Annotated in this window: 85 protein-coding genes (1 of these 85 running past the window's edge); 37 read left to right on the top strand and 48 right to left on the bottom strand. The window is 59.1% G+C overall.

Going from position 1 to position 115,343, the window contains the following annotated elements; all coding sequences use genetic code 11:
• Positions 1–340: transposase (locus CKW18_RS01610; RefSeq protein ID WP_141233058.1), on the top strand; the 340-nt coding region annotated here is incomplete at its 5' end.
• Between the two features lie 638 nt (positions 341–978).
• Here the strand turns inward: CKW18_RS01610 and fdhE are convergent.
• The 4 genes from fdhE to fdnG are packed head-to-tail and all read right to left on the bottom strand — an operon-like array spanning position 979 to position 6,572.
• Positions 979–1,905, bottom strand: a complete 927-nt coding sequence (gene fdhE, locus CKW18_RS01615; protein WP_095187144.1) for a formate dehydrogenase accessory protein FdhE — start codon at positions 1,903–1,905, stop codon at positions 979–981.
• A 3-nt stretch (positions 1,906–1,908) separates the two neighbouring features.
• On the bottom strand, positions 1,909–2,574 hold the full coding sequence (locus tag CKW18_RS01620) for a formate dehydrogenase subunit gamma (protein ID WP_095187145.1): 666 nt from the start codon (positions 2,572–2,574) through the stop codon (positions 1,909–1,911).
• A complete protein-coding gene (gene fdxH, locus CKW18_RS01625; protein WP_095187146.1) occupies positions 2,571–3,506 on the bottom strand; it encodes a formate dehydrogenase subunit beta in 936 nt (311 codons plus the stop codon). The genes CKW18_RS01620 and fdxH overlap by 4 nt, the downstream gene beginning before the upstream one ends.
• The gene (fdnG, locus tag CKW18_RS01630) at positions 3,507–6,572 is read right to left on the bottom strand and encodes a formate dehydrogenase-N subunit alpha (protein ID WP_141233059.1); all 3,066 of its coding nucleotides are present in this window, start codon (positions 6,570–6,572) and stop codon (positions 3,507–3,509) included.
• A gap of 322 nt (positions 6,573–6,894) precedes the next feature.
• Here fdnG and CKW18_RS01640 point away from each other — a divergent pair, with 322 nt between their 5' ends.
• The 6 genes from CKW18_RS01640 to CKW18_RS01665 all read left to right on the top strand — a co-directional run bounded on the left by CKW18_RS01640 (position 6,895) and on the right by CKW18_RS01665 (position 14,133).
• The gene (locus CKW18_RS01640; protein ID WP_095187149.1) at positions 6,895–8,043 is read left to right on the top strand and encodes a MalY/PatB family protein; all 1,149 of its coding nucleotides are present in this window, start codon (positions 6,895–6,897) and stop codon (positions 8,041–8,043) included.
• Positions 8,044–8,263: 220 nt separating this feature from the next.
• Entirely contained in the window at positions 8,264–9,121 is an 858-nt protein-coding gene (locus tag CKW18_RS01645; RefSeq protein ID WP_095187150.1) for a glucose 1-dehydrogenase, read from the top strand.
• 73 nt (positions 9,122–9,194) lie between these two features.
• Entirely contained in the window at positions 9,195–10,538 is a 1,344-nt protein-coding gene (locus tag CKW18_RS01650; RefSeq protein WP_095187151.1) for a sodium:proton antiporter, read from the top strand.
• Positions 10,539–10,692: 154 nt separating this feature from the next.
• Positions 10,693–10,989, top strand: coding sequence for a hypothetical protein (locus CKW18_RS01655; RefSeq protein ID WP_095187152.1), 297 nt, complete (start codon positions 10,693–10,695; stop codon positions 10,987–10,989).
• A gap of 262 nt (positions 10,990–11,251) precedes the next feature.
• The gene (locus CKW18_RS29640) at positions 11,252–13,324 is read left to right on the top strand and encodes an Ig-like domain-containing protein (RefSeq protein ID WP_141233060.1); all 2,073 of its coding nucleotides are present in this window, start codon (positions 11,252–11,254) and stop codon (positions 13,322–13,324) included.
• Positions 13,325–13,773: 449 nt separating this feature from the next.
• Positions 13,774–14,133, top strand: a complete 360-nt coding sequence (locus CKW18_RS01665; RefSeq protein ID WP_095187153.1) for a DUF6124 family protein — start codon at positions 13,774–13,776, stop codon at positions 14,131–14,133.
• A gap of 185 nt (positions 14,134–14,318) precedes the next feature.
• Here the strand turns inward: CKW18_RS01665 and CKW18_RS01670 are convergent, their stop codons facing one another.
• The 4 genes from CKW18_RS01670 to CKW18_RS01685 are packed head-to-tail and all read right to left on the bottom strand — an operon-like array spanning position 14,319 to position 20,822.
• On the bottom strand, positions 14,319–14,855 hold the full coding sequence (locus CKW18_RS01670) for a hypothetical protein (RefSeq protein WP_095187154.1): 537 nt from the start codon (positions 14,853–14,855) through the stop codon (positions 14,319–14,321).
• Between the two features lie 56 nt (positions 14,856–14,911).
• The gene (locus tag CKW18_RS01675) at positions 14,912–16,852 is read right to left on the bottom strand and encodes a PAS domain-containing sensor histidine kinase (RefSeq protein WP_095187155.1); all 1,941 of its coding nucleotides are present in this window, start codon (positions 16,850–16,852) and stop codon (positions 14,912–14,914) included.
• Positions 16,853–16,857: 5 nt separating this feature from the next.
• On the bottom strand, positions 16,858–19,173 hold the full coding sequence (locus CKW18_RS01680; protein WP_095187156.1) for an ATP-dependent DNA helicase: 2,316 nt from the start codon (positions 19,171–19,173) through the stop codon (positions 16,858–16,860).
• On the bottom strand, positions 19,170–20,822 hold the full coding sequence (locus CKW18_RS01685; protein ID WP_095187157.1) for a VRR-NUC domain-containing protein: 1,653 nt from the start codon (positions 20,820–20,822) through the stop codon (positions 19,170–19,172). Before CKW18_RS01685 ends, CKW18_RS01680 begins: the two co-directional genes overlap by 4 nt.
• A 194-nt stretch (positions 20,823–21,016) precedes the next feature.
• On the opposite strand from CKW18_RS01685, the gene CKW18_RS01690 reads away from it, so the two are divergent.
• Positions 21,017–21,241, top strand: coding sequence for a YgdI/YgdR family lipoprotein (locus CKW18_RS01690; RefSeq protein ID WP_095187158.1), 225 nt, complete (start codon positions 21,017–21,019; stop codon positions 21,239–21,241).
• Between the two features lie 99 nt (positions 21,242–21,340).
• Here CKW18_RS01690 and CKW18_RS01695 read toward each other — a convergent pair whose 3' ends face one another.
• The 14 genes from CKW18_RS01695 to CKW18_RS01760 form a co-directional block, all read right to left on the bottom strand.
• Positions 21,341–21,715 carry a hypothetical protein gene (locus CKW18_RS01695; protein ID WP_095187159.1) on the bottom strand — a complete coding sequence of 125 codons (375 nt, stop codon included), beginning with the start codon at positions 21,713–21,715 and terminating at the stop codon, positions 21,341–21,343.
• Positions 21,716–21,956: 241 nt separating this feature from the next.
• Positions 21,957–23,810 (bottom strand): polyurethanase, encoded by a 1,854-nt coding sequence (locus CKW18_RS01700; RefSeq protein ID WP_095187160.1) that lies wholly within the window; start codon positions 23,808–23,810, stop codon positions 21,957–21,959.
• 197 nt (positions 23,811–24,007) lie between these two features.
• Entirely contained in the window at positions 24,008–25,696 is a 1,689-nt protein-coding gene (locus tag CKW18_RS01705; protein ID WP_095187161.1) for a polyurethanase, read from the bottom strand.
• A 62-nt stretch (positions 25,697–25,758) separates the two neighbouring features.
• Complete coding sequence (locus CKW18_RS01710) at positions 25,759–28,836, bottom strand: autotransporter serine protease (protein WP_095187162.1); 3,078 nt, start codon at positions 28,834–28,836, stop codon at positions 25,759–25,761.
• Positions 28,837–29,008: 172 nt separating this feature from the next.
• The gene (locus CKW18_RS01715) at positions 29,009–31,960 is read right to left on the bottom strand and encodes an autotransporter serine protease (RefSeq protein ID WP_095187163.1); all 2,952 of its coding nucleotides are present in this window, start codon (positions 31,958–31,960) and stop codon (positions 29,009–29,011) included.
• 207 nt (positions 31,961–32,167) lie between these two features.
• Complete coding sequence (locus CKW18_RS01720; RefSeq protein ID WP_095187164.1) at positions 32,168–33,538, bottom strand: TolC family outer membrane protein; 1,371 nt, start codon at positions 33,536–33,538, stop codon at positions 32,168–32,170.
• A 2-nt stretch (positions 33,539–33,540) separates the two neighbouring features.
• Entirely contained in the window at positions 33,541–34,890 is a 1,350-nt protein-coding gene (locus CKW18_RS01725; protein ID WP_095187165.1) for an HlyD family type I secretion periplasmic adaptor subunit, read from the bottom strand.
• A complete protein-coding gene (locus tag CKW18_RS01730) occupies positions 34,887–36,665 on the bottom strand; it encodes a type I secretion system permease/ATPase (RefSeq protein ID WP_095187166.1) in 1,779 nt (592 codons plus the stop codon). Before CKW18_RS01730 ends, CKW18_RS01725 begins: the two co-directional genes overlap by 4 nt.
• 181 nt (positions 36,666–36,846) lie before the next feature.
• Complete coding sequence (locus CKW18_RS01735; RefSeq protein ID WP_170947199.1) at positions 36,847–37,269, bottom strand: AprI/Inh family metalloprotease inhibitor; 423 nt, start codon at positions 37,267–37,269, stop codon at positions 36,847–36,849.
• Between the two features lie 93 nt (positions 37,270–37,362).
• Complete coding sequence (locus CKW18_RS01740) at positions 37,363–38,829, bottom strand: serralysin family metalloprotease (RefSeq protein ID WP_095187167.1); 1,467 nt, start codon at positions 38,827–38,829, stop codon at positions 37,363–37,365.
• Positions 38,830–39,295: 466 nt separating this feature from the next.
• A complete protein-coding gene (locus CKW18_RS01745) occupies positions 39,296–40,381 on the bottom strand; it encodes a polyamine ABC transporter substrate-binding protein (RefSeq protein ID WP_095187168.1) in 1,086 nt (361 codons plus the stop codon).
• A gap of 56 nt (positions 40,382–40,437) precedes the next feature.
• Entirely contained in the window at positions 40,438–40,782 is a 345-nt protein-coding gene (locus tag CKW18_RS01750; protein WP_095187169.1) for a cupin domain-containing protein, read from the bottom strand.
• A gap of 41 nt (positions 40,783–40,823) precedes the next feature.
• Positions 40,824–42,230, bottom strand: coding sequence for an FAD-binding oxidoreductase (locus CKW18_RS01755; RefSeq protein ID WP_095187170.1), 1,407 nt, complete (start codon positions 42,228–42,230; stop codon positions 40,824–40,826).
• A 52-nt stretch (positions 42,231–42,282) separates the two neighbouring features.
• Complete coding sequence (locus CKW18_RS01760) at positions 42,283–43,098, bottom strand: AraC family transcriptional regulator (protein WP_095187171.1); 816 nt, start codon at positions 43,096–43,098, stop codon at positions 42,283–42,285.
• A 263-nt stretch (positions 43,099–43,361) separates the two neighbouring features.
• Between CKW18_RS01760 and CKW18_RS01765 the strand changes: the two genes are divergently transcribed.
• On the top strand, positions 43,362–43,634 hold the full coding sequence (locus CKW18_RS01765) for a DUF1652 domain-containing protein (RefSeq protein ID WP_095187308.1): 273 nt from the start codon (positions 43,362–43,364) through the stop codon (positions 43,632–43,634).
• Positions 43,635–43,692: 58 nt separating this feature from the next.
• On the opposite strand, the gene CKW18_RS01770 is transcribed toward CKW18_RS01765, so the two are convergent.
• Positions 43,693–46,167 carry a UvrD-helicase domain-containing protein gene (locus CKW18_RS01770; RefSeq protein WP_095187172.1) on the bottom strand — a complete coding sequence of 825 codons (2,475 nt, stop codon included), beginning with the start codon at positions 46,165–46,167 and terminating at the stop codon, positions 43,693–43,695.
• 278 nt (positions 46,168–46,445) lie between these two features.
• Here CKW18_RS01770 and CKW18_RS01775 point away from each other — a divergent pair, with 278 nt between their 5' ends.
• Positions 46,446–47,141 carry a pirin family protein gene (locus tag CKW18_RS01775; protein WP_095187173.1) on the top strand — a complete coding sequence of 232 codons (696 nt, stop codon included), beginning with the start codon at positions 46,446–46,448 and terminating at the stop codon, positions 47,139–47,141.
• Between the two features lie 73 nt (positions 47,142–47,214).
• Here CKW18_RS01775 and pgm read toward each other — a convergent pair whose 3' ends face one another.
• The 4 genes from pgm to CKW18_RS01795 form a co-directional block, all read right to left on the bottom strand.
• Complete coding sequence (gene pgm, locus CKW18_RS01780) at positions 47,215–48,861, bottom strand: phosphoglucomutase (alpha-D-glucose-1,6-bisphosphate-dependent) (protein ID WP_095187174.1); 1,647 nt, start codon at positions 48,859–48,861, stop codon at positions 47,215–47,217.
• Positions 48,862–48,967: 106 nt separating this feature from the next.
• A complete protein-coding gene (locus CKW18_RS01785) occupies positions 48,968–50,368 on the bottom strand; it encodes a PLP-dependent aminotransferase family protein (protein ID WP_095187175.1) in 1,401 nt (466 codons plus the stop codon).
• Positions 50,369–50,417: 49 nt separating this feature from the next.
• Entirely contained in the window at positions 50,418–51,878 is a 1,461-nt protein-coding gene (locus CKW18_RS01790) for a hypothetical protein (RefSeq protein ID WP_244196566.1), read from the bottom strand.
• 548 nt (positions 51,879–52,426) lie between these two features.
• Positions 52,427–53,449, bottom strand: a complete 1,023-nt coding sequence (locus CKW18_RS01795) for a zinc-dependent alcohol dehydrogenase family protein (protein ID WP_095187176.1) — start codon at positions 53,447–53,449, stop codon at positions 52,427–52,429.
• Between the two features lie 270 nt (positions 53,450–53,719).
• On the opposite strand from CKW18_RS01795, the gene CKW18_RS01800 reads away from it, so the two are divergent.
• Positions 53,720–54,634 carry a LysR family transcriptional regulator gene (locus CKW18_RS01800; protein ID WP_095187177.1) on the top strand — a complete coding sequence of 305 codons (915 nt, stop codon included), beginning with the start codon at positions 53,720–53,722 and terminating at the stop codon, positions 54,632–54,634.
• Positions 54,635–54,680: 46 nt separating this feature from the next.
• On the opposite strand, the gene CKW18_RS01805 is transcribed toward CKW18_RS01800, so the two are convergent.
• From CKW18_RS01805 to CKW18_RS01825, 5 genes are all read right to left on the bottom strand, one after another.
• Entirely contained in the window at positions 54,681–55,865 is a 1,185-nt protein-coding gene (locus CKW18_RS01805; protein ID WP_095187178.1) for a sugar transporter, read from the bottom strand.
• 273 nt (positions 55,866–56,138) lie between these two features.
• Positions 56,139–56,990, bottom strand: coding sequence for a hypothetical protein (locus CKW18_RS01810; protein WP_095187179.1), 852 nt, complete (start codon positions 56,988–56,990; stop codon positions 56,139–56,141).
• On the bottom strand, positions 56,983–59,034 hold the full coding sequence (locus CKW18_RS01815) for an AAA family ATPase (RefSeq protein WP_170947200.1): 2,052 nt from the start codon (positions 59,032–59,034) through the stop codon (positions 56,983–56,985). Before CKW18_RS01815 ends, CKW18_RS01810 begins: the two co-directional genes overlap by 8 nt.
• A gap of 280 nt (positions 59,035–59,314) precedes the next feature.
• Complete coding sequence (locus CKW18_RS01820) at positions 59,315–61,282, bottom strand: DUF262 domain-containing HNH endonuclease family protein (protein ID WP_095187181.1); 1,968 nt, start codon at positions 61,280–61,282, stop codon at positions 59,315–59,317.
• Positions 61,279–62,982 carry a DUF262 domain-containing protein gene (locus tag CKW18_RS01825; protein WP_170947202.1) on the bottom strand — a complete coding sequence of 568 codons (1,704 nt, stop codon included), beginning with the start codon at positions 62,980–62,982 and terminating at the stop codon, positions 61,279–61,281. The genes CKW18_RS01820 and CKW18_RS01825 overlap by 4 nt, the downstream gene beginning before the upstream one ends.
• A 246-nt stretch (positions 62,983–63,228) precedes the next feature.
• On the opposite strand from CKW18_RS01825, the gene mexE reads away from it, so the two are divergent.
• The 3 genes from mexE to CKW18_RS01840 are packed head-to-tail and all read left to right on the top strand — an operon-like array spanning position 63,229 to position 69,095.
• Positions 63,229–64,482, top strand: coding sequence for a multidrug efflux RND transporter periplasmic adaptor subunit MexE (mexE, locus tag CKW18_RS01830; protein WP_095187183.1), 1,254 nt, complete (start codon positions 63,229–63,231; stop codon positions 64,480–64,482).
• Between the two features lie 15 nt (positions 64,483–64,497).
• Positions 64,498–67,677: an efflux RND transporter permease subunit gene (locus CKW18_RS01835; RefSeq protein ID WP_095187184.1), complete on the top strand. Its 3,180-nt coding sequence runs from the start codon at positions 64,498–64,500 to the stop codon at positions 67,675–67,677.
• Entirely contained in the window at positions 67,674–69,095 is a 1,422-nt protein-coding gene (locus CKW18_RS01840) for an efflux transporter outer membrane subunit (protein ID WP_095187185.1), read from the top strand. The genes CKW18_RS01835 and CKW18_RS01840 overlap by 4 nt, the downstream gene beginning before the upstream one ends.
• A 57-nt stretch (positions 69,096–69,152) precedes the next feature.
• Here CKW18_RS01840 and CKW18_RS01845 read toward each other — a convergent pair whose 3' ends face one another.
• The 3 genes from CKW18_RS01845 to CKW18_RS01855 are packed head-to-tail and all read right to left on the bottom strand — an operon-like array spanning position 69,153 to position 72,448.
• Positions 69,153–70,094, bottom strand: a complete 942-nt coding sequence (locus tag CKW18_RS01845; protein WP_371857601.1) for a biotin/lipoyl-binding protein — start codon at positions 70,092–70,094, stop codon at positions 69,153–69,155.
• A 28-nt stretch (positions 70,095–70,122) separates the two neighbouring features.
• Positions 70,123–70,323 carry a DUF1656 domain-containing protein gene (locus CKW18_RS01850; RefSeq protein WP_095187187.1) on the bottom strand — a complete coding sequence of 67 codons (201 nt, stop codon included), beginning with the start codon at positions 70,321–70,323 and terminating at the stop codon, positions 70,123–70,125.
• Positions 70,313–72,448, bottom strand: coding sequence for an FUSC family protein (locus CKW18_RS01855; RefSeq protein ID WP_095187188.1), 2,136 nt, complete (start codon positions 72,446–72,448; stop codon positions 70,313–70,315). The genes CKW18_RS01850 and CKW18_RS01855 overlap by 11 nt, the downstream gene beginning before the upstream one ends.
• Positions 72,449–72,619: 171 nt before the next feature.
• On the opposite strand from CKW18_RS01855, the gene CKW18_RS01860 reads away from it, so the two are divergent.
• The 5 genes from CKW18_RS01860 to CKW18_RS01880 all read left to right on the top strand — a co-directional run bounded on the left by CKW18_RS01860 (position 72,620) and on the right by CKW18_RS01880 (position 78,215).
• Positions 72,620–73,675, top strand: coding sequence for a tetratricopeptide repeat protein (locus tag CKW18_RS01860; protein WP_095187189.1), 1,056 nt, complete (start codon positions 72,620–72,622; stop codon positions 73,673–73,675).
• A gap of 101 nt (positions 73,676–73,776) precedes the next feature.
• Positions 73,777–74,955 (top strand): MFS transporter, encoded by a 1,179-nt coding sequence (locus tag CKW18_RS01865; RefSeq protein WP_095187190.1) that lies wholly within the window; start codon positions 73,777–73,779, stop codon positions 74,953–74,955.
• 156 nt (positions 74,956–75,111) lie between these two features.
• Positions 75,112–75,798: an HPP family protein gene (locus tag CKW18_RS01870; protein ID WP_095187191.1), complete on the top strand. Its 687-nt coding sequence runs from the start codon at positions 75,112–75,114 to the stop codon at positions 75,796–75,798.
• Between the two features lie 155 nt (positions 75,799–75,953).
• Positions 75,954–77,060, top strand: a complete 1,107-nt coding sequence (locus CKW18_RS01875; RefSeq protein ID WP_095187192.1) for an enoyl-CoA hydratase/isomerase family protein — start codon at positions 75,954–75,956, stop codon at positions 77,058–77,060.
• Between the two features lie 3 nt (positions 77,061–77,063).
• Positions 77,064–78,215: an acyl-CoA dehydrogenase family protein gene (locus tag CKW18_RS01880; RefSeq protein WP_095187193.1), complete on the top strand. Its 1,152-nt coding sequence runs from the start codon at positions 77,064–77,066 to the stop codon at positions 78,213–78,215.
• A gap of 154 nt (positions 78,216–78,369) precedes the next feature.
• Here the strand turns inward: CKW18_RS01880 and CKW18_RS01885 are convergent, their stop codons facing one another.
• The 6 genes from CKW18_RS01885 to CKW18_RS01910 form a co-directional block, all read right to left on the bottom strand.
• Entirely contained in the window at positions 78,370–79,143 is a 774-nt protein-coding gene (locus tag CKW18_RS01885; RefSeq protein WP_095187194.1) for an enoyl-CoA hydratase, read from the bottom strand.
• 15 nt (positions 79,144–79,158) lie between these two features.
• Positions 79,159–80,286, bottom strand: a complete 1,128-nt coding sequence (locus tag CKW18_RS01890) for an acyl-CoA dehydrogenase (RefSeq protein ID WP_095187195.1) — start codon at positions 80,284–80,286, stop codon at positions 79,159–79,161.
• Between the two features lie 140 nt (positions 80,287–80,426).
• On the bottom strand, positions 80,427–81,620 hold the full coding sequence (locus CKW18_RS01895; RefSeq protein ID WP_095187196.1) for an acetyl-CoA C-acyltransferase: 1,194 nt from the start codon (positions 81,618–81,620) through the stop codon (positions 80,427–80,429).
• Positions 81,621–81,632: 12 nt separating this feature from the next.
• Positions 81,633–82,394 carry an SDR family NAD(P)-dependent oxidoreductase gene (locus CKW18_RS01900; RefSeq protein WP_095187197.1) on the bottom strand — a complete coding sequence of 254 codons (762 nt, stop codon included), beginning with the start codon at positions 82,392–82,394 and terminating at the stop codon, positions 81,633–81,635.
• A 17-nt stretch (positions 82,395–82,411) separates the two neighbouring features.
• Positions 82,412–84,076 carry an AMP-binding protein gene (locus CKW18_RS01905; RefSeq protein ID WP_095187198.1) on the bottom strand — a complete coding sequence of 555 codons (1,665 nt, stop codon included), beginning with the start codon at positions 84,074–84,076 and terminating at the stop codon, positions 82,412–82,414.
• A gap of 458 nt (positions 84,077–84,534) precedes the next feature.
• The gene (locus CKW18_RS01910) at positions 84,535–85,551 is read right to left on the bottom strand and encodes an AraC family transcriptional regulator (protein ID WP_095187199.1); all 1,017 of its coding nucleotides are present in this window, start codon (positions 85,549–85,551) and stop codon (positions 84,535–84,537) included.
• A 282-nt stretch (positions 85,552–85,833) separates the two neighbouring features.
• Here CKW18_RS01910 and efeU point away from each other — a divergent pair, with 282 nt between their 5' ends.
• Genes efeU through efeO (CKW18_RS01930) form a run of 4 tightly spaced genes read left to right on the top strand, consistent with a single transcriptional unit; the run spans position 85,834 to position 90,053 of the window.
• Positions 85,834–86,679 carry an iron uptake transporter permease EfeU gene (gene efeU / locus CKW18_RS01915; RefSeq protein WP_095187200.1) on the top strand — a complete coding sequence of 282 codons (846 nt, stop codon included), beginning with the start codon at positions 85,834–85,836 and terminating at the stop codon, positions 86,677–86,679.
• Between the two features lie 8 nt (positions 86,680–86,687).
• A complete protein-coding gene (efeO, locus tag CKW18_RS01920) occupies positions 86,688–87,887 on the top strand; it encodes an iron uptake system protein EfeO (protein WP_095187201.1) in 1,200 nt (399 codons plus the stop codon).
• A gap of 17 nt (positions 87,888–87,904) precedes the next feature.
• Positions 87,905–89,203 carry an iron uptake transporter deferrochelatase/peroxidase subunit gene (efeB, locus tag CKW18_RS01925; protein ID WP_095187202.1) on the top strand — a complete coding sequence of 433 codons (1,299 nt, stop codon included), beginning with the start codon at positions 87,905–87,907 and terminating at the stop codon, positions 89,201–89,203.
• 25 nt (positions 89,204–89,228) lie between these two features.
• A complete protein-coding gene (gene efeO / locus CKW18_RS01930) occupies positions 89,229–90,053 on the top strand; it encodes an iron uptake system protein EfeO (protein ID WP_095187203.1) in 825 nt (274 codons plus the stop codon).
• Positions 90,054–90,175: 122 nt separating this feature from the next.
• On the opposite strand, the gene pssA is transcribed toward efeO (CKW18_RS01930), so the two are convergent.
• A complete protein-coding gene (gene pssA, locus CKW18_RS01935; protein WP_095187204.1) occupies positions 90,176–91,519 on the bottom strand; it encodes a CDP-diacylglycerol--serine O-phosphatidyltransferase in 1,344 nt (447 codons plus the stop codon).
• 206 nt (positions 91,520–91,725) lie between these two features.
• Between pssA and CKW18_RS01940 the strand changes: the two genes are divergently transcribed.
• The 3 genes from CKW18_RS01940 (at position 91,726) to CKW18_RS01950 (ending at position 94,085) form a co-directional block, all read left to right on the top strand.
• The gene (locus CKW18_RS01940; RefSeq protein WP_095187205.1) at positions 91,726–92,289 is read left to right on the top strand and encodes a TetR/AcrR family transcriptional regulator; all 564 of its coding nucleotides are present in this window, start codon (positions 91,726–91,728) and stop codon (positions 92,287–92,289) included.
• Positions 92,290–92,345: 56 nt separating this feature from the next.
• A complete protein-coding gene (locus CKW18_RS01945) occupies positions 92,346–92,825 on the top strand; it encodes a nuclear transport factor 2 family protein (RefSeq protein WP_095187206.1) in 480 nt (159 codons plus the stop codon).
• A 480-nt stretch (positions 92,826–93,305) separates the two neighbouring features.
• Positions 93,306–94,085, top strand: a complete 780-nt coding sequence (locus tag CKW18_RS01950; RefSeq protein ID WP_095187207.1) for a TSUP family transporter — start codon at positions 93,306–93,308, stop codon at positions 94,083–94,085.
• Here the strand turns inward: CKW18_RS01950 and nudC are convergent.
• Both nudC and CKW18_RS01960 read right to left on the bottom strand, forming a co-directional pair.
• Entirely contained in the window at positions 94,053–94,883 is an 831-nt protein-coding gene (gene nudC / locus CKW18_RS01955; RefSeq protein WP_095187208.1) for an NAD(+) diphosphatase, read from the bottom strand. The two genes, CKW18_RS01950 and nudC, sit on opposite strands and share 33 nt — an antisense overlap.
• 6 nt (positions 94,884–94,889) lie before the next feature.
• The gene (locus tag CKW18_RS01960) at positions 94,890–95,702 is read right to left on the bottom strand and encodes a crotonase/enoyl-CoA hydratase family protein (RefSeq protein ID WP_095187209.1); all 813 of its coding nucleotides are present in this window, start codon (positions 95,700–95,702) and stop codon (positions 94,890–94,892) included.
• Positions 95,703–95,980: 278 nt separating this feature from the next.
• Here CKW18_RS01960 and CKW18_RS01965 point away from each other — a divergent pair, with 278 nt between their 5' ends.
• The 4 genes from CKW18_RS01965 to pncA all read left to right on the top strand — a co-directional run bounded on the left by CKW18_RS01965 (position 95,981) and on the right by pncA (position 98,494).
• Positions 95,981–96,514 carry a tetratricopeptide repeat protein gene (locus tag CKW18_RS01965; protein ID WP_095187210.1) on the top strand — a complete coding sequence of 178 codons (534 nt, stop codon included), beginning with the start codon at positions 95,981–95,983 and terminating at the stop codon, positions 96,512–96,514.
• Positions 96,515–96,583: 69 nt separating this feature from the next.
• Positions 96,584–97,060 (top strand): RNA polymerase sigma factor, encoded by a 477-nt coding sequence (locus CKW18_RS01970; protein ID WP_256586882.1) that lies wholly within the window; start codon positions 96,584–96,586, stop codon positions 97,058–97,060.
• Positions 97,057–97,815 (top strand): anti-sigma factor, encoded by a 759-nt coding sequence (locus CKW18_RS01975; RefSeq protein ID WP_095187212.1) that lies wholly within the window; start codon positions 97,057–97,059, stop codon positions 97,813–97,815. The genes CKW18_RS01970 and CKW18_RS01975 overlap by 4 nt, the downstream gene beginning before the upstream one ends.
• A gap of 52 nt (positions 97,816–97,867) precedes the next feature.
• On the top strand, positions 97,868–98,494 hold the full coding sequence (pncA, locus tag CKW18_RS01980; protein ID WP_095187213.1) for a bifunctional nicotinamidase/pyrazinamidase: 627 nt from the start codon (positions 97,868–97,870) through the stop codon (positions 98,492–98,494).
• 95 nt (positions 98,495–98,589) lie between these two features.
• Here the strand turns inward: pncA and CKW18_RS01985 are convergent, their stop codons facing one another.
• Together CKW18_RS01985 and CKW18_RS01990 are read right to left on the bottom strand one after the other, a co-directional pair.
• On the bottom strand, positions 98,590–99,891 hold the full coding sequence (locus CKW18_RS01985; RefSeq protein WP_095187214.1) for an ATP-binding protein: 1,302 nt from the start codon (positions 99,889–99,891) through the stop codon (positions 98,590–98,592).
• A gap of 4 nt (positions 99,892–99,895) precedes the next feature.
• Entirely contained in the window at positions 99,896–100,597 is a 702-nt protein-coding gene (locus CKW18_RS01990; protein WP_095187215.1) for a response regulator transcription factor, read from the bottom strand.
• A 291-nt stretch (positions 100,598–100,888) separates the two neighbouring features.
• On the opposite strand from CKW18_RS01990, the gene CKW18_RS01995 reads away from it, so the two are divergent.
• The 4 genes from CKW18_RS01995 to CKW18_RS02010 all read left to right on the top strand — a co-directional run bounded on the left by CKW18_RS01995 (position 100,889) and on the right by CKW18_RS02010 (position 106,625).
• Positions 100,889–102,046 (top strand): efflux RND transporter periplasmic adaptor subunit, encoded by a 1,158-nt coding sequence (locus tag CKW18_RS01995; protein WP_095187216.1) that lies wholly within the window; start codon positions 100,889–100,891, stop codon positions 102,044–102,046.
• A 15-nt stretch (positions 102,047–102,061) separates the two neighbouring features.
• Complete coding sequence (locus CKW18_RS02000) at positions 102,062–105,160, top strand: efflux RND transporter permease subunit (RefSeq protein ID WP_095187217.1); 3,099 nt, start codon at positions 102,062–102,064, stop codon at positions 105,158–105,160.
• A 174-nt stretch (positions 105,161–105,334) separates the two neighbouring features.
• Entirely contained in the window at positions 105,335–105,976 is a 642-nt protein-coding gene (locus CKW18_RS02005) for a DUF1345 domain-containing protein (protein ID WP_095187218.1), read from the top strand.
• A 190-nt stretch (positions 105,977–106,166) separates the two neighbouring features.
• Entirely contained in the window at positions 106,167–106,625 is a 459-nt protein-coding gene (locus tag CKW18_RS02010; protein ID WP_095187219.1) for a hypothetical protein, read from the top strand.
• A gap of 45 nt (positions 106,626–106,670) precedes the next feature.
• On the opposite strand, the gene CKW18_RS02015 is transcribed toward CKW18_RS02010, so the two are convergent.
• Both CKW18_RS02015 and CKW18_RS02020 read right to left on the bottom strand, forming a co-directional pair.
• Positions 106,671–109,121, bottom strand: a complete 2,451-nt coding sequence (locus tag CKW18_RS02015) for an autotransporter outer membrane beta-barrel domain-containing protein (RefSeq protein ID WP_095187220.1) — start codon at positions 109,119–109,121, stop codon at positions 106,671–106,673.
• A 248-nt stretch (positions 109,122–109,369) separates the two neighbouring features.
• A complete protein-coding gene (locus CKW18_RS02020) occupies positions 109,370–112,462 on the bottom strand; it encodes a hypothetical protein (RefSeq protein WP_095187221.1) in 3,093 nt (1,030 codons plus the stop codon).
• A 234-nt stretch (positions 112,463–112,696) separates the two neighbouring features.
• Between CKW18_RS02020 and CKW18_RS02025 the strand changes: the two genes are divergently transcribed.
• The 3 genes from CKW18_RS02025 to CKW18_RS02035 form a co-directional block, all read left to right on the top strand.
• Positions 112,697–113,722 carry a LacI family DNA-binding transcriptional regulator gene (locus CKW18_RS02025; RefSeq protein WP_095187222.1) on the top strand — a complete coding sequence of 342 codons (1,026 nt, stop codon included), beginning with the start codon at positions 112,697–112,699 and terminating at the stop codon, positions 113,720–113,722.
• A 158-nt stretch (positions 113,723–113,880) separates the two neighbouring features.
• Positions 113,881–114,663, top strand: a complete 783-nt coding sequence (locus tag CKW18_RS02030) for an AP endonuclease (protein ID WP_095187223.1) — start codon at positions 113,881–113,883, stop codon at positions 114,661–114,663.
• On the top strand, positions 114,656–115,343 hold the 5' portion of the coding sequence (locus tag CKW18_RS02035) for a sugar kinase (protein WP_095187224.1). It continues 332 nt past the right edge of the window; the window shows 688 of its 1,020 coding nt (coding positions 1–688); its start codon is at positions 114,656–114,658; the stop codon falls past the right edge of the window. Before CKW18_RS02030 ends, CKW18_RS02035 begins: the two co-directional genes overlap by 8 nt.

Genomic DNA, 115,343 nt, shown 5'->3' on the forward strand with positions numbered 1-115,343 from the left:
GGATTTGCTGGCGGCCAACCAAGCGTTGATGACGGTCTACTTGATGAAAGCTGAACTCAAAACGCTCTGGACGCCAAGTACCGCCTGGGGCTGGAGATCAGCCTGGAAGCAATGGCTGCGCCACGCTCATGAAAGCGCGATACCGGCTCTGATCCTGTTCGCCAAACGGCTAAAGGGTTACTGGCGGGGAATCGTCAGCCGGGTTCGCTGGCCGATGCACACGGGGCAGTTGGAAGGCATAAACAATCGAATAAAGGTTATCAAACGGATGGCGTACGGTTACCGGGATAGCGAATTCTTTTTCATGAAAATCAAGAGCGTCTTTCCCGGTAATCCGTGAAGAACCAAAAAAATCGCCAGACATAACCGGACCTGTGGGAGCGGGCTTGCTCGCGAAGACGGTGAATCAGCCTCTGATGAGGTAACTGACACGGCCCCTTCGGGAGCAAGCCCCCTCCCACAAAAAAATCGCCAGACATAACCGGACCTGTGGGAGCGGGCTTGCTCGCGAAGGCGGTGAGTCAGCCACTGATGATGTCACTGACACGGCCCCTTCGGGAGCAAGCCCCCTCCCACAAAAAAATCGCCAGACATAACCGGACCTGTGGGAGCGGGCTTGCTCGCGAAAGCGGTGGATCAGCCTCTGATGAGGTAACTGACACGACCCCTTCGGGAGCAAGCCCCCTCCCACAAAACAATTACCCGATATAACTGGACCTGTGGGAGCGGGCTTGCTCGCGAAAGCGGTGGATCAGCCTCTGATGAGGTACCTGACACGGCCCCTTCGGGAGCAAGCCCCCTCCCACAAAAAAATCGCCAGACATAACCGGACCTGTGGGAGCGGGCTTGCTCGCGAAGACGGTGAATCAGCCTCTGATGAGGTAACTGACACGACCCCTTCGGGAGCAAGCCCCCTCCCACAAGAAGCGCCAGCACGCTGCCGCTTCCACAGATTTTGTAGGAGTGTAGACGCTGTGCTCATTCGTCTCCCGGCGCCAGCAACAGATTCGGCGCCAGACGCTGAAAGCCGTCCTGGGCCAGGCGCATGTCGAGCAACAGGCTGGTGAGATCCGCCGACAACGCTTCGCCGTCGGCATCGTTCTCCAGATAAAGCAGTTTCAGATAGGTGTTACAGCTCGGGCAGACTTCCGCGCGCAGCGGCGCCTGATTGGCGGCGTGGCGATCGTCCTCAAGACTTAGATAATCGAGGCCTTTGCTCGACTCGCAATACACGCACTTGACCCGCACCACATGCCATTCACAGGCGCACAGCGAACACACCAGATAACGCAGACCGTTGTGCTTGCCGCGATGGCGGATCACCCCGGCCATGGCGGGCGATCCACAGGCCGGGCATTGGCTGAGGCTATTGCCGGGAGTCAGTTGCAGATTGGGCACGCTGAGCAGCCAATGGCTCCATGCCGCTTGCAACGCCGCGCCCAAAAACGGCACCAGCGCCGCCGGCACCATTGAATATTGGCCGCTGACCAGCGCCACCGCCCAGACGCGCAATTGGCCGGAACTCGCGCTGCGCAGCGTGGAGAGCGCATCGATCACGGCGGGCTGCTCCGGCGGCGTATAGCGTTGCAGCAAGGCGTCCAGCCAGACTTGCCAGTCATCTTCGCGAACCAGGGTATCGGCAGCGAACGGCGGCATGCCGTGCTGCTGGCACAGCTCAAGGCGTTGCTGATCGACGGTTTCTGTTGAGGGCGGATCATCCAGCACTTGTTGCTGCGCCCGGCATAAACCGGCGATCAAGTGCAAATAGTCAGCCAGCGGATGTCCTTCGGCCAATTGCTCCAGACGTTGAGCGCGCAGGGTGAACAGAGTGTGCGGCGGCAGGTGCAGAAACGGCGGCGAACTGGCCGCCGCTTCGATTTGTCCGGGTTCGAGAATGGTTGGCAAAGGTCAGCCCTTTTTGGTGATCGGTCGCTCCGGCACGTCCGGGTTACGTTCATCGCGGGTGATATCGCGGTACCAGAGTGCGTGATGTTTCTTCGCCCAGGCACGGCTGACCCAGCCGTGCATCATTGCGTCGACCGAACCCTTGATCCACAGCCCGGCGTAGATGTGAATGATGATGCTCAGAATCAGCACAAACCCCGCCAGTGCATGCAGCAGCATTGACCAGCGGATCACGCTGATGCCGAAATACGCACTGAACCAGGCGCGCCAGATCACCAGCCCGGTGAACAGCAACGCAAGCATGCACAGCAGTAAAGTCCAGAACAGCAACTTCTGCCCGGCGTTGTACTTGCCAACCGGCGGCACGGATTCTTCGTCATTGACCAGCACCCGATCAATGCGCCGCAGCCACTGCCGGTCATTGGCGATGAAGACGTTGGCGCGCCAGAAATTGAACACCAGCCCGAGGAACAACACGAACATCGCCACGCCCATGAACGGGTGCAGAATCCGCGTCCACGGCCCACCGCCAAACAGATGGGTCAGCCAGAACATCGACGGATGAAACAACGCCAGCCCCGACAGCCCGGCCATGAAGAACAGAATCGCCACCAGCCAGTGATTGGTACGCTGGTTGGCGGTGTAACGCAGGATCGTCTTGTTGCTCATGGCCGGTCCTCCCCGCGTGGGTCGAAGGTGTGCACCGCCGGATCGACGACATGCACCGAGGTGTCAGGCGCTGTCGGATGTTCATCCTCCTCAACCCGGTTCGGCCCGATGCGCACATAGTGGAAGAACCCGGCCAGCACCGCCGCGCCCATGGCCAGCAGACCCAGCGGTTTGCTGATGCCTTTCCACAGGCCCACCAATGGACTGATCGCCGGATCTTGCGGCAGATTGGCGTAGATGTTCGGCGTGTCGGCGTGGTGCAGCACGTACATCACATGCGTGCCGCCGACGCCTGCGGGGTCGTACAAACCGGCGTTTTCAAAGCCACGGCTTTTCAGATCGACGATGCGTTCGGCGGCGTGTTCCTTCATGTCTTCCTTGGTGCCGAAGACGATGGCGCCGGTCGGGCAGGTTTTCACGCAAGCCGGCTCCAGCCCCACCGCGACGCGATCCGAACACAAGGTGCATTTGTAGGCCTTGTGGTCTTTCTGCGAGATGCGCGGAATGTTGAACGGGCAACCGGTGATGCAATAACCGCAACCGATGCAGTGATCCTGATCGAAGTCGACGATGCCGTTGGCGTGCTTGATGATCGCGCCGGGGCTGGGGCATGCCGTCAGACAACCGGGCTCGGCGCAGTGCATGCAACCGTCCTTGCGGATCAGCCATTCGAGGTTGCCGGCGTCGGTTTCGTGCTCGGTGAAGCGCATCAGCGTCCAGGTTTCGGCGCTCAAGTCCTGCGGATTGTCGTAGGTGCCGTGGTTGTGGCCGACCTCGTCGCGCAGCTCGTTCCATTCCGAGCAGGCAACCTGGCAGGCCTTGCAGCCGATGCATTTGGTGGTGTCGATCAGCTTGGCCACCGCTTCCTGATTCCTCACCGACGGCGGCACTGTGGTGGTGGCGGAGCGGGCAATAATGTCTTGGCTGGCCATTTACAGTTTCTCCACGTTGACCAGGAATGACTTGGATTCCGGGGTCTGGGTATTGCCATCGCCGAGGAACGGCACCAGGGTGTTGGTCAAGTAACCGTGACGTGTCAGGCCGGTGAAGCCCCAGTGCAGCGGGATGCCGATCTGATGCACGACCTGGCCGTTGACCTGCAACGGCCGGATCCTTTTCGTCACCACTGCCACTGCTTCAATAAAGCCGCGTTTACAGCTCACGCGCACCTTGTCGCCGGCGACGATGCCCTTCTCTTTCGCCAGCACTTCGCCGATCTCGACAAATTGCTCAGGCTGGGCAATCGCGTTCAACTTGCAGTGCTTGCTCCAGAAGTGGAAATGCTCGGTCAGCCGGTAACTGGTGCCGGCGTACGGGAAGTCCTTGGCTTCGCCGAGGCTTTCCCAGACCGAATCGAAGATCCGGGCGGCCGGGTTGCTGGTGGCTTTCTTGTTTTGCGGGTGCAGCGGGTTGATGCCGATTGGCGTTTCGAACGGCTCGTAGTGCTCGGGGAATGGCCCCTCGTTCATCTTGTCGACGGCGAAAAACCGCGCCACGCCTTCGGGGTTCATGATGAACGGGTTCATCCCGGCTTCCGGCGGCACGTCGGCCTTGTAGTCCGGCACATCGGTGCCGCCCCAGACCTTGCCGTTCCACCACACCAGGCGTTTTTTCGGGTCCCACGGTCTGCCTGCGACATCCGCCGAAGCGCGGTTGTAGAGAATCCGCCGGTTGGCCGGCCAGGCCCACGCCCAGCCTTGATGCTGATGCATGCCGTACGGATCGGAATTGTCGCGCCGGGCCATCTGATTACCGGCCTCAGTCCAGCTGCCGGCGAAGATCCAGCAGCCGGACGCGGTGCTGCCGTCATCCTTGAGCTGACCGAACCCGGCCAGTTGCGTGCCACCCTTGATTGTTGCGCCGGTGGCATCGGTGAAATCGGAGACGGCGCTGCCATTGAGTTCCTTGGCCAACTCTTCTGGCGAAGGCTCGTCCGGGATCTTGTACGGCCACGACAGTTTCAACAGCGGATCGGGGAACTTGCCGCCCTCGGCCTGATAACGCTTGCGCAGGCGCAGGAACAGTTCGCTCATGATGCGAATGTCGGTTTGCGCTTCGCCCGGGCCATCGGCGCCTTTCCAGTGCCATTGCAGCCAGCGGCTGCTGTTGACCAGCGAGCCGTCCTCCTCGGCAAAACAGGTGGTCGGCAGGCGAATGACTTCGGTCTGGATCTCCTCACTTTTAACGTCGTTGTACGGCCCGACGTTGTGCCAGAACTCCGAGGTCTCGGTGGCCAGCGGGTCCATCACCACCAGCCATTTCAACTTGGCCAGCGCGCCCATCACCCGGTTCTTGTCCGGCAACGCCGCTATCGGGTTGAAGCCTTGGCAGATGTAGCCGTTGACCTTGCCCTGGCTCATCAGGTCGAACATTTTCAGGACGTCGTAGTTGGGGATGTCCAGTTTTGGCAGGTAGTCGTAATTCCAGTTGTTCTCCAGCGTGGCGTTGGCGCCGTACCACGACTTCATCAGGCTGACGTGGAACTTGCTGTAGTTCTGCCAGTACGACAGTTGGCCCGGGCGCAGCGGTACTTGCGTGCGTTTATTGATGAAGGCGCTGTAGTCCTGCTCGGTGTCACTGCCAAGGGTCAGATAACCCGGCAGCGCGTTCGACAGCAGGCCGAGGTCGGTGAGCCCCTGAATGTTCGAGTGCCCGCGCAAGGCATTCACGCCCCCGCCCGGCATGCCGACGTTGCCCAGCAGCAGTTGCACCATCGCCGCACTGCGGATGATCTGCGCGCCGATGGAGTGCTGCGTCCAGCCGAGCGCGTAGAGAATCGTCATGGTCTTGCCCGGTGTCGAGCAAGTGGCGATTTCGTCCCAGATTTTCTGCATGGCGTCGACCGGCATGCCGCAAATCTGGCTCGCCAGTTCGATGTTGTAGCGGCTGTAATGCTGCTTCATCAGTTGATAGACGCAGCGCGGGTCTTGCAGGGTCGGGTCGACTCTGACAAAACCGTCCTCACCCAGCTCGTAACCCCAGCCGGACTTGTCGGTGTAGCTGCGTTTGGCTGCGTCGTAGCCGCTGAATATTCCGTCTTCGAAGCCATAGCCGGCTTTGACGATGAACGAGACATCGGTGTAGTTGCGCACGTACTCGTGCTGGATCTTGTCCTCAGTCAGCAGGTAATTGATCAGCCCGCCCATGAAGGCGATGTCGGTGCCGGTGCGGATCGGCGCGTAGTAGTCGGCCACCGAAGCAGTCCGGGTAAAACGCGGATCGACCACAATCAGCCGCGCCGCGTTGTGCGCCTTGGCTTCGGTCACCCATTTGAAGCCGCACGGATGCGCTTCTGCGGCGTTGCCACCCATCACCAGGATCAGATTCGCGTTGGCGATATCGGTCCAGGTATTGGTCATGGCACCACGGCCGTACGTCGGGGCAAGACTTGCCACCGTCGGGCCGTGTCAGACACGCGCCTGGTTATCGAACCCCAGCATGCCGAGACTGCGAATCACCTTCTGGGTGATGTAGCCGGCTTCGTTAGACGCCGCCGAGGCTGCGAGAAACCCGCTGGAGACCCAGCGATTCACCGTTTGCCCATTGGCATTCTTCTCGATGAAGTTGGCGTCGCGGTCGGCCTTCATCAGGTCGGCGACGCGATCCAGCGCCTCGTCCCAACTGATCCGCGTCCATTCGCTGCTGCCGGGCTTGCGCGTTTGCGGATACAGCAAGCGGCCCGGGCTGTGAATGAAGTCCAGCAGGCCCGCGCCTTTTGGACACAGGGTGCCGCGATTGACCGGGTGGTCGGCGTCGCCCTCGATGTGGATGATGTTTTGCGCGACGTTCTTCGAGGTATCGCCCTGGCTGTACATGATCAAGCCGCAACCGACCGAGCAATACGGGCAGGTGTTGCGGGTTTCATGGGTGTGGGCGAGCTTGAAGTGACGCACCTGCTCGGCGAAGGCCTGCGTCGGGGCCATGCCCAACGCGCCCAGGCTAGAGCCTGCAAGGCCGATACCGGCGACCTTGAAGAACTGACGACGGCTGAGATCCATCGTGCACTCCTGATCAGGTGGAACCCGGTACTTGAGCCGGGCTTTTTCTGGACAATCACGGTTGCGGCAAACGTGTGCCGACTTTTTCACTGTAGACAAAGACCATACGATCTGTGTGAAAACCGACCGTCGGCGACAATCGGTCATGCGCTGTGGAACCTGTGGGAGGGGGCTTGCTCCCGAATGCGCTGGGTCAGAAACAACAATGTGACTGACCCAGCGCATTCGGGAGCAAGCCCCCTCCCACAAGGTTTTGGGTGTTCCTGCAGGGTCATGGGTTTATCATGGCGCCCCTGAACAACCCGCCTTCACGAGACCGCGCATGACTTTCGATTTTGATCAGGTATTCGACCGCCACCACACCGGCAGCACCAAGTGGAGCCGCTATTCGGCCGACGTGCTGCCGATGTGGGTCGCTGATATGGATTTCGCTGCGCCACCGGTGGTGATCGCGGCTTTGCAACAGCGCTTGCTGCACCCGTTGGTGGGCTACAGCGTGCCTCAGGACAATCTGCGCGAGGCCATTGTTGCCGACCTCTGGAACAAGTTTGCCTGGAAGGTCGAGCCGCAAGAGCTGATCTTTCTGCCGGGTGTTGAATCCGGTTTCAACATGGCGCTGAAAGCGCTGGTGCAACCGCAGCAGAATGTCGTGGTGCAGGTGCCGAATTACCCGCCGCTGCGCCATGCGCCGGGCCATTGGGGCTTGAACAAGGTTGAACTGGAATTTTTCGCGCAGCCTGATGGCACCTACGCCACGCCGCTGGACACCCTGGGTGAATCGCTCAACGGTGGCGGCGCGTTGCTGCTGAGCAACCCGCACAACCCGCTCGGCAAAGTGTTCGACCGCGAAGAATTGCAAGCCGTGGCCGACATCTGTGTGGCTCAGGACGCGTGGATTATCTCTGACGAAATCCACGCCGAACTGTGCTTCGACGGCCGCGTACACATTCCGACCGCCTCCCTGAGCCCGGAAATCGCCCAACGCACCATCACCCTGATGTCGGCCAGCAAGGCGTACAACATCGCCGGTCTCAAGACCTCGTTCATGATCATCCAGGACGCCGCCCTGCGTGAGCGCGTCAACCACGCCCGTTGCGGCATGGTCGACAGCGTCAACCCGCTGGGCATGGAAGCCACCCGCGTGGCTTACCGCGAAGGCGCGCCGTGGCTGGCCGAGTTGAAAACCTATTTGCAGGCCAATCGTGATTATCTGGTTGAAGCCGTACGCAGCCGTTTGCCGGGCGTGACCCTCAATGTGCCGCAGGGGACTTATCTGGCGTGGCTCGATTGTTCGGCGCTGGACCTGGCCAATCCGCAGCAGTTCTTTCTTGAGCAGGCCAAGGTCGGCCTGAGTGCCGGGCTGGACTTCGGCGATCAGCACCAGCAATTCGTGCGCCTGAACTTCGGCTGCCCGCGTGCGTTGCTTGAAGAAGGTATCGCGCGGATGGAGCGGGCTCTGGCCAATCGCTAGTGCCGAGTCAATAGCAACGCCCTTGTGGGAGCGAGCCTGCTCGCGAAAGCGTCCTGTCAACCAACACAAATGTTGAATGACACACCGCCTTCGCGAGCAGGCTCGCTCCCACATTGGCTTGTAGTGTTCATGACAAAACATCCATCGCAAATCCGATCGAACTCACGGCAAACACACCGGGTCAACCCCCCATACCCGCCATGAGACTCGGAGACCCGCGATGACCGCTTACCCGAAACCACCCTTCCCCGCGCAGGCGCAAGCCGTTCCCGGTTCGCAACGCAAAATGGAGCCGTACCCTGACTGTGGCGAACAAAGCTACGTCGGTTCCGGGCGGCTGGCCGGCAAAATCGCCCTGATCACCGGCGGCGACAGCGGCATCGGTCGCGCCGTGGCGATCGCCTTTGCCCGTGAAGGCGCTGACGTCGCCGTCGCTTATCTCAACGAACACGAAGACGCCAAGGAAACCGCGCGCTGGGTCGAACAGGCCGGTCGCCAATGCCTGTTGCTGCCAGGCGATATCGCGCAAAAAGCCCAGTGTCAGGCCTTGGTCGATCAAACCGTCGAACGTTTCGGGCGCATCGACGTGCTGGTCAACAACGCCGCGTTCCAGATGACCCACGAAAACTTCGAAGACATCCCCGATGACGAATGGGTGATGACCTTCGACGTCAACATCACCGCCATTTTCCGGCTGTGTCAGGCCGCGATCAAACACATGCGCCCAGGTGCATCTATCATTAATACCAGTTCGATCAACTCGGACATGCCCAAACCGACCCTGCTCGCCTACGCCACCACCAAAGGTGCGATTGCCAACTTCACCGGTGGCCTGGCGCAAATGCTCGGGCCCAAGGAGATTCGCGTGAACTGCGTGGCGCCGGGGCCGATCTGGACGCCGCTGATCGTCTCGACCATGCCCGATGACGAGGTGCAGAACTTCGGCGCACAAACCCCGCTGGGTCGCCCCGGACAACCGGTGGAAGTCGCGCCGATCTACGTGCTGCTGGCCTCGGACGAAGCCAGTTACATCACCGGCCAGCGCTACGGCGTGACCGGCGGCAAACCGATGCTGTGACCGTTTGCGATAAAAAACTGAAGCCGCCGACCGGGCGGCTTCCCATACCTGAGGCATCAGCCGGCGGTGAGTCATGACCTTTGTCGTCTGGGTTGCGGTGCTTGGCGCGGTGCTGCTGACCCTGGCACTGACCTCGTCGTACCTGCGCTGGATGCCGGTCACCACCTCGGCCGTGTGCCTGTTGCTGGGGATCGGCATCGGTCCCGGCGGCCTCGATCTGCTGAAACTGTCTGTTGATAGCGCCTCGGTGTGGATGGAGCACCTGACGGAAGTGGCGGTGCTCTTTTCGTTGTTCGTCTGTGGCCTGAAATTGCGTTTGCCCCTGCGCGATAAACGCTGGCGAATCGCATTCGGCCTCGCTGGGCCGGTGATGGTGCTGACGATCGCCGGCGTCTGCGCGTTGCTGCACTGGGGCTTGCAACTGCCGTGGGGACCGTCGCTGTTGATCGGCGCCATTCTGGCACCCACCGACCCGGTGCTCGCGGCGCTGGTGCAGGTCAACGATGCGCGGGATGTCGACAGCGTGCGCTTTGGCCTGTCCGGCGAGGCTGGCCTCAATGACGGGATCGCCTTCCCCTTTGTGCTGCTTGGCATGTTGATGCTCGACGGCTCCGGGCATCCCGACCTGTGGCTGAGCTGGGTTATGCACGCCCTGTTGTGGGCCGTGCCAGCCGGGCTGCTGACCGGTTACTGGATGGGTCGCGGCATCGGACGCTTGACGCTGTCCATGCGCCTGCGCAACGACGACAGCACCCTGAGCCCCAACGATTATCTGGCCTTGGCGCTGATCGCCCTGGCCTATGTGGTGGCTGAAGCCATCGGTGGTTATGGGTTCCTGTCGGTCTTCGCTGCCGGACTTGGCCTGCGTCAAGTGGAAGTGAGTTCCACCGGTGCCAGCGAGCCGCCCGCTGAACATCTGGTGCAACCGGTGGTGGGTCATCAGAACGTCGAACCGCAACACGCGGTGCATGGCGATACCGAGCGACTGCAGGACAGTCAGGTCGCCGCCGGGATCATGATGGGCGACATGCTGTCCTTTGGGGGTCTCGTCGAACGGGCCATGGAAGTGTTTCTGGTGACGCTGCTCGGCGTGCTGCTGGTGACGCACTGGGACTGGCGCGCGTTGCTGGTCGGTGGCGTGTTGTTCTGCGTGATTCGCCCGGTTTGCGTAACGCTGATGCCGTGGGGATCTTTGCTTGAGGGCCGCCAACGGTTGTTGATCGGCTGGTTCGGCATTCGCGGGATCGGCAGTCTTTTCTATTTGTTTTATGCCTTGAACCATGGCCTGAGTGATTCGGTGGCGACGCTGTGTACCGACATCACGCTGTCCGTGGTGGCACTGAGCATTTTGCTGCACGGCATCAGCACCCAACCGATTCTTGCCCGTTATGAAAAACGCAAGAATCAAAAGCGCTAGAAATTCTTCCGAAAAAAAAATGGATCGCTGCGCAATCGTCAACGGTCACAACCATAACCCCCCGCCGGCCCTGTCCGACGGGGTCCGGCAGGTTCGGTTCCCCTGCGGCGACAAGCCTATGAAAAGGAATCCTTGAAAACTTAAGGTTACGGTCATGAAAGAATGCTCGACTCCTGCGCAAATCAAGGCTTGCAGGGCTTTGGCCCTGGAACGCAATCGTCAACTGTTCGAAGAGGCGCAGGCGCTGAATCGTGCGGCCCACGAATTACTCGAAACCGGGCAACTGGACCTCGAACAGTTTGAGCACTACCGGGCGTTACGCCACAAAGCTGATGTGAAATTTGCCGACGCGATCGAGCATTTGTGTGTGTTGAACGAGGATTTCCCGCCGATTCCGATGTCGTTGCAAAATTCGCAGGGGTTGCGGCGCCAGCTTGAAACAACCGAGTGATTTGCACGCCGCCCCCTGTAGGAGCTGCCGCAGGTTGCGATCTTTTGACCTGGCTTTTAAAGATCGCAGCCTGCGGCGCTCCTGCCGTACCTCCCCCACCGCAATACGTCCGCAGAACATTCTTGCACCTCCGACCGAGTTAACCACTCGTCCGAAAATGGCGCCTACCTGTCAACTTTGACAGTAGCCCGCTTGCCCCGCCTGATGTTTGATTAGCCCACTTCCCGAGCGCATTCGGGCTTTTCGCCTCCAGGAGCAAGTGATGGATATCCAGTCCGCCGTACTCAATCAATTGTTCGCGCTCTTCCCGGTGATCATCCAGGGCTGGATCACCCCGGTGAGGCCGGCAGGCATCGCCCATGGTGGCATTCCCCAAGTGCTTTACGACGGCCAGCTCCAAGGCCTGCTGTGCCTGATCGACCCCTTGACCGAGTCACAACTGCAATCCTCGACCATGGCGGCCTATGATCGCGTGGATCTGTACATCAACGACGACCTGACCCCCGTGACCGGCGTGACCATCCAGCCGGGCGAAGAAACGCTGCGTCAGCGTCTGTACATACCACACGGGTACCTTAAGCAGGGTGTCAACCGCCTGCATTACAAGGTTATCCGCGTCGGCGGCAACACCAGTGAAGACTCCCGTGACCTGCTGGTGCTCTATCACCTGCGTACGCCGGACAATCTGGATCTTGTTATCCCCCCAGACGTGATCAAGAACGGCGTCAGTGCCGAACGCGCAGCGCAAGGCGTGGAGCTCAGGTTTTTCTATAACAACCGGCGACCCTATGACCGCATCCGACTGCGGATCGGCGATACCCAGGTCGATTTCGATGTCCCCGATGGCAACGCACCGATCACCCGCACGCTGTTCACCGACGCGTTTCGCGCAGCGGGCGACAATTCGAGTGCGGTGGTCGACTTCATTGTCACCGACCAGTTGGGCAACCCCACAAAATCCCCGGAGAAGCGGCTGGACATTCATCTGGACCGGCTCAATCTTCAAGCGCCGACCGTCAAAGACCAGAGCGGCGACAACTTCAGCCCGACCCAGCCGGAAGTTCGGGTTTTAGTGCCACGAGGTTCGCTGTTGCCCACCGACACGCTGAGCGTGATCTGGCAAGGCGCGACCGGCGCACCGCCCAACGGTTCCTATACCAGCCCCCAGCGGCTGGTCAGCGCCGGACTGGAAATCGCGGTACCGCGTTCGGTGCTGGCCTATAGCTTGGGCAAACCAGTGACCGTCACTTATGTCATCGACCGCGAAGGTGTTCCCACGACTTCGCTGACTCTGACGCTGAATATTTTGGCATTGCCAGCCACGGCGCTGATCTCGCCGAAGATCGTTGAGGCGGACGACAACAACTTTCTGGACGTGATGGCGCTTGAAGGCAAAGACGCAACCATTCACGGACTGCTCCACACACTGATTGAAGCGGGTCAGCAGGTCTGGATGAGTGTGGAAGGGAAAAAGGTCGATGGCAGCGTACACAACCTCCCGATCTGGAACGGCGGGAACGATCAGGTCAATACAACATGGGTCAATCAGGGGTTCTGGCCCGTCGCGCTGCCCAATAGTTATCTCAAGGAACTCGGACATGGCACTGCGCTGACAATCAAGTACAAGGTGTCGATGGACAAGAGCAACAACCCAGCGACCGCCGCGGTGTTTCCGGATCGCCTTTACACCATCAAGGCGGTTCCCGCATTCGTCGTAGACACCACTCCGATCGAGTTCGGCGGAATCGTCATATCACTGAAGGGTTCAGGACTTAGATGGACCGCCACCGTCGATCCAGAACACACTATAACCATCAGGCAAGCGTCCGGAGGAACTCCTCCATACGCGTACTCATCAACAGCGCCAGAGGTTGCCACGGTCGATCAAACCGGCGCAATTCGAAGCGTCGGACGAGGAAAAGCGACCATTACCGTATCAGACAGTCGAGGTCAGGAAAGAAAAATCCCCGTATCGAGTGACGTCCGTTCGGTTTCCATAAGACGCACCCAAAGTCCAATCTATGTACTCGAGTACGCTCGGTGGGCGGATTCACTCGGCGGGCGCGATGTCGATGCTGAGACCGCTGCCGCGATAGAAGCATATAGATTCACCGATCCCGACTATGACGGATATAGCGCATACATCGTTGGTCGTGCGCGCGAGCTCTCCTTTACCGGTCAAGGCTACCTTTGTTCTAACACGTACTTAAAGCAGGAAGATGTGAGGTGGGTAGCAATATTTGTATATCCTCACGGAGGGGCCATTAAAAGTCACAGATTCACTTCGCTATGTTTCTTTGACCAAGCGGCAAACGGCTCCGAGCCTAACGGGTAAACGGGAGATAAGGCAGATGGGAATAAGAGAGAATTAGGACGGAAAAAGGCGACGCATTTATTTCATCGCCAGTGAAGCTCAAGTTTGGGCTTTAACCGTGACAGATTTAATGATCCGCCCCCTTAAACAGCGATGTTTAACAGACAAATCCAGACACTCTCGCAGGCTACAAAACCTTGCGCCTTTGCCTACAGCTACGCCAGAATCCGCCGGCTTGTGCGCCTTGGGGGCGGGTTCTATTGTGGGTCGGTCGCTGACTGTTCAGTGATCGGGTTTAGCAGCCCGGCAAATTTCAAGGCACGTTAGCCCGCCTCTGCGTTATGGCGGCTTTACGTGGGGCACTTCGGTGCGCCGGGATCCTTGAGCCTGGTCTGCTAACCCGCGTACAGCCGCCACCCTCTTCGTTTAGCAGCGATGGCTGACGGCTCCATTTCTCAAGGAGTTTCACCATGATAAAACCAACACCGAACCCACCCGAAATCGACCCCGCCTCCCCCTACGAATCCCTCGATTCAAAAAAACTCCACGAAGCCGCCGACCGTGCCCTCGACCATTACCTCTGCCCGCCCGGCTCCACGCCGCCGCCGCGTAAAACCCGCGGGATGTATGCCGCGACCGCAGACACCAAAAACGAGGAATTGCTGCTCGATGCCTTCGAAACACTGGCATCGGCCAAGACCATCGCCCACGACTTCGCCCGCCTGTTGCCCGCGCCGCAGCGCCGGACGGTGTTGGGGATTGCGCAACTGATCATGCTGGGGGAACTGGCGGTGAACCGGGTGCTGAATAATCTGGAATTGCCGAGCTAACGCTTAAGGGGACAGATTGATTGCCCCACTGTAGGCGCTGCCGAAGGCTGCGATCTTTTGACTCTGGTTTGGGACGCAGAGCGTCCGCGGATGTATTCCCACGCAGAGCGTGGGAACGATCAACGTCAAAAGATCGCAGCCTTCGGCAGCGCCTACAGGGGGGTTCTTGCCAGAAGGGCCAGCGTTCAGCCGCCCGGATTCGTCACCTGAATAAACACCGCATAACTCCCCAACATCACCCAGAACGTCGCAAAGATCCACGGCGTGCGCACCGAAAACAGCAGCGACTTGCGATACCCCTTGTGGCTCGACTCCGTCTCGCTGAACAGCGGCGACTCGTCATAGGCCAGGCCCATCAGCGGCTCGCTGTGCAGCAAATGACTCTGCTTGAAATGCCAGTGATCGATGATGTCATACGCGGCGCGAATCCCTGGCCAGGCATTGAGCGAACTGAGCAGTCCCAGTAACGCCAGGAACGGTGGCACCACCAACGTGAATAACTTGCCCCACTCCGGGTTGAGGTTGGACATGCACGATGCAAAGGCAATCACCAGAAAAGACTGCGCCGCCAGATAGGCGTCGGTGCGATTGGCCAGAATGCTGGTTTCGTACTGGATCTCCCGACGATAGAAATCCAGCCGCTCCTTGGGCGAGCCGAACATCTTGGCGTCGTGTTCGGTGAGGGTTTCGTCAGCCGTTGGCTGGGTCAATATGCGAGGCACGAGGCGTACGCTCCGAGGCAGGGAAACCGTTTAGAAGGACCCCGCGACCGACAAGTTCAGCCGGATGTCCCCCTCGGGCCTTTCATCGACTGGGCGATGATTTCCACCAGATTGAGCTGAGTAAACGGTTTGGGTAGACGCGGCAATTGCGCCGCAAAGCCTTCCAGACGGTCGGCGTAACCGGTGGCGAGGATGATCGGCAGATCGGGCTTGAGCACACGCACGGCGTGGGCCAGTTGCGCGCCACTCATCTGCGGCATGGCCATGTCGGTGATCATCAGGTCGATGACTTCGCCCTGATCGAACAGCGCCAGCGCCGCGTTGCCCGAAGTGGCGCTGACCACGCGATGGCCGAGGTCTTCGAGCAGCAGAATGGTGCTGTTCATCACCAGCGTGTCATCGTCGACGACCAGCACGCTGAGCCTTGGCACCGCAACCGCTTCAACGGGCAGGTACAAAGACCTGGCCGCTGCGCCTTCGACGGCCACCGGTATCCACAATTGAGCGGTGGTGCCGTGCGCCCGCTCGCTTTTGAGGATGAAGCGGCCACCGAGTTGCTCGATAAAACCATGGACCATCGACAAGCCCAGCCCGGTGCCTTTGCCCACGCCTTTGGTGGTGAAAAACGGGTCTTTGGCCAAGGCCAGCGTGTGCGCGTCCATGCCTTCACCGCTGTCAGTCAGGCTGAGGCAAACGTAACGGCCCGCCGCCAGATCGGTATGCGCGAGTTCGAGCACGACCTGCGGCTCTGCGCTGATGATCACGCAGCCACCGTCGGGCATGGCGTCGCGGGCGTTGGTGGCGAGGTTGAGTAACGCCAATTCCAGCTGGTTGCTGTCGGCGAGGACCGGCTCAAGGTCTTCGGGAAACCGTGTCTCGATGCGAATCCCCGGCCCCATCGAGCTGCGCAGCAGCCCGGTGATGCCTTGTACCAGTTGCGGAATATCGACGGATTCGGTCTTCAGTTCCTGACGGCGAGCGAACGCGAGCATGCGTTGGGTCAGTGATACACCGCGTAAAGCGCCTTGCGTGGCGTTTTCCAGCAGACGGGTGATTTTCGGGTCGTCGCCAATGCGCTTTTGCACGATTTCAAGGTTGCCGAGAATCACCGTCAGCAGGTTATTGAAATCATGGGCGATGCCGCCGCTGAGTTGACCGATGGCCTGCATCTTCTGCGCCTGGAACAACGCCTCACGGGTGTTTTCCAGTGCTTGCTGCGCCTGATGGGCTTCGGTGACGTCACGAGTGATCTTGGCAAAACCGAGCAAGGTGCCGGTTTCCCCGCGAATGGCATCGACCACGACATGGGCCATGAATCGAGTGCCGTCTTTGCGCACGCGCCAGCTCTTTTTCTCGAAGCGGCCTTCGCGGGTGGCAATCTCCAGCGCCCGTTGCGGCTCGCCCAGTTCACGGTCTTCGGCGGTGTAGAAAATCGAAAAGTGCTTACCGATGATCTCTTCCGGCAGATAGCCCTTGATGCGCTGGGCGCCCTGGTTCCAGTTGCTGACCAGGCCCTCGGGGCTGAGCATGTAGATTGCGTAATCGGTAACGCCCTGCACCAGCAGGCGAAACTGCTGTTCGCTTTGCTTGAGGGTTTCCTCGGCCATTTTGCGGTCGGTGAGGTCGCGGGTGATCTTGGCGTAGCCGAGCAATTCGCCATCGGGGGCAATGATCGGATCGATCACCACGTGGCACCAGAAATTGCTGCCGTCCTTGCGCACCCGCCAGCCTTCGCCCTCGAACCGGCCCTCGCGGATGGCGGTATCGAGCGCGCGTTGCGGCAGACCGGCCGCGCGATCTTCAGCGGTATAAAAGCGCGAGAAATGCTCGCCGAGAATTTCCGCCTCTTCATAACCCTTGAAACGTTTGGCACCGGAGTTCCAGCTGGTGATGATGCCATCCGGGTCGATCATGTAGATCGCATAGTCGACCACCGCATCGATCAACAACCGAAAGCGCATCTCTTCGATTGCAGCGGTCTTGTGTTTATTGCTCATTACGCTCACCGGCCATTTTCATGAGCGCAAGTATGCGGCAATCCGGCAAATTGAGGGACCGCTTCGTGATTGATCGCCCACCAGCGCGGCAAGAGCTGTTTGATCCGGCTCTCGGCAAAGCGGTCGTCGATCAGCATCACCACGCCGCGATCCTCACGCGTGCGAATCACCCGGCCGGCGGCCTGCACCACTTTCTGCACGCCGGGATACAGATAGGTGTAGTCATAACCGGCACCGAAAATCGCGGCCATGCGCCACTTCAACTGTTCATTGACCGGGTTCAGTTGCGCCAGGCCAAGCGTGGCAATGAATGCGCCAATCAAGCGCGCACCGGGCAGGTCAATGCCTTCACCAAACGCGCCGCCCAGCACCGCGAAGCCCACTCCCTGGCTGTCGGCGGTGAACTGATCGAGAAACGCCTGCCGCGCCCCTTCGTCCATCCCCCGCGATTGTTGCCACAGGGTAATGTGCGGATGCCGTTCGGCTAATAAAGTCGCCACCTGTTGCAGGTAATCGAAGCTGCTGAAGAACGCCAGATAATTGCCCGGCCGCTCACTGAACTGGCGGGCGATCAGCTCGACGATGGGTTCCAGCGACGCCTGCCGATGATTGAACCGCGTCGAGATGCGGCTGACGATCTGCACCTGCAATTGTTCGGCACTGAACGGTGATTCGACGTCGATCCAGACCGTGTCGGCCGGCGTGCCCAGCAAGTCGGCGTAATAGTTGCGCGGGCTCAGCGTGGCGGAAAACAGCACGCTGCTGCGTGCCGCCTTCAGGCGCGGGCCGATGAAGGCGGCAGGCACCACATTGCGCAGGCACAGTTGCGACAGCGGACGCTTGCGATCGAGGTCGCGTTTGCTGATGTCGAACAGGTAATGCTCGTCGTACAGCTCTGCCACCCGACCGAATTGCAGCAGGTCGAAGTAGACATTCTGCAAGCCACTGTCGAGCCCTTGCGGGTGATCATTGAGGTAATCGCCAATGGCTGAGCAACACAGGGAAATTGCCTGAAGGAGCTTTTCCGGGGCTTTGTCGTAAGCCTGATAGGCCGCCAGTTGCGGCGCATGCAGCGCATTCCATTCACGGTTGACCCGTTGCAGCGACTTTTTCAGCGCTTCGGGAGCCGTTTTGCGCACATTGCCCAGCGTGGCCTGATCAAGACTGGCGCTGTACATCTGCCGCCCGCGCTCGACGAGGTTGTGCGCCTCGTCCGCCAGCACCGCGACTTTCCACTGATTGAGCTGGGCAAGACCGAACAGCAGCGCGCTGAAATCGAAGTAATAGTTGTAGTCGGCGACCACCACGTCAGCCCAGCGGGCCATTTCCTGGCTCAGGTAATAAGGACACACCGTGTGTTGCGCGGCGACTTCGCGCATCGCGGCCTGATCGAGCAAATGGATGCGGCTGGCCGCTTCACGGGCGGCGGGCAGGCGATCATAAAAGCCTTGGGCCAACGGGCAGGATTCACCGTGGCACGCCTTGTCCGGATGCTCGCAGGCCTTGTCCCGGGCGACCATCTCCAGCACACGCAGCGGCAAGTCTGGCGATTGCTTGAACAACACCTGACTGGCATCCAGCGCCAGTTTGCGTCCCGGTGTCTTGGCCGTAAGGAAAAACACCTTGTCCAGTTGCTGCGGTGCCAAGGCCTTGAGCATGGGGAACAACGTACCCAGCGTTTTGCCGATGCCGGTCGGGGCCTGCGCCATCAGGCAACGACCGGTAGTGATTGCCTTGAACACCGATTCGGCCAAATACCGCTGACCGGGACGAAAGTCCGCGTGGGGAAAGGCCAGTTGCTGCGCGGCCAGATTGCGTGCCTCGCGGTGGGCCATTTCCTGCTCGGCCCAATACAGGAACAAAGCGCATTGCTGCTCGAAAAAAACCTGCAAGGCTTCAGCGCTGAACGCCTCGACCAGACAGGTTTCCTTCTCACTGACGATGTCGAAATACACCAGCGCCAGATTGATGTGTTCAAGCTCCAGCTTGCGGCACATCAGCCAGCCATAGACCTTCGCCTGTGCCCAGTGCAACTGCCGGTGATTGGCCGGTTGCTTGCTCAGGTCGCCGCGATAGGTTTTGACTTCTTCCAGGCAGTTTTGCCCGGGATCGTAGCCGTCCGCCCTGCCCTTGACCTTCAACTGACGAAATTCACCTTCCAGCGCCACCTCGCTCTGGTACTTCTCGTTACGCCGCGAGGCCACGGTGCGATGACCGGCAATGCCTTCGAGTGCCGTCGGCGATGGCGTGAACCGCAGGTCGAGGTCGCCGGTCTTGGCGGTGAACTCACACAGCGCCCGCACTGCAATGCTGTAACTCACGCGCTCTGCTCCGCCCATTGCACGTAACACACGGCCACCGGCATCTGATGTTCGTGGCAGAACTCCAGCCAGCGCAATTGATTGTCCTGCAGGCGGTCGCCGGGGCCTTTGACTTCGATCATCCGGTAGGTTTTGTGCTGCGGCCAGAACTGGATCAGGTCGGGCATGCCGGCGCGATTGGCCTTGATATCGAGCAACAGGCGCTGGAACCAGTGCTTGAGGTGTTCGGCGGGCAGACACGCCAGCGCTTGCTCAAGCAACGCTTCATTCATTGCGCCCCAGAACACGAACGGCGACTGCACGCCCCACTTGGCGGCGAACCGCTCGCGGATAGTGTTTGCATAACGGCCATCATCGAGTTCGGCGAGGCAGGCGCTGAACAGTTCGACGCGACGTTGCTGGAAGTCTTCATTGAGCAGGTCCACCGGCCCGCGCTGGAACGGGTGGAAAAACGCCCCCGGCAACGGCGCGAAAATCGCCGGCCAGCACAGCAGGCCAAACAGTGAGTTGATCAGGCTGTTCTCGACGTAGTGCACGGGGCCATCGTCAGCGTGCAGATGTGCCTGCACATAAAACTCCACCGACAGCGCCGGATCGGTGCGCGGCAAATGCAGGTCGAGACGTTCTACCGGGCGCGGCGTGGCGCGTTTGAGCGGTGGGCCACCGAGTTTGCGCCGCAGGCGCGGCAAGATGCGTTGCAGGCCTTGGTGTTCGGTGGCGCTTTGCGGGGCCTGTTCGGCCTGGGTTCCGAGTTCCAGTGCCAGCGCGTATTCACCACAACGTTCCAGGACGCGGATCGTCCGCAATCGGGCGCCGGGATAAGCGCAAGTCCGGTAGATGCTCAGGGCCAGGGCAAACTCGGTGATGCGCTCACAGTACTGGGCGATCTGGAACAGCACCTTGTCGCGTCGACGCTGCAGCCAGGGATTGGCGAACTGCAAGGCGCTGACCTGCTCAACGATGCTGTCAATCGCTTCGCCAGCCTCGAAACGCAATTGGCAATGGTGCAGAAACAGGCAGGCGTCGACGTCGTCGCGGCTGCGCAAGCCTCGGGAATCGGCGCAGAACCGGACTTTTTCATAGGTGAAGATGCCAAGGTCGGCGAGCACGAACTCTGACCAGTCCTGGTAAAGATTGCCGAAGAACATCAAACGCAAGCGGTCGCACAGGTCCATGATGGTCAGGCTGAACAGTCGATCATTCAACGCCGGCGCCCAGTCACGCAAGGGTTGCGGCTCGCAGAACTGCTCGGCCAGCGCCGGCAGCCAGTCATCCTTGCGGCCCTTGGGCTGCTCGATAGAGGCCGCGAAGGCTTGCAGGATTTCGGCCTTGAGCAATATATCGAACAGCTCGGCAATCGACAGTGGTGCGTGTTCGTCGATCCAGCCCTGATCCAGCAGCGATTGCGCCGCCTGGGCGATGTCACCGATTTCTGCGTAGTTGAGCTTGCCGGCACGAAAATGCAGGCCCTTGCGCATCACCATGCGTACCAGCAAACCCTGCGAGGCTCGTGGTAACGCCTTGAAGTCGCGGATGAACGCATGTTCTGCTTCACTCATCACATCGGCATAGCGAAGCTCAAGCCAATCAAGCACTTGCTCAAAGTTGTTAAGGTAGTAGAACGGATCGTCGAGGGGATTGGCAGTCACAGGAATTCAAGGCCATGGTGAGCGAGTACTGGTTATGCGTACAGATACCAGCTCTGCCCTGCCCGGTGCAAACGGAAAAGGATCAATGGCATTTTTTCACCGGCCCATCGAACTTTTTCCGGCGCTATGGCACCAACGGCGTTAGAACACCGACAATGCTCGGTATCACAGCGAATGAGGAATTAGACGTGGGTATGAAAATCAAGACGCTGGGCATCCCGTTGGCGGTAGCTACCCTGCTGGCGTTGAGCGGTTGCTCGACGCAAACCGTGGTTACCCTGCAGAACGGCACCCAGTATTTGACCAAGGACATGCCGAAGACCAAAACCGACGACGGCTTCTATGAGTTCGAGGATATTTCCGGCGCCAAGGTGAAAGTGCGCGCCGATGAAGTGGCCACGGTGCGCAAGGAAGACTGACGAAGCAATACCCCTGTAGGCGCTGCCGAAGGCTGCGATCCTTTGATTTGCAAGTTCAAGATCAAAAGATCACAGCCTTCGGCAGCGCCTACAAAAACATCATTGATTGACAGGCATGCCTGGAATGCTGCCGTCGCAACGCAAGTACGTTCCACCCCGCCGGGCGACTTCGCCCTGCAAGCGCTGGCAACGTTCATAGTCCTGCTGCGCCATACGGTCGATGCTTAGATTGCCGGTAGGTTGCGGCTTTTTATCGTCGCCCAGCCGGAAGGTCACGAACGGCTGTTCCGGCTGAATCTGAAAGCGGCTTTTCTCTTCGACCGGTTCCACCGCCTCGGTTTTGGCCGGGCTCGGCAGTTGGTCGGTGGTCACTCCGTAACGGCTCAGAATCGAGCTTTGAGGCAGATCGGCCCAGGCATTGGCCGATAGCAGCGCCAGTCCCACAACCCCGACAGACCTCTTGAAACCTTTCACGTTTGAATCTCCTGTACTCAATGGCGGCTAGCTATAGAACGTGTGCGCACGTGCTGGCTTTAGGCCGCATTTGCTGTTTTCGCAGGGGTTTGAGTCAGGTCGTGGCTTATGAGTCACTTTTAAAGCCGAGTTATCGTTCTTCGCGAGCAGGCTCGCTCCCACACTGGATCTGTGTCGTTTACAAATCCCCTGTGGGAGCGAGCCTGCTCGCGAAAGGGCCCTTACCGGCACCCCATCAACATCAGGCGATCACAACACCATCAGTACTCAGGCTATTCAGCGACACCCCGACCAACGTCACCGAGTCGTTGCCAAACGTCAGCACCGTATCCTGTCCAACGGTCGCGGCATGGGCGCGGAAGTCCTCCGCCGGCAAAACACCCTGCACGCCGAGAAACACCAGTTTGTCATTGGACGTGTAACCGACCACCCGGTCCTGCCCAAACGCACCGTTGAACAGGAACGTATCCGCCCCGCCCCCCGACTCGATCAGGTCATTGCCGGCACCGCCGACAAACACGTCGTTGCCCGCGCCGCCAATCAAGTGATCGTTGCCATCCAGACCAAACAGCCAGTCGCCGCCGACATGTGCCTTGAGCGTGTCGGCGCCGCTGCCGCCCTTCACGCTCGACTCGTAGGCCGTGAGATTGTTACCGACCTTCAAGCCGCTGGCCGTGACGCTGTGGGTCACGTCATCCTTGAACAACCCCCAGAGGAAACCCGGCTCCTTGCTGACGATGGCGCCGATGTCGCGGGTGATGCTGATCCCGCCGTTGGCATCGCGGATGTACAGATGGCCGGCGCCGTCATTGGCGAAGTCGAAGCTGTTCACCGACTTCTGCAAGTCCAGCGTATTGCTGCCCTGCCCGCCGAGTATGACGTTGTAGCCACCACTGTCGCGGAAAGTGTCGTTGCCGGCGCGGCCTTCAAGGTAGTCACTGCCGCCACCCCCCTGGATCAGGTCATTGCTGTCGCTGCCGATGATGAAGGTGCTGCCCTTGTGGGTTTCGGCGTTGCGGTTGAGGTCCTGCACCCAGGTGTTGGCCCGCGCCGGGTCCGACAGGTTGGCGACGATGATCGTCGAGTCCTTGCTGGTCAGATCGTAGAATTTTGACTCGATTATCCGGTTCATACCGTCGCCGTACGCGGTCGGCAGGTGCGAGATCCAGGTCGGGATGTTGAGGATCGAGAACGGCAGCAGGTTCCACGCCGTCGAGGCGTAGTGATCGTTGAAGTTGACGATGTTGTCGGTGGCCGATTCCTTGGGCGCATCGTGGACGCCGACCGAGGCACCGGTGAAGGTCGAACCGTCGAGCGCACGGAACACCGGGTCGTTTTCGTAGCCTGCGTTGAGCACCTTGTCGGTACTGCTTTGGGTTGGCGAGGCGTAGGCAATGTAGTTGGAATCGTTGAAGAACCCGCCCCACTTGCCGCCGCTCAAGTCGGCCATGCTGTTGACCGCAAGGCCGCCGAGGCTATGGCCGCTGACCAGTATGTCTTTGCCGGTGAGGCCGTTGGCCCTGGCGAACGCCACCACGTCGTCGAGCAGATTGCCGAAGGCTTCGCCGACATAGTTCTTGGCGTAATCCTTGGGGCCGAACGCGGCGAGCAGGTCGTTGATCACGTCGCCGATGGCATCGAGGATCAGGTTCTCGCGCGGGCCGCTGGTGCCGCGAAAGGCAATGCCCAGTTCGGTGAGGTGGCCTTGGGCGTCATATTTGCCGAGGATTTCCACTTGGGCGCTGGTGTAACCGGGCTTCTCGCCAAAGAAGGTTCCGCGCGCGTCGGTCTTGCCGTCGTAGCCCAGTTGCGAAGCGGTGATCGGGGTCCAGCCGGCCTTTTTCACCGCGTCGAGGGCGAGTTTTTCTGAGTCGGGATTCCACGGAACACCGGGGATAACCCCTTGGGAATCGGTGCCACCGAGCAGTGCTGTGACCAGCGTAGCCGGCAGGCCGAGGCCGAAGCCGTTGTGCTGATACCCGGCAGCAAAGCCGTTATCGAGGTTGTGGTAGGAATACAGCGCGATCGCCATGGCATCACTGAACAACGCCTTGGAATCGGTTGTACTGAGATTTTTGTAGTCATACACACCCATCGCTATTGCCTCTCTTTTGTTGGAATTGTCAGAGATAGCTCACAGCCAGGGCGCCCCACGGGGACGCCCCGGAGCATTTCAAAACTACTTACTGCTTTTACTGTGGGAGCGAGCCTGCTCGCGAAGAAGGAGTGTCAGTCAACATTTGTATTGCTGACACATCGCTTTCGCGAGCAGGCTCGCTCCCACATTTGGATCTAGGCGAACACAAAACTTGCGTCTGACAGGTTAGCCACTCCGACCCCAACCAGCGTCACGGCAAACTCGCCAATCTTCAGCACGGTATCGCCGCCCGACTGCGCAGCGTGCTGCTTGTAGTCGTAGCCCTGCCCCGCGCCTTCGACGCCCATGAACACCAGTTTGTCGCTGCCTTGATAGCCGTTGATGGCATCAAACCCGAACGCACCGCTGAACAGGAAGGTGTTGTTGCCACCCACCGCCGTCATCACGTCGTTACCCGCGCCCCCGACGAAGGTCACATGGCCCTTGTCGCTGACCAGCTTGTCGTCGCCACCCAGCCCGAACAGCCAGTCACCGTCGGCCGTGGCGTGCAGGGCATTGCCGTAGCCGTCGCCGCTGAGCGAGTGGTTGTACTGGGTCAGCTCGTTGCCATTGGTCAACCCCTTGGCCGTCACGCCCCAGGTGATCTCCTTGCTGCTCCACCACGACCCCGACTCCTTGCTCACCAGCGCGCCAATGTCGCGGGTCATGCTGATACCACCGTAGGCGTCGCGCACATAGAGGGTGCCGTCACCGTCGTTGGCGAAGCTGAAGTTCTGCAACGGCTTCTGCAAGTCGAAGGTGTTGTGACCCTGGCCGCCGAGCAAGATGTTGTAGCCACCGTCATCACGGAAACGGTCATCGCCGCCCAGGCCTTCAAGGAAGTCGTTGCCCGCCCCGCCCTTGAGCCAGTCGCTGCTTTGCGTACCGATGATGAAGGTGCTGCCGGTGTGCGGTTCGCCGCTGCGCCCCAAGTCCTCGACCCAGGTTTTCCCCCGGGATGCTTCCTCCAGATTGGACACGACAATGGTCGAGTCTTTGTGGGTCAGGTTGTAGAACGTCGAATCGATCACCCGGTTCAAGCCGTCGGCATAGCCAAGCGAACTGTGAGCCGACCAGTTCAGCGGATTGGCGATGCTAAATGGCACCAGGTTCTGCGCGGTGGACGCGTAGTTGTCGGTGAAGTTGACGATGTTGTCGGTGGTCGAATCGTGCGGCTTGTCGTGTTTGCCCATCGACGCAGTGCTGAACGTGGTGCCGTCGAGCACACGGAACACCGGATCGTTTTCGTAACCAATGTTCAACACGTTGTTGCCGGTGCTGCTCTGGGTCGGCGAAGCAAACGACACGTAGTTGGCGTCCTTGAAAAAGCCGCCCCAATTGCTGCCGCTCAACTCGGCAACGCTATTGACCCCGAGACCGCCGAGGCTGTGGCCGCTGATCAGCACGTCCTTGGCCGCGATGCCGTGAGCGACGGAGAACGCCGCAACAGCCTTGAGCAAATTGTCGAAGGCATTCTTCGCATACTGAGTCGCGTAATCCGACGGCCCGATGGCCGCCAGCAGGTTGTTTTTCAGGTCGCCGAAGGTGTCGCTGTAACCCAGCCCACCCGTGCCCCGAAAGGCAACGCCGATCCCGATCAACTTGCCGGCGGCGTCGTACTTGCCGAGCACTTCAGCCTCGGCGCTGGTGAAGCCGTCCTTCTCGCCGAAGAACGTGCCCTGTGGCCCAACTTTGCCCTGATAACCCAGCGCCGTCGCGGTGACCGGCTTCCAGGCGGTGCCCGGCAAGGCTTGCCCTGTCGGCGTGTAGGCGTACAGCGTCAGGGCGATCGCGTCGCTGTATAACGCTTTGCCATCGGCATTTTTGTAATCGAACAGTCCCATGTTGTGCTCTCTCTTCCTTCAAGTCAGGACTGGCAGTTCCCTGGGGAACTGCCAGTGCTCCTTTAGAACTGCCAGTCGAGCGTCAGACCCACACCGTGGTCTTTCTCGTTCGAACCGATCAGCCCGTTGTAGTCCAGGTTGACCCGGACATCGCGATTGAGCGCCAACCCGGCGCGCACGCCGACCACCGCGGCATCACGATCCATCGACACACTCTGCACGGTGTAGGCGCTGTTGCCATTGGCGAAGGCCAGATGGCTGTCGGCATCGACACCGCTCAGGTTGTGCTGCCAGCCCAGGGATGTGCCCAGTTCCAGCTGATGTTTTTCCGACAGCGCGAAGGTGCGTTTGGCGCGAACGCCCAGGGTCGACAGCACCACATCGCGGTTGTCTTCACCGCCCTTGAGCGCCGCCGCATCACCCTTCTCGGTGAAGCTGTCGGTGTTCAAATGTACGTACGACAAATTGGCGAACGGCTCCAGATTCATCGGTTGCAGGCCCAGGTCGTAAGCCGCTTCGGTGAACACCTGGGTGGTCGCCGCATCGTGCTTGGTTTTCTGCTTGCCGCTGACATCGCCGAACTGCAGATCACGTTTCACATCCACGCGATGCCAGCTGTAAGCCGCACCAGCGGTCAAGCGCAATGCATCGATCTGATGGCCCAGGTATGCACCCAGGTGGTAGCTGTCGACGGACGCCGACGAATGCGTGCCACTGCCCATGCTCAGCGAGCTGTCGCTATAACCGGTAACGAAACCCAGGCGCGTATCTTCAGCGATCAAACCGTCAACCCCCGCCAGCAACCCGCCGATGGAACTGTTGGAGTCGGCATATTTATGCCCGCCATCGCTCTTGCCCCACGAACCCAGGACCTTGACCCAGGCATTGCTGCGGTCATCGGTGGGTGCGTTGGCGTTGAACAGATCACGCTCGCGCAGACGCTCGCCCACCGCTTCACGTAGATAGCGGCTGTCGTTGACCAGCATCGTGCCAATGGCCGGGTGAATTTCGCCGGACAACTGCTGGAAGGCTTGTTGCGCCGACGCGGCGTTTGGCGATAACAGCAGGGTTTCGAACAGCGCGTTGCCGGCCCCCAAAGCCTCGGCAGCGGCACCGACCGCCCGTTGATTGGGCGTCAGACCGACACTGGCGAAAGAAGCACCGTTGCGACCGACCTCAAGCTCAATGCCAGCGGCCGAGTAGGCCAGCGTGCCGCCAAGGAAGGCATAGTCCGGCAGTACTTGCCCGAATTGCCCCTGGATGCCGCCGGCCGCTTGCAGGATATTGAACTGAGTGCCGAGCAGGCTTTTCACTTGCGTGGTGGTCAGTAGTGTCGGGCTGTTTTCCAGCGACAGACTGACGGTGGCGCCATCAATCAGCGCTTTGCCACCGGCAACGATCTTGTCGCTGCTGGTTGGCGACACTTCTACCGCGTAGGTCGAACCACGCTCGAAGGTTACATCCCCTGCCACGTTCAGGGTGCCAATGGAATTGCCCGGTGCCACGGTGCCGCCGCTTTTCACCGCCAACGCGCCGATGCGACCATTACCGCCGAGAATCCCGCTGTCATTGACCGTCACTGCCGAAGCGAGCGAACCGTTGATGGCCAGACGGCCCTGATTGACCAGGGTCGGGCCGCTGTAGCTGTTGTTACCGGTCATCACCAGCGTACCAATGCCTTGCTTGGTCAAACCGCCGTGACCGGAAATGTCGTTGCGCCAGGTATCGAGGCCACAAGTGATGTCGTTGCACACGCGTTCGGTGGGTTTGCCTTGATCAATGATCGCGCCGATGCCTGGCAGATCCGCCACGAACTGGCCAGAACCGTAGGCCCCCTGAATGCGGAACTCTTCAGGAATATCCTGCTCGGTGACGAACATCGCCGGGCCATCAATGCCTTTGCGCAGGTTGATCATGCCCCAGCCGTACAAGGCGTCGATGCCCGGTGCGCCGAGGTCGGTGGCGGTAGTGCGCAAGACTGTGGCGACCTGATCGCCGGTCATGTACGGGAAGCGCTCCATCAGCACCGCCATGGAACCGGCCACGTGCGGCGCGGCCATCGAGGTGCCGTTGTAATTTTTGTAGCCGGTGGTGAGGTTGTCGGCGTTAGTGCCTTCGATGATCGCGCTGTAGATTTTTGTGCCCGGCGCCGAAACGCAGAAGCTCGCGGTGTAGCCGCAACGCGAGGAGAACGTACTCATGATGTACGGATTGGCGCTGGCCAGATCCGGGTTCTGCTGTAACGCGGCGACGGTAATCCAGTTCGGCGCAATTTCCGGGACGAAATAGCCGAGGCCGGCGATGGCGTCCGGGTTGTTCAGGTTGTAGTCGTTGCCGGCGGCGAAGATCGTCACGATGCCGCTGCGCGCTGCGGCGATCGCACCGTCGTAGGCGCCACCGGGCTTGGTACCGAGCAGCGTGCGGATCTCGTTGAACTGCACTTGCGCGTCGTTGACGGTGAAGTGCGGGTACGCCGGGTCGCGGCCACCGAGGTCGAAACGGTCGGTGATGCCGATGCCCCAACTGTTGTTGATGATCCGCGCGCCACTGGCGATCAGCGCGTCCCAACCGGCCTTGTACACCGCACCGTCGTTGCCGCGAACGATGCCGTCTTCCGGGCCCGGGTCGCCGTTGTCGGCGCTGATGATTTGCGCGCCGAAGGCTACGCCGTGCATCGGCCCGCCATCTCGACTGCCTGCGGCAATGCCGCCGACGTGGGTGCCGTGGGCGCCGAGTTTGCCGTCGAAGCCGACCGAGGGCGAACCGTCATAACGGAACGCATCCCCGGCTTTGACCGGGATGTAGGGGTCGGTGTATTCGCGAATGCCGCTGGTGACCAGGGTGATGACTTTATTGCTGCCGGAAAACTCCGGGTGCGCGGCGTAGACCGGCTGATCGAAGATCCCCAGCTTCACGCCTTTGCCGGTGTAGCCGGCGGCGTAAGCGTGATCGGCACCGATGGCCCTCAGCCCCCAGTCGGCCTGAAACTCGGCACTGCGCCAACTTGCCGGATCGCCTGTGCGACCGTTTTCCACGTAAGACGCAGCGTGTGCGGTGCCGAGTGCACACAACACGGCGCACGTCAGCGTTTTCAGGGCAAAGCGGCCACCCGTTTGCGCGGGGGTTTTATTCTTATTCATCCAGCGATCTTCCTTAGTGATGTTGCGAAAAATCCTGATCGTTCCCACGCAGAGCTCCGATCGTTCCCACGCTCCGCGTGGGAATGCAGCCCGTGACGCTCCGCGTCACTGGACGCAGAGCGTCCCTAGAGGCGTTCCCACGCGGAGCGTGGGAACGATCGGAGCGCAGCGATTAGAACTGCCAGTTCAGGCTCAAACCAACGCCATGGCTCTTCTCGCGATTGGCCAATTGCCCGTCGTAATTGAGGTTGACCCGTACGTCCTTGCTCAAGGCCAGACTGGCCTGCACGCCAACCAGCGCGGCATCGCGTACCAGTGCCGAACTTTCCACCGAATACGGCGTGCCACCGCTGGCAAAGCGCAGATGCTGTTCGGATTCGATGTCGCTCAGGCTGTGCTGCCAGCCGAGGTGGCCGCTGACATCCAGTGACTGCTGATTCGCCAGGTTGAAGGTCTTGATCGCCCGCACGCCGAGGGTGCTCAGCACTGCATCACGCTGATCGCCGGAGCTTTTCAGGGCCGCCGCATCGCCCTTCTCGGTGAAGCCTTCGCTGTCCAGATGCACATAAGCGAGGTTGGCGAACGGCTCCAGCGCCAACGGTTGCAGGTGCAGTCGATAGGCCGCTTCACCGAACACTTGAGTGGTGGCGGCATCAACCTTGGTTTTCTGTTTGGCGCTGACGTTGCCGTATTGCAGATCGCGTTTCACATCGGCGCGATGCCAGCTGTAGGCCGCGCCGGTGCTCAGGCGCCAGGCGCCGATTTCATGCCCGGCGTAGGCGCCGAGGTGGTAGCTGTCGACCTTGGCCGATGAGTGAGTGCCCGAGCCCATGCTCAGCGAGCTGTCGCTGTAACCGGTGACCAGTCCGATACGGGTCTGCTCGTCGAGCGCACCATCAACACCGGCGAGCAGGCCGCCGATCGATGTGCTGTAACCCGCCGTGTCGTGACCGGAATCCGTGGTGCCCCAAGCGCCCAGAGCCTTGATCCAGCCGTTGTTTTGCGTTGTCGAAGCATCGTGCAGGCGTTCGCCCACGGCATCGCGCAACTGGCGGCTGTCGTTGATCAGCATCGAACCGAGGGCGGGGAAGATTTCTCCGCTCAGTTGCTGAAAGGCTTGCTGCGCGGAAGCCGCATCGGCCGACAACAGCAGGCTTTCGTACACCGAATTGCCGGCGCCCAGGCTTTCGGCGGCAGCGGCTACCGAACGTTGATTCGGCGTTTGGCCAACGCTGGCGAATGGGGTCGCGTTGCGTTCGACATCGAGTTGAATGCCGTTGGCGGCGTAATCGAGGCTGCCGCCAATGAACAGGTAATCCGGCAGCACCGCCCCGAACTGGCCCTGAATGCCACCGGCCGCTTGCAGGATGTTGTACTGACGACCCAGCAGGCTTTGCGTTTCGGCTGCGCTGAGCAGCGTCGGGCTGTTCTCCAGCGACAGGCTGACCGTGGCGCCGCTGATGTTCGCTGCGCCACCGGCGACGATGCGGTCGCTGCTGGTCGGTGACAGTTCCACCGCGTAGGTCGAACCTGGGGCGAAGGTCACGTCACCGGCCACGTTCAAGGTGCCGATGGAGTTGCCCGGGGCCACACGCCCGCCGCTGTTGGCGGTCAGCGAACCGATCCGCCCGGAGCCGCCAAGGGTGCCGCCGTCGTTCACGGTAACGGCCGAAACCAGCGAGCCATTGACGCTCAGCAGACCGCCGTTGACCGTCGTCGGCCCGCGATAAGTGTTGTCCCCGGTGAGAAACAGGCGCCCTGCTCCGGACTTGATCAGGCTGCCCTGATACACCCGGTTGGCCGCTGCGGCATCGCGCGCCGTGCCAATGGCGTAATCCGTCTGATCCTGCTGACTGGCGCCGGCTGCAACGCCGTTCTGCCAGCCCTTGTCTTGCAGGGTTTGTTGCCAGGCCGTGTGCTCGGCGAGGTCTTCGCCCTGACGCTGGATCAGCGCCTTGTCGGAGATGTCATTGCTCCAGACATCGTTCTGCCCGGCCGCCAGATTGGCATCAAACGCCCCGAGCAACTGCCCCGGCCCGCGCATTGCCCGGTTCAGGTTGGCCACGCCCCAGCCAAGCCGTTCGGTGGGTGCATCGGTCACCGAGCCATCAAGTTGCGTAGCGGTGGTCAGCAGCACTTCCAGCGCCTGCTGGTTGTTCATGTACGGGTAACGTTCCATCACCAGCGCCAGTGCGCCAGTGGCGTGCGGCGCCGACATCGAGGTGCCGGACTTGATCGCATAACCGCCACCGGGAATGGTGCTGTCGATTTTCGCCCCAGGCGTGGTGATGCACCAGTACTTGGCGAGACCGCACTGGTTGTACTTCTGCTGATTGCTTTGATCGAGCCCGGACACGGCCAGCCAGTGGCCTTCCAGATCTGGCTGAAAGTACGGTAATGCCGAGCGCACGCTGGCGTTCGGGTAACCGCTGTTGCCGGCACTGAATACGTTGATCACGCCGCGACGGGAGACGTCGGCCGCCGCGTCAAGCCAGGTGCCTTTGTTGAAGTGCTGGGCGTACGCCGCATGCAGATCGGCCAGTGTGCGGTAACTGACATCCGGCGGCTGACTGCCCCAACTGTTGTTGATTGCGCGCACGCCGGCGTCGGCCAAGGCGTCGTACACCGCTTTGAAGTAACGCGGATCGGGATTGGGGCCGAACAGGAAGCTGTCGTTCTTGTTGGTGTTGCCCACGTAGATCTGCGCGTTGTACGCCACGCCGTGCATGCCGGCGCCATCGCGCGCGGCGCCCATGGTGCCGACCACGTGCGTGCCGTGGGAATCGTTGTTGGGGTTGAGGGTGCCGTCGACGTTGAACGGCGAGCCGTCAACGTAACTGCCGTTGGCGAGTACCGGGTGATAGCGCTCGGTGGCGAACTCTGGATGGGCGGCATCGAAGCCGGAGTCGAGGGCGCCGATTTTCACGCCTTTGCCGGTGATGCCCGCCGCATAGGCCTGATCAGCCTGCATGCGTGCGAGGCCCCAGTCGCGCTGGAATTCAGCGCTGCGCCAACTGGCGGGATCGCCGGGCTGACCGGCCTCCAGGTATTGAGCATGCGCCTGGGTTACGGAGACTGCGAGCAACAGGGTGCCGACCGAAATCGGTTTGATGCGTACTTCCATGTTCACCACTCACTTTTATTGTTTTATGCAGGGTCTTCTGCGGTGTTGCCTGTTCCCCTCACCCCAGCCCTCTCCCCCGGGAGAGGGAGCTGACCGAGGTGTCTTGCGTCATGCATCGACCTGAAATGTTGGATTCGCTAGCGCTCGTTCAAGTCGGTGTACTTCTGCAATATCCCCGGATCGGTCCCCTCTCCCTCTGGGAGAGGGTTAGGGTGAGGGCTGGTGAGCGACCACAAAAGCCTCATCCACCCGCGCCAGATCCTGCTCGTTCAAGGTCCCGGCGTAGTAATGCAATTTGGTCCAGGCCATCAAATAGTCGTAGCGCGCCTGCGCCAGATCGCGGCGGGTGGTGAACAGCTGTTGCTCGGCGTTCAACGCGTCGAGATTGGTCCGTTCACCGCCGAGGATGCTCTGTTTGGTCGACACCACCAGTGATTCGGCCGAGCTCAGGGCTTTCTGGTAAGCGCGCAATTTACTCACCCCGGACAGGCAAGCGCTGAACTGACGACGCAGTTCGATCAGCGTCTCGCGGGTCTTGCCATCGAGCTCATACTCGGCCTGTTCCATGGTGCGGCTGGCCTGCCGGGTGGACGCCGACACACCGCCACCGGCATACAGTGGCACGCTGACTTCCAGGCCGATGGTGTTGGTCTCGTAGCGCTGGTTGTAGGTGTTGCCGCTTTCCGATTCGTTCTGGCGCATTGAGGCATAGGCGTTGATTTTCGGCAGGTGCCCGGCACGGTTGCGCTCAACCTCGTAACGCGCCACTTCCACGGCCTGACGTTGCGAAGCCAGGTTCGGGTTATTGCTGATCGCCATTTCGTGCCAGGTGTCGTAGTTGGCCGGCATCAGCGCGAAGGTCTGGAAGTTCTGATCCAGCGGTGCCAAATCACCGATATCCACCGCAGGCGCACCGACAAGCGCACCCAGTTCACGCAGCGCGGCATCCTGTTCGTTGCGCGCTTCGATCTCCTCGGCCGTCGCCAACTCATAGCGTGATTCGGCTTCAAGAATATCGGTGCGCGTACCTTCGCCCTGCTTGAACATGTGCTCGTTTTGCTGGAACTGCTGTTCGTAGGCCTTCTTCTTCGCCTGAGCGATGTCGATCTGGTCCTGGGCAAACAAGGCCTTGGTGTAGTTATCCAGGACCCGCACCAGCAACTCCTGACTCTTGCCGCGAAAGTTCTCGTCGGCGAACAGCGCCTGCGCCACACCCTTGCGATACGCCGCATAAGCTTCGTAATCGAGCAACGGCTGTTGCAATGTCAGGGCCGAACCGTAACTGCTGTAATTGCGATCGTCGGTGCGATTGCGCGCACGCTCATCAAGGGACGTGGCTTTGGACGAGTTGCGGCCCTTGTTGTAGGTGTAGCCGATTCGCGGCAGCAACCCGGCGCGGCCAATGGCGCGGTTCTCAAGGCCCGCGTCGCGTTCCTTCATCGCCCCGAGGAACACCGGGTCATTGCGCAACGCCTGTTCGTAAATCTCGAACGGCCCCATGGCCGCTACCGCCGAGTGGCTCGCGAGCAGCATCAATGCTGCTGCGAGCATGGAAAGCTTATTCATACAGCCGAACATCCTTATTCTTCGGTCAACGCAGAACCGGCCCGGTCGAGCAGCGGTTTGAACAGATAGTTGAGCAGCGAACGCTCGCCGGTACGCACGAACATTTCTGCCGGCATGCCGGGTTTGATCACCAGCCCGTTGAGTTTTTCCATGGCCTGGTCGCTGACGCTGCTGCGCAGCACGTAATACGGCACGCCGGTTTTCTCATCGACCATCTGGTCGGCGGAAATCAGGCTGACCTCGCCCGGCACACGCGGGGTTTTGCTCTGGTTGAACGCGGTAAACAGGATATCCACCGGCAAATGTGAGCCAACCTTGTCGATCAGGTGGATTGGCAAATGCCCTTCCACTTCCAGCGTGGTGCCTTGCGGAACGATCTCCAGCAGGGTTTCGCCCTGACGCACCACGGCGCCTTCGGTGTGTACGCCAAGGTTGACTGCCACACCTTCGGCAGTGGCCAGAATCTCGCTGTGTTGCAGGTCGAAACCGGCCGAGGTCAGCTGTTCCGACAAGGTCACGCTTTTGAGCTGCGCGTCGGCCAGTTGCGTGCGGACTTCCTTCTGATATTCCTCGCTGTGCTGTTGCAGCTTCAGGCGCGATTCGAGGATGCCCTGCTCCACGCGACCGCTTTCACCGGTGTTTTCTGCCAGTTGCTGCTGCACTTGCGACAGTTGGCGCTGATATTCCATCAGGCGATTGCGCGGGATGTAGCCGTTGTCGGCCAGCGGTTGCAGGTTGCTCAGTTGCTGTTGCAGCGAGTCGGCCTGAGCGTTGAGGTCGGTGCGCGCGCGGCGCATGCCGGCCAGTTGCGCAGTGGCACCTTCGATGCTGGCGCGCAGCCCGGCCTGTTCGCGATAAAAGGCTTCGCGGCGGCTGCTGAACAGTTGGCGTTGACCTTCCAGCACCAGTGCCAGACGCGGGTCCGGATCGTTGCTCAGTTCTGCCGGAAAGGTCACTTGCTTGAGATTGTCACGCTCGGCCTGCCAACGCGCCAGGCTGGCCCAAGCCATGCGGTATTGCGCTTGCAGCGATTGCACGTCGGCGGCGACTTGCGTCTGGTCGAGACGGAACAGCGGTTGCCCCTGCTTCACGATCTCGCCTTCACGCACCAGGATCCGGCTGACCACGCCGGCACTCATCGACTGCACGGCTTTGCGTTTGCCGGACACAACCACCGTGCCCTGCACCGGAATGCCCTGATCCAGTGGCGCCAAAGCCGCCCAGGTAAAGAAGCTGCCGGCGCCGACAATGGCCAGAATCCAGCCCATGCGTGCGAAGAATTTCGCATCGCGCTCCGGCCGTTCGGTGACGTAAGCGTGTTCCATGCTCGCTTCGTTTTCAGTGTTCATGCTTGCGCTGCTCATACACCCGAATTCCTTGTCGAGGGCTGATACTGCCGACTCATGCTAAGCCCGCCCGGTGCTTGCGCAGGTTTCTCGCGTTGTTGTTCATTGGCGGCGCCGGACAGCGCTTTGAGCACTTCCTGACTGGCGCCGAAGGCTTGCAAGCGACCGTCGTTGAGCACCAGCAATTTGTCCGCCTGGGCCAGTACCGAAGAGCGATGCGTCACCAGTACCACCGTGGTGCCCTGGGCCTTGAGCTGCGCAATGGCGCTGGCCAATGCCGCTTCGCCGACGGTGTCGAGGTTGGAGTTGGGTTCATCGAGTACCACCAGGCTTGGCGTGCCATACATGGCGCGGGCCAGTGCCACTCGCTGCTTCTGGCCACCGGACAAGCCGCTGCCGTCCTCGCCCAGTTGGGTGTCATAACCTTGCGGCAGGCGCAGGATCATTTCGTGGACGCCCGCCTGTTGCGCGGCGGTCACGACTTTTTGCGGGTCAGCCTCGCTGAAACGCGCGATGTTCTCGGCGACGCTGCCGCTGAACAGTTCGATGTCCTGTGGCAGGTAGCCGATGTACGGGCCGAGTTGGTCGCGGTTCCAGCGATGAATGTCTGCGCCGTCCAGCCGCACCGTGCCACCGAGCGTCGGCCATACACCGACCAGCACGCGGGCCAGGGTCGACTTGCCCGAACCGGATGCGCCCAGCACGCCGAGCACTTCGCCGGCACCGAGATTGAAATTGACCATGTGCAGGGTCGCCGCGCGTTGCCCCGGCGGGCCGGCGCTGACCTGTTCGAAGGTGATCTGGCCTTTCGGTGCCGGCAACGCCATGGCGTCATCGCTGGGCGGGAAGGCTTGCAGCAACGCGTCGAGACGCCGGTAAGCCAGCTTCGCCCCGCTCCACTGCTTCCATACGGCAATCAACTGGTCGATGGGGCTCAGCACGCGTCCCATGAGGATGGAGCCTGCGATCATCATGCCGGCGGTCATGTCGCCCTTGATCACCAGCAATGCACCGAGGCCCAGCACCAACGATTGCAGGCACAGGCGCAGGGTTTTACTCAGCGAACTGATGACCGCGCCGGTGTCGCTGGCCTGATTCTGCAAGCCAAGAAAACGCGAATGCACCTGGAACCAGCGCTTGCGCAACGAACCGAGCATGCCCATCGCCTGAATGGTTTCGGCGTTGTGCAAGTGACTGGTGGCCAACTGGCTGGATTTCTGTGAAAAACCGGCGGCTTCGCCCAGCGGCTTTTTGGTCATGTATTCATTGAGGCAGGCCAACGCGATCAGCAACAGCGCGCCAGCGGTGGCGAGCACACCGAGCCAGACGTTGAACAGGTAGATCACGAACAGGTACACCGGAAACCACGGCGCATCGAAAAACGCGAACAGCGCAGGCCCGGTGACGAATTGCCGAATGTGCGTCAGGTCGCCCAGCGATTGCCCGGCGTTGCCCTCGCCCTTGAACAGGTTGCGCTCGAACGCTGCCTGGTAGACGCGCAGATTGAAGCGCCGCTCCAACTGACTGCCAATGCGGATCACGATGAAGCTGCGCACCACTTCCAGCAGACCGATAAAGGCAAAGAAACCGACGACCATCAGCGACAGCATCGCCAGGGTGGTTTCGTTCTGCGACGACAGCACCCGGTCATACACCTGCAGCATATAAATGGAGGGCACCAGCATCAGCACGTTAATCAGCGCAGTAAAGCATCCGACGCTGATCAGAATGCTTTTATAGTCACCCAATGCCTTGAATAAGGGCGCGGTGGCTGGGGCATTCGCCATCTTCATTGATTTTTCCTGAAATGATGGGTCCCGCCAAATCAGGCGAGCACTCAATTAATGTTCCGCTTACCTGCGAAAGATGATTTGCAAGTACCCGCTTACAATTCAATAACAACTTCAGCTCGAACGTCGGCATCACTTATAACGTTCAAGCCTTGCCTTATATTCAACTTGGCAACCTGCGTATTTACTTCGCTGCACGTTCGAATGTAACGATGAGGCCCGACTTCAAAGTGCTCTTATAAAGCCCGTCATGTTGTCGGCTGAAGAACACTATTCTTGACCCTTCTTTGCCGGTAATGGAAAGACCGTCCGGATCGGGAAACCAGCCGATGACATCGTTTCCGAACCATGCGCTCAAACAATCTGCGCCTTTGCCAACCGTCTGGTTGAGTTGCAACTCGACATCGCAGGTGTTCGATGGCTTGTCCTGCTGTTTTTGCGCTTCGGCGGCGTCGGTGCCGGCGCTCAGCGTCGCCTGCCAGTGCCCGGCGAATACCGAGGGTTCTTCGAGTCTGAGGCTGCTTGCCATGGTTGCTTCTCCGGAAATCATCATTAGCGCCGCCATTAGCCACGCCTGCTTCATGTAGGTAAAAACGTTTCGACTCATAGGAAATTTCACTCCAGCATGTAGCCTTGCCTACCGGGCAGGACGATGCAAGCGAAGAAAACGGCGCATCACGCGCCGCTTTCCTGTTTCACATCAAGCCACGATGTCGCTGGTGGCTGCCTGGCCAACGGTGCTGACCTGGAAGTCGGCGCTGCCGTGCCCGGAGAAGTCCACCGACAACAGGCTGTTGCCGCCCGACGAAGTCAGAATCGCGTCGCCGGCTGCACCGGTGAAGCTGCTGACAAAGTGCAGGCCGGCGCCTTTGGTGATACCGGTCAGGTCGATTTTGTCCAGGCCACTGACGAAATCGAGGATCTGATCGATCGCACCCGGCTTGGAATCGGAACTGGCTGCGAACACAAAGGTGTCCGAACCGGCACCGCCCCACAGCTTGTCGGCACCGCCAGCCCCGTAGAGGATGTCGTTACCGGCACCGCCCTTCAGTTCGTTGGCCACGCTGTTACCAATCAACAGGTCGTTGCCCGAACCGCCGATGGCGTTCTCGATGATGGCGCCCTTGGCGATGGACACGTTGCCCACCATGCCGCCAACGTCGGAGAACGAGGCGTCATTGAGGTTGATCTTCTGGTTCTGGGTGAAACCCGAGAAGTCCAGAGTATCCTTGCCGCCTGCGTCCCAGACCGAGAACACGACCTTGTCACTCGACGACGAGGCGCTGAGGAAATCACGCCCGGTGTTGGAGTTAAAGCCGTAGGTGGTGTCACCGGTGCGCGTGGTGGTGTTGGCACCGTAAAGTTTCTGGATGGCAGCGATATCGTCCATCAGCGGGCCCGAGGAATAGGCTTCCACGCCGCCCTTGCTGAAGTTCTGATTGGTGTTGCTCTCGCCCCAGTAACTCATGACGCTGTAGCCGCGGGTATCTTGCCCGTAGGTCGCGTCTTTGTAGGTCGGGTTGCCATTACCGGCGTTGTAGTCGCCAGGGTGAGCAAGGCCCAGGGAGTGGCCAATTTCGTGAGTCAGGGTCTGACGACCGTAGTTGTTCAGATCCGGATTCTTGTTTTGCGTGTAGCCACTGTTAATCAGATACCACGAAGTGCCGTCATAGCCGGCGCCGGTACCTGGCAGATAGGCGAACGCTGCAGCACCATCCTGGCCACCGCTGTAGTTACCGAAGGTCATGTGGCCGTCACCGCCCGAGGCTTTCTCGGTGAAGGTCACGTTGGCCACATCGGCCCAGGACTGCATGGCGAGCTTGGCCTGAGCCTGTTGTTGAGCGCTGAACTGACTGAACCCGGTGATCTCGTGCTTGTTCATCGTGCTGGACGATGCCGAAGTCAGGAACGTGTAGGTGAGTTCGATCTTGCCGCTGCCATCCTTGTCCTGGTAGGCAGCACCGTCGCGCAGCAACTGGGTTGCAGCCTGGTCGACGGAGTAGGAGGGTTTGCCATTGACCGTGAGGTTGCCGCCACGATCGTATTGATGGCTGAAGCTATTGATCTGGTTATACGCCGAGCTGGCTGCGGCCAGTGGTTGAGGCGCTGCCGACAGCTGGAAAGCCTGTTCGGCGGTATCAATAGCATTCGTTTTAACTTTCGACATAAACACACTACCTTGTTTAGCAATGGAACAGTTTTTGTCAGATAGCGACAATCTCTGGCGAGATCGTCCTATCACTCGCCCAATGAAGGCATCAGAAACCTGACACAATTTGAAATCTGCCGTAAAGCATTTTTTTGAGATCAAATCGGGCTGTTTCGTAAAACTGCCGTAAACAAAGCCTGCGCGGTCGAAAGAATGTTTTTGCGAGCGGCTTTTAGCCTAATTGTCTGACGATTTTCTATTTAATTATTAAATAAAGCTAAGTTTGTTTTTGTCGAAAGCGTCTCACTTTTTGCCACTTATTAGTGCAAGTGCAAGTGCCAGTGCATTGATATCAATCAATTACAGACGCTGGAAACCAGTGTGGGAGCGAGCCTGATCGCGAAAGCGGTGTGTCATCCAACATGGCTGTCGGCTGAACGGACGCCTTCGCGAGCAAGCTCGCTCCCACAGGATTTTTGTTGTATCAGCTACCGGTACGAATCTTGTTCCAGACCCGCGTACGAATCCGGTCAATGTTCAACGGCATCGCTTCGAGCGCAAACAACTTGCCCATCATCTCCGGACTCGGGTAGACCTTGGTGTCGTTCTTGATCGCCGGGTCGATCAGGCTGTCGGCTTGTTCGTTGCCGTTGGCGTAGTGCACGGAGTTGCTGATGTCAGCCATCACGTCCGGGCGCAGCAGGTAGTTCATGAACGCGTAACCGGCCTTCTCGTCCGGCGCATCGTTGGGCATGGCGACCATGTCGAACCAGATTGCCGAGCCTTCCTTGGGAATCGCATAGCCGATTTCGATGCCGTTTTTCGCCTCTTTGGCGCGGCTCTCGGCTTGCAGGATGTCGCCGGAAAAACCTACCGCCACACAAATGTCGCCATTGGCCAGGTCGCTGGTGTATTTCGAGGAATGGAAGTAGCTGACGTACGGCCGCACCTTCATCAGCAGCGCTTCGGCTTTCTTGTAGTCCTCGGGATTCTTGCTGTGGTGCGGCAAGCCCAGGTAGTTGAGCGCCGCCGGGAGCAATTCCGGGCCGTTGTCGAGAATCGCCACGCCGCACTTCTGCAACTTTTCCATGTATTGAGGCTTGAAGATCAGGTCCCAGGAATCCACCGGCGCGTCATCGCCCAACACTGCCTTGATTTTGGCGACGTTGTAACCGATGCCGGTGCTGCCCCAAAGGTAGGGGAAGCCGTGCTCGTTGCCCGGATCATTGGTCTGTAAGGCCTTGAGCAGCACCGGATTGAGGTTCTTCCAGTTAGGTAACTGGCTCTTGTCGAGCTTCTTTAAAGCCCCGCCCTGAATCTGCCGCGCCATGAAGTGGTTGGACGGGAACACCACGTCGTAACCGGAGTTGCCGGTCATCAACTTGCCATCCAGGGTTTCGTTGCTGTCATAGACGTCATAGGTGACGCCGATGCCGGTTTCTTTCTGGAAGTTCTTGGTGGTGTCCGGCGCGATGTAACTGGACCAGTTGTAGACCTTGACCGTGTCGGCGGCGTGACTGATGGAGGCGGCCAGCAGCAGCGGCGCCAAGGCGAGGGTTTTCTGGATCATGGGTCGATTCCTGTAGAGGCTATTGTTGTTGGCAGGCAATCAAAGGGATCAAGCAATCAGAAAATCAGCACGTAGGTCTTGCGCACGGTCTCGTGGATATCCCAGATACCGAGGGTGTTGGCCGGCAACATCAGTGCGTCGCCACCTTGTATGTGCAGGGTTTCGCCGCCGTCGTCCGGGGTGAACGTGCAGCGCCCGGAGATGAAATGGCAGAACTCCTGCGCAGTGATCTGCCGGCGCCAGCGGCCGGGGGTGCACTCCCAGACGCCGGTTTCGACACCGTCGTCGCGTTCAACGCTGGTGGTCGAAGCAATGGCAATCGGCTCGCCAAGGGGAACGGCGACCGGGCTGGATTCATCCAGGGGGAGCGTGGCGGTATTTTTGAACTGGGTGATGCTCATGGCGTTACCTGTCTTGGGGCTGTCTTAAAGTAAAGCGACTTTCAGTGCATGAAACCTTCCATGAACCCGGCCACCTGGCTGGCAAGTTTGCGCCGCCACGGTGCGGTGGCCGGGTTGGCCAGCGTCTGGTCTTCGTGAACGAAGCTTTTGATGATCGCGTTGTAACCGAGCCAGCGGCAGGGTTCCGGCTCCCAGGTACGCAGTGCGTGAATTCCTCCGTCCGCGAGCACCCATGGCTGTTCAACCAGCTCGCTGTCGCGCTCAAGAATCAGATCCGCCAGGGTACGTCCGCCGAGGTTGCTGGCACCGACGCCCTCCCCGCCGTAACCACCGGACAGTGCAATGCCGTTGGCGCGATCGCAGAGCATGTGCGGTTTGAAATGCCGCGACATGCCAAGGTTGCCGCCCCATGCGTGGGTGATCTGGACATTTTTCAGTTGCGGGAACAGTTCGCCGAAAAGATAGCGCCGCAACTCGACCTCGTCGCGGGTCAGGTCGAAGTTGTGGCGCAGCTTGCCGGCGAACTGATAGCCGCCGCGGGCGCCGAAAATCAGACGGTTATCAGCGCTGCGCTGGCCGTACGTGACCTGACGACTGAATTCGCTGAAGGCCTGACCACGACTGAGGCCGATTTCCTCCCATGTCGCGGCGGACAGCGGTTCGGTGGCGACGATCAGGCTTTGCACCGGCAGTTGATAGCGGCCCAGTGGCGGTAATGTCACCGAATAACCTTCCACCGCCGGAACGATCCAGCGACTGCGCACGGTGGCTTTGGCCGTGCGCAAGCTGCCCGATTGCCAGTGCGTGACCGGGCTGTTTTCGTAGATCTTCACGCCCATGCTCTCCACGGTGCGCGCCAGGCCCCTTACCAGTTTGGCCGGGTGGATGGTCGCCACGTGTGGCGCGTAAATGCCGCCGTAAGGTTTGGCGATGCGGATCTGCTGAGCGAGTTGTTCGCGGCTGAGCCAGCGATAATCGTCGTCGGTCAGGCCTTGGGCGTGCAGCTTGGCCAGATAATCACGCAGGCTGGCCTCCTGTTCCGGATAACGCGCGGCGCAATACAGCACCCCGCCCTTGCGGTAATCACAGTCGATGCCTTCGCGTTCGAGGACGACTTCCACTTCATCGGGAATACTGTGCAGCAAGTCAAACGAGGCGCGGCGTTGCTGTGGCGAGAGACCGGCGAGCAAGCGGTCCTCACCGAGCAGGTTGCCCATCAGCCAGCCACCGTTGCGACCCGATGCGCCGAACCCGGCGGTTTGCGCCTCGACAATGGCGATGTCGAGCCCCGGCGCGAGCTTCTTCAGGTAGTACGCCGTCCACAGCCCGGTGTAACCGGCGCCGATGATCGCCACGTCGACGTCCAGATCCCGCTCAAGCTGCGGCCGCGCGGTCAGCGGCTCATCGAGCTGGTCCATCCACAAACTGATAGTGCGCCACGCTGGCATGCAAGACTCCGCCACTGAAAACCTTCGATGGCGTCGATCCTAGTGCGTGCGTTCAGGGAATGTCTTGCGCGCGTGTCCGCAAAGAAATTTGTTTGGCATAGGCCTTGGGCGACTGGCCGGTGTGCTGACGAAAGCAGCTATAGAAGGCCGACAGCGAATTGAATCCGGCGGCAAAGGCCAGATCATCAATGCGCAGCGGTTGCGTGGCGTTGTCCAGCGACTTGAGCAGATGTTGCAGGCGCGCCTGGTTGACGTAGCGGTAGAAACTTTGCCCAAGCACCTGGTTCAGCAGGTAGGAAATCTGATTGCGACTGTATCCGCACTCCTTCGCCACCCGCTGCAGGTCGAGTTGAGGATCGAGGTAAGGCTGCTGCTTTTCGAAATACTGCTGCAGGTCTTCTGCCATGAAGCTCAATTGCCGCGGTGACAGGCCCAGGCGGCTGACTGCGGGACGCTGGCTCGGGGTTTGGTTGCTGGCGTTTTGTGCGCGAACCAGCGAGGCGTACTCGTTGACACGCCAGATCAGCCCGTCCTTGACCGTGATCGCCTCACTGGAGCGAAACGACACCAAACCCTCGCCGCCACGCAGCGTCACCTCATATTGAATGAACGCGGTGTTGCCATCCACGCGAATCCGATCGTTATGCTCCAGTGCCTCGTCGGATTCACGCGGCATGCTCACACGCACGTACTCGCGTAATTCATCGAGGCCGAGCACGCGATTCTGGAAAAAGTCGTGGTACTGGATATCGGGGTGATACAGCGCCATGACGCTGTCCAGATCACGGTGTTTCCAGCTCAGGTGATAGCGCATGACCGTGGCAGCCGTGGCCGGGGTCTGTTCTGGGCCGTCGTCGTCGGCGTGCATATAGGGCTCGGCGAAAAAGAACCGAGCTTGCCCAAGTTCGCCGCCGGCAGCAATGGCTAATCGATAGTGGCCTTTTGACGATGATTGTGTGGCGCGTGACATACATCAAAAAATCCGTAGCAATCGCCAAATGAACTGAAAAATCTCACAGAAAATTCACATCTGGATGCTATTTTTAACGTCAGTCACCGGTTGAGCCAATGAAGGCTCTTCCCACCTACCATGAGCAAAAGGAAGCGCTCGATGAAGAAGGCGGGCAATACATGAATAAAGGCTCAAGCAAAGTCACCTTTCCCAATGCGTGCCAACTGATGCGCTGGCATTTTCATCCGATGGGTTTCGAGGCCACGATGGATGCACCGGGCAGCATGATCGCCCGTCTGTTCGATCGTGCCAGCGGTGAAACCGTGATCGCCATTGCCGGCATCCCATGTGCCACGGTCATGAATGCGGCAGATGTCGAACGGATTATTGAAGCAGTAGAGGATGAGCTTGAAGCCTTCATTCCTCCGGAATCATTCAAGAGTTACGGGTAACATTATGATTTAAAACAAAAAAGCCCGAATATTTTCGGGCTTTTTCATGCGCGCTGAATCAGGCGGATTGCTTTTCTGCCCGGTGATCAGCGAAGAATGGCTTACCTTTGGCCACCCGCTCAGATGCCCGCGGCATGTTTACCGCTTGCGTGTCTTGCGGCTCGACATACCAGTAACAATGGCTGATGGCCCGAGTGATACCGACATACGCCAGGCGCAGGATTTCGTCCTTCTGTGCGCTGTCATACGGCTCGCTGTCGCCGCTTTTACCCAACCCAGCCATACGATAGACCTGATTCTTGTACGCAGAACTGGTCAGATGCTGACAGTCACCCAGCAAAAACACCGCATCAGCCTGCAGGCCCTTGGCACTGTGATAGGTCAATTGCTTAAGCCTGCGAGCCTCGCGCGGCAAGCTCGAATCCACATTAACTACCGCCTGAATATGCTGTTCTATCAGTAGCTTATCGCTGCTTTTTCGATAGAGCATCAAGATTGAATGGCCCTGCCGGTAATGTTCGGCCAGGCGCTGCGCCAATGCCTGATCGTCACGTTCCAGCACGTTAACTGGCTGCAACGGCTTGGGCGCGCCGCTGGCTTTGGCCTTCTTGCCGGGGATCGCCGGCGCTGCCCGGACAATGTGCTCCGCCGCGTCGATGATGTGTTGATGACTGCGATAGTTGTCACTGAGCATGACCCGCGTTGTGCTCGGTGACACAAACTCCTTGTTGAACGCCATGAAATAACTCGGCGAACTGCCACGCCAGCCATAGATCGACTGCCAGTCATCGCCCACGCAGAGCAGTGACGAACGTTGCGCGCCGCGTCCGACATGCATGGCCGGGCCACGGCTGCGAATTTCCGCAAGGCTGGCGCGGATCCACGAGACGATCTGCGGCGAAACGTCCTGAAACTCGTCGATCATCAGGTGTGACATCGGTCGTAACAGTTCATCGCCGAGCAATTTGAGGTTTTCCGGTGAATGCTCGCTGAACAAGGCAAACATGCGGTTGTAAGTCATGATTGGCGGCTTCTGATCGAGCAGATGATCCTCGAAAGCACGCCAGAACAGGCTCAACGCCTCGAAGAAAAACCGATCGGGGTCGTCTTTGGGGAAACTCATGCGGCCGACCGCATCCGGCACATCCAGCCCCAGGTTCTCGATAAAACTGGCGGCAGCCACGAAACAGTCGAGCAACGGCGCCGAAGCCAGCTCCCCTTTGACCTTGTAATCGAAGCCAGGACCGGCGCTGGCATCGCCCGCCAGCGTTGCCAGAACGCGTTTCGATGATTCGTAACTGTCCAACCAAATCAACGGCTTACGGCAGAAAGCTTGAAGCAGGGTGCGCTTGACTGCCCACTCTGCAGGCAACGAAAGCTTGGCCCCGGGTCGACTGATCTGTGCATCTTCACGCGGGTCAAAACCGAGCACCACCCAAGCGTCGAGGCTGGGAATGTAGCCGTGACAATGGAATGTCGCACCATTAATCTCGACCGTTTGGCGCTTGGGCTCTATGCCTTTGATCGGCCACGCCCCGGCGCGGAACCACAAGTCCTCGATGGCATCGCACAGCTCCTCGTCACGCTCGGCGGCCAAGCGAGTCACCGCCACGCGTTTTTGCACATCAGGGTGATCGCGCTCCAACGCCTTGAGCTGCAACCCCGCCAGGGACAGCGGCTGGATCAACTGACGGAAACGCTCGTCGTCATTGAACAAGCGGTGATAACAGGCATTGAGCTGCTGACGCTGGGCATCGTTGATCCGCAGGTCGAAGGCATTGCTGTCGACGTCTTCGTCGCTGCCCTGCGGGCGATCGCTGAGATTCTCGAACGCTCGCAGACGCTCGAAGCCTGCAAGGCTGCGAACCATCGGCAGGATCCGCGAGTGAAAGGTGCGCACCAGTTCGCGCGCCTGTTTCGGGCTGAGTGCGTGCCCCCAAAGCGCAAACAGCTCGATCAGCTTGTTGATGAAGTCCTTGCGCGATTCGCGGGTGAACGTCACCACGGTCATCGAATCGAGTTCAAAGCCCAGGTAGTGGGTCAGCAACAGAATACGCAGCACCAGCGTGGTCGACTTGCCCGCGCCAGCACCGGCAACCACAGAGGTCGAAGGTGTATCGCTGAAAATCATCTTCCATTGCGCAGTGCTCGGCTGAGCCTGTTCGGGCAGCAACCGGGCGACATCGGCCTTGATGCGCTTTTTCAGCTTGGCCGTGAGCGGCAGACGCCAGTCGTCGAACAGGTAATTGTCGACGCTCGGCGGGCGGTGTTCGGTGCTGCGGCTGTCGCGGATCAGCAATACCTGCCGACCTTCTTCCAGCCCTTCAAGTTTGCCTTCTTTATAACCGTACTCGACGCCAGCGGTGTGCCCGCTGCGAAAGCCGTCAGCTTGTCCGTGCAGCCATGACGCGCGGTGCTGAGCACGCAAGCGGGTCAAACCATGGCCAAAGAAGCGCGCGGCCAGGCGCTTGAACAATGGCATTTCGGCCAGTGGACGAAGTTCGGGAGGCAGATCGGGGGTGTGTTGCGCCACGCTGACGGGCTCCAGTGTCTGAGGCTAGTGAGGGCTATGGTGTCTGTATTTGCCGTCGAGTTCTAGCGAAATGCTTACAGGTCATTGGTTTAGGCGATGAATTGAAAGTCGGGCAGGACGCTTTAAAGGCTCACTTCAATCAACTTATTCGATGCTGATACCGCACTTTTTACGCTTTTTATCGATGATTGCCTGATAGATGATCACCGTCATAAACCACCGGTCTTGCGCCGGGCGCCATCAGCGCGCCCCGTGACGAACCCTTTGAGGAGATGATCATGCTTGAACTCAGACCTTTCAGCTCGCTGGGCGGCGCCCATCATGGCTGGCTGGATGCCCATCACCATTTTTCGTTCGCCGAGTACTACGATCCGCAACGCATGAGCTGGGGCAACCTGCGGGTGTGGAACGATGACGTAATCGCTGCGGGCACCGGGTTCCCGCAACACCCGCACCGCGATATGGAAATCATCACCTATGTCCGTGAAGGCGCAATCACCCACCAGGACAATCTTGGCAACAAGGGCCGCACCGAGGCAGGTGACGTGCAAGTCATGAGCGCTGGCACCGGTATTGCGCACAGCGAATACAACCTGGAAGCGAAAGACACCAAGATCTTCCAGATCTGGATTCTGCCAACCGAGACCGGCGCCCCGCCGTCCTGGGGTGCGAAACCGTTCCCTAAAGGTCAGCGAGAAGGCTTCGTGACCTTGGCCAGCGGCAAGGATGGCGATGATCAAAGCCTGCGGATTCGCGCCGATGCACGGTTGGTTGCGGCCAACATCAAGGCTGGGGAAACCGCCGAATATCGCCTGGATGAGGGCCGTCGTGCTTATCTGGTGCCGGCCACTGGCTTGATTGAAGTCAATGGCTTGCGAGCACAGGCTCGGGACGGCGTGGCGGTTGCAAATGAGCAGGTGCTGACGGTGACGGCGATTGAAGACAGCGAGATTGTGTTGGTGGATCTGGCCTGATGGGCTCAATTGCAGGCATAAAAAAGGGCAACCGTCAGGGTTGCCCTTTTTTATGCCGCGTATTCCAGGAACATCACTTGCTGGAAATTGCACCATCCACCAAGGTCTGCGCCTCATCCACCAACTGCTTGAGGTGGTCATCGCTGATGAAGCTTTCAGCGTAGATCTTGTAGATGTCTTCGGTGCCCGACGGGCGAGCCGCGAACCAACCGTTTTCGGTCATTACTTTCAAGCCACCAATGGCCTGATCGTTACCCGGTGCGTGACTGAGAATGCTCTGGATCTTCTCACCCGCCAGTTCAGTAGACGTGACCTGCGCTGGCGACAGCTTGCTCAGCAACGCTTTCTGGTCCGGATTGGCCTTGGCGTCTACGCGCACCGAGAACGGTTCACCCAGTTCATCGGTCAGGGCTTTATAAGCCTGGCTCGGGTCACGACCGGTACGGGCAGTCATTTCGGCGGCCAGCAACGCCGGGATCAGACCGTCCTTGTCGGTGCTCCATACGCCGCCGTCCTTGCGCAGGAAGGAAGCGCCGGCGCTCTCCTCGCCGCCAAAACCCAGCGAGCCGTCGAAGAGCCCGTCCGCAAACCATTTGAAACCGACTGGCACTTCGTACAGACGACGACCCAGACGCTTGGCAACGCGGTCGATCAAGCCGCTGCTGACCACGGTCTTGCCCACGGCCGCGTCGGCACGCCATTGCGCACGATTCTGAAACAGGTAATCGATGGAGACTGCCAGATAGTTGTTCGGCGCGAGCAACCCGCCGGAAGGCGTGACGATACCGTGGCGATCGTGATCCGGGTCGCAGGCAAACGCGACGTCGAAACGCTCTTTGAGCCCGATCAAACCCTGCATCGCGTGGCTGGACGATGGGTCCATACGAATCTGGCCATCCCAGTCGACAGTCATGAAGCGGAACGTCGAATCGACCTGTTTGTTCACGACGTCCAGGTCCAGACGGTAGTGCTCTGCGATCGCTGACCAGTAGCGCACCCCTGCTCCGCCCAGCGGATCGACACCCAGACGCAGTTTGGCGTCACGAATGGCATCGAAGTCGATCACGTTGATCAGGTCGGACACGTAGGTGTTGAGGTAGTCGTGACGATGAGTGGTGCTGGCCTTGAGCGCCTGCTCGTAGCTGATGCGTTTCACACCCGCGAGTTTGTTGGCCAGCAGTTCGTTGGCCTTGGCTTCGATCCACTTGGTGATGTGGGTGTCGGCCGGGCCGCCGTTGGTTGGGTTGTATTTGTAGCCACCGCTTTGGGGCGGGTTGTGCGACGGCGTAATGACTACACCATCGGCCAGACCGGAGGTGCGGCCACGGTTGTAGCAAAGAATTGCATGCGAAATGGCCGGCGTCGGCGTGTATTCGTCACCCTCGGCGATCATCACGGTCACGCCGTTGGCGGCCAGCACTTCCAGCGCGCTGGCACCCGCCGGGGTCGAGAGTGCGTGGGTGTCGATGCCGACGAACAAAGGGCCGGTGATGCCCTGGGCTTCACGGTAGAGGCAGATAGCCTGACTGATGGCCAGAACATGCCACTCATTGAAACTCAAATCGAAGGAGCTGCCACGGTGCCCGGATGTGCCGAAGGCAACTCGCTGGGTGGAAACCGATGCATCAGGTTGGCCGGTGTAATAGGCCGTTACCAGTCGCGGGATGTCGACCAACAATTCTGCCGGTGCCGGTTTACCCGCAAAAGGACTGAGTGTCATGCAAAACCTCTGATATAGAGTGGTTCAGGAAATACCGCGCAGTTTACTGGCAGTTTGACCGCAGTGCGATGAGATGTATCCGGCAGTCTGCAGATGTTTTTTAACATCAGGCCTCGGGCGCCAGGCGCAGGGCATCACCCAGCAGCCCGACCACACAGGCAAGCTCATGATCGCCATGGCCCACTGGGCTCAGGCGTAAATGGTGTGCATGCAATCGCTGCAGACTGAACAGTTCGCCCGGGGCAATCACCACTTGTTGCTTGAGCAGACGCTGAAAAACTTCACTCATGTCCACGGCTCGCGATGAGCGCAGCCACACCGTCGCTCCGCCTTGTGGTTCGATGATCTGCAATGTTTCGCCCAATCGCTCGCGTAACAGGCGGATCAACTGCGTGCGACGGTCCCTGAGCAAATGACGCAAGACCTGCAGATGGTGGTCGATGCGCCCGCCGCTGTAGAGCCGGGCAATGGCTTTCTGGCGAATCGTCGACAAGCGGAACGCGCGCAACAGGAAGTGTCGATGCAACTCGTTACGCCACATGCGCGAGAGTACAAAGCCATAAGGCGCTTCGGCGCCGATGACCTTTTCCAGACTGGAAAACACCAGCAGCCGATCGGGATCGAGCAGGTTTCGCAAACGCTGACCGTCAGTCTGCTCGTCCAGCTCGCTGTAGCAATCATTTTCCAGCACCCACGTGCCCTGCTGCCCGAGCAGATTTGCGATAACACCGCGGTTATCCTCGCAAATCCGGCTGCCGTGAGGCATGTTCAGCACTGAGGACAACAGGATCAGACGTACGTCCTCGTTTTTTAGCAAGGTCTCCAACTGGTGCGGATCGAGCGTCCCATCCTCCTGCAAGGGCCATTCAATAACCCTCACTTCATTCGCTTCCAGCAGCCGCAGGATCATCCAGTCACAAGGCGACTCGACTATCACGGTTGCGCGACGCAGGTCGAGCACGCCAATCAGTATTTCCAGCACACCGCGTAAATCCGCACCGATATAAACATCGTCCGCATGCCAGCAGCGTGTGGCCGAGGTTGTGTAACGGGCGGCAAGTGCCGTACGCAATTCGAGCTCACCGCAAGGTTGCACCGGTGCATGCGGTTGTCGCGGATACTGACGTAGCAATTCTCGCTCAAGCATCAGCAGTGGGCTGTCCAATGGCTGTACTGATGCCGGATCATCTGCGCTCAACACTCGCATGTCCGGATGCCTGGCATGCACACACAGCGTTTCGAGCAGATCCTTGCCGCTGCCGGGTGTCATCGGTAGCGCCGTTGCCTGGGCGTAATACCCCGACTTTGCAACCGAATACACCCGCCCTTCCTTCTCCAGCAATGAGTAAGCGTATTGAATGGTCGATATCGAAACGCCAAGTCGATCGGCCAGTTGCCGCAGAGACGGTAATCGCACTGTTCCACGGCTTCCCGGCTCGCTGATCAGTTGGGTCAGATAGCGATAAACCGCCTGATAGGCGAAATCGGTGTCGCGCAAGATTTTCATCCGGCCACACCTGCAATGATTGCGGCGTTTGCCGAGTGCAAGCTCACGATCAACCTTCCGCCGAGCGGTCGCCCGGGACCGTGCTTTTACGGGGCGTGTTGCCCTGCTCGGCAGCATTGGCCGTTACCCGCAACTTGAAGGGCCCCATCGAATAAAGCTGAACAATCAACCGTACCGGCAGGCCACTGACATCGGTCATCCACTTCAGCACTTGTTCCGGAGCGTGCAGCCCCTGCATCGCCCGGTGCAGTTCTGGCAGCGCCACCAGCATGCCCGGATGGCAACTGCGCAGGAAATGTTCAAGCCCGGCACCGCTGTCGATAAAGGGGCCGAACAACAGACAGATCAACTGGGTTTCATTCAGTTCGAAGGTGTTCTGCAACGCCGCTGCTGCTTGATTACGCCGCTGTTCGAGGTCGGCAGGATTGTCGAAGGTCGCCAGCCACTGCTCACAAATCGGCGCGGGTATCTGTTTGTCTTGCATCAACACCAGGTTGCGCTGAAGGTAATCGCCAACGCCTGCCTCATAGGTGCGACCCTCGATGAAATTCGCCTGCATCCCTTCCAGATGGGCGATTACCAACGGGTCGGCAGAATGGCTTGCGCTCTGTTGGCAGATCAGCTCACTGGCCTGAAACCCGAGGAAGTCACTGAGTAGCGGCCAATGCTCCACCAGGTTGCCGACCACCATGTCATGAATATCGACAAAACAGGTACGTCGACAGGCTTCGAACGTACCTTCGGGGCGCCAGGGTGTCAGTTCGGTCTCGCTGTAGAGCTCTCGATAGAGGTCGCCTCCCAGTCCGTCAAGCAAAGGGAACAACTCTTCGAATGAGCCTGAGTTGGGTGGCAACCCGCCGATGCCGGCTTTTTGCAGCGCACGATCCAGGCCGTCAAGGAACTGCTTCTGCCGCCGCGCAGGCTCGCTGCTGATCATCGCGTCGACGCCGTTATTCCAGCGAGCAACCTGACCATAGAATTCGGCGGTCGCCAGGTAGAGGTCGTCCCACAACTCCAGCTTCTCCGTGCGATTACGACGGTGCCCGATCATCATCAGGTTGAGTCGGTTCGCCTCGCGAGCCGCCTCGCTGACCGGCACCTCGTGATCGAACGGCAAGACTTCGCGATGATCGACCATCAGCAATTCGACCCGCGGATCGTCATACAAAAACAATGCGCTGTAACTGCGATGCAGATTTTGCAGAGCCGAAACCTCGGTGCCATTCCAGCGCAATGTCGCCACCCGCAGCTGGAATGTCGCCGGCGCCCGTCCGGCAATGGTCAACTGTGCGGCGCGCAGCAGCGCAAGGGTGTAACAGCAGTCTCGTGAGCCGGACTGGACCACCATCACTTTGAAATCACCGATGCGCTCCATTCCGCCAGCCGCCACCACCAGTCGATGAATCAATAACTGCAATGCCGTGCGCTCGGCGCGAGAGAAAAAACTCATCAGCCTTTGTAGTACTTGCTGGTAGACATAGTTCATTGCCTGGTCATGGATTGTGCTCATCGGTACTTCACCCGGTATCGAAATGTTCATATCACGTAACCCGAGACAGCAGTTACGCAAAAATTCATTAGTAATAGATAGACGCTCGAATGCTAACACTTACAAATGCGTAGTTATTTGAAACACTTAAGCTGTCACGCCCTCTCAGACACCCACAGACTGCCACGCAAGGCCTTGTCTTTACTGAGTTTTTCCGAGCAAATAAATGCTCCTAGGAAACTTCCGACACTGTCCGACGCCAAGTGAGTACAAAAAAAAGAGACGCAGTTTCGGAACATGCCTACAACACTTAAACAGAAGTTATCTCCACCCGAATTAACGACCGATTTATATCGAACACAACAAATAGAATGCACAGCCATAGCTCATTCCTTGAGATGAAAGTAATCATTCAATTATCAGGGCTTGGTGGGCGATTGGAAGATACAGAACGAGGGCAAAAACCGGTTCAGTTGCTGACCGGCCCCGGGCAATTTACCCAGAGAGCACTCGTTTTTGGAAAGGCAGACAGGAGAGTCCGTGAGACCACGGACTCTGTAAATTCAGGATCAGGCCAGTTCGACTTGCAGCGCAACCCGTTCGCGACACGGACATTCATCCATGTAGCGGTGCGCCTCGACAAACTCGTTGAACGGGAAGACCCGGGTCTTGAGCGGTAGCAACACACGATCGGCGGTCAACTGGTTGATATCACGCAGGGCTCGTTGCAGCGCGACGTGATCCTGAGTAATGCCCAGTTCCGGCTTGCCGGTGAAATTGCCGATGCAGTGCACAAAGAACTGAATGTTCTTCTGAAACGCTGCGCAGGCCGGGAACGGCGTCTGATTACCACCTTGCAGACCGTACAACACCAGACTTCCGCGTGGGGCGAGGACGTCACCGAGCAGCGACATCTGTGGGCCGCCAAGGCCGTCGAAGACGACATCGACGCCACGGTTATCGGTGATCTTGTTGATGCGCATCAGCAGATCCTCCTCCTCCGTGACGATGACCTTCTCAGCCCCCAGAGACAGAAGATACTCGCGCTCGTCGGCAGTTTTGGTCGCGGCAATCACCCGGACACCCAATGCCTTGCCCAACTGAACAAACGATGGGCCGGCGCAATGGCTGGCGTCTGTCACCAAGGCAAATTGCCCGGGTTTGACCCGCGCCAGATCGGCATAGGCAAAATAGGCAATCAGCAACGGCGTGTAATGCACGCTGGCTTCGATCGGGCTCAGGACGTCCGGATAACGGGTCAACGCGGTGCGTGGCAGAACGATCTGCTCACCATAAACCGGATAGTCGTTGGGGCTCTCGGCAGGAAAACTGGCAACCTTGTCGCCGACCGACAGATCATCGACGCCGTCGCCGACCGCTGTGACCACACCCGCCATTTCATGGCCAAGGCCCGATGGCAGACGTGCCTGGGACGAGGCCAGGTTCTGACGCCAGAGAATGTCATACCAGCTGATGCCGATGGCTTCGACACGCACCTGCACTTCGCCAGGACCTGGCTGAGCGGCCGCATGCTCTTCGCATTTGAGCACCTCGGCCGGACCAAACTTGTGAAAACGGATCGTGCGGGACATCGCAAACCTCGTCAAAGTAACCTCTAATGCCCTGAACTCTATCTGGGCTTTTGACCCAAGACTATCAGTGGCTATTAATAGTCGACATGCCTGTCATTGATTCCGCAGTATGGGCGGTATCGGGACATTCCTTGAAAAAACTGCTGCCACCGTCGCAGTAAAGCTGAATTTTCCGGTGCAGAGTACCAGCCTTTCCCCGTAAGATTCATGCCGGCCATTGTTCTCATATGGTCGCCCTCGTCAAGCTTGATGACTCTGCCAGGACTCCAGATGAATCGTAATGACCTGCGTCGTGTCGACCTGAACCTGTTGATCGTATTCGAAACATTGATGCACGAACGCAGTGTGACCCGTGCCGCCGAGAAATTGTTCCTCGGCCAGCCGGCGATCAGTGCGGCGCTCTCGCGTCTGCGCAGCCTGTTCGATGATCCTCTGTTCGTACGCACCGGGCGCAGCATGGAACCGTCCGCCCGCGCGGTGGAAATCTTCGCCCTGCTCTCGCCGGCCCTCGACTCGATTTCCACCGCCGTCAGCCGTGCGGCGGAATTCGACCCAGCCACCAGCACCTCGGTGTTCCGCATCGGTTTGTCCGACGATGTCGAATTCGCCCTGCTGCCGATGCTACTCAAACGCCTGCGCGCTGAATCGCCAGGCATTGTGCTGGTCGTACGTCGGGTCAACTACATCCTGATGCCAGGCCTCCTGGCCTCCGGCGAAATTTCGATCGGCGTCAGCTACACCACCGATCTGCCGGCCAACGCCAAGCGCAAGGTCTTGCGCCGCAGTGCGCCAAAGCTGCTGCGCGCCGACACCGTGCCAGGCCCGCTCAGCCTCGACGACTACTGCGCCCGCCCGCATGCGCTGGTGTCGTTCGCCGGCGACCTCAGTGGCTTTATCGATGAGGAACTGGAAAAACTCGGGCGCAAACGGCACGTGGTGTTGGCTGTGCCGCAGTTTAACGGCTTGAGCACGTTGCTCGCCGGCACCGACATCGTTGCAACCGTGCCGGATTACACGGCGGAAGCGTTAACGGCGGCTGGCGGGGTCCGGGCGGAAGATCCGCCGCTGCCCACGCGCACGTTTGAGCTGCACATGGCGTGGCGTGGCTCGCAGGATAATGATCCGGGTGAGCGTTGGTTACGGTCGCGAATTCAGATGTTTTTTGGGGATCCGGACAGTCTTTGATCGGGCTGACATGTCAGCCCTTCCACTCATCGAATAGCCCGTAAGCTCAAACCGAAGCCCCGGGCCGAGTGCTGCGATAAATCGACAGGCAGTAAAACGACAGTGCCGCCGCCGCCAGCATCCCGCCAACGACTCCGATGTAAGCGAAGCCGAACTGACTGCCTACCCAGCTACCCACCAGTGCTCCGGCGCCGATGCCGATGTTGTAGATCCCGGAAAATAGCGCCATCGCCACGTCGGTGGCGTCCGGCGCCAGCACCAGCACTTTCGATTGCAGCGCCAGCCCGAACCCCATGATTGCCATCCCCCAGAACACACTCACCACGCCCAGGTACGACACCTGACCGCTCAAAGGCAACAGCAAAGCCAGACACAGGATGAGCAACGACACGCAGACAATCAGAAAGCGCTGCGGGTTATAACTGTGCAGGTAGCTGAACAGCAGCGAGCCGAAAATGCCGGCGCCGCCGAACAACAGCAGAAGCAGCGTCACCACATCGCCGCTCATGCCCGCCACGGTCAGAACGAAGGGCTCGATGTAGCTGTAGGCCGTGAACTGTGACGTCACGACCAGAGCCGTGAGGATATAGATCGCCACCAGCGCAGGCCGCTTCAACAACACAGGCAGGCTTTTGAGCGAGCCGGAGTTCTGGCTGGGCAGCAACGGCAGAACCTTCGCCAGACACAACACCAGCGTCGCCGCCAAGCCTGCGATCACGATGAACGTTGTACGCCAGCCCATGGCCTCGCCCAATAACCGACCGAGGGGAATGCCCAGTACCATCGCCAGAGAAGTACCGGTTGCCAGCAAGCCCAAGGCCTGAACCTGTTTGCCCGGTGGCGCCAGGCGCACTGCCAGCGAGGCCGTGATCGACCAGAACAGCGCATGGGATAGCGCCACACCGATCCGGCTCACCAGCAAGATGGCGAAGCTTGTCGCCAGACTCGACATGATGTGACTGACGATGAACATCCCGAACAGCACGATCAACAGCTTGCGCCGCTCGACGTTACGCGTCAGCAACATGATCGGCAGCGACGTCAGCGACACCACCCACGCATAGATGGTCAGCATCAATCCGACCTGAGCCGACGACATGTCGAAGCTGTTGCCGATCGAACTCAACAGGCCGACAGGCACAAACTCGGTGGTGTTGAACACAAACGCGGCCAGTGCCAGCGCAATGACCGGGTACCAACTGCCATTGGTTGTAGCGGTAGGATTGCTCATTTAAAAGTCGTATTACTCTCTCAACGATTGCGCGTACTTGTCCGCACGCAATCTGTGCCCATCTGTCGTTTTTTGTACACCAATTGCCGAAAAGCTCCAGACGACAGGTGGTTCGATGGCGACTCTACTATAAAAAAATGGTGACTTGCCCAGTAGGGGCGAAGCGCTCGATGTATTTGCCGCGTCCCTTGGCTGTTGTTCTGGTTCAGTCAAAGTCTGACCGAAAAACCTTGAAGAGAATGCCGACTAAAAGCAGTGACCTGCGACCCAATATCAGCAGTCGCACAATGAACGATCAGCATGGCCACTCACCTTCAGACGGGCGATCAAATCGTACAAATCATCCCATTGCATCTCTGTACGCTGAAAGAAAATCACCCTCACCATTCCGCAGTAGGGGCTGTACTCAGCACCGTCGTGGGCAATGTACTCCAGCACTCGCAGGACATCTCGTTCAGTGACATCGCGTGCAATCTCATCAAGATGCTCATGGGTAGCCCGCGCGATTTTATAGCGCGCCAGTCGAAGGCTGGGGCGGTCCAACCCACAGGTGGCAATCGTCGCCTTGCCTTCATCAGTGAGCGCGCGGATTTCACCCAGCCGGCCATAGGTGAAGTGCATCTGCGCCTGAAAATGCTTATCAAACGGTGACAGCAGTAACGGTGTGCAGGTTTGCGTGGGGGATACCTTGTGCACGCCTTTAACCGGATAGAAATTAGCCTTCCACTGCTGATTGCAGATCTGACAGCTGAGTAAATAATTGTCCCAACTATAAGCTAGCCACCAATACCCTGGCTTGATGACGTTACTTTTTCTCTTGCGTCCCTCCACCGACGAGCTCCAGGGAACCTCTTTGCCCCAGTCCTCTGGCTCGTCTACCAGTGTATGAACCTCTGCTTTCGGCTGGATATGCTCGACGTCACCATATTGAAGGCCTAATACCTGGCCTTCGCAGTATCCGCATCTGCCGTACTGCGCCTGGCTGAAATCTCTTTTGTAACTCGACCACAGGTTCGAGAAAGTGACAGCCGCCCCATTCGCCACTGCCTTGGCGACGGCCTTTTTTGTTGATTGGGTCTTCGTTCCGAAATTCGCGGCTATCGGTGGACGTACGAGCTTAAGCATCTTCGCGCCCCTGTCGCTGATCCGAATCGCCTTTCTGGATGTTTTTCAGACGATGCCTGATCAACTGATTCGCCTGAGATTCCGACATACCGACATCGAGCACTGCGGCAGCCGCCAGTGCCGCACGCTGGGCACGCGTACTCCCGAACGAAACCATGCGCTGACGAAGCGTGGCTTCCAGTTCAGCGAGGCGTTTCGACTCTGGCTCATTCTTCTGCAAGAGCACGCTGTGCTCAGACATGAGCATCAACGTTTCTGTATCAATCGTCGATTGAAGGCCGAACCACGGGCCGGTGAGGATCTCATCTGCCCGGGTACCGGGCGGGACATCGATCGGCTCGAAAATGAAGCGCTTGTCTTCGGGGTGCTTGGCCATGACCCACAACTCGCCATTTTTCAAACCCTGAACACACAACGGATCGTGGGTGCTGACAATAAAGCGCACGCGAGGGAACAACTGACGCAAGCGGTCGACGAGCTGAATTTTCCAGCGCGGATGAAGATGAAGTTCGAGTTCATCAATCATGACCACGCCTTGTGCAGACTCCATGTCAAATGAGCTGCTGGTCAAATGGAACATAATGTCCATCGCCAAAGCCAGGACGGACTTGTACCCGTCACTCAACTCACTCAGCGACACCGCACTGCCGTCGATTTTGCTTTCTATGTGTCGCCGCTTGCGAATGAGCGAGGCATCCGAACTGACCGGCAATAGATCCTTCAGACTGGTGGCCAACAGCGTGAATTGCGCCTCGCTGATCTTCTTGCTGCAGAGATACCGTTCAACCTGAACAAGCGGGTGGATATGGTTGAACAAGTTCAGGACACTAACACGGCGCGGCGCGACAGGTGCGGCAGCATCGGCATCGGGCAGCAGCCGAGTGGAACCATAGGCCAGAACCGGCAAATCTGGCACGTCACCTGTGATGCCAAACTTCTTGCTGTTTTTTTTGAAGGTCAACTCTCGCTGACTGCCGTCCGAAAACGTCAGGCGAACAAAGCCATCTTTAATCCCCCTACCCTTGCGCAGCCAAGTGCTTGCGTCCTCTTCGTCAAGCTCCTTTGCAGGCCTCATGGTCAAAGCGATGGCCTGGAGCAGGCTGCTCTTTCCGACGCCATTCTCACCAAGCACCATAAGCCAGGGCTGGATAGTGTGTTCACCGTTACTCTGCAATGGAGGAAATTCTATCTTGAGGTCACTGATCACCTTGAAGTTGTGGATTTCAATGGCCTCAAGCCAGATGGCATCGGGTATTGCTTTCATCGCCTCTGGCGGTGCTACCGGTGGTTCTGGAGGCATCACAGGCACCGCAGATCCTGATGAGAAAAACGCCTCGAGTACGGCGGGTGTTATGGCGGAGAGCGGCATATTGGGAGAAAAGAAACGAGCAATCGCCGTCTCGTCGATTGGCGGCAGATATTCCAGTGACAACAACGTCTCACATCTTTCGATGATCCGCGAAGCGCGCGTGAGACGGGCCTTTACCAGGCCCTCTTCATTTAGCTGAAATACCTTGATCGTTGCCGCCCCCCGTTCGGTGAGGGCGATTACCTGGCCGTCGCTGAGAAACTTCAGATGTTCTTGTGGATTGTCCTGACACGGGTCTAACAACAGTGGTTGTTCGTCTATCAGGGACTGCCTATCGCCTAGGGGAGAAGCAACCGGCCCCAACACAGGGAACAGGTTTATCTTCCTGGCATTACATCTAGGACAGCACAGGTATAGGTTTTCCCAGTCATTTGCCAACCACCAATAGTGTTGCAGGTCGATGCTGCCATCAGCTCGAGCGGCACGCCAACGGGGGCGAAAACGCTCCATTTCCTTAGCGTCACGTTCGCAAAATGCGCATTTGCCTCTAAACAGTTTGATGAGCGTTTTACGCACCTGCTCCTGCAGGGCTCGTGGCATCCGGAAATCAATGGCTTTTTGTGAATACTCGCCATCCGCCGCCTCAAAAATCGGCCTCAACCGCTCTATTTCACGGCGATGGTAATCAAGCAAATCCGGGGGCGGCGGCACGCTATGTCGATCAACAATAATCATCGAAAACCCGATCATAAAAGGAGGGAGGACAGGAAGCTGAAAGTCTCGTCTTTGAAGCACAAATCGCGTTATAGCACAGGTTCATCCACCAATTACCTGGGCAATCACTGCATCAATCCAAGGGTAAACGGGACAGGTAAACGGGACAGATTTATTTCCGGAGAAACCGGGCGCAGGTGTCATACCAATGCCCCCGATTAACAATCGGTCGTCGTGTCCGCAGCATTCATTTCGCGTCGAAACTGACGCGAAATGAATGCAACTCGTCATGGTCTGACGATTATCTGTCGTAGTGTGCCTCGATGAGCAACAGCATCGCTTTCGCATGCTTGTCGATCTGCTCATGGCCCCATTTGTCGCCCTTGCCCAGCACATGAAACATGTGCGCAAGCTTCAACGAGTCGTACTTCGGTTTGGCGCGGAAAGCCGCTTGTTTCTTGATGACCGCCAGGTTGCTGTACGAGGAGTTTTCACCCGGGCTGAGCAGAACCAGATTGCCGAATCCGTGTAGCAGCTCGTCAGGCAATGTCTTGCGGAACTCTTCGTTTTGCGGATGCACATGCTCGATTGAGTTCTTCGAGGTAATCCTGTACTGGAGCAACTTTTCAAGGTCAAGCCATTTGAACGCGCGGCGTTCGCGCCACAGAATGTATTCCAGTTTCTGGAACCAGTAGTGCTCGAAACTGGTGCCATTGGCTTCCTTGAGATAAGCCACGGTCGTTGCGATGGATACAGGCTCGGCGGTGTCGCTGGACAACAGCCGATAGCTCGCTTCCTTCTGGGTCATTTCGGTGAGCGAGAGCTGGTTATCGATCTGTTCGAGCATTGCCAGTACTTGATGTTCCTTCATATCAGGCGAGTCGACCAGCCTGCCCAGAAACGGTGTCAGCCAATACTGGGCACTGCGCTCACCGGTGAGGTAACGCATGCTCTGCAGTTGGCTCAAGTCGCAGGCATCCTGAGTGGGTGTGCGCCAATCGGGACCATTGCCTTTGCTTCGATTGTTGATGGTGCTCAGGCGCAAGGTGCGTTCATCTTCTTCACCCAGACGCACCCACTTGACGACCCAGCGGTCGAACTGAAAGCGCACATTCCAGAGGCATTCCATGAACGCCTTGGCGTGCCCCGCAGTGGCGGTTTCGACAAAGCTTGCGAAACACTCATTGAGGTTGCTGTCGTTGAGCCTGGAGCCGATATCAGACCTGTTCTGAGAGTGCCGATAGATTCGATAGGCATGCATCAACAACAAACCAAAGCTGATCACTGACTGATAACGTGCCTCATCCTTCTCGCGGGGCTCTTCAACCGCCTCGTCCTGCACCTTCATCGAAAGTATTTCGCTGATCGTGCGGCCTTTCGGGTAGCCGTCTGCAGGGCGTTCCAGCGAAAAATGCTCGATGGAGTGATCCGCAAGATCGGTGAACCTCAAGGCCCCCCAACGGGTGCCCGCGAAGACGTCGCGCAGGTTTTTCTCGAAGTAATTTCCCATGTCTTCGCAGGCCTGCCAGATGCCTTCGTACGTGGCACGGTTCTGCTTGATGCTCTTCATCAACCGAGCTTTGAGGATATCTGTCTGTTCAAGCTGGAGGCCGCTGGTGTTCAGCGTCGCGAACAGCTTGTTCAGGTCCATGCCCGCGGGCATGACATTGTTGACCCAGGTCACGCGGTTGAACAAGTACTCCCCGACGCGCTCAAGGGCTTGCTCGCCCCCCTCGGCCTGCAACCGCTTGAATCGGTCGCAGGCTACTTTTCGGGCAGCGCTCAGGTGTATGAGGTAGGGATTGGCAGCCTCCTTTTCATCCGGCTCAGGCTCCGCCGTCAAATCCGCCCATGCACTCAACCGGGCCTGGACTTCTTCACGAATATTGAAGGTAAGTCTCGGCGCCTTGCCCAGGACCACCAGTGCGCGCAGCGGTGACGATGGCAGCAACGAACAGAGAGCAAGCGCCAGCACCATCAATGTCGTCATTCGTTGTTGGCCATCGATGATTTCATAGACGATGGCAGCATCAGAATTGGAGCCTGGGAGCACTTCGCTGGTCAGCACCGTGCCGAAAAAGTAATGCGCTTGCGCGGGTTGATCGTCGCCATCACGCTCGCTCGCCAGGATGATCTGCTCCAGCAGGTCATTGACGTCGCTGCTGGGCCAGACATACGGACGTTGATAGCAGGGAATAGTCAGCGATATACCTTGCTCGCACAGCGTCGCGGACGTCTGTACACAGGACTGGACTTGAGCACTCATCATTTGCCTCCTTGACGGGCAATGTCAGCAAGGCTGACGCGTTTGATGGCGGCACACAGCTCGGCATCGTATTCAGCGGCAACATGGGTCGGATCGGGCCACGGCAGATTCAAGTGAAGCGTGACGGAAACCGATTCTACGAAGCGCTTCTTGATACTGTGTTTATCGAGTCCCTTGCCGGTTGGCTTGTATTTATAGCGGCGCAAATAATCCAATAGCTCATCTTCGCTATGGCTGCTGGCGATCCAGTCCATCAATGGATTGTCCCTGATGTGCGCCTGAACCCCGCTTTCCCGCACGCTCACGTCGTTGATCAGGCGCAGCGAAAAGATCACCCGGAACATCCACAGGCTGACTTCGAGCAACCGGGCGGTACCGAACTGGCTGGCGTACATCAGCACAGCGCATTCGTATGCCCTGCTCAGGAATATGCTGCCGCACGCGTCCCTGGACAAACGTTTGTAGTAGTAGGCGAACGAGCCCTTGAGCGGCGCATCACCGACATCGTGCAAGGCTTGGCGCAGACCATGGAAATAGGCGACGTAATGCATCGTGTTAACCCCGCAACCCAAGGGTTGTCGCATGGCGTACCCCGGCTGAACGCTATGCATGTCCTTGCCCCAGGCGTCGCGGTGCACCTGCAAGGGCCGATAGGCAATGTCGGGGGTATTGGCCAGCGTTCGCTCGGCGAGCTCCGTGACGATCTGCTTGCGTTCGAGCAGCGGGTCACGATCACTGGCAACATCTCGCCAGCGCAAGCTTTGCCAATGCCGGGATTTCATCAACGTTGCTACCAGTGGCTTGAGATCGCCGAGGCGCTCCCAGGTCCGCGCGAAATCATTCTGCGTGGCCGCCGTCACGCTGCGCAAATGATAAGCCTTGATGATGTCCGCGCCGCCCAGACGAACACCGGAAGTGTTCTGAGTCTCGAAAAAGCGATAGGCATCGTCTTCTCGACGCGTGACGACCAGCGTTACGTTGATGCGTGAAAAGTCAATCCGCGGCAACGTCTGCTGCTTTAGCCAACGAAGATTGTGCTGGATACGCCGGTAGCTTTCTGGCGAGTTGAATGCCAACGCTGGTGCACCCTTGTCACCTTTCTGCAGGCAATGCAGCAACGCCAGACTGGTGATGCGCTGTTGGCCGTCGATGATATTCAGAGTGCCCCGCTCACGGCCGTCGCCACCCTGCTGGTGCAGGATGAGGCTGCCGAGGTAGAAATCGTGGCCCGGTGCATCGGTGCCGAAGAAATCCCGTAAATCATCCAGCAACCGTCCGAGCTGTTCTTCGCTCCAGCGATAGGGTCGTTGATATTCAGGCAAACGCAGGTTGCCGAATATACAGCTGCCGTCGCTGGACAGAATCTTCCTGGCGTTGAATACGTTTTCCAGGTTCGTGGAAGCAACGGTTATGCCCTCCACGTCCAGCGACAGATGGGCAAACTGCCGTTCGTTCACGGCTTGGTTCATATAACGGTCCTTGTAATGAATCAGAGTATTGGATAACCGCAGCGAGACGCTTGACGACCTCGAAGACATTGAGGAGAAATAGCAGCCAACAATAATGGCATGTTGCCACAAATCAACCCTGTTTTCTCTCGCAATAGCCGCAATCCTGAACGATGTGTTTGATCGCGAGTCATTCAGCCAGTCCGGTCTGTACGGCGTTTTCGGCGCACCGCGCAATATCATGACGAGCGTCAAGTACAACTTCTGATTCGTTCTGGAAGTGGCGCGCGCTCTTATGGGTGCGCCACGTGACGACAGGCCCTCACGCATGAAACTTTCATTAAGGATATTGATAGCACCCTAACGAAATGCGCATTCTAGAGGGCTGGCATCGGTCTTATATCATTCCGAATGATAGTTACCTTTGCTTCATTCGATTCGTGCCATACCACCCCTGCCGACCATCATCCGCCCATCTTCAATACATTGGCGGATGCATCCATGGAACAGTCACTCAAACATTTGCGCTTCCCGTTGGCCCTGTTGGCCGTACTGGTGATGAGCGCCTGCGGCAAGACTCCGGAGACTGCCGCCACCCTGCCCGCTGCGAAAGTCAGCGTGGCCAAAGTGCTCGAACAACCGGTCAACGAGTGGGACGAATTTACCGGGCGCCTCGAAGCGCCGGAAACCGTTGAAATCCGTCCTCGGGTCTCCGGTCAGATCGACCAGGTGGCCTTCACTGAAGGCGCGCTGGTGAAGAAAGGTGACCTGCTGTTCCAGATCGATCCGCGTCCGTTCCAGGCTGAGGTGCGCCGCCTCGAAGCCCTGGTCGCACAATCGCGCGCCAACGCCACTCGCAGTGAAAACGAAGCCGGTCGTGGCGAACGTCTGCGTGCCAGCAACGCCATTTCCGCCGAACTGGCCGACTCGCGCACTAGCGCCGCACAGGAAGCCCGCGCCGCCGTGGGCGCCCTGCAAGCGCAACTGGATCTGGCCAAACTGAATCTGAGCTTCACCCGCGTCACTTCGCCGATCAGCGGCCGTGTCAGCCGCGCGGAAATCACCGCCGGCAACCTGGTGACCGCCGACACCACCGCGCTCACCAGCGTGGTGTCCACTGACAAGGTCTACGCCTACTTCGACGCTGACGAACGTGTATTCCTCAAATATACCCAGCTCGCTCGTCAGGGTCAGCGCGGCGCTACAACCCCGGTGTACATGGGGCTGTCCAATGAAGACGGTAACACGCACCTGGGCCAGATGAACTTCGTCGACAACCAGGTCAACCCGAAAACCGGCACCATCCGTGGTCGCGCGGTGTTCGACAACAGCGATGGCACCTACACACCGGGTCTGTACGCACGGCTGAAACTGGTCGGCAGCGGCACCTACAACGCCATGCTGATCAATGACGAAGCCGTCGGTACCGACTTGGGCAAGAAGTTCGTGCTGGTGATGGACGCGGACAACAAAACCGCTTACCGCCCCGTCGAACTCGGTCCGAAGATCGAAGGGCTGCGCATCGTGCGCACCGGCCTGAACAAGGACGACACGATCATCGTCAAGGGCTTACAACGGGTTCGTCCTGGCTCACCGGTCACCCCTGAAGTGGTGCCGATGGCCAGCGAACAAACCATCGCGGCACTCGCTCAACAACGTCAAGCGCTGGAAGCCAGCAACCTGCCCAAAGTCGCCCCCGCCAAAGGTGAGTCCGGTGCGGTTGTGAAGCTGGCTGCTACGACCCCACGCGGTTAAGGGACGACAACTCCGATGAATTTTTCCCAATTCTTCATTTCACGGCCGATCTTCGCAGCGGTGCTGTCGCTGCTGATCCTGATCGCCGGTGCAATCTCGCTGTTCCAGCTGCCGATCAGTGAATACCCGGAAGTCGTGCCACCGACCGTGGTGGTACGAGCCAACTTCCCGGGTGCCAACCCTAAAGTCATCGGTGAAACCGTGGCCGCTCCGCTGGAGCAAGCCATCACCGGCGTCGAGAACATGCTGTACATGTCCTCGCAATCCACCGCTGACGGCAAGATCACCCTGACCATCACCTTCGCGCTGGGCACTGACCTGGACAACGCGCAGGTGCAGGTGCAAAACCGGGTGACCCGTACCGAGCCGAAGCTTCCAGAAGAAGTGACGCGCATCGGTATCACTGTCGACAAGGCTTCTCCCGACCTGACCATGGTTGTGCACTTGACCTCGCCGGACAAGCGCTACGACATGCTGTACTTGTCCAACTACGCGATCCTCAACATCAAGGATGAGCTCGCTCGTCTGGGCGGTGTCGGTGACGTGCAGCTGTTCGGCATGGGCGACTACTCGCTGCGTGTCTGGCTCGACCCGAACAAGACCGCTTCGCGCAATCTGACCGCCACTGATGTGGTCACCGCGATTCGTGAACAGAACCGTCAAGTCGCTGCCGGCCAACTCGGTGCGCCCCCTGCCCCGAATGCCCAGAGCTTCCAGCTGTCGGTCAACACTCAGGGGCGTCTGGTTACCGAGGAAGAGTTCGAGAACATCATCATTCGCGCAGGCGACAACGGTGAAATCACTCGCCTCAAAGACATTGCTCGCGTTGAACTGGGCTCCAGTCAATACGCCCTGCGCTCGTTACTGAACAACCAGCCCGCTGTAGCGATCCCGATCTTCCAGCGTCCAGGCTCCAACGCCATCGACATCTCGAACGAAGTCCGGGCGAAGATGGACGAGTTGAAGAAAGGCTTCCCGCAAGGCATGGACTACAGCATCGTCTATGACCCGACGATCTTTGTACGCGGCTCGATCGAGGCAGTGGTTCACACCCTCTTCGAAGCCTTGATCCTCGTGGTGCTGGTGGTGATCCTGTTCCTGCAGACCTGGCGTGCCTCGATCATTCCATTGGTGGCGGTGCCGGTATCGTTGATCGGTACGTTTGCAGTCATGCACCTGTTCGGCTTCTCGCTCAACGCCTTGTCACTGTTCGGCCTGGTGTTGGCCATCGGTATTGTGGTGGACGACGCCATCGTGGTGGTGGAGAACGTCGAACGGAACATCGAACTCGGTTTGACACCGGTCGAAGCCACCAAGCGCGCCATGCGTGAAGTGACCGGCCCGATCGTTGCCACGGCACTGGTGCTGTGTGCGGTATTTATTCCGGCGGCATTCATTTCCGGTCTCACCGGCCAGTTCTACAAGCAGTTCGCACTGACGATTGCCATCTCGACGGTGATCTCGGCGTTCAACTCGCTGACTCTGTCGCCAGCACTGGCCGCTGTGTTGCTGAGAAGCCATGACGCGCCAAAAGACCGCGTCTCCAAGGTGCTCGACAAGCTCTTCGGTGGCTGGTTGTTCCGTCCGTTCAACCGCTTCTTTGATCGGGCCAGCCATGGCTACGTCGGCACCGTGCGCCGGGTTATCCGCAGCAGCGGCATTGCTCTGCTGCTGTATGCAGGGCTGATGGTACTGACCTTCTTCGGTTTCTCCAGCACCCCGACCGGTTTCGTCCCCGGCCAGGACAAGCAATACCTGGTGGCCTTCGCGCAATTGCCGGACGCTTCGAGCCTGGATCGCACCGAAGATGTGATCAAGCGCATGTCCGACCTCGCCCTGAAACAACCAGGCGTGGAAAGTGCCGTCGCGTTCCCGGGCCTGTCGATTAACGGCTTCACCAACAGCCCGAACGCCGGCATCGTGTTCGTGACCCTGAAACCGTTCGACGAACGTAAAGATCCGAGCATGTCCGCCGGTGCGATTGCCGGCGCCCTGAACGGCCAGTACGCGAACATTCAAGAAGCGTACATGGCGATCTTCCCGCCCCCGCCGGTACAAGGGCTGGGCACCATTGGTGGTTTCCGTCTGCAAATCGAAGACCGGGGCAACCTGGGCTACGACGAGCTGTACAAAGAAACCATGAACATCATCAACAAAAGCCACAACGTACCGGAACTGGCCGGCCTGTTCACCAGCTACACCGTGAACGTGCCGCAGGTCGATGCCGCTATCGACCGGGAAAAAGCCAAGACCCATGGCGTGGCCGTCAGTGACATCTTCGACACCCTGCAGATCTATCTGGGTTCGCTGTATGCCAACGACTTCAACCGTTTCGGCCGTACCTATCAGGTCAACGTTCAGGCCGAGCAACAGTTCCGCCTCGAATCCGACCAGATCGGCCAGCTGAAAGTGCGCAACAACAAAGGCGAAATGATCCCGCTGGCGACCTTCATCAAGGTCAGCGACACCTCGGGCCCCGATCGCGTCATGCACTACAACGGTTTTATCACCGCAGAAATCAACGGTGCAGCAGCCCCCGGCTACAGCTCCGGCCAGGCGGAAAAAGCCATCGAGAAACTGCTCAAGGAAGAACTTCCGAACGGCATGACCTACGAGTGGACCGACCTGACGTACCAGCAGATTCTGTCCGGCAACACCGCGCTGTTCGTGTTCCCTCTGTGCGTACTGCTGGCGTTCCTGGTACTCGCTGCTCAATACGAAAGCTGGAGCCTGCCACTGGCGGTAATCCTGATCGTACCGATGACCCTGCTGTCGGCCATCACCGGGGTGATCATCTCGGGCGGTGACAACAACATCTTCACCCAGATCGGTTTGATCGTACTGGTGGGGCTTGCGTGTAAGAACGCGATTCTGATCGTCGAATTCGCCAAGGATAAACAGGAAGAAGGCCTCGACCCGCTCGCTGCGGTGCTGGAAGCCTGCCGTCTGCGTCTGCGGCCGATCCTGATGACCTCCTTCGCGTTCATCATGGGTGTGGTGCCACTGGTGTTCTCCAGCGGTGCCGGTGCCGAGATGCGTCACGCCATGGGTGTGGCGGTGTTCTCCGGGATGCTCGGGGTGACCTTCTTCGGTCTGCTGTTGACGCCAGTGTTCTACGTACTGATCCGTAACTTTGTCGAACGCGGTGAAGCCCGCAAAGCGGCAAAAGCCCTGAAACTGGAGGCGCAACAATGAGTCTGAAAGTCTTCCTGCCGAGTCTGCTGGTGCTGGCCCTGAGTGCCTGCGCCGTCGGCCCCGACTACAAGACCCCAGCGACGGAGGCGGCCAACATCACGACCGCCACCGACGGTGCCAACGGACAGAAGAACTTTGACCGGTCGAAGTTCGAAGGCATCTGGTGGCAGCAATTTGATGATCCGACCCTCAGCCAGTTGGTGACGCAATCGCTGCAAGGCAACCGTGAACTGCGTGTTGCGTTCGCCCGCTGGAAAGCCGCCCGCGCCATCCGCGACGACGCCAGCAACGATGCGATGCCGACCATCACCAGCCGCGCCAGCAGTGATCTGGCCAAGGGCCAGATCCCCGGCCAGACCACCAACCGGGTCAATAGCGAACGCTATGACCTGGGTCTGGACATGGCCTGGGAACTGGACTTGTTTGGCCGTATCCAGCGCAATCTGGAAGCCAGCGACGCCGACCAGCAGGCCGCCGAAGCTGATCTTTACCAACTGCAAGTCACCATGATTGCCGAACTGGTGGACGCTTACGGTCAACTGCGTGGTGCGCAACTGCGCGAGAAGATCGCCGTGGCCAACCTGAACAACCAGCAGGAGTCGCGCAAGATCACCATCAGCCTGCGTGATGCCGGCGTTGGCGATCAGCTCGATGTCGAACGTGCCGACGCGCGCCTGGCTTCGGTTGAAGCCAGCGTGCCGCAATTGCAGGCAGAGCAGGTTCGGCAGAAAAACCGCATCGCCACCCTGCTGGGTGAACGCCCGGACAAGCTGACGGTGGACCTGAGTTCTAAAGACTTGCCGGCGATTGCCAAGGCTCTGCCTATCGGTAATCCGGGCGAACTGTTGCAACGTCGGCCGGACATCCTCAGTGCCGAACGCCAACTGGCCTCTGCCACGGCACGTATTGGTGTGGCCAAAGCGGACCTGTTCCCTCGGGTCAGTCTCAGTGGTTTTCTGGGCTGGACCGCCGGACGTGGTTCGCAGATCGGTTCATCGGCAGCCAATGCCTGGGCACTGGGCCCGAGCATCACCTGGGCGGCGTTCGACCTTGGCAGCGTGCGGGCGCGTTTGCGCGGTGCCGATGCGGACGCCGAGGGCGCGCTGGCGACCTACGAGCAACAAGTGCTGCTGGCACTGGAAGAGTCGGAAAACGCCTTCAGCGACTACGGCAAACGGCAGCAACGGTTGATCTCGCTGATCCGTCAGAGTGAATCGAGCCGCAAGGCTGCCGATCTGGCCGAGATTCGCTATCGCGAAGGCACCACGGACTTCCTCGTATTGCTCGACGCGCAGCGTGAACGGTTGAACGCCGAAGACAGTCAGGCCCAGGCCGAAGTCGATCTGTATCGCGGCGTTGTCGCAATCTACAAGGCCCTGGGTGGTGGCTGGCAACCGGAGCAGGTCGCCAGTCAGTAAAGGTTGTTAAAGAGCTCCTTTGGTTGGCCGCAACCAACCAATTTTTTGCCCCGCGTATCATTCGGTCGCGGGGCTTTTTTGTGCCTCCAGAACACTGACGGTGGCGGTTGTACCGGCGCGCAGGCGGTTTTTGCCGGCGTAGTCCTTGTCAATCTCGATCCGCACCGGCACCCGCTGCGCCAGTTTCACCCAAGTGTAGCTCGGGTTGATGTTGGCCAGCAGTCGACTGCCCTGTGCGTTCTCCCGGTCAGCAATAGCGAAGGCGATGCTCTGCACCGCGCCGCCGAAGGTTTCCCCGCTCATCAATTGAATGCGCACTCGATCGCCCTCCTCGATGCGCGGCAACTTGGTTTCTTCAAAATAGCCACTGACGTAGAACGAATCGCTGTCCACCAGTGCCAACAAGGCGCCACCGGCCACGGCGTAATCGCCCTGGCGTGTCAGCAGATTGGTCACGTAGCCACTGACCGGGGATTCGACGCGGGTACGCTGCAGATCCAGTTCAGCCTGGGTCAGTGCGGCAATCGCCAATTGCACATTGGCCTCGGCCAGTCCGAGGTTGGCTTGATTGCGCAACAGATCCGCCTGAGCCACAGCCACGTCGGTACTGGATTTCTCCCATTCTTCGCCGGAGATCGCAAACCCCTGCTTGAGCGTACGCCGGCGCCGCTCTTCGCTCTGGCGCTGCTTGAGCAGAGCTTCACTGGCAACGATCGCGGCTTGCGACTGCCCCAGCGTCGCCTTCGCCACCTCAACCGAGCGCCGCGAATGCTCTACCGCCAATTGGTAGCGCGCCGGGTCGATCTCCATCAGCAACTGGCCTTTGTCGACATGCTGGTTGTCCTGCACCGCGAGGCTGACGATGCGCCCCGAAACATCCGCCGACAGCGTCACCACATCCGCCCTGATCCGAGCGTCTCGAGTCCACGGTGCACGGGTGTAATGCTCCCAGGCAAACCAGCCGAGCACGAGGGCCAGCAGCACCACTGCCAGGGTCATCGATCGAGCGATTAATACTTTCAAGGCATCAGGCTCCCATCAACAAAATCAGCGCGGCACAGACGCAGGCATACAGCGCGCCTTCGAACAGCGCTTCGTGCCAGACCAGACGCAACACACCCAAGCGCCGCAAGCACCCGTCCAACAGCATGAAAATCGGTATGGCCAGCAGCAAGGCCTGGGCAATGGGCGGCAGATAAACGCCACCAATCTCGAAATCAATGGGCAAGGGCCGGTTCTCCTACGGGGGTATTGTGTTGCAGGTGTTCGCCGTGGCGTTCGAGGAATGACACGACAATCAGCAGGGCCACACGCATGCGAAACACCGCCCATAGATGTTCATGGCTGGCGACGTGCAGATCATCCAGCTCATCGCCCAGTGTATTAAGGGCCGCGAGCACCGGCGCCAGTTGCGCGCCCTGACGCCCTGCCACAAGGCGTCCGGTCCTGCGTAACGCCGAGGACAAGCGTTGACTGTAAACGTCCGTCAACAGCGCATTGTTCTGCGCCTGTTGCCTGAGCTGATGCATCGCCACACCCAGTGCCACGCAGGCCAGACTGACTTCATACAGTTGCTGCGTGGGGCGGTCATCCACGGCAGGCAGCAAGCCCAGCATGCTGGTCAGGCGATCGACCATGCGGCTTTCGAAGGCAAATTGTTGTTCATCGGTGGCCGGCGCCTTGGTCAGTTGGTAGACCTGCTCCCGCGCTTCGTTATAGAGACGACGAATGCGCCATGCCGGCCGGAACGGAAAAATCCACGCATAGACCATCAGCGCCAGCATCGCCGCGCTGACATACGCACCAGCGAACTCGAACCATTGAATCGCGGTGTTCTGTCCGGTGCCGACATTCTGCGGGCCGAGCAGGAGAAAACTCGACAACCCCAGCCCCATGCCGATTCCCGCTGTAGCCGGGTTCGCGATGCCGACCGCGATCACATAGAGCAACGGTGCAAGAAGCAAGGCCAATAGCTCGAAATCACTGATCGCCGGCACCAGCATGAACTGATAGAACGCCGATACCACGAGGGCCAGCCCCAACCCGCGAGCGTAACTCTGCGCGGCCATCAACGGTCGCGGGAAGGTCGCCATGAGCGAACAGAGAATCCCCACCAGAATCATCCCGCCCCGTGCACCGTCCCAAGCGGTTTCGATCCAGATCAAGCCGGCAACCAGCAACGCGGTAAAGGCGCGGATTGCGTTCATCGAGGCCAGCGTGAAATCCAGATGCAAAGGATTGGACTGCCCGCGGTAAAGGCAACTGGCCTCGCGCCCTTCCTGTATGGCCTCGCTCAATTCCAGAATCTGTTCGAATTGCTGCAACAGCCGCGCCTGTTCCCAGCGCAATGCCCAGGCCAGTGAACGCAGGGTGGCGCTCATGTCTTCGGTCAGTTGCTCGGCCTCGTAAGCCAGCGCCTCGAACTGCTGCTGCAGCGTGAAAAATTGATGGCGCGACGCCGCAGGCAGCGACCTGCCCTGCTCCGCCAACAGGTCGAACAGTGCCAGTTCCTCGGCCCGCAGACGCTGGATGTCCGGCGGCAGATCGCCCTCCCAGCGCTCAGTCAGCAGTTCACGCTGATGCCGTAAAGCGGTCAGGCGCGAGGTCAGCAGCATCAGTTGATTACCCAACAACAGCACCAGGTTATTGGCGCTGCGCAAACGTGGCGCATCGAAGTACAAATGCCGACGTAAACCCTCCAGAGCACTGATTTCAGCGAGCAAGCGCATTTGTCGACGCTGGAAATCGTCTTCACTTTCCTCCGTGCGCAGCACAGCAGCGGCATGGCTGGCCGCCAGTTTGATCACCTGATCGACTTTGGCGAAGTAACCCGTGGCAACGGCTTGCGGGCGCGCCGTAAGCAGGCTGACCACGCAGACACACGCCACGGCCAGCAAGGTTTCGGTAACACGGGTGACGGCCAGCAGAAACGTGCCGTCCTGATCGGGAATTGCCAGTAATGCCACTACCACCGCCGTATACCCGCTGAGCACAAACGCTTGAGAGCTGGTGTAGCGCAGCAACGTACCGCCGGCCGTGCACAGCCCCAGCCACAGTGCCAGCGTGGTAATGAACGGCAAAGGTGCCTGGGGAAATATCGCCATGATCAATACCGCTACCGCCGCGCCCAGGGTAGTGCCGATCACCTGACCAAAACTGCGCGCCAGTGCCATCCCGGCGAGCGGCTGACTGACAATGACGACGGCCATGATCGACCACTTGGGCTGATCAAGATCGAACACAAACGCCAGGTACAGGGTGAGCAACCCCGCCACAATGGTACGCAGGGCAAACAGCAGGATGGCCTGACCGGGATGAATCACTGCCTTGAAATAAATCAACAGGGCTTGCATGGGCGCACTCGTCGAAACAACTTCACCAAGCGTAGACACTGCATCGAAGCATGGAGGTTCACAGAGTCGACGCAGTTTGTAGGGCGTTTCGCATGCACAGGGTTTGACTCAGGGCCCGAGCTGACCGAAGCTTGCTGCTCTGCTCCAGTACGAAAGCTTCCGGAAATCTGCATGCCTCAATCGCGCCGCTATCTGTTTATCAGCCTTGGCCTCGTACTCGTCATACTCATCGGCTGGTTGTCCCTGCGCAGCACCGCACCCGTGGTCCCCGAGGCGATCAAACACGGCTACAGCGAAGCGCTGGCCGCCGCTCGTGCCGGGCAACCGGGCGCGGCGCGTCAGTTGTATCAGCAATTGGGCCGTCCCGACCTGTCGGTCAAACGGCGGATCTGGCTGCATGCCGAACTGCTTAATTATCCGAGCCCGCAAGCCCTGAAACTGGCGGACGCCGACCTGCTCAACGAAGCCCCCGAAGTGCGCCTGGCAGCCATCAAAAGCATTGTCGGATTGGTACCGGGCGGGCAACGCAGCCTGTTGCTCGGGCCGTTGCTCGACGACGAAGAGCAAACCGTGCGCTTTGCCGCGATCAACGCATTACTCGGCCTGACGCCAGATGAGCTGGGCCTGTATTTCGCACCGTTGCAGCAAGCGATCGATGGCTGGGAACAGGCGCTCAAAGGCGAACCCGAAAGCGCCGCCACCTACGCGCAATTGGCCCGTCTGCATCTGCATAACGCCGAACTCAAAGAGGCGCAGACTGCGCTGGACAATACCCTGCGTCTGGAACCCGGCAACTTGCCGGCGCTGGTGATGCAGATCGATGTGCTTGATCGCCAGGGTCAGAGCGATGCCGCCCGACAGTTGCTCGCGCAACAGCTTAAAGCGCAGCCAGACTCTGCTTATCTGCAACATGCTCTGGGTTTGTGGCTGCTGCATCACGGGCAACGCGAATATGCCCTGCTCGGCTTGTCCAAAGCCGTGGAACTGGAGCCGGACAACAAGGATTACCGCTACGACCTTGCCACCACCCTGCACGGCGCCGAAGAGCTGGAGGCGGCGCAGAAGCAGTTGCAGGAGATCGTTCAGCGCCATCCCGCCGACCGCAAGGCGCGGGTGTTGCTGATCAACTATTGGAAGGAAAGCGGGCAATTGCAGAACGTGCAGATTCTGTTGGCCCAGCTGGAGCAGATGAATCCTGATGATCCGGCTTTGCAACAAGGGCTCTGACTGTATCAGTGGCCGTTGAATTCGCGCGTAGCAGACTGTTGCGCGCCGTGACACTGACCACGCCCGCTCGCGCATTTTGAAATAAGGACATTGACCTTTTCGTGGCCACCTATTCGCGCCTCATTCGCCGGTTGATGATCAGCTCGCTGACCGTCGTCATCAGCCGCGCCCTGATCAGCCCGCTGCTGACCTTGTTCCTCAGCAACAAACTCGGACTTGACCCACAAGATGTCGGCCTGTTGTTGGGGGTTGCGGTGTTCACCGCGACGCTGCTGTCGCTGTATGGTGGCTACATCATCGATAAGCTGGATAAACGCCGGTTGCTGATTCTGACCATGCTGTCGAGCGGCATCGGTCTGATCCTCCTGACCTTCGCGCAGGACCTGTACCTGGTCACGCTGGTGCTGATCATCAGCGAAACCGCGTCGGCGCTGTTCCTGATCTGCTCCAAGGCGATCCTCAGCGAAAATCTGCCATTGGGCCAACGGGTCAAGGCGTTTTCCCTGAATTACACGCTGACCAACATCGGTTACGCCGTCGGCCCGATGATTGGCGTGGTGATTGCCGGGGTGCAACCGTCAGCCCCTTTTATCGTCGCCGGGGCGATTGCCATCGGCAGCATTTTCCTGCTGCTCGGCGCTACCAGAGAGGTGCGCCCGATAAGCACGGTCGGCCAACCGCAAAGCTTTCTGAAGACGCTGATCATCCTGAAAAACGACCGCACGATGATCCTGTTCGTCCTCGGTTGCCTGCTCAGCACACTGGTGCACGGACGCTTCACTTTGTACCTGTCGCAATACCTGCTAGTGACGCACACCCAGCAACAAACACTGGACACCATGGCCGCGCTGCTTGCCTGCAACGCGATCACGGTGATTTTGCTGCAGTACCAGATCGGCCGCTTGCTCAAGCGCGAGCACCTGCGACACTGGATTGCCGGGGGCACGGCGCTGTTCATCGTCGGGCTGATCGGCTTCAGCTTCGCCGACAGCCTGATTGGCTGGTGTGTGGCGATGTTTATCTTCACCCTCGGCGAGATGATCATTTACCCGGCGGATTTCCTTTTCGTTGACACCCTCGCCCCGGAGGAACTGCGTGGCAGTTATTACGGCGCGCAGAACCTGGCGGCGCTGGGCGGTGCAGCGAGCCCGGTGATGTGTAGGTTTCTACTGATGCACACACCGGCGCCGAGCATGTTTTATGCCCTGAGTGCGCTCGCCGCATTAGGCGGGTACTTGTGTTTCGTCAGCGGACGAAGGGTTGCTTCAATTCAAAAATAATGCACTCAAACTGCATTAATATGAATTTGTCAGCATCGAGATAGATCGGCACACTGTGCGCGTTCCTCCCCCAATAGTTGGAACGTTTCGAGGGCTTTCCGGATTGCCGGACAAGTCCTTTTTTTTGCCCGCCATTTTTTACAGGATCGTTTTTACATGCTCGCTCGCTGGTTGCCCGCCGCCATCAACACTCGCCCCACCGAATGGAGCCGCGCCGCAATCGGCATGGCATTGGGCACGTTGTTCAGTGTGTGGCTGTGCGCTCAGGTGTTTGGTCACGAGGTGGCTTATCACCTGATCGGGCCGCTGGGTGCATCGGCAGTGTTGCTGTTTGCCGTGTCCTCCGGCGCCCTCGCCCAGCCATGGTCGATTCTCGGTGGTTATCTGTGTGCCGGCGTCATGGCGTTGCTGGTCGCCCATGTGCTCGGCCGAACCCTCGGCAGCGCCTGTCTGGCGGCGGGCATGGCCTTGATCCTGATGTGCTGGCTGCGTTGTCTGCACCCGCCGGCGGGAGCTTTGGCATTGACGTTGGTTCTCGCCGACCCCGCAACCATCGCCCTGGACTGGCAAGCCATGGCGCCGGTGATGCTCGGCGCCGCGTGCATGCTTGCCAGCGCGCTGGCCTACAACAACCTGACGCGCATTCGCTATCCAAAACGTCCCGCCGAACCTGCGCCGGCGGTTGCCCCGGTCGACACTCAGGCTATCACCGCCGAAGACCTGAAACGGGCCCTGGCCGACATGGAAGCCTTCATCGACGTCACTCCCGAAGACCTCGAACAACTGATCCACGCCAGCGAACGGCACGCAAAACGGCGCAGCATTACCCAAACCTTCACCTGAACCCGTGTAGGAGCGCACACATTTTCGACCAAGGTAAAAACGCAAACTCCCCCTGCGAATATCCCGGTTGTACACGGCAAATTTGCACTGCTACGATCGGCTAACGCTCGCGCGCGAGCTTCTCAAATAAAGACAATAAAAGCAGGGAGTTAGTGATGACTGCTCAGGCTTCATCCCCGCGGACTCAGTCCATGGATGCCACGCAACACGAAGTGCTGGCCGAGGTTCGCAACCACATCGGTCACCTGACCCTCAACCGCCCCACCGGCCTCAACGCCATTACCCTCGACATGGTTCGCCTGCTGCAACAGCAGCTCGACGCCTGGGCTACCGACACCCATGTCCACGCAGTGGTGCTGCGCGGTGCCGGTGAAAAAGCCTTTTGCGCTGGCGGCGACATTCGTTCGCTCTACGACAGTTACAAGAGCGGCGACACGCTGCACGAAGATTTTTTCGTCGAGGAATACGCCCTCGACCTGACGATTCACCACTACCGCAAACCGGTGCTGGCCTTGATGGACGGCTTTGTCCTCGGCGGCGGCATGGGGCTGGTGCAAGGCGCCGATCTGCGCGTGGTCACCGAGAAAAGCCGTCTGGCGATGCCGGAAGTGGCCATCGGTTATTTCCCGGACGTCGGCGGCAGCTATTTCCTGCCGCGCATTCCCGGTGAGCTGGGGATTTATCTGGGCGTCAGCGGTGTGCAGATTCGCGCCGCCGATGCGCTGTATTGCGGACTGGCTGACTGGTATCTGGACAGCAGTAAGTTGGCACTGCTCGATGAAAAACTCGACCAGATGGAATGGCAGGACACGCCGCTCAAGACCTTGCAAAACCTGCTGGCCAAACACGCGGTACAAACGCTGCCCGATGCGCCGCTCCAAGCCTTGCGCCCGGCCATCGACCATTTCTTCGCGCTGCCGGACGTGCCGAGCATGGTCGAACAACTGCGCGAGGTGACCGTTGCCGACAGCCACCAATGGGCGACCAGCACCGCTGACCTGCTGCAAACCCGTTCGCCATTAGCCATGGCCGTGACCCTGGAAATGCTCCGTCGTGGCCGGCATCTGAGCCTGGAACATTGCTTCGCTCTGGAGCTGCACCTGGATCTCCAATGGTTCGCCCGTGGCGATTTGATCGAAGGCGTGCGCGCCCTGCTGATCGACAAAGACAAGACACCTCGCTGGAACCCGCCCACCCTCGCTGCACTGGACGCAAGCCACGTCGCGAGTTTCTTCCACGGGCTTGATGAGAGCGGGAGCTGAGCCATGCACGATCTCGAACTGACTGAAGAGCAAGTGATGATCCGCGACATGGCCCGGGACTTTGCCCGTGGCGAAATCGCGCCCCATGCGCAAGCCTGGGAAAAGGCCGGGTGGATCGATGACGCCCTGGTGTCAAAGATGGGTGAACTGGGTCTGCTGGGCATGGTCGTCCCTGAAGAATGGGGCGGCACTTACGTCGACTACGTAGCCTATGCGCTGGCGGTGGAAGAGATTTCCGCCGGTGATGGTGCGACCGGTGCGTTCATGAGCATCCACAACTCCGTTGGCTGCGGCCCGGTGCTCAACTACGGCAGTGAAGCACAGAAACAAACCTGGCTGGCGGATCTGGCCAGCGGCCAAACCATCGGTTGCTTTTGCCTGACCGAACCCCAGGCCGGCTCCGAAGCACACAACCTGCGCACCCGCGCCGAACTGCGTGACGGCCAATGGGTGATCAACGGCGCCAAGCAATTTGTCAGCAACGGCAAACGAGCGAAACTGGCGATCGTGTTTGCGGTGACCGATCCGGATCTGGGCAAGAAAGGCATTTCCGCGTTTCTGGTGCCGACCAACACCCCAGGTTTCATCGTTGATCGCACCGAACACAAGATGGGCATCCGCGCCTCCGACACCTGCGCGGTGACGCTGAACAACTGCAGCATTCCCGAGGCCAACCTGCTGGGTGAACGCGGCAAAGGCTTGGCCATTGCCCTGTCCAACCTTGAAGGCGGACGCATCGGCATTGCCGCGCAAGCGTTGGGCATCGCCCGTGCGGCGTTTGAAGCGGCGCTGGCGTATTCCCGTGATCGGGTGCAGTTCGGCAAGCCGATCAACGAACACCAGAGCATCGCCAATCTGCTGGCCGACATGCACATGCAATTGAACGCAGCGAGACTGATGATCCTGCACGCGGCGCGGCTGCGCACGGCGGGCAAGCCGTGTTTGTCGGAGGCTTCGCAGGCCAAATTGTTCGCCTCGGAAATGGCCGAAAAGGTCTGTTCGTCAGCGATTCAGATTCATGGCGGGTATGGGTATCTGGAGGACTATCCAGTCGAGAAATACTACCGCGATGCGCGGATTACCCAGATCTATGAAGGGTCGAGCGAGATTCAGCGGATGGTGATTGCCCGCGAACTGAAAAACTACCAGCTCTAACCCTGAAGGAGCTGTCGAGTGGAACGAGGCTATGATCTTTTGATCTGGCCTCAAAAGCTTCGCGAGCAGGCTCGCTCCCACAGGAGATTTGCGTACAACGCAGAACCAATGTGGGAGCGAGCCTGCTCGCGAAGGCGTCAGCCGGGGCGACGCATCACTTACCGGTAAACTCCGGCGCACGCTTGGCCACAAACGCCGCCATGCCTTCCTTCTGATCCTGCGTGGCAAACGCCGCATGGAACACCCGGCGCTCGAAGCGCACGCCTTCCGTCAAATTGACCTCGAACGCACGGTTGACGCTTTCCTTGACCATCATCGCAATCGGCAGCGACTTGCTAGCGATTACTGCGGCCACCTTCAGCGCTTCATCGAGCAATTCATCACTCGGTACGATCCGCGCGACGATGCCACAACGTTCGGCTTCCACCGCATCAATCAAGCGCCCGCTCAAGCACATTTCCATGGCCTTGGCCTTGCCCACCGCACGGGTCAGGCGCTGGGTGCCGCCCATGCCCGGCAAGACGCCGAGGTTGATTTCCGGCTGGCCGAATTTGGCGTTGTCGCCGGCCAGAATGAAGTCGCACATCAACGCCAGCTCACAGCCGCCACCCAGGGCGAAGCCGTTGACTGCAGCGATGATCGGCTTACGGCGGTTGGCCACACGGTCGCTGTCGCTGAACAGATCATCCATGTAGATCTGCGGGTAAGTCAGGTCGGCCATTTCCTTGATGTCGGCACCGGCAGCGAAGGCTTTTTTTGAACCGGTGATGACGATGCAACCGATATTCGCATCGGCCTCCAGACCATCAAGCGCGGCGTTCACTTCGCTGACCAGTTGCGCATTCAGGGCGTTCAGCGCCTGCGGCCGGTTGAGGGTGATCAGGCCAACGCGGCCGTGGGTTTCCAGCAGAATCGTTTCGTAAGTCATGAACAAAATTCCTTCTCAAAGATTGCGCGAAATAACCATGCGCTGAATATCACTGGTGCCTTCATAGATCTGGCAGACACGCACGTCGCGGTAGATGCGCTCCAGCGGGAAGTCGTTGAGGTAACCGTAACCGCCAAGGGTTTGCAACGCCATCGAGCAGACCTTCTCGGCCATTTCCGAGGCAAACAGCTTGGCCATGGAAGCCTCGACCAACGCCGGTTGGCCGCTGTCACGCAGGGCCGCTGCGTAATGCACCATCTGCCGGGCGACGGCGATTTGCGTGGCCATGTCGGCCAAACGAAAAGCCACAGCCTGGTGCTCAATGATCGGCTTGCCAAAGGTGTCACGCTCACGGGCGTAGTCACGCGCCGCTTCGAACGCGGCGCGGGCCATGCCCACCGCTTGCGAGGCGATGCCGACGCGCCCGCCTTCAAGGTTGGCCAGTGCAATCTTGTAACCTTCGCCCTCCTCGCCCAATCGGTTGGCCACCGGGACTTTGACGTCTTCGAAGAGGATCTGGCAGGTGTCCGAGGCGTGCTGGCCGAGTTTGTCTTCGACGCGAGCGACCTTGTAGCCCGGCGAATCGGTCGGCACGATAAACGCGCTGATCCCGCGTTTGCCGGCACTCGGGTCGGTCACGGCAAACACGATCACGATTCCGGCGTTTTGCCCGGAGGTGATGAACTGTTTGCAGCCATTGAGCACGTAGTGATCGCCTTCTAGACGAGCGCGGGTTTTCAGGCTGCTGGCATCGGAACCGGCTTGTGGTTCGGTGAGGGCAAACGCGCCGAGCATCGCGCCGCTGGCCAGCGGCTTGAGGAACCGGTCGCGTTGGTCGTCATTGCCGAACTTGAGGATCGGCACGCAACCCACCGAGTTGTGCACGCTCATGATGGTCGAGCAAGCACCGTCGCCAGCGGCGATTTCTTCCAGGGCCATGGCGTAGGCCAGGTAGCCGGTGTCACACCCGCCCCACTGCTCCGGCACGAGCATGCCGAAGAAGCCCAACTCGGCCATCTCGCCGATGGCCTCTTTCGGGAAGCGGTGCTCGCGATCCCACTCGGCGGCGAACGGCTTCAGGCGTTCCTCGGCAAACTGCCGGGCCATGTCGCGGATCTGGGTTTGGTCTTCGTTGGGAATCATGGTGAATCCTTAAATCCGGGTTACAACACAATCCCCTGTGGGAGGGGGCTTGCTCCCGAAAGCGGTGTGTCATTCAGAAGTAATGTGACTGACACGGCCTCTTCGGGAGCAAGCCCCCTCCCACAGGGATCAGAGCGTGTTCAGTAGAGGCATTCCACGGCCATGGCCGTTGCCTCACCGCCGCCAATGCAGATCGCCGCAATCCCGCGTTTCAACTTTCTTTGGCGCAGGGCCGAGAGCAGTGTCACCACAATCCTTGCGCCCGAGGCGCCGATCGGATGGCCCAAGGCACAAGCGCCGCCGTGCACATTGAGCTTGTCGTGAGGAATTTCCAGGTGAGTCATCGCCGCCATACCGACCACAGCAAACGCTTCGTTAACCTCGAACAGATCAACGTCGCCCAGCGACCAACCGGTTTTCTTGATCAGCTTCTTGATCGCACCAATTGGCGCCACCGGGAACAGGCCCGGGGTATCTGCAAACGCGGCGTGGCCATGGATCACCGCCAGTGGTTTCAGACCGAGTTTTTGCGCCTGCGACTGACGCATCAGCACCAGCGCCGCTGCGCCGTCGGAGATCGAACTGGAGTTCGCCGCCGTCACCGTGCCACCTTCGCGGAACGCCGGTTTCAGCGAGGCAATCTTGTCCAGTTTGGCCTTCGGCGGCTGTTCATCATGGCTGATCAGTACCTGCTCTTTACCGACGGTTACGGTCAGCGGGACGATTTCGTCCTTGAAGCTGCCGTCCTTGATCGCCTGCTGAGCGCGGGTGGTCGAGGCGATGGCAAACGCGTCCTGCGCTTCGCGGCTGAAATGGTTGGTTTCGGCGCAATCTTCGGCGAAAGTGCCCATCAGCCGACCCTTGTCGTAGGCGTCTTCGAGGCCGTCGAGGAACATCGAATCGAGCACACGGCCGTGGCCCATGCGATAGCCGGCGCGGGCACGATCCAGCAGATACGGTGAGTTGGACATGCTTTCCATACCACCGGCGATCACCACGTCGGCGCTGCCGGCGATCAGCATGTCGTGGGCCAGAATGGTGGTTTCCATGCCCGAGCCGCACATCTTGTTGACCGTGGTGCAGCGCGTCGATTTATCCAGACCGGCGCCCAGGGCCGCTTGCCGTGCCGGCGCCTGACCAAGGCCAGCGGGTAGTACACAACCGAGCAGCACTTCATCAACCGAATCGCTGGCAACACCGGCGCGTTCAACCGCCGCTTTGATGGCGGCAGCGCCAAGCTGAGGCGCGGTGAGGCTTTTCAGTTCGCCCTGAAAGCCGCCCATCGGCGTGCGAACGGCGCTGACGATGACAATCGGATCGTTGGAAATAGTCATGACAAATCCTCCTTACTTGGCGGCCATGCGCAAGGCACCGTCGAGACGGATCACCTCACCGTTGAGCATGCTGTTTTCGATGATATGCCGAACCAGCGCAGCGTATTCGGCAGGCTTGCCCAGGCGCGGCGGGAACGGTACGCCGGCCGCCAGCGAGTCGCGCACTTCCGGGGTCATGCCGGCCATCATCGGGGTTTCGAAAATGCCCGGGGCGATGGTCATTACGCGGATGCCGAAACGTGCCAGCTCACGGGCGGCCGGCAGGGTCAGGCTGGCGATGGCACCTTTCGACGCCGAGTAGGCTGCCTGGCCAATCTGACCGTCGAACGCCGCCACCGAGGCGGTGTTGATGATCACGCCGCGCTCGCCGTCGGCATTGGCTTCGCTTTCGGCGATGGCCGCAGCGGCCAGACGCAGCATGTTGAAGCTGCCAATGAGGTTGACGTTGATCACCTGAGCAAAACTGGCCAGTGCGTGCGGGCCGTTTTTGCCGAGGATTTTTTCGCCACGGACGATGCCGGCGCAGTTGACCAGACCGTTGAGGCTACCGAACGCCTGGACAGTCGCTTGCACAGCGGCTTCGGCGGCGGCTTCGTTGCTGATGTCGGCGACGACGCTTTGCGCGCCCAGACGCTGGGCCTGAGCGGCCACCGCATCGGCGTTCATGTCCACCAGCATCACTTTGGCGCCGGCATTCACCAGCAATTCAGCGGTGGCCGCACCGAGGCCGGAGGCGCCGCCGGTGACGATAAAAACCTTGTTCTCGATCTGCATGACTGTTTTTCCTGGATTCAAGCTGAAACGTTTTTCACCGCGGCCTCTTGAGCCTTGGCGATTTCCTGGTTGCGCAAGATAAAGCGCTGCAATTTGCCACTTGGGGTTTTGGGCAATTCGCTGACAAATTCGATTTCACGCGGGTAAGAATGCGCGGCGAGACGCTTGCGCACGTGCTGGCGCAGTTCTTCGGCCAGCTCCGGCGCAGCGCGGTATTGCGCGCTGAGCACGACGAAGGCTTTGACCAGTTCGGTGCGTTCCGGGTCCGGTTTGCCGACCACCGCCGCCTCGACCACAGCCGGGTGTTCAATCAGCGCGCTTTCGACGTCGAACGGGCCGACGCGATAGCCGGATGTGGTGATCACATCGTCGCTGCGGCCGACGAAGCTGATGCTGCCGTCCGGGTTCCATTCCACGGTGTCGCCGCTCAGGTAATAGTCGCCGACGAAGGCTTTGGTCGGCGCGCCTTCGTAACCGCCGAACCAGCACATCGGCGACTTCGGCCGGTCGATGGCGAGGATGCCGGGCTGGCCGACACCGAGTTCGTTGTATTGGTCATCGAGTACGACGATGCGATGGCCCGGCGAAGCGAAACCGGCGGCGCCGATGTGAACCGGGTGGTCGATGCCGTGGTGGTTGCACAGAACCATGCCCAGTTCGGTCTGGCCATAATGGTCGTGAATGACCACATCGAGGTTGTCGGCGAACCAGCGGATCACTTCCGGGTTCAGCGGCTCGCCGGCGCTGCTGACGATGCGCAGCTTGCCCTTGATCGATTTGGCGAACTCGTCACCGCCCGCGATCAGCAGACGATAAGCGGTCGGTGAGCCGGTGAGATTGGTGATGCCATATTTGTTGATTACCCGGCAGGTGCTTTCGAGGGTAAACGGGCCATCGTAGAAGGTGATCGGGTGGCCCATCGACAACGGGCCGGTCACGCCGAAATAGATGCCGTAGGCCCAGCCCGGATCGGCGACATTCCAGAAAGCATCTTGCGGGCGTAGATCAACGGCATCGCGGGTGTAGCTCTGGAACGCGACGATGGCTTTGAGCGGCACCGACAGCGCTTTCGACGGACCGGTGGTGCCCGAGGTGAACATCAGCAGGAACGGGTCTTCGCCGGTCAGCAGCACCGGTTCGCAGGCATTGGAATAATTGGCCAGTTCGGCCCAGAAACTGAAATCGCCCCGGACAATGCCCTGGCCCTTGGCGCCGCCGACGGTGACCAGTGTCGGGCAGTTGGCGACCTCAGCAAGTTTGGGCCGGTTGACCGCGTCGGTCACCACCACTTTGGCGCCGGAACTGTTCAGGCGATGTTCGAGTGCCTTGGGGCCGAACGCGGTGAACAGCGGTTGATACACCGCGCCGATGCGCCAGGTGGCGAACACGGTGATGAGCAATTCGATGTTGCGCGGCAGCAGGCCGGCGACCTTGTCGCCCTTCTGCACGCCCTGAGCGAGGAGGAAATTGGCGAAACGCGCGGTTTTGTCCTGCAATTCATTGAAGGTGTACGAGGCACTGGCGCCATCGCGCCCTTCCCAGAACAGCGCGATGCGCCCCGGCAATGCATGGCGGTCGCAACATTCGACGCAGGCGTTGAGCGCTTGAAGCGTACCGCTGAGTGCGGCATCCACGGTGTGCTGATAGTTGAACTGTGCGGTGGCAGACAAGTAATCGCGCATTGCCAGAATCCCTCTGTGTTTTTATTAGGTTGGGGAACCGTAAACAACAGAGGGATAGTCGCGCTGAGCGGGGTTTGGGGCAATGGTCAAAGCCATCAAAGTGGCTGACTGGTTTGGCCAAGCTCTGGCAAATGTGCTGCCCGTAGCGGCCTCTTCGGGAGCAAGCCCCCTCCCACAGTTTTGAGATGCACTCCACTGTGGAAACAGGCCAGCTCCCTCAGCTTCAAATGCATTCCCCAGTGGAAACAGGCCAGCTCCCTCAGTTTCAAATGCATCCCCTGTGGAAACAGACCAGCTCCCTCAGTTTCAAACGCATCCCCTGTGGAAACAGACCAGCTCCCTCAGTTTCAGATGCACTCCCCTGTGGAAACAGACCAGCTCCCTCAGCTTCAAATGCATTCCCCTGTGGGAGGGGGCTTGCTCCCGAAGGCGTCGGGCCGGGCGACGGATGATCTGGATCAGACCGCCTCGTTGAGGATCAGCGTGCGATAGTGGCCGGGATTGGACCCTGACCATTTGCGGAACGCCTTATAGAACGAACTGGCATCGGCAAATCCCAACCGACTGGCAATCTCGACGAAACTGATCGAAGGCTCCGCCAGCCAGATAATTGCCAATTCCTTGCGCACACTGTCCTTGAGCCCTTGATACGTCTGCCCTTCCTCCGCCAAGCGCCGGCGCAATGTCGAGGCGGACATGCACAGTTGCTGCGCCAGGGTTTCAGTTTCCGGCCACTGCTCCGCGGGTAACTGACGCAAATCCTGTTTGATCCGGCTGGCAAGGCTTTGCGGGTCGCGGTACTTGACCAGAATGTTGGCCGGTGCATGGGCCAGGAAGCGTTTCAATTCCTCGGCAGTGCGCTTGATCGGCAGATCCAGCACATCGGCGGCGAAGATCATCCGTGTGCGCGGTCGGTCGAACCGCAGGTTTTCCGAGAACATCACCCGGTAATCATCGGTGAAGTCCGGTTCCAGGCAGCGCAACTCAATGGCCAGAATCGGAATCCGCCGCCCCGCCAGCCAACAGGCGACGCCATGGACGATCATCCAGTAGGTGAAATAGGTGAAGGCGCGGCGAGGTTCGGGGTCGTCCTCCAGCAGGACGATTTCCGCCAGACTTTGCTGGTGCAGCAATTGCGCCGGCAGGCGCTCGAGCATCAATGACAGGAAGCTCAGGCCAGTGCTCAAACTGGCCGCGAGCGTCGATTGCGCCATGGCGCTGCGGCAGAGGAACTCAAGGCTGCCCGACTTGAGCTTGCGCGGATCCATGCCGAAAAACTCGTCATCGCCGCGTCGGGCCAACAAACGCCAGAGTTTGGCGTACTGCGAGGCAGGCACCCGACCGTGTTCGGTTTGCAACAACGCCGGATCAATCCCGACCTTGCCCAAGACTTCTTCCATTGCCACGCCCGGGGCACAACTTTGCAGCAGCGCTTCACGCACCAGTTGCACGGCGATGGTGTCTTTTTCCGACATGGAACTCGGTGATTCCTGTTGTTTTTGAGTGGCAGGCATCTTACCCCAAACCCGACACAGTTCCCTTGTGGGAGCGAGCCTGCTCGCGAAAACAGTGGCACAAGCAAAGAGATGTCACCTGATACGCCGCCTTCGCGAGCAGGCTCGCTCCCACAGGTATCTGTGCGGGGCAAAAAACAGGTTGTTCAGCTTGCGTTCAGGTTTATGTCAATGATTGTCATGTGAGAATGACTTTCATTATGTTACAACTTGTAACTCTGCAAATGACCTACTGGATGCCGAATGCTCGTTCCCTTTCTGATCATGCTGCGCGAAGGCATTGAAGCCGCGCTGATCGTTGGCATTATCGCCAGCTACCTGCAACAGACCGGCCGAGGCCAATGGATGCCAGCCGTGTGGATCGGTGTATTTCTCGCCGCAGCACTGGCGCTGCTGGTCGGTGGTGGTCTGGAACTGGTCAGTGCCGAGTTCCCGCAAAAACAGCAGGAACTGTTCGAAGGTATCGTCGGGCTGGTGGCCGTGGGGATTCTCAGCTCGATGGTGTTCTGGATGCGCAAGGTCGCACGCTCGATCAAGCATTCGCTACACGCCTCGCTGGACGAAGCCCTGACCTCTTCCAGACACCAGGTTATCGCGCTGATCGCCATGGTGTTCTTCGCCGTTGCTCGCGAAGGCCTGGAAACGGTGTTCTTCCTGCTCGCAGTGTTTCAGCAAAGCGAAGGCCCGGGTGCGCCGATCGGTGCCCTGCTCGGCCTGATTCTGGCCATCGTCGTCGGCTTCCTGATCTACACCGGCAGCATGCGCCTGAATCTTTCGGCCTTTTTCAAATGGACCGGGCTGTTCATTCTCGTCGTGGCTGCCGGGATTCTCGCCAACTCGGTGCAGGCGCTGCATGAAGCCGGGCTGTGGAATCACCTGCAAACCGTGCTGTTCGACGTCAGCGCGACGCTGCCGATGGATGGCCCGCTAGGCTCGGTGCTGGCCGGCATGTTCGGTTACCAGGATGCGCCAACCGTCAGCACCCTCGGCGCGTATCTGATCTACCTGGTGGTGGCACTGGTGATGTTTTTCCTCCCGGCGCCAGCGGCCAAACCCGCCGCGCAATCGAATTCCGTTTCCAGCCAATAAGGGCACCCATGTCAAAGCCTAATACCCCTCAGGCCTCGCCTCCCCGCGCCTTGCGCTGGGCAGTGGCCGGTTCGGTGGTCGTGATGATCGCCGCCGGCGGCCTGTTCTACTACGCCTCGCAACTGGCCGCGGCCAAACGTCAGCACAACCGCGACGAAGTGGTGGTCAACATTCATCCGGGCAGTTGCGAGCCCAATGCACTGACTGTACCCGCTGGCCGCGCCAGTTTCCGCATCGTCAACCGTTCCGAGCGGGCGGTGGAATGGGAAATCCTCGACGGCGTGCTGGTGGTTGAAGAGCGCGAGAACATTGCGCCAGGCTTGAGCCAGGTGATCAACGCCAACCTGCAACCCGGCGACTATGCGATCACGTGCGGCCTGCTGAGTAATCCGCGCGGCACTTTGCACGTGACACCGACGGCAGCCTCCGACGCTGCAGCCAAGGCCAAACCGTCGATGGTCGCCTTCGTCGGGCCGTTGTCGGAATTCCGTGTGTATCTGGCCAGCCAGGGCAGCGCATTGATCAAAGCCGTGACCGCGCTTGATCAGGCAATCGCCAGCGGCGACTTGAGCCAGGCGCAGGCGGCGTACCTGCCGGCGCGTGCGGCCTATCAACGTCTGGCCCCGGCGGCGCAGCGTCTGGCCGAACTGGATAACAGCATCAACGCCCGCGCCGATTACTTCGAAAAACGCGAGCAGGATCCAGCCTTTGTCGGCTTCCACCGGATCGAGTACGCACTGTTCCAGCAACGCAAACTCGACGATCTCGCGCCCGCTTCTCAGCGCCTGCTGACCGACGTCACCACACTTAAACAGCAATTGCTCGCCCAATCGCTGCCTCCGGAGCAACTGGTCAACATCGTCGTGCGCAACCTCAACACCCTCGCCGACGTGCGCGCTGCCAGCGGTGAAGAAGAACGCTACAGCCACAGCGACCTCAACGGTTTCGCCGCCAACCTGCAAACCGCGCACAAAGTTGTCGATCTGCTCAGACCGATGCTGAGCAAATCCGCCGCCGACCTGTTGCCGACAATCGATCAGGCGTTGGCGGACGTCGACACCCGACTGAACAGCTTCAAGGTCAAGGACGGCTACGCCAGCTACGACTCTGTCAGCGGCGAACAACGCAAACAGATCGCCGACAAGGCTCAGGCCCTGGCCGACGCACTTGATGGCATCGATCCAGCCCTCGGCCTCTCCGGCCTGTAAGCAGAAGACGAGTACCGATGAACGATTCAGAACAACTCAACTTGCAACGTCGCCGCGTGCTGATGGGCATGGGTGCTGCCGGTGTCGCCCTTGCCGGATCGGCCCTGAGCTGCCCGGCCATGGCCGCCGCAACGGCGCAAGTCACCGAAGCGCCAAGCAGTGACAAAACCGAAGACCGCCACGACTTCCACGGCGTGCATCAAACCGGCATCGTCACCCCGCGCCCGGCGTCGGGCATGCTGGTGGCGTTCGACGTACTGGCCAGTGATCGCGAAGACCTGGAGCGGCTGTTCCGCACGCTCAACGAGCGCATCGCGTTCCTGATGAAGGGTGGTCCGGTCGCACAGATCGATCCGAAGCTGCCGCCGCCGGACTCCGGCATCCTCGGCCCGGTGGTCACCCCGGACAACCTGACCATCACCGTATCGGTGGGCGAGTCGTTGTTTGATGAGCGTTTCGGTCTGGCCGAGGCCAAACCCAAGCGCCTGCAACGCATGGTCGGTTTCCCCAACGATGCGCTGGATGCCGATTGCTGCCACGGCGACCTGAGCTTGCAGTTCTGCTCCAACACCGCCGACACCAACATTCATGCCCTGCGCGACATCGTGAAAAACCTGCCGGACTTGCTGTTGGTGCGTTGGAAACAGGAAGGCAGCGTGCCGCCACAAGCCCCGGTAAAACCTGGTGTGCCGGCGCAGTCGGCGCGCAACTTCCTCGGTTTTCGTGATGGCTCGGCCAACCCCGACTCCAACGATGCCAAAGCCATGGATAACATCGTCTGGGTGCAACCGGGCAGCGACGAACCCGCGTGGGCGGCCCACGGCAGCTATCAAGCGGTGCGGATCATCCGTAACTTCGTCGAGCGCTGGGACCGTACGCCTTTGCAGGAACAGGAAAGCATTCTCGGCCGGGTCAAAACCACCGGTGCGCCGATGGGAGGAGCTCAGGAAAGCGAAGTCCCGGACTACAGCAAAGACCCAGAGGGCAAGCTGACCAAACTCGACGCACATATTCGTCTGGCCAATCCGCGTACTGCCTCGAGCCAGGCCAACCTGATCCTGCGTCGGCCGTTCAACTACTCAAACGGCGTCAACAAGAACGGCCAGCTCGACATGGGCCTGCTGTTCATCTGTTACCAGGCCGACCTGGAAAAAGGCTTCATCACCGTGCAGACCCGCCTCAACGGCGAACCGCTTGAGGAATACCTCAAACCGGTCGGCGGTGGTTACTTCTTCACCCTTCCGGGGGTCACGGGCGACAAGGACTTCATCGGTCGCTCGCTGCTCAACGCCACACCACCGAAAACCGCGGCATAAAACAATCCCGACTCTGGAGCCCCCCATGAAAAAGACGCCACTCGCGTTACTGCTGACCCTTGGTTTGCTCAACACCCCGCTGTCGGCATTCGCCGCCACCGCGCCGCTGGATCTGGTCGGGCCGGTGTCGGACTACAAGATCTATGTCACCGAACAGCTCGATGAACTGGCCAGCCACACCCAGCAGTTCACCGACGCGGTGAAGAAAGGCGATCTGGCCACCGCGCAAAAGCTCTACGCGCCGACCCGCGTCTTTTACGAGTCGATCGAGCCGATTGCCGAGCTGTTCAGTGATCTCGATGCGTCCATCGACTCCCGTGTCGACGACCACGAAAAAGGCGTGAAAGCTGAAGACTTCACCGGTTTTCACCGCATCGAATATTCGCTGTTCTCGGAAAAGAGTACCCAAGGCCTGGACGCACTGGCGGATGGCTTGAACAAAGACGTCAAAGACCTGCAAACCCGCGTCTCCGGCCTGACCTTCCCGCCGGAGAAAGTGGTGGGCGGCGCTGCTGCGCTGCTGGAAGAAGTCGCCGCGACCAAGATCTCCGGCGAGGAAGATCGCTACAGCCACACCGACCTCTACGACTTCCAGGGCAACATCGACGGCGCGAAGAAAATCGTTGATTTGTTCCGCCCGCAGATCGAGCAGCAGGACAAGGCGTTTGTAGCGAAGGTCGACAAAAACTTCGCCACGGTGAACAAGGTTTTGGCCAAGTACAAGACCAAGGACGGTGGCTTTGAAACGTATGACAAGGTCAAGGATAACGACCGCAAGGCGCTGGTTGGGCCGGTGAATACGTTGGCGGAAGACTTGTCCACGTTGCGTGGCAAGTTGGGGCTGAACTAAGACTGTGTAGCATCCAGGCGGGCCCCTTCGCGAGCAAGCCCGCTCCCACATGGAAAAGCATTCCAACTGTGGGAGCGGGCTTGCTCGCGAAGGCCTTATCAGCCGCAATACATAATTCTGATTTAGAGAATTCGGTACAGCAACCGCTCGATCCGCACCCGACTCACGCGCTTGAGAAACTTCGCCACCCCGCTCGGGTATTCCGGCAGCGTCTCCAGGCTGTTGAAACTGTCGATCCGCAGGGTATGGCGGAAGATCTCCTCCAGCTCCTTGGCCCGAGGTTCCAGCCATTCTCCCTTCGGATCATCAATCAACAGTGCGTTTTCCAGATCGAGACGGAACGCCCGTGGATTGAGGTTGTTGCCGGTCAGCAAGGTATAGCGCTGATCGACCCACATGCCCTTGAGGTGATAGGTGTTGTCGCCATCACGCCACAGATGCAGGTTCAACTGACCGCTGTCGATGTTGCGCTGATGCCGCTTGGCGAAACGGCGCAGACTGATCTCGTACAAGTACGGCAGCGCGGCGATCACCTTGAACGGCTCACTCGGCGGGATGTAGAAGTCGTTGGCGGTCTTGTCGCCGACCACGATGTCGATCTTCACCCCACGGGCCAGGGCGCGGTTGATCTCGCGGATCACCCCCAGCGGCAGGTTGAAGTACGGCGTGCAGATGGTCAGCTGCGTTTGCGCACTGGCGATCAATTCAAGAATTGCCCGGTTCAACGGGTTGTTCTTGCCCACACCCAATAATGGGCTGACCGACAAACCTTCTCGGGCGGTGGTGCCGGCGCTGGTGTCATAGGTCGCGTATTTGAGACGGCTGCGCAGATCGCCGATGTCGTTACGCAGGCTGCGCGTGGTCGGCAGATTAGGCAGATCGAGGCGGTGCACCGCTTTCGATTCGATCAGACCATGCTTGACCAGGTGATGCATCGAGTCCGCCAGCTCAGGGCTGTGCAGCACGTGATAGCGGTCGAACCGGTATTTGTCGAACTTGTGCAGATAGACGTTGTTCAGGCTCGCGCCGCTGTAGACCACGCAATTGTCGATCACGAATCCCTTCAAATGCAGAACGCCGAACAATTCACGGGTCTGCACCGGTACGCCGTACACCGGCACTTCGCTCTCGTGAGTGCGGGTCATTTCCTGATACCACGCCGAGTTGCCCGGCTGCTTGCCGGCGCCGATCAGACCGCGCTGGGCACGCAGCCAGTCGACCACCACAGCGATTTCAAGCTCGGGACGCTTGAGTTTGGCGGCGTGCAAGGCATCGAGAATTTCCTGACCGGCTTCGTCTTGCTGCAAATAGAGCGCAACGATGTAGATGCGCTGGGTCGCCGTGGCGATTTTCTCCAGCAGGCTACGACGGAACTCGGCGGCGCCGGACAGAATGGTCACGGCCTCGGCGGTCAGCGGAAAGCTGCGCAGTTTGGGCAGCAGAGAACGTTTGAAAAGCAACGGCATAGGGCTCGCAATGGGTCGAATCCGAAGAACCCGAGAGCTTACACCATCGCATCCTTCGGGTCTTGTTAGTGTCTGTAAAGCCCCCTTCGCGAGCAAGCCCGCTCCCACATTTGAAATGCGTTTTCCTGTGGGAGCGAGCCTGCTCGCGAAAGCCATTTCGAAATCAACGCTTGACCAAGGAGAACAATCGTTCTACTTTTTCACCCATGAACGAAATCACTAGCAACGACACACGCGACATCATCCTCGATGTCACCGAAAAACTGATCTACAAAAGTGGCATCGCTGCCACCAGTATGGATCTCCTGGTGAAAACCGCCGGCGTCTCGAGAAAAAGCATTTACCGTTATTTTGCGGATAAAGACCAACTGGTCGCCGCCGCCCTGCAACGCCGCGACATCCGCTGGATGCACTGGTACCGCAACGCCGTCGATCAGGCCGAAACCCCGGCCGATCGCCTGCTCAACCTGTTTACCGTACTCAAGGGCTGGTTCGCTTCGGAGGGTTTCCGTGGCTGTGCCTTCATCAACACCAGCGGCGAAACCGGCGATCCACAGGACCCGGTGCGCCAGGTCGCCAAAGACCACAAACAGAAACTGCTCGACTACGTGTGCGAGCTGAGTACCGAACATGGCGCCGAGGACCCGCAACTGCTGGCCAAACAGTTGCTGATTCTGATTGATGGTGCCATTACCGTAGCGCTTGTGATGGGTGACCACAGTGCCGCTGATAATGCGCAATGCATGGCGCGTAAGTTATTGGACCTGTAACGCCTTAATAAGCCTGACCCGTTGTTTAAATGTTGAATTTTATCGGGAGACTGAACATGTCTGCTGCAGCCCAGGCACGTCCGCCATTACCACCCTTCAACCGTGAATCGGCGATCGAGAAAGTTCGCTTGGCCGAAGACGGCTGGAACTCTCGCGACCCGGAAAGGGTGTCGCTGGCTTACACCCTCGACACCCAGTGGCGCAACCGCGCCGAATTCGCCAGTAACCGCGAAGAAGCCAAAGCCTTTCTGACCCGTAAATGGGCCAAGGAGCTGGATTACCGTTTGATCAAGGAACTCTGGGCGTATTCCGACACACGCATTGCCGTGCGTTACGCCTATGAATGGCATGACGATTCAGGCAACTGGTTCCGTTCCTACGGCAACGAAAACTGGGAGTTCGACGAAAACGGCCTGATGTTCCAGCGCTATGCGTGCATCAACGATATGCCAATCAAGGAAAGCGAACGCAAGTTCCACTGGCCGCTGGGCCGGCGTCCGGATGATCACCCAGGCCTGTCTGACCTGGGCTTGTAGCCAACACAGATCCTATTGTGGGAGCGGGCTTGCTCGCGAAGGCGTCGTGTCAGCTAACCTTTATGTCACTGTCACACCACTTTCGCGAGCAAGCCCGCTCCCACAGTGGATAGTGTTTCAGCCTCAAGTTCGCAAACGAGCGGCAACACGCGCTTGCCTCTTCTTCGGTATCACGGGCAAGGCCCGGTTTTATTGATTTTCAGGGTAATCAGGGTGCTTTGCTGGAGGGTGTTTTGTCGGCTGGGTGTTGGGGGGGGGGGGGCAACAGTTGATTGTCGGTGCCTGAGCGGGCCCCATCGCTGGCAAGCCAGCGCCCACAGGTTTTCGTACTGATCGCAACATCTGTGTTCACTGCAACGCCTTGTGGGAGCTGGCTTGCCAGCGATGGCATCAGACGGGTCGCCGCAACACTTGGAAATGAGTAACATGACCGCCCTCCCCGCAGCTCATGTTCTGCGCCCTGCCGAATAAGCCGATTCCATGCCTTTCGAACTCAGCGTTGACCTCACCACCCTGGCCATTCTGGCCCTTGTAGCGTTCGTTGCCGGTTTCATCGACGCCATCGCTGGCGGTGGTGGTCTGTTGACCACCCCGGCCCTGCTGACGGCCGGCCTGCCGCCGCATCTGGTGCTGGGCACCAACAAACTCAGTTCGACCTTCGGCTCGGCGACCGCCAGTTTCACCTTCTACCGGCGCAAGCTGTTCCATCCCCGGCAGTGGGTTCACGCGATCGTCGGCACGCTGGTCGGCGCACTCACCGGTGCCATCGTCGCGCACTATCTACCAGCAGAGTGGCTGAACAAAATGCTCCCGGTGATCGTCTTCGCCTGCGGCCTGTACCTGCTGTTCGGCGGCACGCCAAAAGCGCCGCTGGACAGCGACGCTCCAATCAAAAAGAAATGGCAATCGACCCAAGGCTTCAGCCTCGGTTTCTACGACGGCGTGGCCGGCCCCGGCACGGGCGCGTTCTGGACCGTCAGCAGCCTGCTGCTCTACCCGATCGATCTGGTCAAGGCCAGCGGCGTGGCGCGCAGCATGAACTTCGTCAGCAACATTGCGGCGCTGTCGGTGTTCGTATTTTCCGGGCAAGTGGACTGGATCATCGGCCTGAGCATGGGCCTGTCGGTAATGGTCGGCGCATTCTTCGGGGCGCGCACCGCAATCAGCGGCGGCGCCAAGTTCATACGCCCGGTGTTCATCACTGTGGTGCTGGGGCTGACCGTGCGCCTAGCCTGGCAACACTGGTTCAGCGTGGCCTAAGCGCCGCGCCACGTAGACGTCGATCAGGTAACGGGCAATCGATTTTGCCGCCGGCAACGGCGGCAGATCGTGCACGTTGAACCACTGGGCGTCTTCGATCTCGTCTTCCTGACAAACAATCTCGCCGCCGGCGTATTCGGCATGGAAGCCCAGCATCATCGAATGCGGGAACGGCCAGCACTGGCTGCCCAGGTACTGAATATTCTTCACCTCGATCTGCACTTCCTCGCGCACTTCACGAATCAGGCAATCCTCCGCCGACTCGCCCGGCTCGGCGAACCCGGCCAGCGTGCTATAGACGCCAGTGACGAAGCGCGGTGAGCGCGCCAGCAAGATTTCGTCGCCACGGGTAATCAGCACGATCATGCTCGGCGAAATGCGCGGATAACTGCGCATGTCGCACGGCTGGCAATACATCGCCCGCTCGCGCGGCACCTGCGTCATGGCCTGGCCGCAATTACCGCAGAAGCGGTGCTCGCGAGCCCAGGTGCCAATCTGCGCGGCGTAACCCAGCACTTTGTAGATCGTCTGATCGCCATCGAGCATGAACGCCCGCAAGCCTTTCCAGTTGCAGCCCGGCACGTCGCTGGAACTGCGCAACTCCAGCAGGTACACCGGTTCACCATCAAGATGGCCGATGCCGTGCTCGGCCAGGACTGACAAGTCCTGGCGCTTGAGCCATTCGCGCGGGAACAGCGCGCCGTTGTCATCGAACAGAAAGCCTTCGGGGCTGCGCGCCACGGCCCAGCCGCCGGGTTGATCGGTGTCCAGTACTGCAGTGGTCCAGCGAGATGTCATGGTTTCTCAATCCAGAAATTCGGGTTTCTGTTTGCTCATATGGGCGGCCATGGCCACGCGCAAGTCGGTGGATTGCAACATGGCGGCGTTCCAGGTGGCAACGTATTCGAGACCGTCGTCGATGCGATGGTCGCGCATGTAGCTGATCATTTCCTTGGTACCGGTGACCGCAATCGGCGACTTCGAGGCGATGTCGCGAGCAATGTCCAGCACGCCTTCGAGCAGTGCGTCCTTGTCGCTGTAGACACGATTGACCAGGCCGATGCTGCGCGCTTCTTCAGCGCCGAAGGTGCGACCGGTGTAAGCCAGTTCACGCAGCATGCCGTCACCGATGATCCGTGGCAACCGTTGCAAAGTGCCAACATCGGCGGCCATGCCGATATCGATTTCCTTGATCGAGAACTGCGCGTCTTCGGCGGCATAGCGCATGTCACAGGCCGCGATCAGGTCGATAGCGCCGCCCAGGCAGTAACCCTGAATGGCGGCGATGACCGGTTTGCGGCAATGGTCGACGGCGTTGAACGAGGCTTGCAGGGTGAGGATCTTTTTACGCAGCAGGCGCGCGTTGCGGCCGACATCCTTGCCCAGCTCATTGGCCACGCCGGCGAGCATCATCAGGTCGATGCCGGAGGAAAAGTGTTTACCGTTGCCGCTCAGTACCACCACCCGCACCGCATCGGTGTCGTCGATCCACTGGAAAATCTCGACGATCTCGCTCCAGAACGCGGCGTTCATCGAGTTGATCTTTTCCGGGCGATTGATCTGCACATGAGCGATGTTGTTGACCAGTTCGACGCTGAAGGCAGTGTATTGGGACATGGCAGTGATCCTTTACCGGGCTTGAAATGAGGCCCGAACTATAACAAGGCAGCACGGCGGTGGTTCGGCCAAAAGCAGGACTGACTTAAAGTTGCGTGATTGGGGCGAGAGGCGGCGGTCGATCACCGGCATCGCCGTGGAATTTACGCTTACCTTGAGCAGTCTCTGAAAAGAGCAATGAATAAATGTTCAGTCTGTGGTGTTAGCAATACAAAGCGCTGCATGTTGCCGTGGCGTGATTGGGACTGATACGCGACATTCACTCTGGAGCCTTGCCCATGATTACCCGTTCCGTTATGTTCGCCGCCCCGTTGTTGCTGGTGGCCGCCATGTCCAGTCACCTGGCCTTCGCCAATGGCGATGAAGACGCGCCGGTGCAGAAACCCGAATGCCCGAAGGGCCAGGTCTGGGACAGCAAATCGCAAAAATGCGTGCTGCAAACCAGCAGTCTGTTGCCCGATGCCGACCGCACCGACTACGCCTACCGCTTGGCCAAGGCCGGTCGCTACGAAGAAGCGCTGGCCCTGCTCGACACACTGCACCAACCGAACACCGCCAAGGCCCTCAATTATCGCGGTTATGCCACGCGCAAACTGGGGCGTACCGACGAGGGCATCGGCTATTACCTGCAATCGGTGAAACTCGATCCGCAGTACGCGCAAGTGCGTGAATACCTCGGCGAGGCCTATGTGATCAAAGGCCGCGTCGACCTGGCGCAGGAACAGTTGCTGAAAATCAAATCGATTTGCGGCACCGCCTGCGAGGAATACCAGGACCTGGCCGAAGCCATCAACGATTCATCGAAAACCTGACCATCAACGGAGGCCATCATCGTTAGCGAGCAGGCATTCAGAGCAGAACTGGCACAGCACCTGGCGCGTTTGTGGCGCTACGGTCTGCTGCTATCGCGCAATCGGCACGTGGCCGAGGATCTGGTGCAGGCGACGTGCGTGCGTGCGCTGGAACGTTCAGCTCAATACATCGCCGGCACGCGCATGGACCGCTGGCTGTTGAGTATTTTGCATTCGATCTGGCTCAACGAGGTACGTGCGCGTCGGGTGCGTCACGGCTCGGGCCAGGTCGATGCCGACGGCCCACTGATGTTCGACGGTGAATATGCTGCGCAGACGCATGTCATGGCTGCGCAGGTGATTCGCAGGGTCGACGCGCTGCCCGAAGCCCAGCGCGAAACCGTGTACCTGGCTTATGTCGAAGGCCTGTCCTACCGCGAAGTCGCCGAAATCCTGCAAGTGCCGATCGGCACGGTGATGAGTCGTCTGGCCACGGCGCGCCTGAAACTTGCCGAATATCCCCCCTTGCAAGCCGTCCCGAAAACCACCGGAGGTGACCGCCCATGAACACGCCTTCGGACGAACAACTGGTTGCGTATCTGGACGACGAACTGGCCGTGGAGCAACGCCAGCAGATCGACAGCGCCATCGCCGACGATCCGCTACTCAGCCTGCGCGTGCAGTGGCTGCGCCGCAGCAGCCTGCCCTTCCGTAAGGCCTATGACGAACTGGCACAACAAGCACCGCTTGATCGCCTGCAAGCGCGCCTCGATGTGGTGCCTTCACCCGAGCGTCCGGGCCTGAGCCGACGCTGGTTCATCGGCGGCGCAGCGGCAGCGCTGGTGGCCGGCGGCGTGCTGGCCGACCGTTTGTTCCTCCGCTGGCAGGCGCAGCAAGCACATAACTGGCGCGCTCTGGTCGGCGATTACATGGCGCTCTATGTACCGCAGACGCTTGAGCATTTGCCCACCGACGAGGCTGCCCATCGGGCCCAACTGCGCACCATCGATGCACGCCTGGGGTTAAACCTGTCACCTGCCGGTCTGAAACTGCCCGGTGCCGAACTCAAACGCGCACAGATGCTCGAGTACGACGGCGTGCCGATCGCACAGATTGTTTACCTGGATGCCAGACATGGGCCATTGGCGCTGTGCGTGACCCGTTCCAACAGTGGCAGTCGGCCGTTGACCCATGAGCAGCGCCATGAGATGAACGTGGTGTATTGGACCGAACGCGAACATGCATGGATGCTGATCGGGCATGACGCCGCCGTGGAGCTGGAAGCCAAAGCGAAATTGTTGAGAAGTCGTTTAACCGCATGAAAAAAACGCCTCTATTCTGGCCATGTGACTTTTCCAAGGAGGTTTGCCTGCGATGCCTATTTCGTCCCGCGCTGCATTACTGGTCATCGATGTTCAAAACGACTTCATCCCCGGCGGCCAATTGCCGGTGCCTGAGGGCGACTTGATTGTGCCATTGATCAACCGCCTCGCCCGCCAGTTCAAACAGGTCGTCATTGCCCAGGACTGGCACCCGAAAGGTCATGCCTCGTTCGCCTCCAGCCATCCCGGCCGGCAACCCTACGACTTCATTCAACTGCCCTACGGCGAGCAGATACTCTGGCCCGACCACTGCGTGCAAGCCACCGCCGGCGCCGAATTTCACCCCGAACTGGACCTGCCCCACGCGCAACTGGTCATCCGCAAGGGTTGCAACCCGGACATCGACAGCTATTCGGCCTTCCTCGAAGCCGACCGCCAGACCACCACCGGGCTGGCCGGTTATCTGAGCGAGCGTGGCATCGACACGGTTTACATGGTGGGCCTAGCGCTGGATTTCTGCGTGATGTACTCGGCGCTGGACGCGCGGGCGGCGGGATTCAATGCATTCGTCGTGCTGGATGCGTGCCGGGCGATTGATCTCGACGGCTCGTGGGCCGCAGCAATTGATCGAATGCAAGGGGCCGGCGTCGGTTTGATTCAATCTTCCGAACTGATCTGAAGCAGCCTCCTTGCGCAGGAGCTGCGGCACGCTGCGAATTTTTAATCCTGATTTTAAGATCACAACGTGCCGCAGCGCCTGCAAGGGTTGGATTCTCAGGCGGCGGTCGGCAACCACAGCCTGAAACGTGCGCCCCCCAGCGGCGACGCTTCAACCGTCAACGTCCCACCCTGTGCCTCCAGCGCCCGTCGACTGATCGCCAACCCCAAGCCAAAACCACCCGTAGCCCGGTCACGGCTGCGATCCAGCCGATAAAATGGTTCGAAGATACGCTCGCGTTCATCATCAGGAATGCCGATGCCATCATCGTCGACCCAGATTTCACAGCCGTAGGCATTGACCTGCACACCAATCTGAATGCGTTTTTCGCAATAGCGCATGGCGTTGCGCAGCAGGTTCTGAATCGCGCGGGCGGTCAGGCGTGGGTCCAGTGCAAAGCGTTCGAGTTGGCCGTGCAGCAACACGTCGATGACGATGTCCGGCGACTCCAGCTCTTCGTCAACGCTACCCAGAATGCTGTCGATGAACTCGTCCAGCGAGACGTCGACTTGCTCTGGCAGTTGCGCCGGGTTCTGCAAGCGGCTGTACGACAGCAGCTCCAGCACCAGTTCATCGAGCTCGCGAATGTGCGCGACCAGGCCCTGCAAACGCTCGCGACTGGCCGCCGGCAGGTCGTCGGACAAGGCCAGAGCCAGGCCAAAATCCAGACGTGTCAGCGGCGTGCGCAGTTCGTGCGAGACCGCATTGAGCAGGTCGCGCTGTTGATTCAACAGGCTCTCGATGTCACCCGCCATGGTGTCGAAGACATTGGCCAGACTGCCGATGTTCGAGCTCGGGGCGATTTTCGTGCGTTCGCTCAAATGGCCTTTGCCAAAGCGTTCGGCAGTCCCTTTGAGGCGCTCCAGATCGCGCCAGTGCGGACGGATCCATAGCAGCAGGCAGGCGAGCATGGTCGCGCCGATCAGCACGTTGATGCTCCAGTACAACAAATTGACGTCCATCGGGTCGGGGGGCACGACCATTTGCACGGCCATGTCATCGTTCAGCGGTGCCACCGCCAGCGTTCGCCAACCCCAGTCGCCGATACGCACGACATTTTCGCCGCGCCGCAGCCGCTGTTGTTCGGCCGGGGTGAACTCGGCATCGTCAATCCGCGCCAGGACGATGTGCAGCGGCTGGAAGTCCTTGTCCATCGACTCCGCCAATGCTGGCCATTGCTCTCGCGGCGCGGCATGAAACTGCCGGGTGATCAGCGATTGCAGGCCGCGCGAGTAATCGAGGTTATAGGTGATGAAGCGATCCCTGAACGCCATGACCACCAGGTCCGGCACCAGGTAAATGGCCGCGCTGTAGGAAACAATCGTGACCAGATACAGGCGAAAGAGGATTCTGAACATCGACTCAGCATTCCCACTCGGAACGGCTGAACAGATAACCCTTGCCCCACACGGTCTTGATCTTGCGTGCTTCGCCGGCGTGATCGTCGAACTTGCGCCGCAACTTGGAGATCGCCACGTCTACCGAGCGGTCGGTGCCATTGAACTCGATACCGCGCAGGCGCTGCAGAATCTGATCGCGGCTCAGCACTTCACCGGCATGCCGGGCCAGCACCACCAGCAAATTGTATTCGCCACTGGATAGCTCAACCGGTTGCTCACGCCAGGTCACGGTGCGCTCGGACAGATCGATGCACAGATTGCCCATGACGATGCGGTCATTGACGGTCAGTGGTTCACCCAGGCTGCTGCGCCGTAAGAGGGTGCGCACCCGGGCCAGCAACACCCGCGGCTCGCAGGGTTTGGTGACGTAATCGTCGGCGCCCATCTCCAGGCCCAGCACTTGATCGTGGCTGTCATCGCGGGCAGTGAGCATCAGGATCGGCAGCGTCGCCGAGTCGGCGCGCAGCAGGCGACAGACTTGCAGACCGTCGAGGCCCGGCAGCATCAGATCGAGAATCACCAGATCCGGCGGGCTGACTCGCGCCCGCTCGCGCACGTGGTCGCCACGGCCAATCACGTTGACGGAGTAACCATTGCGCTCAAGGTAGCTGGAAATCAGTTCGGCGAGGGCGGTGTCGTCTTCGACCAGAAGGATGTTGGGCATGGGTGATCCAGAAAGTGCTGTGGCGACGGGTCGGGCCACATCGCGGGCAAGCCCGCTCCCACCGGGATTGGATGTGAACACGGATTTTGTGAACACCACCGACCACTGTGGGAGCGGGCTTGCCCGCGATAGCGGTTTATCTGTCGCAATAAATTTCAAGGGCTGAAGGATATACGCCCTCACCCGTCTCTGAGTAAAACCCTTACACAATTTCACACAGCGCCTACAAAGCTTCACCGCTACTCTCGGCGACTGCCCGTAGGATGCGGGCATCAATATTGGGGGTGGTACATGTTCAAAAATCTGCTGGCCGGGCTCGGCCTCATCGCCGCAGCGCTGACGCTGAGCGCCTGTGATTCGTCCTCGAACGCCGAGGAACAGGCACCACCGGCTACCGTGCGCATCGAAACCCTGGAAGCCCGCCCCCTGTCGATCAGCAGCGAACTCAGCGGGCGCATCGCCGCGCCGCGCATTGCCGAGGTACGCGCCCGGGTCGCCGGCGTAGTGTTGCAGCGCACGTACCGCGAAGGCAGTGACGTGAAAAAGGGCGATGTGTTGTTCCGTATCGACCCGGCACCGTTCAAGGCTGACCTCGACAGTGCCGAAGCCGCCCTGCGCAAAGCCGAGGCCAACGCCTTCCAGGCCAGACTGCAGGAACAGCGCTACGCGCAATTGATCGATGACAAGGCCATCAGCGCTCAGGACTACGACAACGCCCGCGCCAACGCCCGGCAGACCGCCGCCGATGTCGCCGCCAACAAGGCCGCGGTGGAACGCGCGAAACTCAATCTAGGTTATGCCACCGTCACCGCACCGATCTCCGGGCGCATCGGCCGGGCGCTGGTCACCGAAGGTGCACTGGTGGGGCAGAACGAAACCACGCCACTGGCGCTGATTCAGCAGCTCAATCCGATTTACGCCGACCTGACCCAGTCGACCCGTGAACTCAATGAGCTGCGCCGCGCGTTTCGCTCGCGGCAGTTGCAGCAAGTCGGTCAGGATCAGGCCAAAGCCACATTGATTCAGGATGACGGCAGCCTTTATCCGCTGCCCGGCAAGCTGCTGTTCAGCGACATCACCGTCGATCCGGGCACTGGCCAGATCATTCTGCGCAGCGAATTCCCCAATCCAGACCTCGACCTGCTGCCGGGCAGCTTTATCCGTGTGCGCCTCGAACAGGCCACGATCCAGAACGGCATCACCGTGCCGCAGCGCGCTGTGCAGCGTGACAGTGCCGGTATCGCCCAGGTGCTGACCGTCGACGAACAAATGCGCGTGGCCGAGCAACCCGTGCAACTGGGCGCGGTACAGAACAATCGCTGGATCGTCACCGGCGGCCTTAAACCCGGCGACCGCATTGTCATCGAAGGCCTGCAACACGCGCGCCCCGGCGAGAAAGTGCAAATCGACGACACCCCTCTTCCACTTGCCCAGACCTCTGGTCAGTAAGCAGGACGCTTTTATATGCCGCAGTTTTTTATCGACCGCCCGGTGTTCGCCTGGGTCGTCGCCCTGTTCATCCTGTTGGCCGGCGCGCTGGCCATCCCGCAGTTGCCGGTGGCGCAGTACCCCGACGTTGCACCGCCGCAGATCGAAATCTATGCCGTGTATCCGGGCGCTTCGGCGCAGACCGTCGATGAAAGCGTGGTCAGCCTGATCGAGGAAGAGCTCAACGGCGCCGATCACCTGCTGTATTTCGAATCGCAGAGCAGCCTGGGCAGTGCCACGATCAACGCCACGTTCCAGCCGGGCACCAACCCGGAACTGGCGCAGGTCGATGTGCAAAACCGCCTGAAAGTGGTCGAGTCGCGCTTGCCGCAAGCTGTCAACCAGCAGGGTTTGCAGGTGGAGAAAGTCTCCGCCGGTTTTCTGCTGCTGATCACCCTGACATCCAGCGACGGCAAACTCGATGACGTGGCGCTCAGCGATTACCTGGCGCGCAACGTGATGAACGAGATCAAGCGCCTGGACGGTGTCGGCAAGGCTCAGTTGTATGGCGCCGAACGAGCCATGCGCATCTGGATCGACCCGCAGAAGCTCATCGGTTTCAACCTGTCCCCGGCCGATGTCAACGCGGCCATCATCGCCCAGAACGCACAGGTCCCCGCCGGCAGCATCGGCGACCTGCCAAACCCTTCGACCCAGGAAATCACCGCGACCATTCTGGTCAAGGGCCAGTTATCGACGCCGCAGGAATTCGCCGACATCGTGCTCAAGGCCAACCCGGACGGCTCCACCGTGCGCATCGGCGATGTAGCGCGGGTCGAGATCGGCAGTCAGGAATACCAGTTCGGCACGCGCCTCAACGGCAAACCGTCCACCGCCGTCGGCGTGCAACTGGCACCGGGGGCCAACGCCCTCGCGACCGCCACCCTGATCCGGGCGAAGATGGACGAACTGTCGCGCTACTTCCCGGCGGGCGTGGAATACAAGATCCCTTACGACACCTCGCCGTTCGTCAAAGTCTCGATCACCAAAGTGGTCTACACCCTCGGCGAAGCGATGCTGCTGGTGTTTGCGGTGATGTTCCTGTTCCTGCAAAACATTCGCTACACGCTGATCCCGACGCTGGTAGTCCCGGTCGCGTTGATGGGCACCCTTGCCACCATGCTCGCGCTGGGCTTCTCGATCAACGTGCTGACCATGTTCGGCATGGTGCTGGCTATCGGCATTCTGGTAGACGACGCCATCGTCGTGGTGGAGAACGTCGAAAGAATCATGGCCACCGAAGGGCTATCGCCCAAGGAAGCCACACGCAAGGCGATGACGCAGATCACCGGCGCGATCATCGGCATCACGCTGGTGCTGGTGGCGGTGTTCATCCCGATGGCGTTCATGCAGGGTTCGGTCGGAGTGATCTATCAGCAATTCTCGCTGTCGATGGCGACGTCGATCCTGTTCTCGGCATTCCTCGCCCTGACCTTGACCCCGGCCTTGTGCGCGACACTGCTCAAACCGATTGCCAAAGGCGAACATCACGAAAAAAGCGGTTTCTTCGGCTGGTTCAACCGCCGCTTCGAGCGACTGACCGATCGCTATCAGCGTTGGGTCGGTTTTGCATTGAAGCGCACCGGACGCTACCTGCTGATCTACGTCGTGCTGCTGGTCGGCCTGGGCGTTTGTTTCATGCGCCTGCCCTCTTCGTTCCTGCCGGTCGAAGATCAGGGTTACACCATCACCGATATTCAACTGCCGCCTGGCGCCACCAAGAACCGTACGGTGCAAGTGGCCGAGCAGCTTGAAGCGCATAACGCCGGTGAGCCGGGTATCAGCGACAGCGTGGTGATTCTCGGCTTCAGCTTCTCCGGTAGCGGCCAGAACGCAGCGTTGGCGTTTTCGACGCTGAAGGATTGGTCGCAACGCGGCAGCGATGACTCGGCCAGCTCGATCGCCGACCGCGCGAATATCGCCCTGAGCCAGATCAAGGACGCCATGGCGTTCTCGGTTCTGCCACCGCCCGTGGATGGGCTTGGCACTTCCAGCGGTTTCGAATTCCGTTTGCAGGACCGTGGTGGCCTTGGTCACGCGACATTGATGCAGGCGCGTACCGAGTTGCTGGCGGCCGCCGAGAAAAGTCCGGTGCTGATGAACGTGCGTGAAAGCGCACTGGCCGAAGCACCGCAGGTGCAACTGGAAGTGGACCGCAAGCAAGCCAATGCCCTGGGTGTATCGTTTGCCGACATCGGTAACGTGCTGTCCACGGCGGTGGGCTCCGCCTACATCAACGACTTCCCCAATCAGGGCCGGATGCAGCGCGTGGTGGTGCAAGCCGAAGGTGATCAGCGCAGCCAGGTCGATGACTTGCTGAAAATGCATGTGCGCAACAATGCCGGAAAAATGGTGCCACTGTCAGCGTTCGTACAAGCCAGATGGACCCAAGGCCCGGCGCAGTTGACGCGATACAACGGCTATCCGGCAGTTTCGATTTCCGGCGAGCCGAAGCCCGGCCACAGCACCGGTGAAGCGATGGCGGAGATCGAACGGCTAGTGGCTCAAGGGCCCAAAGGTCTGGGCCAGGAATGGACCGGTCTGTCGTTGCAGGAACGTTTGTCCGGCAGTCAGGCGCCGATTCTGCTCGGCCTGTCGCTGCTGATCGTGTTCTTGTGTCTGGCGGCGTTGTACGAGAGTTGGTCGATTCCAACTTCGGTGTTGCTGGTGGTGCCGTTGGGCGTTCTCGGTGCGGTATTGGCGGTGACTCTGCGCGGCATGCCCAACGACGTGTTCTTCAAGGTCGGGCTCATCACCATCATCGGCCTGTCGGCGAAGAACGCGATCCTGATCATCGAGTTCGCCAAGAGCCTGTACGACGAAGGCCACGATTTGATCGACGCCACCCTGCAAGCCGCACGCCTGCGTCTGCGCCCGATCGTGATGACGTCGCTGGCGTTTATCCTTGGCGTGGTGCCACTGGCCATCGCCACCGGCGCCAGCTCGGCGAGTCAGCAAGCGATCGGCACCGGAGTGATCGGCGGAATGATCACCGCGACGTTGGCAGTTATCTTCGTCCCCGTGTTCTTCGTCGTCGTCATGAAGCTCGTAAAGAAATTCACCAAACCCCACTGATCCAAACTGTAGAAGCTGCCGCAGGCTCGGGCCGCGATCGGACGATCTTTTGACTTTGCTTTTAAAAAACAAGATCAAAAGATCGTCCGATCGCGGCCCGAGCCTGCGGCAGCTCCTACAAAAGCCCGGTGGCGTGCGCTATGGTGCAGGGATCGATCACTGATGTGAGTCTCCATGCGCCTCCTCGCCCGCACCCACCCTCGCCTCTCTGCCGCTGCCCTGTTTGGCCTGGCCACTGGCTTGTTGGTCCCGGCCGAGTCCATCGTCAGCAAAATCCTCATCGGCTGGAACGCCGGCGTCTGGACCTACCTGATCCTGATGCTCTGGCTCACTGCGCGATCCAAGGCGCCGGACGTCAAACGCATTGCCGAAATCGAGGACGAAAACGCCGGGCTGGTGCTGTTCGTGGTGTGCATCGCCGCTCTCGCCAGTCTCGCCACCATTACCTTCGAACTGGCCGGCAGTAAAGATCTGGAAACCACACGCAAACTCCTGCACTACGGTTTTACCGCGCTAACGGTGATCGGTTCGTGGCTGCTGATCGGGGTGATTTTCTGTGTGCATTACGCAAGGTTGTATTACACCTGGGATGGCAAGGAACCGGCGCTGCGCTTTGCCGAAGGCCTGACTACGCCCAATTATTGGGACTTTCTGTACTTTTCGTTCACCATCGGCGTGGCGGTGCAGACCGCCGATGTCGGTGTGGCGACGCGGGATATCCGCAAAATTGTGCTGGCGCAGTCGTTGATCGGTTTTGTATTCAACACAGCGATATTGGGCTTCTCGATCAATATTGCGGCGGGGTTGTTTGGTTGAAAGTTACCCAGCGGAGGAAAATGGCTTATCGACCGGAGTTCCCAAGAGGCATTAGATTCACGGATCGCAGACTTTGTAAACTGTCAACAATGACAGTTTACAACCCCTATACTATCAGGATTACATGGCTCATCCAGAATTAGGGCTAAGGCCTTTGGATACCTCTTCTTTCGTAACGGAGAACGATTCCATGAAAGCGGTAATCAAGCGCACAAGCTTCGCAAGCGGTAACTATGTCAATGCAGCAGCATTTGCTACAAAAACAGAATTTCCAGAGTTTATCGCCACCTCTCGACTGATAGACAAAGTGAAATCCGGGCCCCAAAAAATCGACGCCGTTCTTATTACAGCTATAGATCGACCCGCCGCAAACACAAAAGCAAAAAGCCTCGCTTCTCGGACACTGTACATTTCAATACCGGACAATTTCGAAGTCGGCGATTATCAGTTGAAATCGCGCCCTGATGTGGACTTCAGTTTGAAAGATGCTGATGGGACTGTCTATGAAAGCGTTTCTGGAAAGATCAAACTTGAGCCAGCTCTTGGAGACAACGTCAAAGGGAGTTTCCAGGCAGATCTAGAGTATCCAGGCACGAATGGCGAGACATTCACCCTGAAAGGCAATTTTCAGGTTTTGAAGGCCGGATGAAAAAAGCATCAAAAAAAGGGAGGCTAAGCCTCCCTCTTTTATTAATCAAAATTGAAAATGGACGCCAAAGTTCATACCAAAATCCTTACTGACATTTTCACCCTTGCTGGTATCTACCTCTGCGTGCATCTGCCAGCGGTTATTCAATGTCCACGATACTCCGGCACCCACTTCGAACTGGCCACCCGACAAATCGTTATTGAATTTATTATCGTTGACCCTTACTTCGTTGTTTTTCACAAACTCGTTGACTACAGCGGCGCGCACATGAGGCTGCACGATACTGCCATCCGCCAGGGTCATGCCTCTGCCCAGCGTGACGCCCACCTTGCCAAGCATAGAGCGCGTAGTGTCGGCATCAGCGTGCAAACCGTTATCCAGCGTATATTCCTTGCCTTGCACCGACGCAGCCTGCCACTGAGTGAAAACTTCAGCGTAGTAACCCTCGCTGATTTCGATGTGTTTACCAAACTCCACCGATGCACTTGCGCCAAGGTTGTTGTAATCGCCTTTGGTACGAGTGCCATCACTCATGGTCACTTTGGCATCGTTGCGAAAATGATTGAGTTTGGCCACGGTATCCAGGTAATAGCCACTCTCTCCCAGCCACGTACCATACACACCGATCGAGGTACTGCCGATTTCACCTGAACTGCCGCGTTTCAAGTCCAGATCGGACTTGCTGTGCCCTGCGAAGACGCCAAGCAGCACTGTTTCACCCGCAAGCTGGATTGGGGTGTCCACGCCCATGGACAGACCATATTGATTTTGGCTGTAACCATCGCCATAGGCGTTATTGCTGATGGAGTATCGATTGCCGTACGAGCGAACCCAGCCTCCAGTCAGCCCGCCGTTATTCCGAAGGTCGCCCATTCGGTTATTCAGCGATACCATTTCCCCATAGGCCACCGTAGGCGCCGTACCAAAAATGGCCAACACAGACCGTGTGGGAGTACTGACAACTTCCTTATCAGGTTGCAAATACCAGTCGTTTCCTTCCTTGATCAATTTGTAAGTGAATGCCCCAGCATCTACTCTATTATTGATCAAACCATATTCAGCAGTACCGGCAACGCTCTGTACCACTTTTATTGATGCATCACTGATAGGGTCAAGCCCGGTACTGGAAACCCATAACTGGTGATTACCGGCAGCACTGAGCGTCACGTTCAAAAGGTCACTGACTCCCTTGTTGAAATCGGTTCCCATCTCGAACGTACCACTACCCGAGAGATTCGCCACATTGAGCTGGAAATATTGTTGGCCTTCGCCCATCTTCACCCTGCCGCCATTGGTGAGCGCCAGGTTGTTCACCGATTGGCTTGCGGTCATTTGCCACAACGCCTGATTGCTGATGGCAAAGTTGGCAATATCAGTGACTTGCCCTGTTAGCGTTGAAGCATTGTCGAGCCGCAGGGCCGAAACGCTGTTCGCGGAACCTGAAACGTTACCGGTCATGATGCTCTGATTGTTGATCGTGGTGTCGGCGATATTTTGCAACTCGCCGGTCAACGTGGAAGCATTGTCGATCAATACGGTCGATGCACCAATAACATTGCCCGTCATATTCGACCGGTCATTGAGTTTTGCGCTGGTAACGTTTTGCAAGTTGCCGCTCAAGGTTGCATTGTTTTGCAGCGTGACGTTTGCCGAGCTGCCTGAAGCCACTTCGACATTCCCCGTTAGAGCGCTGTCGTCCACGACGAGGTTTGCGGAAGCACCAGGTCCGACCTCAAGCAAAGTGCCATTCGCGCCGGTCAGGGTCGAGTGATTACGTACTGTGATATTGGCAATGGTAGGCAAATTCGGCGCATTGAAGCCAACGAGGATGGCCGAACCGCCCTGACCTTCCACTCGCGCACCATCAAGCACGATCGTTGATGGAATGATGGCCGATGCCTGAGTGTCGGTTCCGACGATCAAACCGTTGCGTCCACCCAGGATGGTACTTGAGGTGGCTGACAGCGTGCCTTCAAGCAGCCGAATACCGAAACTGCTGCCTCCGGTGCCTTGCACAGTGGAATCCTGGATGTCGATATTGCTGAACCGGTTGCCGGCGATCCCGCCTTGTAAACCTTGAACGACCGATTGGTCACGCAAGATCACCGACGATCCTCCGACACTGGCAATGCCACGAACCGCTGAGATACCAATCCCGTCGGCACTGGTGACGGTAGTGCGACTCAGTATGGCGCTGGCGTTGGTCAGGAATATCCCTTGTGAAGCAGATGCTGAAGTAACAGTGGAGCCGGTCAAGTTGACTGTACTGCCCACCGTGGCGGCGATAGTAAGAGTATCGGCGCCAACGCCTATCAACGAAGCCTGGGTTTCAAGTTGCCAGGTATCCAGTGGTGTAGTGGCATCAATATTTTGTGTGGTGCCTGCTGGAATGGTGGCGGCGTGAGACAACCCCGAATTAAATAGAATTGGAATACATGAAAGCAAACAAAAATGAAGAGTGTTTCTGGGAAACGATGAATCTGATGTTGAAGACATATTTAAGCCCTACTCGGTAACATTACCTGACGAACGCCGCTTCCCCATAACTGATATGTCAGGGCAATCCGACACGGCCGCCAGACTACGGTCTACCAAGCCAGTTATATGTAGGAGAAGTCCTCGTCGAGGTGAGACTTATCTCATTTTCATGTGCGAGGCCCTGCATTCGAATGTAAAAAATCGCCAGCGCAGATAAAAGATAAACCACTTGACTTTCACCCGCGCAGGCGAATCCATACGACGAATTAAGGGGCTACTACTTCACGCCGTTCATCGTCGCAATACACCAGACTCGAATTCAGAAGCGCCACAGGGACGATCAGTTCGGATGTGAGGCCATTGACCGTGTAAGCAATGCGTGCGTAACGGGTAGTTGGACGAGTATTCGGTACAGTGCTTGGCAATTGAATCGTTTTGATCGCCTCATAATTGTCAAGACGGAACTCTAGATTACCCGTTGCAGGCATCGGTGCCGAATCCGTGATGGTGGTGTTGGGAATATCCGTGCCAGCTGGAGTGTTGGTGGTGCGTCCCACGAACGTCAGTTCGACCATTGCTCCAGTCGGGATATTGGCATCGCGGAGAATACGGACCCGCAAGTTACGCGGCCGATACGGCGGCATGGGACCATTCACTGCAACAGGATGATTAAGGCTAGGGCAGTTGATGCTGGTAACAACCCGCTCAGGCACAATAGCGCCACCGGGCGATAGGAACGCTGACACAATGATCTGCGGAGCAGGCACATTGATCACGATAGCGGTCACCTGGACATCGGTAGGCGTCCGCTGCATCATCACATTCGCGCTGCCAGGGAATTCGATTGTGATGTAGGCCTGACGAGCGTTTGCCCCCGTACCGTTCCCCTCCAGGCGAATGGTTTCCCAAGGCAATATCGTCGAGACCTCTGTGGCGCCTACCCGAACCGCAATGGGTTCGCCAACCTGTTTACCCTGATAATAGAACTTGACGATTTCCCGCCCAGTGATCGGACGATTTACATCAGTCCACAAAGGCCAGGTCATCGTTGCAGCAATACCGGCCTGTGCCGGACCCAGTGTGTTTGGTGCAGGCGCTGGGGTACCAGCCCCCTGCACCACGACTGGAACAATGTTGATGTTCGGCAAGTCAGGCAGATTGGGTTGCTCAGGTCCGGCGTAGGAAAAGTCGACAATTGCAAAAACACGCTGCGATATCGGGTTGGGCGTGATCGTTGAACGCTCCAATTCGTACCAGTACTCAAACTCCACTTCTTGAGTCCCATTGGCATCTCCAAAGAGCTGGGACATGGTATCGAAATCCATTTCAAATCGCAGGGGACCGGCAGTACCTGCGGGCGGAATCTGCTGTTCAGGCAAAGTAATCGGTGCCCCGGCCTGATCGGAGGTCAATTGAGGAATGATTCGATCACCCGGAAGCGAATTCTTCGGGAAGTCGATTTCCATGATGACTTTTGTTGGATCAGCAGCAGTGGACAAGGTAATCGCAATACTGCCATTGGCGCCCGTGACAGGGATTCTCGGAATACCCAATTCCGGCGCAGGTGTCTTGATGCGCCTGAACAGCGTGGTAATTAGCGAATTGTTGCTGATATTGCCGGGTAAATCTTCCAGATTGTAGGAATAAAAGTAAGCCCCTTCACCCATCGCCGACAGATAACTCAGCGGCACATTGATGACACCGCCGGTTGGCAGCGGAAAGTCAGCGACCGCAGCGCCTTCACCCTGCATCAGAGTGAACGTGGTTTGCGTCGAGATATAAAAATTAACTTTATCGTTATTCGCTTCGAATTTCTGATAGGCCGTTGGAATGGTCAGACTTAAACCACCACTGTTGTTAGGATCGAGCAGCCAGGCATCATCGATAACTGCAGGAAAACCCGTACCCAAGGTCAATAGAGTAGGCCGCACACCTGTGCCGTTCGGACCACCGGGTTGGCGTTGGTAAGGCGCGGTCTGATCCAGCAGGATATCGGTATGGGGACTGGAGGAATCGGGGTTTTCGAACGCATCATAAATGAAAAACGACAATTCAAAAGGTGTGTAATCACCGTTCGCATTGAAGACCTCTCTTACCCTGGCCGGGATATCGAATTCGAACTCGATAGGGAATGTCCAGTCACCACCAGGCTCTTGGGCTTTGGTTTTCGTCATAACAACATACGTTGGGTCGAACTCGACAGGGACTGTTCCCCTCGGAAAGAGATAAAGTTCAATCTTTGCTGCCCCGTCCGGACTTTTATCATCAATATCCGTCAATAGCACAGTAAGTCTTTTATTGACGACCAATTGCTCGTAAGTCAATCGACCATCCGGCAAATTGCCCACAACAGTAGGAGGCAACGCCAGCACACCAGCCCCGAATTTTGTCTGCATATTCATGTTCATACACTCCATCGAAATGCCGTTTGTTGGATAATTAACGTTATTGCCCGACAGATAACCACGCGACTGCAGACTGCTTGTTCTTGGCTCTAACGCATTGTTACTTTCAAAAAAACCTGACGCATTTGTTACAGGTCCACAATAATCACTTTTGCCCGGACGAACCCGGTCTAACTTGACCAGACCTATTTCTGACTTCCCCAAAGCGGTGCTATTCCGATGCAGGGTATAGGTGGCAATGGCAGACGCATCCCTTGCCATCGGCTCTATATATTTAGCGTAATGTTGGGAGGTCAACTCAAACAAAAATCCGTCAATTGAATCGGCTTCCGCCAATGTCAATGTTTTGGAAAACCGTCCCGCTGTTCCTCCAATTGGCCTTACGCCATTGAGACTTTGAAAACCTTCCCAATCCAGAGTGACAACATCATTTTCGGCAAATCGCCCAGGCTGCGCGGGTACTTTGATCAGTAGTTTTTCCCACACTTTGGGTACTGACATGCAATTGAGATACCCGTGGAAAGTTGCACTAGGAAATTGCGGCTCCAACAAGTTGACCGGAATTACTCGGCTGACGACATACCACTGTGGTAATGACGTATCAGGATTGTCAGTATCTTCCGCAGTAATGCGATACCTGAGACGAATATCGCCGTCACGCTGCAAATATCGAGGTGGAAGGGTGAAAAAGTCAGGGACGGTCACGGGTACTGGAAGCCGTTCACTGTGAAAAATCTCTTCGTCTGCCTCGGAGGCTCCGGGTTCCAGAATCATGATTTCAATCAGATCGACGTTACCAGGAATGACCGAGGGATTTGGCCACATGGGAATACGGATGATTGCGCCATTAACGGGTGCGTCAGGTGGAAGAGCCCCCCCCGTGCCGACGCCGTCGATAGTGAGCGGAACCGCATACAGGCCGATATCATTTGTTTCGATAGAGAAAGAATTCATTGGTTGAAAGTCCCGTAAAAATTCCGTTTCAACGCTGAAGGAATTAAGCGCTTAGCGGTCGGGCTTGCCTACTGTCAGATCTGACAGGTAGAGCGACCGCTCGTCGGAAACTCAGCTAAGGCGCAGGCTGGCAATTGATGAATGCACCTTGACGCACACATGCCGATTGGCGTTTCCTGAAACCGGTTTCAATGACATTTCAAACACTCTAACAACAAGAAAGTTGCCGCCCCGATGAACGACTTCTCCTCCGCCCAGCGCAGCCGCGTCACCATGCTCGACGTCGCCGAACGCGCAGGCGTGTCAAAGGCCAGCGTCTCGCGTTTCATCGGCGATGACCGCGCCCTGCTTTCCGATGCGATTGCCTTGCGCATCGAGCAAGCCATCAATGAACTCGACTATCGCCCGAACCAGATGGCTCGCGGCCTGAAACGCGGGCGCACGCGCCTGATTGGCATGTTGGTGGCCGATATTCGTAACCCTTATTCGATTGCCGTGATGCACGGCGTGGAAACCGCTTGCCGTGCGCACGGCTACAGCCTGGTGGTGTGCAACACCGATCGCGATGACGAACAGGAACGCCAGCATCTGGCGCTGTTGCGCTCGTACAACATCGAAGGGCTGATCGTGAATACCCTCGGCCATCACCGTGATGAGCTACACGAGTTGCACCGCGAAATGCCGCTGGTGCTGGTGGATCGCAAGGTCGACGGGCTCGACAGCGACATGGTCGGGCTGAATAACCCGCAAGCGGTGGAGATGGCTCTTGCTCACCTTGAGCAGCACGGCTATCGCAATGTGTTGTTGGTGACCGAGCCGTATGACGGCACCAGTTCGCGGATCGAGCGGGTCAACAGTTTTCAGGCGCAGATTGCGCAGCGCTCAGGGTTGACCGGCGCGGTGGTGGAAACCGGCGACGAACTCACGGGCAAACTCCAAACCTTTTTAAACACTCCCGGTGGCGGTCCCAAAGCGCTGTTTTGCGCAAACGGTGTGGCGGCGCTGGCCAGCACTCGCGCATTGCGAGAGATCGGCTGTCGACTGTTCGAGGATATCGGGCTGATCGCCCTGGATGACCTGGACTGGTATCCGTTGGTGGGCAGCGGGATCACCGCCCTCGCCCAGCCGACCGCCGAGATCGGTGCGCGGGCGTTTGAGTGCTTGCTCAAGCGGTTGCGCGGGGATGATGAGCCGGCGCGGGTGCTGGATTTTGCCCCGGTGCTGGTTGAGCGGGGTTCGACCCTCGGGATTTTGCGGTGACTTGTCTGGCCCCATCGCTGGCAAGCCAGCTCCCACATTGTCCGCGGCACACACAAAACCTGTGGAAGCTGGCTTGCCAGCGATGGGGCCCGGAAGGACAACCTGGAAACACCTAAAAATTTGAACAAAAATGAAACCGGTTTCAGAGGTACACAACAATGAATAAACCTGCCGTTTCCATCAGCCTGTCCAGCTACGGCGCCGAGCTTGTGCGTCAGCGCGGGCAAGACTTTTTCATCGATGTACTGGCCGCTGCCGGTGCCGATCGCATCGAGTGGCGCGAAGAGTTGCTGACCCGCGAAGTGCCCGCGCAATTGTGCGCCGCCACTCTGGCGCAGGGGCTGCAGAGTATCTATTCCTCGCCCACCGAGCTGTGGCTCGCCGGGCAGTCTCATCCGAACCCGGAGTTGATTACCGCACTGCAACACGCCGAGGCGTTTGGTTCGAAGTGGCTGAAAGTCTCGCTTGGCTACTTCAACGACAACTGCGATTTGTCGGTCTTGCAGCAACGACTCAATAACAGCCCGGTGCAGTTGTTGGTGGAAAACGACCAGACCCTGCACGGTGGCCGCATCGAACCGTTTCAGCGCTTCTTCACCGCCGTTGAACAACACAACCTGCCCATCAAGATGACCTTCGACATCGGTAACTGGCAGTGGCAGGACCAGTGCGCGACCAACGCCGCGCGCCTGCTCGGTCGGCATGTCGGTTACGTGCATTGCAAAGCCGTGGCCCGTCGCGGCGACGGCAAACTGGTCGCGGTACCGCCTGCGGTGGGTGACCTGCATCTGTGGGAACAACTGCTGCGGCACATGGCCCAAGGCGTCATGCGCGCCGCCGAATATCCGTTGCAGGGCGATGACCTCGTGCAATTGACCACCGAGCACGTCGCCGCCCTCGCCCGCCTCGGCCAATCCCGTCTGGAGCCTGCTCATGTCTGAGATCGATATTCTGTCGTTCGGCGAAACCATGGCGATGCTGGTGGCCGAGCAAACCGGTGATCTGGCGATGGTCGAGCAATTTCACAAGCGCATTGCCGGAGCGGACAGCAATGTGGCGATCGGCCTGTCACGTCTGGGTTTCAATGTCGCGTGGCTGAGCCGCGTTGGCGACGATTCGCTGGGGCGTTTTGTGGTACGGAGCCTGGCCAGGGAAGGGCTGGATTGCAGCCATGTCGCCGTCGATGACAATCATCCGACCGGTTTTCAGTTCAAGTCCCGCACTGACGATGGCAGCGACCCGCAAGTCGAGTATTTCCGGCGCGGTTCGGCGGCCAGTCATCTGTCGCCGCAGTCGATCAGCGCCAGTGTGCTGAGCGCCCGGCATCTGCACGCCACCGGCATCCCGCCGGCTCTGTCTGCATCGGCCCGGGAGATGTCTTTCGAACTGATGACACGCATGCGCAACGCCGGGCGCAGCGTGTCGTTCGACCCCAACCTGCGCCCGAGCCTGTGGGCCAGCGAGCGCGAGATGATCAGCGAAATCAATCGCCTCGCCGCCCTCGCCCATTGGGTGCTGCCGGGTTTGAGCGAAGGTCGTTTGCTCACCGGTTTTGACGATCCGGCGGACATTGCCGCGTTTTATCTGGACCAAGGTGCCGAAGCGGTGGTGATCAAGCTTG

Origin of the sequence: Pseudomonas sp. Irchel 3E19 (genome assembly GCF_900187585.1) — a bacterium.
GTDB classification, from domain to species: domain Bacteria; phylum Pseudomonadota; class Gammaproteobacteria; order Pseudomonadales; family Pseudomonadaceae; genus Aquipseudomonas; species Aquipseudomonas baetica.

Bases quoted from the DNA above. Each gene is read 5' to 3' on its own strand.
- CKW18_RS01620 (WP_095187145.1), bottom strand. From the start codon at position 2,574: ATGAGCAACAAGACGATCCTGCGTTACACCGCCAACCAGCGTACCAAT.
- fdxH (WP_095187146.1), bottom strand. From the start codon at position 3,506: ATGGCCAGCCAAGACATTATTGCCCGCTCCGCCACCACCACAGTGCCG.
- CKW18_RS01640 (WP_095187149.1), top strand. From the start codon at position 6,895: ATGACTTTCGATTTTGATCAGGTATTCGACCGCCACCACACCGGCAGC.
- CKW18_RS01645 (WP_095187150.1), top strand. From the start codon at position 8,264: ATGACCGCTTACCCGAAACCACCCTTCCCCGCGCAGGCGCAAGCCGTT.
- CKW18_RS01650 (WP_095187151.1), top strand. From the start codon at position 9,195: ATGACCTTTGTCGTCTGGGTTGCGGTGCTTGGCGCGGTGCTGCTGACC.
- CKW18_RS01655 (WP_095187152.1), top strand. From the start codon at position 10,693: ATGAAAGAATGCTCGACTCCTGCGCAAATCAAGGCTTGCAGGGCTTTG.
- CKW18_RS29640 (WP_141233060.1), top strand. From the start codon at position 11,252: ATGGATATCCAGTCCGCCGTACTCAATCAATTGTTCGCGCTCTTCCCG.
- CKW18_RS01665 (WP_095187153.1), top strand. From the start codon at position 13,774: ATGATAAAACCAACACCGAACCCACCCGAAATCGACCCCGCCTCCCCC.
- CKW18_RS01675 (WP_095187155.1), bottom strand. From the start codon at position 16,852: ATGAGCAATAAACACAAGACCGCTGCAATCGAAGAGATGCGCTTTCGG.
- CKW18_RS01690 (WP_095187158.1), top strand. From the start codon at position 21,017: ATGAAAATCAAGACGCTGGGCATCCCGTTGGCGGTAGCTACCCTGCTG.
- CKW18_RS01700 (WP_095187160.1), bottom strand. From the start codon at position 23,810: ATGGGTGTGTATGACTACAAAAATCTCAGTACAACCGATTCCAAGGCG.
- CKW18_RS01705 (WP_095187161.1), bottom strand. From the start codon at position 25,696: ATGGGACTGTTCGATTACAAAAATGCCGATGGCAAAGCGTTATACAGC.
- CKW18_RS01710 (WP_095187162.1), bottom strand. From the start codon at position 28,836: ATGAATAAGAATAAAACCCCCGCGCAAACGGGTGGCCGCTTTGCCCTG.
- CKW18_RS01715 (WP_095187163.1), bottom strand. From the start codon at position 31,960: ATGGAAGTACGCATCAAACCGATTTCGGTCGGCACCCTGTTGCTCGCA.
- CKW18_RS01720 (WP_095187164.1), bottom strand. From the start codon at position 33,538: ATGTTCGGCTGTATGAATAAGCTTTCCATGCTCGCAGCAGCATTGATG.
- CKW18_RS01725 (WP_095187165.1), bottom strand. From the start codon at position 34,890: ATGAGCAGCGCAAGCATGAACACTGAAAACGAAGCGAGCATGGAACAC.
- CKW18_RS01730 (WP_095187166.1), bottom strand. From the start codon at position 36,665: ATGAAGATGGCGAATGCCCCAGCCACCGCGCCCTTATTCAAGGCATTG.
- CKW18_RS01735 (WP_170947199.1), bottom strand. From the start codon at position 37,269: ATGAGTCGAAACGTTTTTACCTACATGAAGCAGGCGTGGCTAATGGCG.
- CKW18_RS01740 (WP_095187167.1), bottom strand. From the start codon at position 38,829: ATGTCGAAAGTTAAAACGAATGCTATTGATACCGCCGAACAGGCTTTC.
- CKW18_RS01745 (WP_095187168.1), bottom strand. From the start codon at position 40,381: ATGATCCAGAAAACCCTCGCCTTGGCGCCGCTGCTGCTGGCCGCCTCC.
- CKW18_RS01750 (WP_095187169.1), bottom strand. From the start codon at position 40,782: ATGAGCATCACCCAGTTCAAAAATACCGCCACGCTCCCCCTGGATGAA.
- CKW18_RS01755 (WP_095187170.1), bottom strand. From the start codon at position 42,230: ATGCCAGCGTGGCGCACTATCAGTTTGTGGATGGACCAGCTCGATGAG.
- CKW18_RS01760 (WP_095187171.1), bottom strand. From the start codon at position 43,098: ATGCACGCCGACGACGACGGCCCAGAACAGACCCCGGCCACGGCTGCC.
- CKW18_RS01765 (WP_095187308.1), top strand. From the start codon at position 43,362: ATGAATAAAGGCTCAAGCAAAGTCACCTTTCCCAATGCGTGCCAACTG.
- CKW18_RS01775 (WP_095187173.1), top strand. From the start codon at position 46,446: ATGCTTGAACTCAGACCTTTCAGCTCGCTGGGCGGCGCCCATCATGGC.
- pgm (WP_095187174.1), bottom strand. From the start codon at position 48,861: ATGACACTCAGTCCTTTTGCGGGTAAACCGGCACCGGCAGAATTGTTG.
- CKW18_RS01785 (WP_095187175.1), bottom strand. From the start codon at position 50,368: ATGAAAATCTTGCGCGACACCGATTTCGCCTATCAGGCGGTTTATCGC.
- CKW18_RS01790 (WP_244196566.1), bottom strand. From the start codon at position 51,878: ATGAGCACAATCCATGACCAGGCAATGAACTATGTCTACCAGCAAGTA.
- CKW18_RS01795 (WP_095187176.1), bottom strand. From the start codon at position 53,449: ATGTCCCGCACGATCCGTTTTCACAAGTTTGGTCCGGCCGAGGTGCTC.
- CKW18_RS01800 (WP_095187177.1), top strand. From the start codon at position 53,720: ATGAATCGTAATGACCTGCGTCGTGTCGACCTGAACCTGTTGATCGTA.
- CKW18_RS01805 (WP_095187178.1), bottom strand. From the start codon at position 55,865: ATGAGCAATCCTACCGCTACAACCAATGGCAGTTGGTACCCGGTCATT.
- CKW18_RS01810 (WP_095187179.1), bottom strand. From the start codon at position 56,990: ATGCTTAAGCTCGTACGTCCACCGATAGCCGCGAATTTCGGAACGAAG.
- CKW18_RS01815 (WP_170947200.1), bottom strand. From the start codon at position 59,034: ATGATTATTGTTGATCGACATAGCGTGCCGCCGCCCCCGGATTTGCTT.
- CKW18_RS01820 (WP_095187181.1), bottom strand. From the start codon at position 61,282: ATGATGAGTGCTCAAGTCCAGTCCTGTGTACAGACGTCCGCGACGCTG.
- mexE (WP_095187183.1), top strand. From the start codon at position 63,229: ATGGAACAGTCACTCAAACATTTGCGCTTCCCGTTGGCCCTGTTGGCC.
- CKW18_RS01835 (WP_095187184.1), top strand. From the start codon at position 64,498: ATGAATTTTTCCCAATTCTTCATTTCACGGCCGATCTTCGCAGCGGTG.
- CKW18_RS01840 (WP_095187185.1), top strand. From the start codon at position 67,674: ATGAGTCTGAAAGTCTTCCTGCCGAGTCTGCTGGTGCTGGCCCTGAGT.
- CKW18_RS01845 (WP_371857601.1), bottom strand. From the start codon at position 70,094: ATGACCCTGGCAGTGGTGCTGCTGGCCCTCGTGCTCGGCTGGTTTGCC.
- CKW18_RS01855 (WP_095187188.1), bottom strand. From the start codon at position 72,448: ATGCAAGCCCTGTTGATTTATTTCAAGGCAGTGATTCATCCCGGTCAG.
- CKW18_RS01860 (WP_095187189.1), top strand. From the start codon at position 72,620: ATGCCTCAATCGCGCCGCTATCTGTTTATCAGCCTTGGCCTCGTACTC.
- CKW18_RS01870 (WP_095187191.1), top strand. From the start codon at position 75,112: ATGCTCGCTCGCTGGTTGCCCGCCGCCATCAACACTCGCCCCACCGAA.
- CKW18_RS01875 (WP_095187192.1), top strand. From the start codon at position 75,954: ATGACTGCTCAGGCTTCATCCCCGCGGACTCAGTCCATGGATGCCACG.
- CKW18_RS01880 (WP_095187193.1), top strand. From the start codon at position 77,064: ATGCACGATCTCGAACTGACTGAAGAGCAAGTGATGATCCGCGACATG.
- CKW18_RS01885 (WP_095187194.1), bottom strand. From the start codon at position 79,143: ATGACTTACGAAACGATTCTGCTGGAAACCCACGGCCGCGTTGGCCTG.
- CKW18_RS01890 (WP_095187195.1), bottom strand. From the start codon at position 80,286: ATGATTCCCAACGAAGACCAAACCCAGATCCGCGACATGGCCCGGCAG.
- CKW18_RS01895 (WP_095187196.1), bottom strand. From the start codon at position 81,620: ATGACTATTTCCAACGATCCGATTGTCATCGTCAGCGCCGTTCGCACG.
- CKW18_RS01900 (WP_095187197.1), bottom strand. From the start codon at position 82,394: ATGCAGATCGAGAACAAGGTTTTTATCGTCACCGGCGGCGCCTCCGGC.
- CKW18_RS01905 (WP_095187198.1), bottom strand. From the start codon at position 84,076: ATGCGCGATTACTTGTCTGCCACCGCACAGTTCAACTATCAGCACACC.
- CKW18_RS01910 (WP_095187199.1), bottom strand. From the start codon at position 85,551: ATGTCGGAAAAAGACACCATCGCCGTGCAACTGGTGCGTGAAGCGCTG.
- efeU (WP_095187200.1), top strand. From the start codon at position 85,834: ATGCTCGTTCCCTTTCTGATCATGCTGCGCGAAGGCATTGAAGCCGCG.
- efeO (WP_095187201.1), top strand. From the start codon at position 86,688: ATGTCAAAGCCTAATACCCCTCAGGCCTCGCCTCCCCGCGCCTTGCGC.
- efeB (WP_095187202.1), top strand. From the start codon at position 87,905: ATGAACGATTCAGAACAACTCAACTTGCAACGTCGCCGCGTGCTGATG.
- efeO (WP_095187203.1), top strand. From the start codon at position 89,229: ATGAAAAAGACGCCACTCGCGTTACTGCTGACCCTTGGTTTGCTCAAC.
- pssA (WP_095187204.1), bottom strand. From the start codon at position 91,519: ATGCCGTTGCTTTTCAAACGTTCTCTGCTGCCCAAACTGCGCAGCTTT.
- CKW18_RS01940 (WP_095187205.1), top strand. From the start codon at position 91,726: ATGAACGAAATCACTAGCAACGACACACGCGACATCATCCTCGATGTC.
- CKW18_RS01945 (WP_095187206.1), top strand. From the start codon at position 92,346: ATGTCTGCTGCAGCCCAGGCACGTCCGCCATTACCACCCTTCAACCGT.
- CKW18_RS01950 (WP_095187207.1), top strand. From the start codon at position 93,306: ATGCCTTTCGAACTCAGCGTTGACCTCACCACCCTGGCCATTCTGGCC.
- nudC (WP_095187208.1), bottom strand. From the start codon at position 94,883: ATGACATCTCGCTGGACCACTGCAGTACTGGACACCGATCAACCCGGC.
- CKW18_RS01960 (WP_095187209.1), bottom strand. From the start codon at position 95,702: ATGTCCCAATACACTGCCTTCAGCGTCGAACTGGTCAACAACATCGCT.
- CKW18_RS01965 (WP_095187210.1), top strand. From the start codon at position 95,981: ATGATTACCCGTTCCGTTATGTTCGCCGCCCCGTTGTTGCTGGTGGCC.
- CKW18_RS01975 (WP_095187212.1), top strand. From the start codon at position 97,057: ATGAACACGCCTTCGGACGAACAACTGGTTGCGTATCTGGACGACGAA.
- pncA (WP_095187213.1), top strand. From the start codon at position 97,868: ATGCCTATTTCGTCCCGCGCTGCATTACTGGTCATCGATGTTCAAAAC.
- CKW18_RS01985 (WP_095187214.1), bottom strand. From the start codon at position 99,891: ATGTTCAGAATCCTCTTTCGCCTGTATCTGGTCACGATTGTTTCCTAC.
- CKW18_RS01990 (WP_095187215.1), bottom strand. From the start codon at position 100,597: ATGCCCAACATCCTTCTGGTCGAAGACGACACCGCCCTCGCCGAACTG.
- CKW18_RS01995 (WP_095187216.1), top strand. From the start codon at position 100,889: ATGTTCAAAAATCTGCTGGCCGGGCTCGGCCTCATCGCCGCAGCGCTG.
- CKW18_RS02000 (WP_095187217.1), top strand. From the start codon at position 102,062: ATGCCGCAGTTTTTTATCGACCGCCCGGTGTTCGCCTGGGTCGTCGCC.
- CKW18_RS02005 (WP_095187218.1), top strand. From the start codon at position 105,335: ATGCGCCTCCTCGCCCGCACCCACCCTCGCCTCTCTGCCGCTGCCCTG.
- CKW18_RS02010 (WP_095187219.1), top strand. From the start codon at position 106,167: ATGAAAGCGGTAATCAAGCGCACAAGCTTCGCAAGCGGTAACTATGTC.
- CKW18_RS02015 (WP_095187220.1), bottom strand. From the start codon at position 109,121: ATGTCTTCAACATCAGATTCATCGTTTCCCAGAAACACTCTTCATTTT.
- CKW18_RS02020 (WP_095187221.1), bottom strand. From the start codon at position 112,462: ATGAATTCTTTCTCTATCGAAACAAATGATATCGGCCTGTATGCGGTT.
- CKW18_RS02025 (WP_095187222.1), top strand. From the start codon at position 112,697: ATGAACGACTTCTCCTCCGCCCAGCGCAGCCGCGTCACCATGCTCGAC.
- CKW18_RS02030 (WP_095187223.1), top strand. From the start codon at position 113,881: ATGAATAAACCTGCCGTTTCCATCAGCCTGTCCAGCTACGGCGCCGAG.